The organism is Citrobacter sp. CK202 (genome assembly GCF_030333225.1).
Classification (GTDB): domain Bacteria; phylum Pseudomonadota; class Gammaproteobacteria; order Enterobacterales; family Enterobacteriaceae; genus Citrobacter_B; species Citrobacter_B koseri.
On record NZ_JAOWGI010000007.1, the window covers coordinates 1 to 115343 of the forward strand.

At 52.7% G+C, this 115343-nt stretch carries 109 protein-coding genes, 1 other RNA gene, 1 pseudogene and 1 other annotated feature (1 of these 112 running past the window's edge); of the genes and pseudogenes, 63 read left to right on the forward strand and 48 right to left on the reverse strand.

The genetic code is table 11. The annotated features are described in order from the left end of the window. Positions 1 to 195: 195 nt before the first annotated feature. The 3 genes from clpB to rluD form a co-directional block, all read right to left on the reverse strand. Complete coding sequence (gene clpB, locus OGX84_RS00025; protein WP_112002522.1) at positions 196 to 2769, reverse strand: ATP-dependent chaperone ClpB; 2574 nt, start codon at positions 2767 to 2769, stop codon at positions 196 to 198. Between the two features lie 129 nt (positions 2770 to 2898). After that, positions 2899 to 3630, reverse strand: coding sequence for a purine nucleoside phosphorylase YfiH (gene yfiH / locus OGX84_RS00030; protein WP_110493935.1), 732 nt, complete (start codon positions 3628 to 3630; stop codon positions 2899 to 2901). Beyond that, the gene (rluD, locus tag OGX84_RS00035; protein WP_047461899.1) at positions 3627 to 4607 is read right to left on the reverse strand and encodes a 23S rRNA pseudouridine(1911/1915/1917) synthase RluD; all 981 of its coding nucleotides are present in this window, start codon (positions 4605 to 4607) and stop codon (positions 3627 to 3629) included. Before rluD ends, yfiH begins: the two co-directional genes overlap by 4 nt. 131 nt (positions 4608 to 4738) lie before the next feature. On the opposite strand from rluD, the gene bamD reads away from it, so the two are divergent. The 4 genes from bamD to pheA all read left to right on the forward strand — a co-directional run bounded on the left by bamD (position 4739) and on the right by pheA (position 7495). Beyond that, positions 4739 to 5476 (forward strand): outer membrane protein assembly factor BamD, encoded by a 738-nt coding sequence (gene bamD / locus OGX84_RS00040; RefSeq protein WP_012134683.1) that lies wholly within the window; start codon positions 4739 to 4741, stop codon positions 5474 to 5476. 270 nt (positions 5477 to 5746) lie between these two features. Then, positions 5747 to 6085: a ribosome-associated translation inhibitor RaiA gene (raiA, locus tag OGX84_RS00045; protein ID WP_024130845.1), complete on the forward strand. Its 339-nt coding sequence runs from the start codon at positions 5747 to 5749 to the stop codon at positions 6083 to 6085. Positions 6086 to 6187: 102 nt separating this feature from the next. Further along, positions 6188 to 6312: a sequence feature (Phe leader region), on the forward strand. Then, on the forward strand, positions 6189 to 6236 hold the full coding sequence (gene pheL / locus OGX84_RS00050) for a pheA operon leader peptide PheL (RefSeq protein WP_101706155.1): 48 nt from the start codon (positions 6189 to 6191) through the stop codon (positions 6234 to 6236). Its footprint overlaps the feature before it by 48 nt. Positions 6313 to 6334: 22 nt before the next feature. Next, complete coding sequence (pheA, locus tag OGX84_RS00055; protein ID WP_047461896.1) at positions 6335 to 7495, forward strand: bifunctional chorismate mutase/prephenate dehydratase; 1161 nt, start codon at positions 6335 to 6337, stop codon at positions 7493 to 7495. 115 nt (positions 7496 to 7610) lie between these two features. Here pheA and tyrA read toward each other — a convergent pair whose 3' ends face one another. After that, positions 7611 to 8732 carry a bifunctional chorismate mutase/prephenate dehydrogenase gene (gene tyrA / locus OGX84_RS00060; protein ID WP_047461893.1) on the reverse strand — a complete coding sequence of 374 codons (1122 nt, stop codon included), beginning with the start codon at positions 8730 to 8732 and terminating at the stop codon, positions 7611 to 7613. Between the two features lie 10 nt (positions 8733 to 8742). Beyond that, positions 8743 to 9813, reverse strand: coding sequence for a 3-deoxy-7-phosphoheptulonate synthase AroF (gene aroF, locus OGX84_RS00065; RefSeq protein ID WP_047461890.1), 1071 nt, complete (start codon positions 9811 to 9813; stop codon positions 8743 to 8745). Between the two features lie 215 nt (positions 9814 to 10028). Between aroF and OGX84_RS00070 the strand changes: the two genes are divergently transcribed. The 4 genes from OGX84_RS00070 (at position 10029) to OGX84_RS00085 (ending at position 12791) form a co-directional block, all read left to right on the forward strand. Further along, entirely contained in the window at positions 10029 to 10403 is a 375-nt protein-coding gene (locus OGX84_RS00070; RefSeq protein ID WP_012134688.1) for a DUF2799 domain-containing protein, read from the forward strand. A gap of 157 nt (positions 10404 to 10560) precedes the next feature. Then, positions 10561 to 11079, forward strand: coding sequence for a regulatory sequestration protein YfiR (gene yfiR / locus OGX84_RS00075; protein WP_047461885.1), 519 nt, complete (start codon positions 10561 to 10563; stop codon positions 11077 to 11079). Then, positions 11072 to 12295: a diguanylate cyclase DgcN/YfiN gene (dgcN, locus tag OGX84_RS00080; RefSeq protein ID WP_012134690.1), complete on the forward strand. Its 1224-nt coding sequence runs from the start codon at positions 11072 to 11074 to the stop codon at positions 12293 to 12295. The genes yfiR and dgcN overlap by 8 nt, the downstream gene beginning before the upstream one ends. Before the next feature lie 13 nt (positions 12296 to 12308). Continuing rightward, positions 12309 to 12791, forward strand: coding sequence for an OmpA family protein (locus OGX84_RS00085; protein ID WP_286457151.1), 483 nt, complete (start codon positions 12309 to 12311; stop codon positions 12789 to 12791). Positions 12792 to 12793: 2 nt separating this feature from the next. Here OGX84_RS00085 and OGX84_RS00090 read toward each other — a convergent pair whose 3' ends face one another. The 7 genes from OGX84_RS00090 to ffh all read right to left on the reverse strand — a co-directional run bounded on the left by OGX84_RS00090 (position 12794) and on the right by ffh (position 18387). Further along, on the reverse strand, positions 12794 to 14152 hold the full coding sequence (locus tag OGX84_RS00090) for a PepSY-associated TM helix domain-containing protein (RefSeq protein WP_275166604.1): 1359 nt from the start codon (positions 14150 to 14152) through the stop codon (positions 12794 to 12796). Between the two features lie 63 nt (positions 14153 to 14215). After that, a complete protein-coding gene (locus OGX84_RS00095) occupies positions 14216 to 14569 on the reverse strand; it encodes a DUF2946 domain-containing protein (protein WP_112002527.1) in 354 nt (117 codons plus the stop codon). Positions 14570 to 14759: 190 nt separating this feature from the next. Further along, positions 14760 to 15107: a 50S ribosomal protein L19 gene (gene rplS / locus OGX84_RS00100; RefSeq protein ID WP_012134695.1), complete on the reverse strand. Its 348-nt coding sequence runs from the start codon at positions 15105 to 15107 to the stop codon at positions 14760 to 14762. Positions 15108 to 15148: 41 nt separating this feature from the next. Continuing rightward, complete coding sequence (gene trmD / locus OGX84_RS00105; RefSeq protein ID WP_024130850.1) at positions 15149 to 15916, reverse strand: tRNA (guanosine(37)-N1)-methyltransferase TrmD; 768 nt, start codon at positions 15914 to 15916, stop codon at positions 15149 to 15151. A 44-nt stretch (positions 15917 to 15960) separates the two neighbouring features. After that, positions 15961 to 16509: a ribosome maturation factor RimM gene (rimM, locus tag OGX84_RS00110; RefSeq protein WP_024130851.1), complete on the reverse strand. Its 549-nt coding sequence runs from the start codon at positions 16507 to 16509 to the stop codon at positions 15961 to 15963. Positions 16510 to 16527: 18 nt separating this feature from the next. Continuing rightward, positions 16528 to 16776, reverse strand: a complete 249-nt coding sequence (rpsP, locus tag OGX84_RS00115) for a 30S ribosomal protein S16 (protein ID WP_012134698.1) — start codon at positions 16774 to 16776, stop codon at positions 16528 to 16530. Between the two features lie 249 nt (positions 16777 to 17025). Next, on the reverse strand, positions 17026 to 18387 hold the full coding sequence (gene ffh, locus OGX84_RS00120) for a signal recognition particle protein (protein ID WP_012134699.1): 1362 nt from the start codon (positions 18385 to 18387) through the stop codon (positions 17026 to 17028). Between the two features lie 163 nt (positions 18388 to 18550). On the opposite strand from ffh, the gene OGX84_RS00125 reads away from it, so the two are divergent. After that, on the forward strand, positions 18551 to 19342 hold the full coding sequence (locus OGX84_RS00125; protein ID WP_012134700.1) for a cytochrome C assembly family protein: 792 nt from the start codon (positions 18551 to 18553) through the stop codon (positions 19340 to 19342). A gap of 18 nt (positions 19343 to 19360) precedes the next feature. Next, entirely contained in the window at positions 19361 to 20647 is a 1287-nt protein-coding gene (locus OGX84_RS00130; protein ID WP_047461874.1) for an HlyC/CorC family transporter, read from the forward strand. Between the two features lie 52 nt (positions 20648 to 20699). Here OGX84_RS00130 and grpE read toward each other — a convergent pair whose 3' ends face one another. Further along, positions 20700 to 21293: a nucleotide exchange factor GrpE gene (grpE, locus tag OGX84_RS00135; RefSeq protein ID WP_024130852.1), complete on the reverse strand. Its 594-nt coding sequence runs from the start codon at positions 21291 to 21293 to the stop codon at positions 20700 to 20702. Between the two features lie 123 nt (positions 21294 to 21416). On the opposite strand from grpE, the gene nadK reads away from it, so the two are divergent. From nadK to bamE, 3 genes are all read left to right on the forward strand, one after another. Further along, positions 21417 to 22295 carry an NAD(+) kinase gene (gene nadK / locus OGX84_RS00140; RefSeq protein WP_024130853.1) on the forward strand — a complete coding sequence of 293 codons (879 nt, stop codon included), beginning with the start codon at positions 21417 to 21419 and terminating at the stop codon, positions 22293 to 22295. Positions 22296 to 22380: 85 nt separating this feature from the next. Beyond that, on the forward strand, positions 22381 to 24042 hold the full coding sequence (gene recN / locus OGX84_RS00145) for a DNA repair protein RecN (RefSeq protein ID WP_112002517.1): 1662 nt from the start codon (positions 22381 to 22383) through the stop codon (positions 24040 to 24042). Between the two features lie 149 nt (positions 24043 to 24191). After that, positions 24192 to 24536 carry an outer membrane protein assembly factor BamE gene (gene bamE / locus OGX84_RS00150; protein ID WP_012134705.1) on the forward strand — a complete coding sequence of 115 codons (345 nt, stop codon included), beginning with the start codon at positions 24192 to 24194 and terminating at the stop codon, positions 24534 to 24536. A 113-nt stretch (positions 24537 to 24649) separates the two neighbouring features. On the opposite strand, the gene OGX84_RS00155 is transcribed toward bamE, so the two are convergent. Both OGX84_RS00155 and ratA read right to left on the reverse strand, forming a co-directional pair. Next, entirely contained in the window at positions 24650 to 24940 is a 291-nt protein-coding gene (locus OGX84_RS00155) for an RnfH family protein (RefSeq protein WP_012134706.1), read from the reverse strand. Further along, the gene (gene ratA / locus OGX84_RS00160; RefSeq protein WP_024130854.1) at positions 24930 to 25367 is read right to left on the reverse strand and encodes a type II toxin-antitoxin system toxin RatA; all 438 of its coding nucleotides are present in this window, start codon (positions 25365 to 25367) and stop codon (positions 24930 to 24932) included. Before ratA ends, OGX84_RS00155 begins: the two co-directional genes overlap by 11 nt. Before the next feature lie 169 nt (positions 25368 to 25536). Between ratA and smpB the strand changes: the two genes are divergently transcribed. The 3 genes from smpB to OGX84_RS00175 all read left to right on the forward strand — a co-directional run bounded on the left by smpB (position 25537) and on the right by OGX84_RS00175 (position 27973). Further along, positions 25537 to 26019, forward strand: a complete 483-nt coding sequence (gene smpB, locus OGX84_RS00165; RefSeq protein WP_012134708.1) for an SsrA-binding protein SmpB — start codon at positions 25537 to 25539, stop codon at positions 26017 to 26019. Positions 26020 to 26164: 145 nt separating this feature from the next. Further along, positions 26165 to 26527, forward strand: a transfer-messenger RNA (tmRNA) gene (gene ssrA / locus OGX84_RS00170). 204 nt (positions 26528 to 26731) lie between these two features. Next, positions 26732 to 27973 (forward strand): integrase, encoded by a 1242-nt coding sequence (locus tag OGX84_RS00175; protein WP_286457154.1) that lies wholly within the window; start codon positions 26732 to 26734, stop codon positions 27971 to 27973. Positions 27974 to 28225: 252 nt separating this feature from the next. On the opposite strand, the gene OGX84_RS00180 is transcribed toward OGX84_RS00175, so the two are convergent. The 5 genes from OGX84_RS00180 to OGX84_RS00200 form a co-directional block, all read right to left on the reverse strand. Further along, complete coding sequence (locus tag OGX84_RS00180) at positions 28226 to 28624, reverse strand: hypothetical protein (RefSeq protein ID WP_160179900.1); 399 nt, start codon at positions 28622 to 28624, stop codon at positions 28226 to 28228. Positions 28625 to 28629: 5 nt separating this feature from the next. Then, positions 28630 to 29199, reverse strand: a complete 570-nt coding sequence (locus OGX84_RS00185) for a hypothetical protein (protein WP_286457156.1) — start codon at positions 29197 to 29199, stop codon at positions 28630 to 28632. A 593-nt stretch (positions 29200 to 29792) separates the two neighbouring features. Beyond that, a complete protein-coding gene (locus OGX84_RS00190; RefSeq protein WP_286457158.1) occupies positions 29793 to 33854 on the reverse strand; it encodes an NACHT domain-containing protein in 4062 nt (1353 codons plus the stop codon). A 13-nt stretch (positions 33855 to 33867) separates the two neighbouring features. Continuing rightward, the gene (locus OGX84_RS00195) at positions 33868 to 34275 is read right to left on the reverse strand and encodes a DUF6375 family protein (RefSeq protein WP_286457160.1); all 408 of its coding nucleotides are present in this window, start codon (positions 34273 to 34275) and stop codon (positions 33868 to 33870) included. A gap of 11 nt (positions 34276 to 34286) precedes the next feature. Beyond that, positions 34287 to 35189 (reverse strand): radical SAM protein, encoded by a 903-nt coding sequence (locus OGX84_RS00200; RefSeq protein ID WP_286457163.1) that lies wholly within the window; start codon positions 35187 to 35189, stop codon positions 34287 to 34289. Positions 35190 to 35382: 193 nt separating this feature from the next. Here OGX84_RS00200 and OGX84_RS00205 point away from each other — a divergent pair, with 193 nt between their 5' ends. Together OGX84_RS00205 and OGX84_RS00210 are read left to right on the forward strand one after the other, a co-directional pair. Further along, positions 35383 to 36447 carry a DUF5677 domain-containing protein gene (locus OGX84_RS00205; RefSeq protein WP_286457166.1) on the forward strand — a complete coding sequence of 355 codons (1065 nt, stop codon included), beginning with the start codon at positions 35383 to 35385 and terminating at the stop codon, positions 36445 to 36447. A gap of 170 nt (positions 36448 to 36617) precedes the next feature. After that, entirely contained in the window at positions 36618 to 40469 is a 3852-nt protein-coding gene (locus tag OGX84_RS00210; protein WP_286457168.1) for a hypothetical protein, read from the forward strand. A 217-nt stretch (positions 40470 to 40686) separates the two neighbouring features. Here OGX84_RS00210 and OGX84_RS00215 read toward each other — a convergent pair whose 3' ends face one another. After that, complete coding sequence (locus tag OGX84_RS00215; protein WP_286457170.1) at positions 40687 to 43020, reverse strand: KAP family P-loop NTPase fold protein; 2334 nt, start codon at positions 43018 to 43020, stop codon at positions 40687 to 40689. Between the two features lie 588 nt (positions 43021 to 43608). Between OGX84_RS00215 and OGX84_RS00220 the strand changes: the two genes are divergently transcribed. Both OGX84_RS00220 and OGX84_RS00225 read left to right on the forward strand, forming a co-directional pair. Then, positions 43609 to 44736: a hypothetical protein gene (locus OGX84_RS00220; protein WP_286457172.1), complete on the forward strand. Its 1128-nt coding sequence runs from the start codon at positions 43609 to 43611 to the stop codon at positions 44734 to 44736. 40 nt (positions 44737 to 44776) lie between these two features. Beyond that, positions 44777 to 44961 (forward strand): annotated as a pseudogene (locus OGX84_RS00225) (IS1 family transposase); the annotation flags it as partial. A 284-nt stretch (positions 44962 to 45245) separates the two neighbouring features. On the opposite strand, the gene OGX84_RS00230 reads toward OGX84_RS00225, so the two are convergent. Both OGX84_RS00230 and OGX84_RS00235 read right to left on the reverse strand, forming a co-directional pair. After that, complete coding sequence (locus OGX84_RS00230) at positions 45246 to 45821, reverse strand: hypothetical protein (protein ID WP_286457174.1); 576 nt, start codon at positions 45819 to 45821, stop codon at positions 45246 to 45248. 309 nt (positions 45822 to 46130) lie between these two features. Beyond that, positions 46131 to 46826, reverse strand: a complete 696-nt coding sequence (locus OGX84_RS00235; RefSeq protein WP_286457175.1) for a hypothetical protein — start codon at positions 46824 to 46826, stop codon at positions 46131 to 46133. 126 nt (positions 46827 to 46952) lie between these two features. Between OGX84_RS00235 and OGX84_RS00240 the strand changes: the two genes are divergently transcribed. Next, positions 46953 to 47159: a helix-turn-helix transcriptional regulator gene (locus OGX84_RS00240; RefSeq protein ID WP_286457176.1), complete on the forward strand. Its 207-nt coding sequence runs from the start codon at positions 46953 to 46955 to the stop codon at positions 47157 to 47159. 147 nt (positions 47160 to 47306) lie between these two features. Next, complete coding sequence (locus OGX84_RS00245) at positions 47307 to 48857, forward strand: DUF3987 domain-containing protein (protein ID WP_286457178.1); 1551 nt, start codon at positions 47307 to 47309, stop codon at positions 48855 to 48857. A 393-nt stretch (positions 48858 to 49250) separates the two neighbouring features. Here the strand turns inward: OGX84_RS00245 and OGX84_RS00250 are convergent, their stop codons facing one another. Next, positions 49251 to 49886, reverse strand: coding sequence for an inovirus Gp2 family protein (locus OGX84_RS00250; RefSeq protein WP_286457180.1), 636 nt, complete (start codon positions 49884 to 49886; stop codon positions 49251 to 49253). A 604-nt stretch (positions 49887 to 50490) separates the two neighbouring features. On the opposite strand from OGX84_RS00250, the gene OGX84_RS00255 reads away from it, so the two are divergent. From OGX84_RS00255 to OGX84_RS00320, 14 genes are all read left to right on the forward strand, one after another. Beyond that, entirely contained in the window at positions 50491 to 50925 is a 435-nt protein-coding gene (locus OGX84_RS00255; RefSeq protein ID WP_286457182.1) for a hypothetical protein, read from the forward strand. 19 nt (positions 50926 to 50944) lie between these two features. Continuing rightward, positions 50945 to 51748, forward strand: coding sequence for a hypothetical protein (locus OGX84_RS00260; RefSeq protein ID WP_286457184.1), 804 nt, complete (start codon positions 50945 to 50947; stop codon positions 51746 to 51748). Positions 51749 to 51798: 50 nt separating this feature from the next. Then, positions 51799 to 51978, forward strand: coding sequence for a hypothetical protein (locus OGX84_RS00265; protein WP_286457185.1), 180 nt, complete (start codon positions 51799 to 51801; stop codon positions 51976 to 51978). A gap of 35 nt (positions 51979 to 52013) precedes the next feature. Further along, complete coding sequence (locus tag OGX84_RS00270; RefSeq protein WP_286457188.1) at positions 52014 to 52442, forward strand: hypothetical protein; 429 nt, start codon at positions 52014 to 52016, stop codon at positions 52440 to 52442. 74 nt (positions 52443 to 52516) lie between these two features. After that, positions 52517 to 53338 (forward strand): DUF932 domain-containing protein, encoded by an 822-nt coding sequence (locus OGX84_RS00275; protein WP_286457190.1) that lies wholly within the window; start codon positions 52517 to 52519, stop codon positions 53336 to 53338. A 70-nt stretch (positions 53339 to 53408) separates the two neighbouring features. Then, positions 53409 to 53879, forward strand: a complete 471-nt coding sequence (gene radC / locus OGX84_RS00280) for a RadC family protein (RefSeq protein WP_286457191.1) — start codon at positions 53409 to 53411, stop codon at positions 53877 to 53879. Between the two features lie 8 nt (positions 53880 to 53887). Further along, positions 53888 to 54109 carry a DUF987 domain-containing protein gene (locus OGX84_RS00285; RefSeq protein WP_004390417.1) on the forward strand — a complete coding sequence of 74 codons (222 nt, stop codon included), beginning with the start codon at positions 53888 to 53890 and terminating at the stop codon, positions 54107 to 54109. Between the two features lie 31 nt (positions 54110 to 54140). Continuing rightward, positions 54141 to 54506: a type IV toxin-antitoxin system YeeU family antitoxin gene (locus OGX84_RS00290; protein ID WP_286457193.1), complete on the forward strand. Its 366-nt coding sequence runs from the start codon at positions 54141 to 54143 to the stop codon at positions 54504 to 54506. 33 nt (positions 54507 to 54539) lie between these two features. Beyond that, positions 54540 to 54860, forward strand: coding sequence for a TA system toxin CbtA family protein (locus OGX84_RS00295; protein WP_286457195.1), 321 nt, complete (start codon positions 54540 to 54542; stop codon positions 54858 to 54860). A gap of 429 nt (positions 54861 to 55289) precedes the next feature. Further along, positions 55290 to 55529, forward strand: coding sequence for a DinI family protein (locus OGX84_RS00300; RefSeq protein WP_047461815.1), 240 nt, complete (start codon positions 55290 to 55292; stop codon positions 55527 to 55529). A gap of 592 nt (positions 55530 to 56121) precedes the next feature. Beyond that, positions 56122 to 56736, forward strand: a complete 615-nt coding sequence (locus OGX84_RS00305; RefSeq protein ID WP_024130867.1) for a YagU family protein — start codon at positions 56122 to 56124, stop codon at positions 56734 to 56736. 602 nt (positions 56737 to 57338) lie between these two features. Beyond that, on the forward strand, positions 57339 to 57953 hold the full coding sequence (locus OGX84_RS00310) for a methylthioribulose 1-phosphate dehydratase (protein WP_047461809.1): 615 nt from the start codon (positions 57339 to 57341) through the stop codon (positions 57951 to 57953). Beyond that, positions 57950 to 58639: an acireductone synthase gene (gene mtnC, locus OGX84_RS00315; RefSeq protein WP_071257972.1), complete on the forward strand. Its 690-nt coding sequence runs from the start codon at positions 57950 to 57952 to the stop codon at positions 58637 to 58639. The genes OGX84_RS00310 and mtnC overlap by 4 nt, the downstream gene beginning before the upstream one ends. Beyond that, positions 58636 to 59178 carry a 1,2-dihydroxy-3-keto-5-methylthiopentene dioxygenase gene (locus tag OGX84_RS00320; RefSeq protein ID WP_112001720.1) on the forward strand — a complete coding sequence of 181 codons (543 nt, stop codon included), beginning with the start codon at positions 58636 to 58638 and terminating at the stop codon, positions 59176 to 59178. Before mtnC ends, OGX84_RS00320 begins: the two co-directional genes overlap by 4 nt. Positions 59179 to 59222: 44 nt before the next feature. Here OGX84_RS00320 and mtnA read toward each other — a convergent pair whose 3' ends face one another. Beyond that, positions 59223 to 60251, reverse strand: coding sequence for an S-methyl-5-thioribose-1-phosphate isomerase (gene mtnA, locus OGX84_RS00325; protein WP_112001719.1), 1029 nt, complete (start codon positions 60249 to 60251; stop codon positions 59223 to 59225). A 105-nt stretch (positions 60252 to 60356) separates the two neighbouring features. Here mtnA and mtnK point away from each other — a divergent pair, with 105 nt between their 5' ends. After that, the gene (mtnK, locus tag OGX84_RS00330) at positions 60357 to 61556 is read left to right on the forward strand and encodes an S-methyl-5-thioribose kinase (protein WP_286457196.1); all 1200 of its coding nucleotides are present in this window, start codon (positions 60357 to 60359) and stop codon (positions 61554 to 61556) included. Positions 61557 to 61646: 90 nt separating this feature from the next. Here the strand turns inward: mtnK and OGX84_RS00335 are convergent, their stop codons facing one another. The 4 genes from OGX84_RS00335 to OGX84_RS00350 all read right to left on the reverse strand — a co-directional run bounded on the left by OGX84_RS00335 (position 61647) and on the right by OGX84_RS00350 (position 66557). Continuing rightward, positions 61647 to 62888 carry an LVIVD repeat-containing protein gene (locus OGX84_RS00335; RefSeq protein WP_112001717.1) on the reverse strand — a complete coding sequence of 414 codons (1242 nt, stop codon included), beginning with the start codon at positions 62886 to 62888 and terminating at the stop codon, positions 61647 to 61649. 89 nt (positions 62889 to 62977) lie between these two features. Continuing rightward, on the reverse strand, positions 62978 to 64042 hold the full coding sequence (locus OGX84_RS00340) for a sugar ABC transporter substrate-binding protein (RefSeq protein WP_060815943.1): 1065 nt from the start codon (positions 64040 to 64042) through the stop codon (positions 62978 to 62980). A 20-nt stretch (positions 64043 to 64062) separates the two neighbouring features. Next, the gene (locus OGX84_RS00345) at positions 64063 to 65058 is read right to left on the reverse strand and encodes an ABC transporter permease (protein ID WP_112001716.1); all 996 of its coding nucleotides are present in this window, start codon (positions 65056 to 65058) and stop codon (positions 64063 to 64065) included. Further along, a complete protein-coding gene (locus tag OGX84_RS00350; RefSeq protein ID WP_047463951.1) occupies positions 65055 to 66557 on the reverse strand; it encodes a sugar ABC transporter ATP-binding protein in 1503 nt (500 codons plus the stop codon). The genes OGX84_RS00345 and OGX84_RS00350 overlap by 4 nt, the downstream gene beginning before the upstream one ends. A 160-nt stretch (positions 66558 to 66717) precedes the next feature. Here OGX84_RS00350 and OGX84_RS00355 point away from each other — a divergent pair, with 160 nt between their 5' ends. Next, positions 66718 to 66843 (forward strand): hypothetical protein, encoded by a 126-nt coding sequence (locus tag OGX84_RS00355; protein WP_256995298.1) that lies wholly within the window; start codon positions 66718 to 66720, stop codon positions 66841 to 66843. Between the two features lie 220 nt (positions 66844 to 67063). Further along, positions 67064 to 68605: a methyl-accepting chemotaxis protein gene (locus OGX84_RS00360; RefSeq protein WP_112001715.1), complete on the forward strand. Its 1542-nt coding sequence runs from the start codon at positions 67064 to 67066 to the stop codon at positions 68603 to 68605. A 57-nt stretch (positions 68606 to 68662) separates the two neighbouring features. Here the strand turns inward: OGX84_RS00360 and iolB are convergent, their stop codons facing one another. The 10 genes from iolB to OGX84_RS00410 all read right to left on the reverse strand — a co-directional run bounded on the left by iolB (position 68663) and on the right by OGX84_RS00410 (position 81810). After that, the gene (iolB, locus tag OGX84_RS00365; RefSeq protein ID WP_047461795.1) at positions 68663 to 69478 is read right to left on the reverse strand and encodes a 5-deoxy-glucuronate isomerase; all 816 of its coding nucleotides are present in this window, start codon (positions 69476 to 69478) and stop codon (positions 68663 to 68665) included. A gap of 9 nt (positions 69479 to 69487) precedes the next feature. Beyond that, positions 69488 to 70378: a myo-inosose-2 dehydratase gene (gene iolE, locus OGX84_RS00370; RefSeq protein WP_112001714.1), complete on the reverse strand. Its 891-nt coding sequence runs from the start codon at positions 70376 to 70378 to the stop codon at positions 69488 to 69490. 15 nt (positions 70379 to 70393) lie between these two features. After that, entirely contained in the window at positions 70394 to 72298 is a 1905-nt protein-coding gene (locus OGX84_RS00375) for a bifunctional 5-dehydro-2-deoxygluconokinase/5-dehydro-2-deoxyphosphogluconate aldolase (protein ID WP_047461790.1), read from the reverse strand. Positions 72299 to 72310: 12 nt separating this feature from the next. Continuing rightward, on the reverse strand, positions 72311 to 73444 hold the full coding sequence (locus OGX84_RS00380; protein ID WP_112001712.1) for a Gfo/Idh/MocA family protein: 1134 nt from the start codon (positions 73442 to 73444) through the stop codon (positions 72311 to 72313). A 10-nt stretch (positions 73445 to 73454) separates the two neighbouring features. Then, the gene (locus OGX84_RS00385; protein ID WP_012134752.1) at positions 73455 to 74483 is read right to left on the reverse strand and encodes an ABC transporter permease; all 1029 of its coding nucleotides are present in this window, start codon (positions 74481 to 74483) and stop codon (positions 73455 to 73457) included. Positions 74484 to 74494: 11 nt separating this feature from the next. Then, complete coding sequence (locus OGX84_RS00390) at positions 74495 to 76042, reverse strand: sugar ABC transporter ATP-binding protein (protein ID WP_047461783.1); 1548 nt, start codon at positions 76040 to 76042, stop codon at positions 74495 to 74497. Positions 76043 to 76096: 54 nt separating this feature from the next. Then, a complete protein-coding gene (locus tag OGX84_RS00395) occupies positions 76097 to 77026 on the reverse strand; it encodes a substrate-binding domain-containing protein (protein WP_012134754.1) in 930 nt (309 codons plus the stop codon). A 39-nt stretch (positions 77027 to 77065) separates the two neighbouring features. Further along, entirely contained in the window at positions 77066 to 78052 is a 987-nt protein-coding gene (gene iolG / locus OGX84_RS00400; protein ID WP_012134755.1) for an inositol 2-dehydrogenase, read from the reverse strand. Positions 78053 to 78367: 315 nt separating this feature from the next. Then, positions 78368 to 80293, reverse strand: coding sequence for a 3D-(3,5/4)-trihydroxycyclohexane-1,2-dione acylhydrolase (decyclizing) (gene iolD, locus OGX84_RS00405; protein ID WP_115608929.1), 1926 nt, complete (start codon positions 80291 to 80293; stop codon positions 78368 to 78370). 11 nt (positions 80294 to 80304) lie between these two features. Continuing rightward, positions 80305 to 81810: a CoA-acylating methylmalonate-semialdehyde dehydrogenase gene (locus OGX84_RS00410; protein ID WP_112001710.1), complete on the reverse strand. Its 1506-nt coding sequence runs from the start codon at positions 81808 to 81810 to the stop codon at positions 80305 to 80307. A gap of 213 nt (positions 81811 to 82023) precedes the next feature. Here OGX84_RS00410 and OGX84_RS00415 point away from each other — a divergent pair, with 213 nt between their 5' ends. Then, complete coding sequence (locus tag OGX84_RS00415; protein WP_047463948.1) at positions 82024 to 82857, forward strand: MurR/RpiR family transcriptional regulator; 834 nt, start codon at positions 82024 to 82026, stop codon at positions 82855 to 82857. A 126-nt stretch (positions 82858 to 82983) separates the two neighbouring features. Here the strand turns inward: OGX84_RS00415 and OGX84_RS00420 are convergent, their stop codons facing one another. Together OGX84_RS00420 and OGX84_RS00425 are read right to left on the reverse strand one after the other, a co-directional pair. Continuing rightward, positions 82984 to 83670 (reverse strand): RloB family protein, encoded by a 687-nt coding sequence (locus OGX84_RS00420; RefSeq protein ID WP_024130874.1) that lies wholly within the window; start codon positions 83668 to 83670, stop codon positions 82984 to 82986. A gap of 15 nt (positions 83671 to 83685) precedes the next feature. Continuing rightward, positions 83686 to 84987, reverse strand: coding sequence for an AAA family ATPase (locus OGX84_RS00425; protein WP_012134761.1), 1302 nt, complete (start codon positions 84985 to 84987; stop codon positions 83686 to 83688). Positions 84988 to 85260: 273 nt separating this feature from the next. On the opposite strand from OGX84_RS00425, the gene OGX84_RS00430 reads away from it, so the two are divergent. Continuing rightward, on the forward strand, positions 85261 to 85617 hold the full coding sequence (locus OGX84_RS00430) for a KPN_00521 family repetitive protein (RefSeq protein ID WP_012134762.1): 357 nt from the start codon (positions 85261 to 85263) through the stop codon (positions 85615 to 85617). Positions 85618 to 85708: 91 nt separating this feature from the next. On the opposite strand, the gene OGX84_RS00435 is transcribed toward OGX84_RS00430, so the two are convergent. Continuing rightward, the gene (locus tag OGX84_RS00435) at positions 85709 to 87121 is read right to left on the reverse strand and encodes a sensor histidine kinase (RefSeq protein WP_047461775.1); all 1413 of its coding nucleotides are present in this window, start codon (positions 87119 to 87121) and stop codon (positions 85709 to 85711) included. After that, on the reverse strand, positions 87108 to 87782 hold the full coding sequence (gene tctD, locus OGX84_RS00440; RefSeq protein WP_012134764.1) for a transcriptional regulator TctD: 675 nt from the start codon (positions 87780 to 87782) through the stop codon (positions 87108 to 87110). Before tctD ends, OGX84_RS00435 begins: the two co-directional genes overlap by 14 nt. 152 nt (positions 87783 to 87934) lie before the next feature. Here tctD and OGX84_RS00445 point away from each other — a divergent pair, with 152 nt between their 5' ends. From OGX84_RS00445 to OGX84_RS00455, 3 genes are read left to right on the forward strand one after another with little or no spacing between them, the layout of a single operon-like run. After that, the gene (locus tag OGX84_RS00445) at positions 87935 to 88912 is read left to right on the forward strand and encodes a Bug family tripartite tricarboxylate transporter substrate binding protein (RefSeq protein ID WP_115625839.1); all 978 of its coding nucleotides are present in this window, start codon (positions 87935 to 87937) and stop codon (positions 88910 to 88912) included. An 11-nt stretch (positions 88913 to 88923) separates the two neighbouring features. Further along, on the forward strand, positions 88924 to 89358 hold the full coding sequence (locus tag OGX84_RS00450; RefSeq protein WP_175479745.1) for a tripartite tricarboxylate transporter TctB family protein: 435 nt from the start codon (positions 88924 to 88926) through the stop codon (positions 89356 to 89358). A gap of 10 nt (positions 89359 to 89368) precedes the next feature. Next, the gene (locus tag OGX84_RS00455) at positions 89369 to 90883 is read left to right on the forward strand and encodes a tripartite tricarboxylate transporter permease (RefSeq protein WP_286457203.1); all 1515 of its coding nucleotides are present in this window, start codon (positions 89369 to 89371) and stop codon (positions 90881 to 90883) included. Between the two features lie 36 nt (positions 90884 to 90919). Here the strand turns inward: OGX84_RS00455 and OGX84_RS00460 are convergent, their stop codons facing one another. Beyond that, on the reverse strand, positions 90920 to 92395 hold the full coding sequence (locus OGX84_RS00460; RefSeq protein ID WP_286457217.1) for an alpha/beta hydrolase: 1476 nt from the start codon (positions 92393 to 92395) through the stop codon (positions 90920 to 90922). Positions 92396 to 92649: 254 nt separating this feature from the next. Here OGX84_RS00460 and glaH point away from each other — a divergent pair, with 254 nt between their 5' ends. From glaH to csiR, 6 genes are all read left to right on the forward strand, one after another. Continuing rightward, positions 92650 to 93627: a glutarate dioxygenase GlaH gene (glaH, locus tag OGX84_RS00465; protein ID WP_058667993.1), complete on the forward strand. Its 978-nt coding sequence runs from the start codon at positions 92650 to 92652 to the stop codon at positions 93625 to 93627. A 27-nt stretch (positions 93628 to 93654) separates the two neighbouring features. Beyond that, positions 93655 to 94923: an L-2-hydroxyglutarate dehydrogenase gene (lhgD, locus tag OGX84_RS00470; RefSeq protein ID WP_286457204.1), complete on the forward strand. Its 1269-nt coding sequence runs from the start codon at positions 93655 to 93657 to the stop codon at positions 94921 to 94923. Between the two features lie 23 nt (positions 94924 to 94946). Beyond that, positions 94947 to 96395 carry an NADP-dependent succinate-semialdehyde dehydrogenase gene (gabD, locus tag OGX84_RS00475; RefSeq protein WP_112001707.1) on the forward strand — a complete coding sequence of 483 codons (1449 nt, stop codon included), beginning with the start codon at positions 94947 to 94949 and terminating at the stop codon, positions 96393 to 96395. 24 nt (positions 96396 to 96419) lie between these two features. Then, positions 96420 to 97703 (forward strand): 4-aminobutyrate--2-oxoglutarate transaminase, encoded by a 1284-nt coding sequence (gene gabT, locus OGX84_RS00480; RefSeq protein ID WP_112001706.1) that lies wholly within the window; start codon positions 96420 to 96422, stop codon positions 97701 to 97703. 129 nt (positions 97704 to 97832) lie between these two features. Continuing rightward, on the forward strand, positions 97833 to 99233 hold the full coding sequence (gabP, locus tag OGX84_RS00485; protein WP_024130878.1) for a GABA permease: 1401 nt from the start codon (positions 97833 to 97835) through the stop codon (positions 99231 to 99233). Positions 99234 to 99289: 56 nt separating this feature from the next. After that, complete coding sequence (gene csiR / locus OGX84_RS00490; RefSeq protein ID WP_047461758.1) at positions 99290 to 99982, forward strand: DNA-binding transcriptional regulator CsiR; 693 nt, start codon at positions 99290 to 99292, stop codon at positions 99980 to 99982. A gap of 6 nt (positions 99983 to 99988) precedes the next feature. On the opposite strand, the gene lysM is transcribed toward csiR, so the two are convergent. Next, positions 99989 to 100438: a peptidoglycan-binding protein LysM gene (gene lysM, locus OGX84_RS00495; RefSeq protein WP_012134776.1), complete on the reverse strand. Its 450-nt coding sequence runs from the start codon at positions 100436 to 100438 to the stop codon at positions 99989 to 99991. A gap of 190 nt (positions 100439 to 100628) precedes the next feature. Here lysM and OGX84_RS00500 point away from each other — a divergent pair, with 190 nt between their 5' ends. Continuing rightward, entirely contained in the window at positions 100629 to 101156 is a 528-nt protein-coding gene (locus OGX84_RS00500) for a rhodanese family protein (RefSeq protein WP_047461756.1), read from the forward strand. Positions 101157 to 101263: 107 nt separating this feature from the next. Here OGX84_RS00500 and stpA read toward each other — a convergent pair whose 3' ends face one another. Further along, entirely contained in the window at positions 101264 to 101665 is a 402-nt protein-coding gene (gene stpA / locus OGX84_RS00505; protein ID WP_112001725.1) for a DNA-binding protein StpA, read from the reverse strand. A 507-nt stretch (positions 101666 to 102172) separates the two neighbouring features. Between stpA and alaE the strand changes: the two genes are divergently transcribed. Further along, positions 102173 to 102622 carry an L-alanine exporter AlaE gene (alaE, locus tag OGX84_RS00510; protein WP_024130879.1) on the forward strand — a complete coding sequence of 150 codons (450 nt, stop codon included), beginning with the start codon at positions 102173 to 102175 and terminating at the stop codon, positions 102620 to 102622. Between the two features lie 39 nt (positions 102623 to 102661). Here alaE and OGX84_RS00515 read toward each other — a convergent pair whose 3' ends face one another. Further along, positions 102662 to 103018: a DUF2002 family protein gene (locus OGX84_RS00515; protein WP_012134782.1), complete on the reverse strand. Its 357-nt coding sequence runs from the start codon at positions 103016 to 103018 to the stop codon at positions 102662 to 102664. A 162-nt stretch (positions 103019 to 103180) separates the two neighbouring features. Between OGX84_RS00515 and OGX84_RS00520 the strand changes: the two genes are divergently transcribed. After that, positions 103181 to 103507 carry an ElaB/YgaM/YqjD family protein gene (locus OGX84_RS00520; protein ID WP_112001705.1) on the forward strand — a complete coding sequence of 109 codons (327 nt, stop codon included), beginning with the start codon at positions 103181 to 103183 and terminating at the stop codon, positions 103505 to 103507. 33 nt (positions 103508 to 103540) lie between these two features. Here the strand turns inward: OGX84_RS00520 and pdxR are convergent, their stop codons facing one another. After that, positions 103541 to 104893 carry a MocR-like pyridoxine biosynthesis transcription factor PdxR gene (gene pdxR, locus OGX84_RS00525; protein WP_112001704.1) on the reverse strand — a complete coding sequence of 451 codons (1353 nt, stop codon included), beginning with the start codon at positions 104891 to 104893 and terminating at the stop codon, positions 103541 to 103543. Positions 104894 to 104996: 103 nt separating this feature from the next. Between pdxR and OGX84_RS00530 the strand changes: the two genes are divergently transcribed. The 10 genes from OGX84_RS00530 to OGX84_RS00575 form a co-directional block, all read left to right on the forward strand. Then, positions 104997 to 105428, forward strand: coding sequence for a carboxymuconolactone decarboxylase family protein (locus OGX84_RS00530; protein WP_024130881.1), 432 nt, complete (start codon positions 104997 to 104999; stop codon positions 105426 to 105428). Positions 105429 to 105690: 262 nt separating this feature from the next. After that, on the forward strand, positions 105691 to 105936 hold the full coding sequence (gene nrdH / locus OGX84_RS00535; RefSeq protein ID WP_024130882.1) for a glutaredoxin-like protein NrdH: 246 nt from the start codon (positions 105691 to 105693) through the stop codon (positions 105934 to 105936). Next, positions 105933 to 106343: a class Ib ribonucleoside-diphosphate reductase assembly flavoprotein NrdI gene (nrdI, locus tag OGX84_RS00540; protein WP_012134787.1), complete on the forward strand. Its 411-nt coding sequence runs from the start codon at positions 105933 to 105935 to the stop codon at positions 106341 to 106343. Before nrdH ends, nrdI begins: the two co-directional genes overlap by 4 nt. Beyond that, positions 106316 to 108460: a class 1b ribonucleoside-diphosphate reductase subunit alpha gene (gene nrdE, locus OGX84_RS00545; protein ID WP_110493910.1), complete on the forward strand. Its 2145-nt coding sequence runs from the start codon at positions 106316 to 106318 to the stop codon at positions 108458 to 108460. Before nrdI ends, nrdE begins: the two co-directional genes overlap by 28 nt. 10 nt (positions 108461 to 108470) lie before the next feature. After that, positions 108471 to 109430, forward strand: a complete 960-nt coding sequence (gene nrdF, locus OGX84_RS00550) for a class 1b ribonucleoside-diphosphate reductase subunit beta (RefSeq protein ID WP_012134789.1) — start codon at positions 108471 to 108473, stop codon at positions 109428 to 109430. A 354-nt stretch (positions 109431 to 109784) separates the two neighbouring features. Beyond that, entirely contained in the window at positions 109785 to 110987 is a 1203-nt protein-coding gene (proV, locus tag OGX84_RS00555) for a glycine betaine/L-proline ABC transporter ATP-binding protein ProV (RefSeq protein WP_012134791.1), read from the forward strand. After that, the gene (gene proW, locus OGX84_RS00560; RefSeq protein WP_047461746.1) at positions 110980 to 112044 is read left to right on the forward strand and encodes a glycine betaine/L-proline ABC transporter permease ProW; all 1065 of its coding nucleotides are present in this window, start codon (positions 110980 to 110982) and stop codon (positions 112042 to 112044) included. The genes proV and proW overlap by 8 nt, the downstream gene beginning before the upstream one ends. A gap of 189 nt (positions 112045 to 112233) precedes the next feature. Further along, positions 112234 to 113229 (forward strand): glycine betaine/L-proline ABC transporter substrate-binding protein ProX, encoded by a 996-nt coding sequence (gene proX, locus OGX84_RS00565; RefSeq protein ID WP_012134793.1) that lies wholly within the window; start codon positions 112234 to 112236, stop codon positions 113227 to 113229. A 191-nt stretch (positions 113230 to 113420) separates the two neighbouring features. Next, the gene (locus tag OGX84_RS00570; RefSeq protein WP_110493909.1) at positions 113421 to 114605 is read left to right on the forward strand and encodes an MFS transporter; all 1185 of its coding nucleotides are present in this window, start codon (positions 113421 to 113423) and stop codon (positions 114603 to 114605) included. 124 nt (positions 114606 to 114729) lie between these two features. Further along, positions 114730 to 115343, forward strand: partial view of an AzlC family ABC transporter permease gene (locus OGX84_RS00575; protein WP_012134795.1) — the 5' portion only. 124 nt of this gene lie beyond the right edge of the window; 614 of the gene's 738 nt are visible here — the first part of the coding sequence; the start codon lies at positions 114730 to 114732; its stop codon lies off the right edge, out of view.

Consider the following 115343-nt stretch of genomic DNA (forward strand, 5'->3'; position numbering starts at 1 on the left):
ACCCGGCGGCCTGTGTGCCGTTGTTCCGTGTCAGTGGAGGCGCATTATAGGGAGTTATTCCGGCCTGACAAGGGGAAATTAGAAAAAACTTATCAACCGTTCGTTTTTTGGACGTTTTGCATATCACCCTTTTATTTTTGCCTGGTTTTTAAACAAAAACGAGCCCAAATGGGCCCGTTTTTTATTATTTGTGACTTACTGCACTGCCACAATGCGATCGTCATTCGCCTCCAGACGAATCGCTTTACCCGGAATCAGCTCACCAGACAAGATTTGCTGCGCCAGCGGGTTTTCAATCTGCTGCTGAATTGCACGTTTCAATGGACGCGCCCCGTAAACCGGATCGTAACCATTCGCACTCAGCAATTTCAGCGCATCATCAGAGATATGGATTTCATACCCGCGCTCTTCCAGACGTTTGTACAGACGCTGCAACTGGATCTGTGCAATAGAAGCGATATGTTTTTCACCCAACGGATGGAATACCACGACCTCATCTATACGGTTAATGAATTCCGGGCGGAAGTTGTGGCTGACCACACCAAGCACCAGTTCTTTCATATGGCCGTAATCCAGCTCACCGAAACGCTCCTGGATCAGATCGGAACCGAGGTTTGAGGTCATAATGACAACTGTGTTGCGGAAGTCGACCGTTCTCCCTTGCCCGTCCGTCAGACGGCCATCATCCAGCACCTGCAACAGAATGTTGAATACATCAGGATGCGCTTTCTCAACTTCGTCCAGCAGTATGACGGAATAAGGACGACGACGTACCGCTTCCGTCAGATAACCGCCCTCTTCATAACCCACATATCCCGGAGGCGCGCCAACCAGACGAGACACGGAGTGTTTTTCCATGAACTCAGACATGTCGATACGCACCATCGCGTCATCGCTATCAAACATAAAGTTTGCCAGCGTCTTGCACAATTCGGTTTTACCCACCCCGGTCGGCCCAAGGAACAGGAACGAACCAATTGGACGATTCGGGTCGGCCAGTCCCGCACGGCTACGGCGAATGGCATTCGATACCGCTTCAACGGCCTCGTTCTGCCCAATCACGCGGCTGTGTAATTCCTGCTCCATACGCAGCAGTTTTTCACGTTCGCCTTCAAGCATTCTGGCAACCGGAATCCCCGTCCACCGCGCCAGCACTTCAGCTATTTCCGCATCCGTCACTTTATTGCGTAACAGACGCATGGTTTTACCTTCAGATTGAGTCGCCGCTTCCAGCTGTTTTTCCAGCTCAGGGATTTTGCCGTACTGAAGTTCAGACATCCGCGCCAGATCGCCCACACGACGCGCTTGTTCGATGGCGATTTTCGCCTGCTCCAGTTCGGCCTTAATGGTCTGCGTACCGGACAGAGAGGCTTTCTCTGCTTTCCACTCTTCTTCTAATTCAGAGTACTGGCGTTCTTTATCATCCAGTTCCTCGTTGAGCATATCGAGGCGTTTTTTGCTCGCCTCATCAGACTCTTTCATTAACGCCTGCTGTTCCAGCTTGAGCTGAATAATACGGCGGTCGAGCCTGTCCAGTTCTTCCGGCTTGGAGTCAATCTGCATACGGATGCTGGATGCAGCCTCATCGATCAGGTCGATGGCTTTATCCGGCAACTGGCGATCGGAAATGTAGCGGTGAGATAAGGTTGCCGCCGCCACAATCGCCGGGTCAGTAATCTGCACATGGTGGTGCAGCTCATAACGTTCTTTAAGACCACGCAGAATAGCGATGGTATCTTCCACAGACGGTTCCGCGACGAACACTTTCTGGAAACGACGTTCCAGCGCCGCATCTTTTTCGATGTACTGGCGATATTCGTCCAGCGTCGTGGCGCCCACACAGTGCAGTTCCCCACGCGCCAGCGCCGGTTTCAGCATGTTCCCGGCATCCATTGCGCCATCGGCTTTACCCGCGCCGACCATCGTGTGTAATTCATCGATAAACAGGATGACGTTGCCTTCCTGTTTGGCGAGATCGTTCAGCACGCCTTTCAGACGCTCTTCAAACTCACCGCGATACTTCGCCCCGGCCACCAGCGCGCCCATATCCAGCGCCAGTACGCGACGGCCTTTCAGCCCTTCCGGCACTTCGCCATTAATGATTCGCTGCGCCAGCCCTTCGACAATCGCCGTTTTACCGACCCCCGGTTCACCGATTAATACCGGGTTATTTTTAGTACGGCGTTGCAGTACCTGAATGGTACGGCGAATTTCTTCATCACGACCAATCACCGGATCGAGCTTGCCCTGCTCCGCGCGCTCGGTCAGGTCGACGGTATATTTTTGCAAGGCCTGACGTTGGTCTTCAGCCCCTTGATCGTTCACGCTTTCACCTCCGCGCATTTGTTCAACTGCCTGAGTGATATTGGCGGTGGTCGCCCCGGCCGATTTCAGTAGGTCGGTCAGCGTGCCGCGAGACTCAAGCGCAGCCAGAACGAACAGTTCCGACGAAATAAAGTTGTCCCCACGTTTTTGCGCCAGCTTGTCGCAAAGATTCAGTACACGCACCAGATCCTGAGACGGCTGTACGTCGCCGCCGGTGCCTTCCACCTGCGGTAAACGGCTCAGCGCCTGATCAATACTCGTGCGTAACTGGCCAGCATTAATGCCAGCGGACGTTAATAAAGGACGTACCGATCCCCCTTCCTGATTCAGTAAGGCGCTCATTAAATGAAGAGGTTCGATGAATTGGTTGTCGTGCCCCAGTGCGAGCGACTGGGCATCGGCAAGAGCAAGCTGGAATTTATTAGTAAGACGATCCAGACGCATAACTCCTCCCATAACAGGTCAAAATTGCTACTGGAGATTAAATGAGGTCATCCCTCAATTATTCAAGGTGAATGACCTGAATTATGTGAAAAGAAAATTACACGTACCGGATCGTCTTGATTCTTTAGGTTATATCAGCCAAATAAAACTTGCCATACGACCTGTGATCTTGTCGCGACGATAAGAGAAGAAAGTCTCACTTTCGCTGTAGGTACAGCGATCGCCGCCATAGACGCTTTCAACTCCCACATTCGCCAGACGTTGACGCGCAAGCTGATAAATATCCGCCAGATATTTTTCGCCGCGCGCCTGAAATGCGCTGCTCGCCTTCGCATCTTTTGCGATAAACGCGTCACGCACTTCAGCCCCCACTTCAAAAGCAGCAGGGCCAATAGCCGGACCCAGCCAGGCGATAATGTTTTCAGGTTTATCGGCAAAGCAGGCGACCGTCTCTTCCAGCACACCTTCACATAATCCGCGCCAGCCCGCATGAGCCGCCGCCACTTCCGTTCCCGCGCGATTACAAAACAACACGGGCAAACAGTCCGCCGTCATCACCGCGCAAACGGTGCCGGGGGTATTGCTGTACGACGCATCCGCACGTTTGGATGCATAAGGCTCGCCGGTGAGTTTCAGCACGTCCTTGCCATGCACCTGTTCAAGCCAGACGGGTTTTGACGGCAAATTGCCCGCAGCAAAGAGTCTCTTGCGATTCTCTTCCACATGTTCCGGGTTATCGCCGCAATGGGCGCCCAGGTTCAGAGAATCGTAAGGCGGTAAGCTGACACCGCCTGTACGTACAGAACTACAGGCTGCAACCCCCTCCGGGATTGGCCACTGCGGAACAATTAGCTTACTCATAGCCAGTCTACATCATCCTTATGTTCTTCGAAGTCAGCGCGCATCACGTCAATCAGCTCCACCATATCCTGCGGAATCGGCGCATGCCATTCCATTTCAATACCGGAAATCGGATGGTAAAGACGCAGCATCGTCGCGTGCAGCGCCTGGCGATCAAACTGACGCAACGTGGAGATAAACGCTTCTGATGCCCCCTTCGGTGGACGCGGACGACCGCCATACACCTGATCGCCCACCAGCGGATGCGTGATATGCGCCATGTGCACGCGGATCTGGTGCGTACGTCCGGTTTCCAGACGCAACCGCAGACGCGTATGCACACGGAAATGTTCCATGATGCGGTAGTGAGTCACCGCCGGTTTCCCCATTGGATGCACTGACATATGGGTTCGTTTGGTCGGATGACGGCTGATCGGTTCATCTACCGTACCGCCCGCCGTCATATGTCCGATCGCGACCGCTTCATACTCACGGGTGATTTCACGCAGTTGCAAAGACTCCACCAGTCGCGTTTGCGCCGGAACCGTTTTCGCCACCACCATCAGACCTGTGGTGTCTTTATCCAGACGATGCACAATACCCGCGCGCGGTACGTCAGCAATCGGCGGGTAGTAATGCAACAGAGCATTCAGTACCGTACCATCAGGATTACCGGCGCCAGGGTGAACCACTAAATCGCGCGGTTTGTTGATGACAAGGATATCGTCATCTTCGTAGACGATATCCAGCGGGATATCCTGCGGCTCAAAGCGGATCTCTTCGTCGATTTCCGCGTTAATGGAAACCTGTTCGCCGCCCAATACTTTTTCTTTCGGTTTATCGCAAAGTTTACCGTTGACCAGCACGCGCCGATCGAGAATCCATTCTTTTATGCGCGAACGTGAATAATCCGGGAACATTTCGGCCAAAGCCTGATCTAAGCGTTGACCGAGTTGGTTTTCGGATACCGTTGCGGTGAGTTGTACTCGTTGTGCCATATACAGCTTCTTCGTTTAACGTTGGGTTTTACGGCTTTGCCGTTTAATATAGTGTGCTATTGTAGCTGGTCTTAACCGGGAGCAGGAACAGAGAATCTCCCGTAAAACATTTTGAGGAAAGTCAAAACGTCATGACGCGCATGAAATATCTGGTGGCAGCAGCCACGTTGAGCCTGTTTTTGGCGGGTTGCTCTGGTTCAAAGGAAGAGGTGCCCGATAATCCGCCTAACGAAATCTACGCGACTGCCCAGCAAAAGCTGCAGGACGGTAACTGGAAACAGGCAATAACGCAATTGGAAGCGTTGGATAACCGTTATCCATTTGGACCGTATTCTCAGCAGGTGCAGTTGGATCTGATCTACGCCTACTACAAAAACGCCGATCTGCCGTTAGCTCAGGCCGCCATCGATCGTTTTATTCGCCTCAATCCGACGCACCCGAATATTGATTATGTCATGTATATGCGCGGTCTGACCAATATGGCGCTGGATGACAGCGCGCTGCAAGGTTTCTTCGGCGTCGATCGTAGCGATCGCGATCCGCAGCACGCCCGAGCTGCATTCAATGATTTCTCAAAACTGGTGCGTAGCTATCCGAACAGCCAGTACACGACCGACGCCACCAAACGTCTGGTCTTCCTGAAAGATCGTCTGGCGAAGTATGAATACTCCGTTGCCGACTACTACACCGCTCGCGGCGCATGGGTTGCCGTGGTAAACCGTGTGGAAGGTATGCTGCGCGACTTCCCGGATACGCAGGCGACGCGCGACGCTCTGCCGCTGATGGAAAACGCTTATCGTCAGATGCAGATGACGACTCAGGCTGACAAAGTGGCGAAAATTATCGCCGCTAATGGTCGCAACACCTGATTGCGTACTGAACGCAAAACGGCAGCCCTAAGGCTGCCGTTTTTTTATCCATTTTACGCTGTTGCTGAAGCGGTTTCAGTACAACGCATCCCGTCAAATATGGCTCCCTTTCGGCTATTCCTCAAGTAAAAAATCCGTTGTTCCTGCGATAACTCACAAAAAGGCTTCCTTGACAAAAAGTGACAAAATAATGTGATTTAAATCACGCTTTTTGACATTGGGAACGGTATGCTGGAATCACCAAGACGGGAAAGACAAGAGGTAAAATTTATGACAATGAACATTACCAGTAAACAAATGGAAATTACTCCGGCAATACGCCAGCATGTCGCAGACCGTCTCGCCAAACTAGAAAAATGGCAAACTCACCTGATTAATCCACATATCATTCTGTCTAAGGAGCCACAGGGTTTCATCGCTGATGCCACCATCAATACCCCGAACGGACATCTGGTCGCCAGCGCAAAACACGAAGATATGTACGCCGCCATTAACGATTTGATCAACAAGCTGGAACGGCAGCTCAATAAAGTGCAGCACAAAGGCGAAGCCCGTCGTGCCACAACTTCAGTAAAAGACGCCAACTTCGTCGAAGCAGAAGAAGAGTAGTCCCTTACATTGAGTGTATCGCCAACGCGCCTTCGGGCGCGTTTTTTGTTGACAGGATTAAAACAGTACGGGTACTTTACTGAAGTCGCTCAAGGAAACTGACATGAAACTTATCCCGTTCTTCTTCGCATTCTTTTTTACCTTCCCCTGAATGGGAGGCGTTTCGTCGTGTGAAAAAGAATGCGAAGACGAACAATAAGGCCTCCCACACGGGAGGCCTTTTTTATTGATAACAAGAAAGGCAACACTATGACATCGGAAAACCCGTTACTGGCGCTGCGAGAGAAAATAAGCGCTCTGGATGTAAAATTACTGGCCTTGCTGGCGGAGCGTCGTGAGCTGGCCGTTGAAGTCGGGAAAGCGAAGCTGCTTTCTCATCGCCCGGTGCGTGATATCGATCGCGAGCGCGACCTGCTGGACAGGCTGATCGCGCTTGGCAAAACCCATCATCTGGACGCGCACTATATTACTCGCCTGTTCCAGCTCATCATTGAAGATTCCGTCCTTACCCAGCAGGCGCTGTTGCAGCAACATCTGAACAAAATTAACCCGCATTCAGCGCGTATTGCCTTTCTTGGACCAAAAGGGTCGTACTCGCACCTCGCTGCGCGCCAGTATGCCGCCCGCCACTTTGAACAGTTTATTGAAAGCGGCTGCGCAAAATTCGCTGATATCTTTAATCAGGTCGAAACCGGGCAAGCGGACTACGCCGTCGTGCCGATTGAGAACACCAGTTCAGGCGCGATCAACGACGTCTACGATCTGTTGCAGCACACCAGCCTCTCTATCGTGGGCGAGATGACCATTACCATCGACCATTGCGTGCTGGTTTCAGGGACGACCGATTTAAACACCATTGAGACGGTCTACAGCCACCCGCAGCCGTTCCAGCAGTGCAGTAAATTCCTTAACCGCTATCCGCACTGGAAGATTGAGTACACTGAAAGCACCTCTGCGGCAATGGAAAAAGTGGCGCAGGCGAACTCTCCACGCGTAGCGGCGCTGGGTAGCGAAGCCGGTGGCGTGCTGCATGGGCTACAGGTGCTGGAACGAATCGAAGCCAACCAGACGCAGAATATTACCCGTTTCGTGGTGCTGGCGCGCAAAGCCGTCAATGTTTCCGACCAGGTCCCGGCGAAAACCACGCTGCTGATCGCCACGGGTCAACAGGCAGGTGCGCTGGTTGAGGCGCTGCTGGTGCTGCGCAATCACAACCTGATCATGACCAAACTGGAGTCTCGTCCGATTCACGGCAACCCGTGGGAAGAGATGTTTTATCTCGATATCCAGGCCAACCTGGAATCACCGGAGATGAAAAAAGCGCTGAAAGAGTTGGGGGAAATTACCCGCTCGATGAAGGTACTGGGCTGCTACCCCAGCGAGAACGTTGTGCCTGTCGATCCGAACTAACTGATCCGAACTAACTGTTTGATAATGCCGGATGGCGCTACGCTTATCCGGCCTACGATTCATGCAATTTTGTAGGCCGGATAAGACGCACCTGCGTCGCCATCAGGCATCTCACTTATTGTCGGCTATCGTTAGCCTGGCGTAACAGCGTGCGACTTTCGTTCTGGAAGCGTTTGGCGTAATCACCAAACCAATGCTCGACCTTGCGGAAACTGTCGATAAAGGCCTGCTTGTCGCCCTGCTCCAGCAAACCAATCGCGTCGCCAAAACGTTTATAGTAGCGTTTGATCAGCGCCAGGTTATTTTCCGACGACATAATAATATCGGCATATAGCTGCGGGTCCTGCGCAAACAGTCGCCCAACCATCGCCAGTTCGAGACGGTAAATCGGTGACGACAGCGCCAGCAGTTGTTCCAGCTGGACATTCTCTTCCGCCAGGTGCAAACCGTAAGCGAACGTCGCAAAGTGACGCAGCGCCTGAATAAACGCCATATTCTGATCGTGCTCAACGGCGCTAATCCGATGCAACCGCGCGCCCCACACCTGAATTTGCTCAAGGAACCACTGATACGCCTCCGGCTGACGACCATCGCACCAGACAACCACCTGCTTTGCCAGACTGCCGCTGTCCGGGCCAAACATCGGGTGTAAGCCCAGTACCGGGCCATCGTGCGCCGCCATCATCGCCTGTAGCGGTCCGTTTTTAACCGATGCAAGATCGACCAGAATACAGTCCGCAGGCAAACGCGGTAATTTCGCGATCACCTGCTCCGTGATATGAATCGGCACACTTACGATCACCATCCCGGCATCGGCCACGATCTCCTGCGCCCGTCCCCAGTCCTGTTGCTCAAGTATGCGTACCTGGTATCCCGACAGCGTGAGCATTTTTTCAAACAAACGGCCCATCTGACCGCCACCGCCGACGATAACCACCGGGCGCAGAGAAGGACAAAGCGTCTTAAACCCTTTGTCATTCTCACTGGAGTAAGACTCACGCATCACCCGACGCAAGACGTCTTCAATCAGATCGGGAGGAACGCCAAGCGCTTCCGCCTCCGCACGGCGCGAAGCCAGCATAGACGCTTCACGCTCAGGCACGTAAATCGGCAGCCCAAAGCGGCTTTTCACTTCACCGACTTCGGCCACCAGCTCCAGGCGCTTAGCCAGTAAATCCAGCAGCGCCTTATCCACTTCATCTATTTGATCGCGTAACGCGGTCAACTCAGCAACCATAACCAACCTCTTATGCTACACGCGCCACCAGTTGGCCGTTCAGGTCCTGATGAATTTCACGCAGCAGCGCATCCGTGGCTTCCCAACTGATACACGCATCCGTAACAGACACGCCGTATTTCATTTCACTGCGCGGTTGCTCGGAGGACTGGTTGCCTTCGTGAATATTACTTTCAATCATCAAGCCAATAATGGAACGGTTGCCGTCTTTGATCTGCGCGACCACAGACTCTGCCACGGCAGGCTGGCGACGGTAATCTTTATTCGAGTTACCATGGCTGCAATCTACCATCAGAGACGGGCGGAGTCCTGCCTGTTCCATCTCTTTTTCACACTGCGCGACATCTGCCGGGCTGTAGTTTGGCGCTTTTCCACCGCGCAGAATGACATGGCCATCCGGGTTGCCCTGCGTTTGCAGCAGAGCGACCTGCCCCGCCTGGTTGATACCGACAAAACGGTGTGACTGAGCAGCGGCACGCATGGCGTTAATCGCCGTCGCCAGGCTGCCATCCGTCCCGTTTTTAAAGCCAACGGGCATGGAAAGGCCAGAGGCCATTTCACGGTGGGTTTGGGATTCGGTCGTACGCGCGCCGATTGCCGACCAGCTAAACAGATCGCCTAGGTATTGCGGGCTGTTTGGATCTAACGCTTCCGTCGCCAGCGGCAAGCCCATGTTCACCAGTTCCACCAGAAGTTGACGCGCAATCTTCAGGCCAGTTTCCACATCAAACGAGCCATCCATATGAGGATCGTTAATCAACCCTTTCCAGCCGACAGTGGTACGGGGTTTTTCAAAATAGACGCGCATTACCAGGTAGAGGCTATCGCTGACCTCTGCGGCAAGAGTTTTAAATCGACGTGCGTATTCCAGAGCGGTTTCAGGATCGTGGATAGAACAAGGGCCGCACACCACCAGCAGACGCGGATCGCGACCGGCGATGATGTCAGAAATCGTTTTACGTGACTGGGCGATTTGCGCCTCTTGCGACAAACTCAGCGGGAACGCCGCTTTGAGTTGTTCCGGGGTCATCAGAACCTGTTCGTCGGTAATGTGTACGTTGTTCAGCGCGTCTTTTTGCATGATGGCGATCCTGTTTAGCTCGTTTGCGATAAATGATCCTCACAGAGGATGGCGTAACGATAACATAATCGGTAAAGATTTCAATCCACATTCCGTAAATTTTACTTTACACAAGCCATTTATCTCGCAATTAACGCCATTCAAATCGTACATAAAAATTTACATCATTATATTTTCGCATCCACTATGCTTTGAAAAACACAGGAGAACAGGCAATGAAGCGTTTCGCAGGCGCCTTATTTGTTTTATTCATCAGCGGATGTCAGATCGATCCTTACACGCATGCTCCCACCTGGACCGCGACCGACTGGTATAGCGCCGGTATCGAAGATGCGATTTCAGGCGTTGCCGTCAAAGATAACGAAACACTGGCTGACGCCTGGAACGATCCTGACGTGGAGCGAACGCAATATCTTAAGGGCTACGCCGAAGGCCAACGAAAAACCTGCCAGTTAAACTTTGTCCACGCCAGAGGACTGGCCGGAAAAACATTTCCCGCCAGTTGCGACACGGTTGAAAACGCCAGTCAATTGCATGATGCCTGGCAAAAAGGCGCAGACGAAGGTGTTCGCTCAATGCGGCTAAATTAATTAAGACCTTACCAATAAATAAGTATGGGATTTAACTTAAGGAAATACCATTAATCGGCATGGTGTAATGACTGACAGGCAAAATAATGTTATTTTGCTGCAAACAATCACGGATGTATTTTGATGCTTTTTGACTGACGCTGGTGGGCACCTGTTTATGAGCTTTTCTCACCGACTCATACTCCTGCTAACGCTATTACTGGCAGGATTACCACTGTATGCTCAGGGCATCACAGAAGAAGCGAAATCTGTACGCTCAATCGTTTCCGGTATCGTCAGCTATACACGCTGGCCTGCATTATCTGGCCCTCCACGGCTATGTATTTTCGCCTCGTCTCGTTTTGCCGATGTGCTGAACGACAACAGCGCCAGGTCATTACCTTATCTGCCCGTCATCATCCGCACGGAGCAGGAAGCTCTGACAGCCCGTTGCGATGGCTTTTATTTCGGCAGTGAATCTCCGGCGTATCAGGTAGAATTAACGAATAAATATCCGTCTAAGGCATTGTTATTAATTGCCGAACAAAATACTGAATGCATTATTGGCAGCGCATTTTGTCTGATCATAAACAATGATGAAGTCAGATTTTCCGTAAATCTGGATTCCCTGTCACGCAGTGGCGTAAGAGTGAACCCCGACGTATTGATGCTTGCACGGAATCAAAAGCATGGATAAGGATTTTTTCCCTACAACGCGCCCGACCTTTAAGCGTACATTACGCCGGATCAACATGATCAGCGTACTGGTCACCATGTTGCTGATCTGGCTGCTGCTTTGCGTCGCCTCTGTCCTGACGCTGAAACAATATGCGCAAAAAAATCTGGATCTGACTGCCGCGACAATGACCCATAGTCTTGAGGCCGCATTGGTGTTTTCCGATGGCGTCGCCGCGACAGAAACGCTGGCCGCGCTGGGGCGCCAGGGGCAGTTCTCGGCCGCAGAGGTTCGCGATAAAAACCAGAAGGTGATCGCCTCCTGGTACTATGACGCACAAGCATCGGACGATAAGCTCAATGGCCTGATCAGCCAGTGGCTTTTCCCGCTGCCGGTGACTCAGCCCGTCTGGCACAATGGCAAAATTATCGGCGAGGTCTGCCTGACCGCGCGCGACAGCTTGATTGGTCATTTTATCTGGCTCTCGCTGGCGGTTCTTACCGGGTGTATTTTGCTCGCATCCGGCATTGCGTTAATGCTCACGCGTTATTTGCATAATGGCGTGGTGGACGCGCTGCAAAACATCACCGATGTGGTACATGATGTACGCACGAACCGTAACTTTTCACGTCGCGTTTCTGAGGAACGCATTGAAGAGTTCCATCTTTTTGCCCAGGATTTCAACAGCCTGCTGGATGAGATGGAAGAGTGGCAACTGCGGCTACAGGCTAAAAACGCCCAGCTTTTGCGTACCGCGCTGCACGACCCCCTTACTGGTCTTGCTAATCGTGCCGCCTTTCGTAACAGCATAACCGAGTTGATGAATGACAGCTCCGCCCGTAGCTGTTCGGCGCTGCTATTTCTGGACGGCGATAATTTCAAATTCATTAACGATACATGGGGGCATGCCGCAGGAGATCGCGTTTTGATCGAGGTCGCCCGGCGACTGGCGGAGTTTGGCGGCAATCACCACCAGCCATATCGACTTGGCGGAGATGAATTCGCCATGGTGCTTTACAACGTGCATTCGGAGTACGAAGTTAAACGCATTTGTTCGGCATTATCGCAAGAATTTAATCGCCCCTTTGATCTGCATAACGGGCATCTGGCGAGTATGACGCTGAGTATTGGTTTCGCGCTGACGTGGGAACATGCTTCCGCAGAAAAATTACAAGAGTTGGCCGATCGTAATATGTATCAGGCCAAACATCAGCGTTCTGAACGTTCAATTAAATAACAGGAATAGATATATGCTAAAGCGACTTTTCTCCCCGATCATTCTGATAGCGTTGATTCTGGCGGGTTGCCAGACGCCGCAGGGGAAATTTACGCCCGAACAAGTTGCGGCAATGAAATCCTATGGGTTTACTGAATCAGCAGGCGACTGGTCTCTGGGGCTGTCTGACAACATTTTATTTGATAAAAACGACTATAAGTTACGCCCGGAAAGCCAGCAGCAAATCCGCGAGATGGCCTCCAGGCTGGCAGCCACCGGGCTGAAACATGCCCGTATGGATGGCCATACTGACAACTACGGCGAAGACAGTTATAACGAGGCATTGTCGCTCAAGCGCGCCAATGTGGTTGCTGACGCCTGGGCCGAAGGCGCCAACATCCCTCGCAGCAATCTGACGACGCATGGTTTAGGTAAAAAGCACCCGGTCGCCAGCAATCAGAGCGCGAAAGGTCGTGCTGAAAACCGCCGCGTTGCCGTCGTCATCAGCACGCCGTAATGTTAGTCAACTGGCTGTGCAAGGGCGGCGCGAGACGTGCTGAACCAGCGCAGCCAGTCGATAACGATAAATACCAGCAGGCTGCCTCCCAGCACCGGCATTGCCATCCCCAGGGCGACAGCCAGCACCAGAACCCCGCACCTTCCCGGCCAACCTAACGTAAGCCAACACTGCATCAGCGTTTGTGCCGGGTTGACGCCTGACCTGGCCGGTCGGCGAATCCACCACAGACGGTAGCCAATAATAATCATCAGGCAAAGCCCGATGCCGAAGGCGATCAGCAGTAACTGATTTGGCAGACCAAACAGTATGCCCATATGGAAATCGACGCCCCAGCGCGTCAGCTTTGCCATAAGCGGAAAGTCAGCAAAATGCGTCCGGTCGATAACATGCAGGGTTGCGGCGTCTACTGATACCGCATCAACCTGTGTCGGCCAGCGGCGATCAATTTCAGTTACCGTCCAGCCATGTTGCGCATCTTTGGCCGGACGAATCTCCAGCTTTTTAGCATCAATTCCCGCCGCCTGCGCCGTATGCAGAACCGCATCAAACTGGCTGACATCCATATGCATAACCGGCATTTCCTGCCCGGCATGATGATCGGCATGTTCATCAGCAGGGTGTTCGTCGCCATAAAGCTGCGTATTCACCTGCGGCGTCAGCCAGCCAAAAGCCGCACGCATTTTATCCACGTTGCCTCCGGCCCACTGGGACCAGGTTAAACCGGTTGCCGAGAACAGCAGCATCCCCGCCAGCAGTAACCACCCCAGCATTACGTGTAAACGCCGGTTATTTTGCACCCGATTATTCAGCCGACGTTTTGGTCGGGTGAAATACCAGAGCATGATGCCGCCAGTCGCCGCAACCCACATCCAGGAGGCCGCCAGCTCGCTGTAAATTCGCCCGATATCCCCCAATAACAAAGAGCGGTGAGCATAATCAATCCACTGACGCAGGGGCAAAATGCCACTGGTGCCATAGACCGTCATATCGCCTTTCACCGCCAGCGTCACTGGATCGATGAAAATCGCCCGGTTCTCGGAAGCGGCAAGTCCGGGGTCGGCAAACATCACCCGCGTCGTTGCGCCCTCTTCAAGAGCGGGACGAACGGCATGCAGTCGTAAATGCCCTCCCGTCACCTGTTGGGCAACGGTGATTTGCGCCGCCAGCGGTTGCCGCTCTCCTTGCTCTGTGCCCTGTAGCGCCGGTGCATAGAGCGCCTCTTCCAGTTGCGGCGTCGCAACGTAGAGCGTACCGGTTAAGGCCGCCACAAAGATAAATGGCCCGACAAACAGACCTGTGTAGAAATGAAAACGTCGCAGCAGGGTTATCCATGCCGCGCGCGGAGTGCAGGTTGTCATACTTTTCCTCAGAGAAAGCACACATGTGTCGTGACGCTTATGCGCACAAACGTATTGTTAGATTCAGGAAACAGCAGACCTGCGCGGCGGCGCGCGCGTATCGGGATAAAGCCAGGGGAAGAAATGCCAGTGTTTAACAACCGGGCGTGGCGGCGTCAGCTTTTGTCTGAGCAGCATCCCGGACAACAGGATGACCAGCGCCAGTATCAGGCCAGGAACATGGGTCAGGAGGACGCAATACCCGCACGCTTCACCGTGATCGACAGGCATCGGCATTGATGAAGACTGCCCATGATGTCCAACATGTTCAGCCATCATGCTCATATCATGATGCATACCAGGCATGGCGCTCATGGGATCTTTTTGCAACGAGACGGAGATAAGCGGCGCCACCACGATCAGCAGGATCGCAAACATCGCGAGCCATGTCGCGTTGCGTTGATACGCAGGCTGACGAAATGTACCGATAACCACTGCCCCTCCCGTAACGAACGGGCATTGTAAATGATTTATGAACTAATGGTTAACGTTGTGAGCTTCACGAAGATAAAAAAAGGGCCAGCCAACTGGCCAGCCCTTTCTTACAGGATGTCGCCTGAGCGATATCTTAGTTAAGACGCTCTTTAATACGAGCAGCCTTACCAGTACGCTCACGCAGGTAGTACAGTTTAGCTTTACGAACGGCACCACGACGTTTAACAGCAATGCTGTCAACTACCGGAGAGTGAGTCTGGAAGACACGCTCAACGCCTTCGCCGTTGGAAATTTTACGAACAGTGAATGCAGAGTGCAGACCGCGGTTACGAATAGCGATAACCACGCCCTCGAATGCCTGCAGACGTTTTTTGGAACCTTCAACAACCCATACTTTCACTTCCACGGTATCACCCGGACGGAAGGAAGGTACGTCCTGCTTCATCTGCTCTTGTTCAAGTTGCTTAATAATGTTGCTCATAATTTAATCTCTTATCCTGGGTAAACTGATATTTGGGGGTCTCAGACCAGCCCATCATGTTTATGTTGCTGTTGTGCGTGTTCCGTTTTGAACTCCGCCAGCAACCTTGCTTGCTCTTCAGTCAGAGCCAGGTTTTCCAGAAGTTCAGGTCTTCTAAGCCAGGTTCGGCCCAGCGACTGTTTCAAACGCCAGCGACGTATCTCAGCATGGTTTCCTGACAGCAATACTGCCGGTACTTCCATCCCTTCCAACACTTCAGGTCGAGTATAGTGTGGACAGTCCAGTAATCCGTCGGCAAAGGAATCTTCGATTGCCGAAGCCTCATGACCCAGAACCCCCGGAATGAACCGGGAAACGGAGTCAATCAGCGTCATTGCTGGTAACTCACCCCCACTGAGTACGTAATCGCCGATTGACCATTCTTCGTCAATTTCGGTTTGAATCACGCGCTCATCTATTCCTTCGTAGCGACCGCACACCAGAATCAGTTTCTGATTCGTTGCCAGTTCGCTGACGCCCGCTTGATCAAGCTTGCGTCCCTGAGGTGACAGATAGATCACCTTAGCGCCTTCACCCGCCGCGCTTTTTGCTGCATGAATGGCGTCCCGCAAGGGTTGCACCATCATTAACATCCCCGGTCCGCCGCCGTAAGGACGATCGTCCACGGTACGGTGCCGGTCATGCGTGAAGTCACGAGGACTCCAGCTCTGGATGCTCAGCAGGCCATTTTTTACTGCCCGGCCAGTTACCCCGTAATCGGTAATTGCGCGGAACATTTCAGGAAACAGGCTAACGATACCTATAAACACAAGCCAATCCCCATAACGCCGACTTTTACCGTTTATCCGGTGGTTTAAAAACCAGGATCCCAATCTACTTCGATAGTACGAGTAGCGAGATCGACTTTCTTGATAACCTGCCCATCGAGGAACGGCACAAGACGTTCCTTGATACCAAACGCATCTTTCAGGTTTGCCTTGATGACGATGACGTCATTCGAACCGGTTTCCATCATATCGACGACTTTACCGAGATCGTAGCCTTCAGTGGTCACTACCTGGCAGCCCATAAGGTCTTTCCAGTAGTAGGAACCATCTTCCAGCGCTGGCAACTGCGAGGAATCCACGACAATTTCGCAATTGGTCAGTAGATTCGCCGAATCACGATCGTCAACGCCTTTCAGCTTGATGATCAGATCCTGATTGTGGTGCTTCCAGCTTTCCAGCTGTACTTGCTGCCACTGACCCGCCTTCTGGATAAACCAGGGCTGATAGTCAAAAATGCTTTCGGCGTCTTCGGTGGAAGAAAACACTCTGAGCCACCCACGAATACCGTAAGACGACCCCATTTTCCCCAAAACGATGGGTTCAACGGGCGCTTGCGCAGTGAGTTGCTTGCTCATCATGACCACCGTGACAGATTAAGCTGCTTTGTTTGCTGCTTTGATCAGCGCTGCAACGCGATCAGAAATAGTCGCGCCCTGGCCAACCCAGTGAGCGATGCGATCCAGATCCAGGCGGGTGCCTTCTTCTTTTTCGCTGGCGATCGGGTTGAAGAAGCCAACGCGCTCAATGAAGCGACCGTTGCGTGCATTACGGCTGTCGGTAACAACAACCTGATAGAACGGACGCTTTTTAGCGCCGTGACGAGCTAAACGAATAGTAACCATAACATCCTCTTGTGTGAATAAAACACCCAGGCCCCATCGAGGAACGGAGCCCGGGTGTCATATTAAAAGCCCGAAAATTTTACTGATTTCTGGGGAAAATGCAATCAGCAGTTGATAACTCTGCTATAAAAGGCCGTCGGCGGTGCAGACAGTTCGGTGCCGGCGTGCGCGCAGTCACCGGAGCGTACACGCAGTACGTGAGGATGGCGAGCACACCCCGGTGCCGAAATGGCAAACAAGCCAGGCTGATTAACGACCCGGGAAGCCTGGCGGCATCATACCCTTCATGCCACGCATCATCTTCGCCATCCCGCCTTTCTTCATTTTCTTCATCATGCGCTGCATGTCGTCGAACTGTTTCAGAAGACGGTTAACGTCCTGTACCTGCATGCCACAACCGGCTGCGATACGGCGTTTACGGGAACCTTTGATGATTTCTGGCTTCGCGCGCTCTTTCAGCGTCATCGAGTTGATGATCGCCTCCATCCGCACCAGCACCTTGTCATCCATCTGCGATTTCACGTTGTCAGGAATCTGGCCCATGCCCGGCAGCTTGCCCATCAGGCTCGCCATACCGCCCATGTTTTTCATCTGGTTGAGCTGTTCGAGGAAATCGTTCAGATCAAAGCCGTCGCCTTTTTTCAGTTTGCTGGCTAATTTCTCAGCCTGCGCGCGGTCAACTTTGCTTTCAATATCTTCGATCAGCGACAGCACGTCGCCCATGCCGAGAATACGGGACGCGATACGATCCGGGTGGAACGGCTCCAGCGCTTCGGTTTTCTCGCCAACGCCGAGGAATTTAATCGGCTTGCCGGTGATATGACGAATAGAGAGCGCGGCACCGCCACGGGCGTCACCGTCGACTTTCGTCAGCACCACGCCGGTCAACGGCAGCGCTTCGTTAAACGCTTTCGCGGTATTCGCGGCATCCTGACCGGTCATCGCATCGACCACAAACAGGGTCTCTACCGGATTAATAGAAGCGTGGACCTGTTTGATTTCGTCCATCATCGCTTCATCGACGTGCAGGCGACCGGCGGTATCCACCAGCAGCACGTCGTAGAATTTGAGTTTCGCTTCTTTCAGCGCGGCATTGACGATATCAACCGGCTTCTGACCAACGTCAGACGGGAAGAAATCGACGTCAACCTGCTGTGCCAGGGTTTCCAGCTGTTTGATCGCCGCCGGGCGATAAACGTCGGCAGAGACGACCAGCACTTTCTTCTTGTGCTTCTCGCGCAGGAATTTACCCAGCTTACCGACGCTGGTGGTTTTACCGGCGCCCTGCAAGCCCGCCATCAGCACGACGGCTGGCGGCTGCGCGGCCAGATTCAGGGTCTGGTTCTCTTCGCCCATCGCCGCAACCAGTTCGTTGCGCACAATCTTGACGAACTCCTGCCCCGGCGTCAGGCTCTTGTTAACTTCATGACCAACCGCTTTCTCTTTTACGCGATTGATAAACTCTCGCACTACAGGAAGCGCAACGTCAGCCTCCAGCAGCGCCATGCGCACTTCGCGCAGCGTCTCTTTAACGTTGTCTTCAGTAAGGCGTCCACGGCCACTGATATTGCGCAGCGTGCGCGACAAACGATCGGTTAAATTATCAAACATTGTCTCTCGCCTGGGGTGGAAACGGTTGGTCGCTAGCGCGACACATATACAGAATTTTGTCGCAGTATAACATGAAGCCGCCTTTGTTGTTATGCAACGGTTGGAGCAGCGGTCACGTAACGCTATACTGCTTCTCTCTCACTGGCCAACTGTCGACACTCCTATGCCCGTTTTTGCTTTACTCGCTCTTGTCGCCTATTCCATCAGCCTCGCGCTGATCGTTCCTGCTTTGCTGCAAAAAAACAGCGGCTGGCGGCGTATGGCTATTCTTTCTGCGGTCATCGCGCTGGTGTGCCATGCTTTTGCGCTGGAAGCCCGAATCCTGCCCGGCGGCGAAAGCGGTCAAAATCTGAGCCTGCTGAACGTCGGTTCGCTGGTCAGCCTGATGATTTGTACCGTCATGACAATTGTCGCTTCACGCAATCGCGGCTGGCTGCTGTTGCCTGTTGTCTACGCCTTTGCGTTGATTAACCTGGCCTTCGCCACGTTCATGCCGAACGAGTACATCACCCACCTCGAAGCCACGCCAGGTATGATGATACACATCGGCCTGTCGCTGTTCGCTTACGCCACATTGATCATTGCCGCGTTGTATGCGTTGCAGCTGGCATGGATCGACTATCAGCTCAAAAACAAAAAGCTGGCGTTCAATAATGAAATGCCCCCGCTGATGAGCATTGAGCGCAAAATGTTTCACATCACGCAGATTGGCGTGGTGCTGCTGACGCTCACGCTGTGTACTGGCCTGTTTTACATGCATAACCTGTTCAGCATGGAAAATATCGACAAAGCCGTTCTCTCTATCGTGGCATGGTTTGTCTATATTGTTCTGTTGTGGGGACATTACCACGAAGGCTGGCGCGGACGTCGGGTCGTATGGTTTAACGTCGCGGGCGCAGGCATTCTGACGCTGGCCTATTTTGGCAGCCGCGTATTGCAGCAGTTTGTAAGCTAAGTCTTAAAGGAGCCCCCCCTGGAACATATCTCCACTACCACACTGATCGTCACACTGATCATCATGGTAGTTATTTCAGCCTATTTTTCCGGTTCCGAAACCGGCATGATGACGCTGAACCGCTATCGTCTTCGCCACCTGGCAAAACAGGGCAACCGTCCGGCAAAGCGCGTGGAAAAACTACTGCGCAAGCCGGACCGACTGATAAGCCTGGTTCTGATCGGTAATAACCTGGTCAATATTCTCGCCTCAGCCATCGGCACCATCGTCGGTATGCGTCTGTACGGCGATGCGGGCGTGGCGATTGCCACCGGCGTACTGACGTTTGTCGTCCTCGTATTTGCGGAAGTGCTGCCGAAAACCATCGCCGCGCTGTACCCGGAAAAAGTGGCCTACCCCAGCAGTTTTCTGTTGGCGCCTTTGCAGGTGCTGATGATGCCGCTGGTCTGGTTGCTTAACACCATTACCCGGCTGCTGATGCGCATGATGGGCATTAAAACGGATATCGTCATCAGCGGCTCTCTGAGTAAAGACGAACTGCGCACGCTCGTGAATGAATCCCGCTCGCAAATCTCCCGCCGCAACCAGGACATGCTGCTCTCAGTGCTGGATCTGGAAAAGGTTAGCGTGGATGACATCATGGTGCCACGCAACGAAATTATCGGAATTGATATCAATGACGACTGGAAATCGATCGTCCGCCAGCTTTCTCACTCGCCGCACGGGCGCATTGTGCTTTACCGCGACTCGCTGGATGATGCCATCAGCATGCTGCGCGTACGCGAAGCCTGGCGGTTAATGTCCGAGAAAAAAGAGTTCACTAAAGAGACCATGCTGCGCGCCGCCGATGAGATCTACTTCATCCCGGAAGGCACGCCGCTCAGCACGCAGCTGGTAAAATTTCAGCGTAATAAAAAGAAAGTCGGGCTGGTGGTCAACGAATACGGGGATATTCAGGGGCTGGTGACGGTCGAAGATATTCTGGAAGAGATTGTCGGCGACTTCACTACCTCGATGTCGCCAACGCTGGCGGAAGAGGTCACGCCGCAGAATGACGGTTCAGTGATTATCGACGGCAGCGCCAACGTGCGGGAAATCAACAAAGCCTTTAACTGGCACCTGCCGGAAGACGATGCGCGGACGGTAAACGGCGTGATTCTGGAAGCGCTGGAAGAGATCCCCATCGCCGGAACGCGCGTGCGCATTGGCCAGTACGATATCGATATTCTCGACGTCCAGGACAATATGATTAAGCAGGTTAAAGTCTTGCCGGTGAAACCGTTGCGGGAGAGTATCTCAGAATAATGCTGTAGGCCGGGTACGGCGAACGCCGCCACCCGGCACTACGGATGGCAAATTACGCTTTCGCCTTCGCCACCGTCACCATCGCCGCGCGAATAGTACGACCGTTCAGCGTATAGCCTTTCTGCATAATGCCCAGCACGTTACCCGGGGTAACATCCTCAGACTCCACCATCGCAATCGCCTGATGCACGTTCGGATCCAGCGGTACGTTGGTGTCAGCAATCACCTCTACGCCGAACTTACGCACGACATCCAGCATGGATTTCAGCGTCAGCTCAATGCCTTCGACCATTGACGCCATATCTGGATTCGCTTTATCCGCCACTTCCAGCGCACGATCCAGGCTATCGATAACCGGCAACAGCTCATTGACGAATTTTTCCAGCGCGAACTTATGCGCCTTTTCTACGTCCAGCTCGGTACGACGGCGCAGGTTTTCCATTTCCGCTTTGATACGTAACACGCTGTCACGTTCGCGATTCTGGGCTTCAGCAAGCTGCGCTTCCAGATTCGCAATTTTTTCATCGCGCGGATCCACCTGCTCAGCAGAAGCGTCTGATTCAACCGCCTCAACTTCTTCGTGCTGATCCATGATAATTTCTTCCGGGGCTTGCCCCTCAGGCGTTTTCTGTTCTTTACTACTCATGAATTTCTCCGCGTTTTTTTTCGCATTCATCTCGCTAACTTCGCTTATTATGGGGATCAGATTCAGGGTTTCAAGGGAAGCACTCACATTGTCATCAATCTTCGCTACAAGGACCTCGAGAAAATGAACAATCATTTCAAGTGTATTGGCATTGTGGGACATCCACGTCACCCCACTGCACTGACGACACATGAAATGCTCTACCGCTGGCTATGCACAAAAGGTTACGAGGTCATCGTGGAGCAACAGATCGCCCACGAATTACAGCTGAAAAATGTAAAAACCGGCACGCTGGCGGAAATTGGTCAACTGGCGGATCTCGCCGTCGTTGTCGGCGGGGATGGCAATATGCTCGGCGCGGCGCGCACGCTGGCGCGCTATGACATCAAAGTGATCGGCATTAACCGTGGCAATCTCGGCTTCCTGACCGACCTTGACCCGGACAACGCCCTGCAACAACTCGCGGACGTACTGGAAGGCCATTATATCGCCGAGAAACGCTTTTTACTGGAAGCTCAGGTCTGCCAGCAAAACTGCCAGAAACGCATCAGTACCGCCATCAATGAAGTCGTGCTGCACCCGGGAAAAGTGGCGCACATGATTGAATTTGAAGTGTATATCGACGAAACCTTCGCCTTTTCTCAGCGTTCCGATGGCCTGATCATCTCCACGCCGACCGGTTCCACCGCCTATTCACTCTCGGCGGGCGGCCCCATTCTGACGCCGTCGCTGGACGCCATCACGCTGGTGCCGATGTTCCCGCACACCCTATCCGCACGCCCGTTGGTCATTAACGGCAGCAGCACGATTCGTTTGCGTTTCTCACACCGCCGTAGCGACCTCGAAATCAGTTGCGACAGTCAGATTGCCCTGCCCATACAGGAAGGCGAAGATGTATTGATCCGCCGCTGTGACTACCACCTGAACCTGATACACCCTAAAGATTACAGTTATTTCAACACATTAAGCACAAAACTAGGCTGGTCAAAAAAATTATTCTAATTTAACGCCGCCCTCTTTACTGTATAAAAAACCAGTTTATACTGTATGTAATCACAGTTATGGTTTTTCATACAGGAAAACAGCTATGTTGGCACAACTGACCATCAGCAATTTTGCTATCGTTCGTGAACTTGAGATCGATTTCCAGAGCGGAATGACCGTCATTACCGGTGAAACCGGCGCGGGTAAGTCTATTGCGATTGATGCGCTCGGCTTGTGTCTGGGTGGCCGTGCAGACGCCGACATGGTGCGGGTGGGAGCAACCCGCGCAGACCTGTGCGCCCGCTTCTCACTGAAAGATACGCCAGCAGCGCTGCGCTGGCTGGAAGAAAACCAACTGGAAGAAGGGCGTGAGTGCTTACTTCGCCGCGTCATTAGCAGCGACGGTCGCTCCCGCGGCTTCATCAACGGCACCGCCGTGCCTCTCTCCCAGTTACGGGAACTGGGCCAGTTGCTCATTCAAATTCACGGCCAGCATGCGCATCAGCTACTGACCAAGTCTGAACATCAAAAATCCCTGCTCGACGGCTACGCCAACGAAGCACTTCTGATTCAGGAAATGTCCTCACGCTATCAACTGTGGCATCAAAGCTGCCGCGATCTGGCGCATCATCAACAGCAAAGCCAGGAACGCGCCGCACGTATGGAGCTGCTGCAATATCAGTTGAAAGAACTGAACGAATTTAACCCGCAGCCCGGTGAGTTTGAGCAAATTGATGAAGAATATAAACGACTGGCAAACAGCGGCCAGTTGCTGACGACCAGCCAGAATGCGCTGACGTTGCTTGCTGATGGCGAAGACGTCAATCTGCAAAGCCAGCTGTACACGGCAAAACAGTTAGTCACCGAACTGACGGGCATGGACAGCAAACTGTCTGGCATTCTGGATATGCTGGAGGAGGCCACAATCCAGATAACTGAGGCCAGCGACGAGCTGCGTCACTATTGCGACCGTCTGGATTTAGACCCCAATCGCCTGTTCGAACTTGAGCAGCGCATTTCTAAGCAGATTTCACTGGCGCGTAAACATCACGTCAGCCCGGAAGCGCTGCCGCAGTTTTATCAGTCACTGCTCGAAGAACAGCAGCAGCTTGACGATCAGGCCGACTCACTGGAAACCCTGACGCTGGCGGTGAACAAACATCGCCAGCAGGCGCTGGAAACGGCAAAAGCGCTGCATACTCAGCGTCAGCATGACGCGCAGGAACTGGGGCAGTTGATCACCGAAAGCATGCATGCGCTGTCGATGCCACATGGCCGGTTCACTATTGATGTAAAATTTGATGAGCATCATCTGAGCAGCGACGGTGCCGACCGCGTAGAGTTTAAAGTCACCACAAACCCGGGTCAGCCATTGCAGCCAATCGCAAAGGTCGCTTCCGGGGGCGAACTGTCCCGTATCGCGCTGGCAATCCAGGTCATCACTGCCCGTAAAATGGAAACCCCGGCGCTCATTTTCGATGAAGTCGATGTCGGTATCAGCGGCCCTACTGCGGCCGTTGTCGGCAAACTGCTGCGCCAGTTAGGTGAGTCAACTCAGGTAATGTGCGTCACCCACCTTCCGCAAGTTGCCGGTTGTGGTCATCAGCACTTCTTTGTCAGCAAAGAAACGGACGGCGCCATGACCGAAACGCATATGCAGTCGCTGGATAAACGCTCGCGGTTACAGGAGCTGGCTCGTTTACTTGGCGGCAGCGAAGTGACGCGTAATACCCTCGCAAATGCGAAAGAACTGTTGGCTGCGTAAACTTTTTTGACCCTTTAAGGTCTGAGTACAAAACAAAATCGCCGTAAGACCCGACACCAAAAGGTTTTAAAGTGGTGAAAGGTCTATTATCATCGGCATATTACATATGAGCCGCGTACTGCTCGGGCCCGAAAAGGAATCAAATCACTATGCGCTGTAAAACGCTGACTGCTGCCGCAGCAGTACTACTGATGTTGACCGCAGGCTGTTCCACTCTGGAGCGAGTGGTTTACCGCCCTGACATCAACCAGGGGAACTATCTGACCGCTAACGATGTCGCCAAAGTGCGCGTCGGTATGACGCAACAGCAGGTTGCTTATGCTTTGGGTACACCGATGATGTCCGATCCTTTTGGCACTAACACATGGTTCTATGTGTTCCGTCAGCAACCGGGTCATGAAGGCGTAACGCAACAAACCTTAACGCTGACCTTTAACAGCAACGGCGTGTTGACCAACATCGACAATAAGCCAGCGTTGACCGACAACAAGTAAGATTGTTTTCTGGTGTTAAAAAAGGTGCCATTGGCACCTTTTTTAATTATTGACGAACCTGAACCCGCTTTGCCGAAAGAATGCAGGCCTGATAAGCGTTCAGGCATCCATGATTATTTATTTGCCGATTTCTCCGCTCGCTGTCTGCGCAACTCTTTCGGATCGGCAATCAGCGGTCGATAGATCTCTACCCGATCGCCGTCATGAACCACGTCGGCAAGTTTTGTCGGGCGGCTATATATACCGACTTTGTTTTTAGCGAGATCGATATCGGTGCGCAGTTCCAGCAAACCGGAAGCACGAATCGCCTCTTCAACCGTCGCGCCTTCCTGCAACGTCACACGCTGTAAATACTGTTTCTCGGGCAGCGCATACGCCACTTCGACGACAATTTTAGCCGACACTGTAAACCTCTTTGGCCCGAACGGTGAACGCCTGCACCATATTAGAAGCCAGCTCTTTAAAGACGCGGCCAAACGCCAGTTCAATTAACTTGTTGGTGAACTCAAAATCGAGGTGGAACTCGATGCGGCACGCTTCCTGGCTGAGCGGCGTAAATTTCCACCCGCCAATCAACTTTTTGAAAGGGCCATCGACCAGATGCATCAGGATGCTCTGGTTATTCGTCAACTGGTTACGTGTCGTGAATGTTTTGCTGATCCCTGCCTTAGACACATCCACGGCCGCCGTCATCTGACCCGGCGTCGATTCCAGCACACGGCTGCCGACACATCCCGGCAAAAACTGAGGGTAGGACTGAACATCATTCACTAACTTATACATCTGTTCCGCGCTATAAGGGACTAAGGCGGTCCGGCTAATCTGAGGCATAGCAATTTCCATCAACATAAATCGAACAAATAATACCATTTATCCCCAGGTAAAAAAAACGCTATACCTCAACAGGGCCTACGCAGGTTCATGCTAAGATAACGCCTTATCCCCCGCAGGATGAAATGGGGTGTTTTTCGATTTCAGATTACCTATACTGAGCGGCATTATGACGAAGAAAAAAGCACACAAACCTGGCTCAGCCACTATTGCGTTGAATAAGCGCGCCCGACACGAATACTTTATTGAAGAAGAGTTCGAAGCTGGACTCGCCCTGCAAGGTTGGGAAGTTAAATCCCTGCGCGCGGGCAAAGCAAATATTAGCGATAGCTATGTCCTTCTCAGGGATGGCGAAGCGTACCTGTTCGGCGCAAACTTTACGCCAATGGCCGTCGCCTCAACGCACGTCGTGTGCGACCCCACTCGCACCCGTAAACTGCTACTGAACCAGCGCGAACTCGACTCCCTGTACGGACGCGTCAATCGTGAAGGTTATACCGTCGTCGCGCTTTCACTGTACTGGAAGAACGCCTGGTGCAAAGTGAAAATCGGCGTCGCAAAAGGTAAGAAACAGCATGATAAACGCTCAGACCTGAAAGAGCGTGAGTGGCAACTGGATAAAGCCCGTATCATGAAGAATGCAGGCCGCTAAACGTTCCCTGATAACACCGCTTTCGTTGCTGGCTATTTAAGCAAATCGTTCCATCACGCGAAATGAGCGGTAAATCCTTGAAGATAAGGAAAATCGGGGGCTGGTCACGCGTGTCACAACTCTGTTATACTTAACGTAACACATTGGGGCTGATTCTGGATTCGACGGGATTTGCGAAACCCAAGGTGCATGCCGAGGGGCGGTTGGCCTCGTAAAAAGCCGCAAAAAATAGTCGCAAACGACGAAAACTACGCTTTAGCAGCTTAATAACCTGCTCTGAGCCCTCTCTCCCTAGCTTCCGCTCTTAAGACGGGGATCAAAGAGAGGTCAAACCCAAAAGAGATCGCGTGGATGCCCTGCCTGGGGTTGAAGCGTTAAAACTAATCAGGCTAGTTTGGTAGTGGCGTGTCCGTCCGCAGGTGCCAGGCGAATGTAAAGACTGACTAAGCATGTAGTACCGAGGATGTAGGAATTTCGGACGCGGGTTCAACTCCCGCCAGCTCCACCAAAATTCTCCATCGGTGATTACCAGAGTCATCCGATGAAGTCCTAGAAGCCCGCACGGCGCAAGCCCTGCGGGCTTTTTTGTGCCCTCAATTTGTCCTGCTGAGTCTGAAGCAAACTAATTAAATCCGAACCTTTTAGGCACCTTGTTAGGCACCTCATAAAGCATTATTGTTTTTGAGGTGCCTAAAACTATGGAAACCCAACAATGGCAAGACAAACCAAACCTTTATCCGTCAAGGAAATTGAATCCGCCAAACCCAAGGAAGCGGACTACGTTCTCTATGATGGCGATGGCCTTGAGCTACTCATCAAATCAAGCGGCAGTAAAATCTGGCAGTTTCGCTACATTCGCCCTGTCACGAAGAAACGTGCGAAAAAAAGTGTTGGGGCTTACCCATCAGTTACCCTTGCTGATGCACGAAGCTACCGGGCAGAGGCTCGCGTTCTCCTGGCAAAACAAATCGATCCTCAGGAGCATCAGCAAGAACAACTCCGCAGTTCACTTGAAGCCAAAACCAACACTTTCCAACTCGTAGCTGAACGTTGGTGGAATGTGAAGAAAGCCAGTGTGACCGAGGACTACGCAGAGGATATCTGGCGCTCGCTGGAGAGAGATGTTTTACCAGCGATTGGCGATATCAGTATTACAGATATTAAAGCTCATACACTGGTTCAGGCCGTTCAACCGGTTCAGGCCAGAGGAGCGCTGGAAACCGTCCGTCGCCTGTGCCAACGAATCAATGAAGTCATGGTTTATGCTCAAAATACTGGCCTAATTGATGCGGTTCCTAGCGTCAATATTGGCAAAGCCTTTGAGAAGCCTCAGAAGAAGAACATGCCAAGCATCCGCCCGGATCAGTTACCTCAACTCATGCAGACTATGCGTAATGCCAACATTATCCAGTCAACACGATGCTTGTTCATGTGGCAGCTTCTTACAATCACTCGCCCAGCCGAAGCAGCTGAGGCTCGCTGGGATGAAGTGGATCTGGAAGCGCGAGAATGGAAAATCCCCGCATCACGCATGAAAATGAACCGTGACCACACTGTTCCATTGTCAGATGAAGCAATTGCGATATTGGAAATGATGAAGCCGTTAAGCGGCAACCGGGAATTTATCTTCCCTAGCCGTATCAAGCCCAACCAGCCAATGAATAGCCAGACGGTTAACGCTTCGCTAAAACGCGCAGGTTTTGGTGGGGTGCTTGTTTCACACGGACTGCGATCTATTGCTAGTACGGCCCTTAATGAGCAGGATTTTCCACCTGATGTTATTGAGGCAGCGCTGGCCCATGTGGATAAGAATGAGGTACGACGGGCATACAATCGGAGCGACTATCTTGAGCAGCGCCGTCCGATGATGCAATGGTGGGCTGACTTTGTTATCTCAGCAGATCGTGGAACTATTATTGGAGACGGTATTCGAGGCATAAGGCTTGTCGGTTAACATTTATATAAGCGCCTCAAAGAGGCGTTTATATCTTTCATTCAAATCTGTAACTCCGGTTAATAGATGATTATTTTTTATGCCTATATTCGCATCAAAAGCTTGCTTAACACTTTCAACATCTCGTAACCAACGTTTTATGATAGCTCCAGCCAAAATGCAAATAGCCCTGTTTTGCCTGGATACATACCCCTCACCTGAAGCGAGCTGCAGCTTCTTCAAATCAATCTATTTTTAAAACGAGACTGTAAGCTAACTCAATTTTTTTCGTAACATGAATAACTTTACTACTAACACCCACATGTATAAGGCCAAAGTCAGTGAAAGAAGTGATACAAAGCAATAGGCAGTTTTTACAGCATTATACCTTTTAATCGCCCCGCCCCCCAATTCATAGAGTGTATTTAGAGACTCTCCAATTAAATTAATTGTATCAGGTAAAAATATCGCAGCTATTATGAGAGCCATTAATGCAACGGGAAGTGCTTTTGATAACAAAACACCAGAAACCGTAGCACGTGCAGCAACGTTATCCTCTTTATACCGCTTTGGGATTATGTCGAGAGCTTTCGTAATCTCAGAATACCAAAGACTAAAAAGAATAGCAGCAATTGCCATGAGTAAACTTGAAGCGGAAAGTAGATCACTCATTATATTTATGGATTCGCTGGAATTTGAAACTTTGCACAAAGCTGATTGTAAGATGAAGGTGGTATTTCAAATGTCGATACACTACCCTTTTTCTTTATTACTGCTGAAAGACTGCCATCAATGTCAGCTAAAACTTTATTCAATTCATTCACAACATTTTGGCTATTTATGACAACGGTATAATCCTGGGTATTGTTCTGACGTGCAGCTCGCCCGAGAGTTGCTTTAAGAGTATTGTCAATATGTGGACGTAATTGATATTGAAATTTCGAAATTACAGATTTAATCAGTGAACGACTTTCAGTCAAAGTCGTTTGGAACAGACTACTGACTGTCCGTTCATCTGGAATTTCGCCGTTAAATGTGTGTTCAATCAATAATAGTAATCTATACTCGAGCATGTCACTTCCACGTTTGAAGACTTTTTGCCCTCTAAACATAGTAAGATATTCTTTGAGTGATGCTGTTGCGCAAGTGTTTAGCTGATTATTTAGATCTGCAATGTTGCATCCAAGTATAGCTGCGATCTCTGCTTCTTCAGCAGCTGTAAAATTAAGAGTGACTGTAATTTGCAAGATTACCTTCCTGTCCAAGTTTGCCATTTTCGTTAAAAAATTAAATTTAAATATTTCATATGGTTAGACAAAAATCTGTGTTCGTCATCTCAAAATTGAAATAAGTTTTCTTAATCCCAAGGGGGGATTTTCAGTACATAGGACATCCAACCTACTATATTTGGTGGGCAGTTTCCCCTGTTCACGCATTACATCTGCGATCATTACTTTGATTAAACTGGCACAGTCTTAATGAGATATGACTATCTCAATCTTACTAAGGGGTTAAGAGTATAGATGGCGCTCGATGATAACGATCTCATTCTGAGTGACGCGTTTACTTTAATATTCGAACTCGAAGACCACATAACTGCTTTACAAGTCATCTGGCATTTTCAGCCGACTTTGCCAAGTTAGCCTAGCCATCCAGAAGAGTGATGAAAAGATCATGAAGGGCGCTATCGTCAAACATATCTTGCTCAGACTCTTTCAACGACGAATACCATCATCAGGTCCAGCACAGAATGCCTCGAAGCGAAACCCCTCTTCTTTTCCAATAAGATCCCTAACAAGATCATCAAAGTCTGCGGATGAGAGATTTCTGAAGACGTAACTCATATGGTGGCTCCGTTCGCAATATGAGTGTTGCTCATACTCGAGACAATCTGATGGACATGAATACTCTTGTGAATATGTTGGTGATTCACGTAATACCTGTGCAAATTGCGCGTCTTGTTGGACCGATAATGAAAACCACGCTCTCCCCACATAAGCCATACCAATACCTTACCGGATTGCATCAAGTAGCGGTCAAGTAGATCACGACGTAGATAGCTGACAGAGCCACTGACTCCCGAATCATATTCGCCAACTTTGCGGTAAAGTGATGCCACACCTGTAGCATCATGCAAATCCCATTTATTCGCACGGTACCTGAGATTCAAAGCCTCACAAAGTTGCTTTGAGGGCAGGCTTGCACCACTGTTTTGGTTCTCCAAGCTATGGTAACTCTCCCAGTTGTAGCCCTGAACTGTGATATCTACCGGAACGCCATTGCCTGACCATCTCTCTGCGGACACCAAATTTTCATCGCTATCATCCTCTAGTTCATTTGCGACTAGCAGCCCCGGAATCGACGAGAAAGGCATCTCACCCGCATAGGTGTAATAGTGGCCAGGAGCATCAGGGATGGCGCTGTTGCCAGGGTATTCAAGATCAGTGAACAACCTACAAAGATTGTCAACTTCTTGGCTATCTACAAATACCCCTCGTAGAAAAGTGAAGACCTGTCTGTCATCCGCAGGAGCATTTTGTTCAAGAAAAGCGTCAAGCAGGACCCACGGCCCCGTCTTGCCATCAACTTCAGTGATCTCGAGGATGCCTCGGTAGTCAGGTTGCGGACCTCTCATGATCCAATCACCATCATCTGACGACTGTTCGCTGAACAAGGCTGGAAGTGGCAAATCAATGCTCACAGCGTCTAGCGGGAACGTCGGGTCGATATCTGCATCCGATGGACGAGCACTGCGGTCTTCGGAAAGGAGGCCCTGTGCGTATCGTATTCCCCACATCTCGAAGTAAGCTATCCAGCCGTACTTTTTGCCATATCGATCGATTTTGTGCTTGTCATCTCCCATACGAGAACCGGAGTACATTTGCCGATCAACAGCTTCAAACTGCTCAGGGTCATAACCAAGCATCAGCATTCGCGAAACAATTGCCGACAGCACCCGTTGATATTCTGGGTTGCTATCATCGTAGTTCCAGCGATCTGGAATAAGTCTCCCTATCGTGTAGTTGCCGAAGTCCATTTGAATCGCTGCGTCTTTTGCACGTTCGAGCACTGCCAAGTCGTAATGCGGCAAGACATCAAACGGATTAGGCAGATGGCTAAACGGAGGAAGCAGGTTCTTTGCCTCGTCCTCAGACAAGCAAGCCGGATCAACCATCCTTGCGATGGCAATGGTTCCCAGGCAGTACTGCTGATATAGGGCATGCCAAGTAGGATGCGACCCGCCAGGTGCGAACATCGATTCATAGATCTCACGAGCAACTTGGGGTAGTGCTTCACGCATCTCCACCGCATTCATATCCGACCAAGTGGTCAAAGCCGCACCGTAGGCTGCGGCGAACATTCGCTCGGGGACATATTGGTCTGAAACGGCAATCGACTCGACAGCCAGCCCGAAAAACTCTCTTGGCCGCTTGATTGCGAATTCATACAAGGTCTTGGTGGCCAAGTCGCGCAGGCTTCGGATCGTTGAAGTCAACGTCCACATCACCCATCGTGCCCTACGAGTATCTCGCTCGTCTAGAACACTCGATTTCCATCGGGACGACAGGAAATTAAAGTCATCTTCAATTTCCTTAGGTCTCTCTCTAACCCACTCAGACCAGAACAGGTCTCGCTGCGTATTTGGCATGGCCAAGAGCACGCCATGTGTGAAATCCATGTCAAACGGATGCGCTCTTGCTGCCCTGGTGCTCCGAAGTCTCTTGAAAGCTAATCGTGCAAACGGCTTTGATTCCTGCATCGCGCATGCAAACCGTTCAACCGTTTCCCGACTGATATGACGTGGGTCCGATTGTGCCGTCAACAACAGGGCGTTCATGATTAGATTCTCGTCTAGCAAGTCTTGCCAAAGCGAGCGGCGGCCACGATGTTGCGGATAGAGGCCCACCAAAGCCCGAAATACGTCATAGGCATAAGTGTGCGACCCAGACTCACGGAATTGAAACTGCGCGAGTCCCTCGTTGCTTTGCAGCCAATGCACCAAGTCAAGTTTAGCAAGCAGGTGATGCGCCATCATATGTCCGGCCATCAGGTCGTATGAAAACGCGATGCCCTGGACGCCTTCTCCTGAAGTCGTTCGAACGAGTACGCCTTCGGACTCCAGCGCACGAATGATGCTGACGTCCCAACGGCCTACGTCTCCAACTGCCGCCCGTGCCGTTTGGAACTCCACGCTTCTCGCGTTGCCATCCCAAAGGAGCTCCGCGATCGTTAGTAGTACATCTTGCACTTCTTCCTGATAGATACGATGCGCCGCCGGTGAAAGCTCAGCAATTCGTGCAGCTACCTTGTCGAAGTGCGCATCGAATAGGCTTGTAAGCGAACTGGGCAGCGCCTCCACCCCGACAAGGTGCTGGCGCCGAGGGTTCGCCACCTCACAGAAGATTTTCAGCGTCAATGGGTGCTGCAAGAACTCGATTGGCAGATCCGCGTCAGTGGCATCGATCCTGTAGTACTCAAAGTACTTCTCAATGGCCTGCTGCGGGGCTTCTTGGAATCCGTTGTGCTCAACTAGAGGAAAGTCCTCTGGCAGGCACATCGGCGCGAACTCATTACGTAGAGTGACAACCAGCAGGACATACGGAAAGCCCTCCAGAAGCTCTTGCGCTCGGGCGAGTTCATCTCTCCAGTTTCTTGGGTCTTCTGCTTCATTCAGACCGTCAATGACTATAGGGATGCGCTTGCCTGCGCGTTGACCTGCCGCATCAACGGCCTCAACCAATCGGTCGAAGCTTTCCGCAGGTCTGCCAGATATTTTGAAAGCAGACACAAGATCGTCAAGACCCTGGCCTGCGTGAAGGTTCTTGCCCAGTAGCAAGATACCACCGGGGAAATCTCCATCTGGCTCCGTCACCTTAACGGCAAGCTCGGATTTTCCTTCTCCTGCAGCTGCAAGAACGGCTACGGCTCGAACGCTGATCGACTGTTCCAGACTGAGCATCACCGATGAAAGTGCATGGATATCCGCAACCAGATTTGCGGTTAACGGTGCTCCATCTGAACGAGCTCCTCGCAACTTCGAGAGTAGCCTGTCATAGCGCACCGGTTGAGGAGGATTAGTAGCCAGCATATTTTTTATGGCGTCAAAGTCACCGCTGCCGAGTGCGGTGTGCAGGTCATTTAGCAGATCGGCCGATTCGTTGGCTCTAGCCAATAGTGAGTCAACTTCGGCTTTGAGTTCAGTTTTGAGTTGACCTGTTAATGAAGCAATTTCCGAACAATTTATCTTAAGGGAACTGGCGAGCGTCTCTAACGATTTCCATACACTCTGGGCACCCAAATGCTTAAGAACCTTCTCCTCGGCTGCGACGGCAACATGAACTTCTGGTTGGTAACGGCGTTTGAACGGAGCCGCAGCGAGCTTATGCTGCTCAGCAAGTAGCGCTGGTGTCAGAACAAGTTCACCGAAGTAAGTCTCTCGAAATAGTGCTCCAGGTCCGACGAGAAGTTCCTCTATATCCTCAGCAGTCAACAGCTCCAACTTAAGTTCAGGGAAACTATCTTTCTCCAGTGCGAAAAACCACTCTTGGTCATCTTTTGTCAGAGTGTGGCGTGTCCAGAGTTTCCAATTAGTTACGCCTGGAACATATTTGCGCGTCTTCTCGATACCCTCAACAATTATCTTACGGCGTTGGGCTCCCAAACCTTGTCCATTTGTCAATTCATACCATTTGCATTGCCAGCCAATCCAGCATGGCGGTGCTCCGAGAGCACAAGATTCGGTCAACTCAAGGTGGAATTCTACGCCTGGCTGGTTTGCGAGTTGCTTGAAGCGCCCGAAACATCCGTAATGTCGACGAACCAAAGCACGGCAAAGTTTCTCAAAATTTTCATCTGCTGCACCGGGTAAGTTGCTGAATACATCCCAATTTGCTTCAGGCATCGGCATTTCCCTATTAGTTTGCGTCGTCGGAATCGGACGGATAGTCATGCGCAGAGAAGACTTCAACCTTTGCGCCGGCTTCGATAAAAAGCTTCACGAACGCGGATACCTCTGCCTCATCAGTCGTTATTGTTATTCTATCGCCTTCACGACTTAGGTAATGATCCGACACGAATTGGCCAAGATCAGTTGGTCCTAAAGTGTTGAGTTTTAATGTGCGAAGTAATGAGAGCATCCCATCTGAAAACCGTTGATTCTTTGGCTCATCATAAGGGATGGAGTAACAATCATCTTCTTCAGCTTGAGTTCTGAGCTTGCTGATATCCTTCTCGACCTTCTCTGCATCTTGCTCTAGTTTGAATTTCCCAATGAGAACTAAGTTCATCGAATGCTCAGAACCATATCCGTTCCAAATTTTCATTACTGTGCCCCTTATTTCATCTCTAAGGTATTTCGAAGTCGCTTTAGCGCTGACAGAATACCGGTTTCGCCAATATCCACACCGGTGGTTGAATAAGAACTCATACGCAATATGCCGGAAGCGTCTATGTGCGCGTAGGCTCGAAGGCCAGTTTCATCAGGAAGAGGATCGCATATGGGTAGTCCTGACGCTCCCACCTCACTTACTACAAGTCGAACCTCTCCTCTATAATTGGAGACCCAGTTCTTAAGCTCTCGGCCGACCACTTCATTCATACTTGCGACCGTGTTAGTTGCTTGCTGAGGCAATAACAGCAATTCACTAGCTCCAAACTGTTGCGCCAGTTCAGTTACTGCATCAAGCTCAAAGACTGTACGTTCGTTTATCACGACGTTTATTCCAAAGGGCGACAATGTTGCAATCGATTCAATTCCCTTAAGTAAGTTGGCAAAAGGTTTTCCGCGCAGTTCTTCATAGGTACTGCCTGTCCCGTCAACGCTAATACGCGCGAAGTGAATTGAACCTTTGAGGTGTTTAACTAATTGTTGCGACAAACGATGACCATGGGTCGTGAATGTCACGGCAAGCTGAGTTTCCCCGGCAGCCCGTTTGCATATTTCGACGAAATCTGGATGGAGAGTTGGTTCCCCTCCGCCAAAGCCGATGCCGAGGCATCCTTCAGTATCCAATTCCTTTAACCAGCTAAGTACTTGGTCAGTATGCAGCACTGCCTTGTGTTTGGGCGTAAAACAGTACGCGCAATGGAGATCGCAAAGATTGGTGAGTGCTATTGAGACTTGACGGGGAGACATCGACCAAACTGCCCCCTGAGGGTGCAATTCGTCTAATAGGATGTTCAAACCTGTATTTCGATCGAAGAAATGCACTCCGTTTGGCCCGATTCTGGACTTCATAACACCAAGTTCCCCGCTGCTTAAAACCCACAAAAGTAATAGTATTTAACATCATAGCGAGAAATCTCTTAAAAAAGATTGCGTAAGGTTTGCTTTTCGCTTTCAGTAGACGCTTAAAAGTTACGCGTTTAGTGTCGACGTAAATCCACATTACTACATCGACGGAGTGCTGACCCTCTCTAAGGAACTGAACTTGTTAAACAAAAAAGTACTTTCTCAGATACAGGATGTGGCTGGTAGCGGCAATATGTCTCCCGCAGAGATGGCTGAGTGGTTAGATACGCATTCTGAAGACATAGAGCATTTGGTTGCTTTGAACATGTTCGAGTATTTGGATGAGGCTAAAGGGGATGTATTAAAGGACCATTACGAAAATTTAGATGCATTTAGAGGAAGACTATTTACAACATGGGAGTCCCCTTTAAAGCGGCTGGATGCATTAATTTATGGCTGTACTGAAATCGGTAATGAGGTAAACAGTGAGTATCGCATCGGTTCTGGAGAAATGTCCGCAAAACTGAACATAACCACCCGACTGCACGCACGTGCTGTCCAGGTTTCCTGCGAGATATCTCATCTTCTAAAGGGGGGCTTTGCAGACGGTGCAATGGCCCGTTGGAGAACGCTCCATGAAACCACGGCCATATTGATATTTATCGCAGAAGGCGACGAAGACCTGGCGAAAAGATTCACGGATTTTCAGAGCATACAGAGGCGAAAAGCTGCTAATCGCTATAATAAATATAGTGAAGAGTTGGGTTTTACTTCTTTCTCACCAGAAGATTTAAGTCGGTTTGATCTCGAAAGAAATGACATCGTTGGTAAGTATGAAGCGGGTTTCGGCAATGAATTAGGTTGGGCCGCAAAAGCTTTAGGAAAAGAACCCAGTGCCAGAACTAAGGTTCGCTTTAGTGATATTGAGGAATTTGTCGAGCTGGACTTTTTACGGCCGCACTACGGCTTTTCCAACCAGTATGTTCATGCAGGAATTGACAGCATTGGTTTCAAGCTCGGTACATCGCTTTCAAATAAAGATCTCTTGCTATGCGGACCATCTAATGAAGGGCTGTTAGAGCCGATTCAGTGCACCAGCTTGTCCTTGATACAGGCCACTCAGGCGATAATCTCAGTTTCACCAGACGATCAACGTCTACTATATAGCGCCGTGCTCTGGTTGTGGCATGAGAAGTTGAAAGAAGAAGTTGTTGCCGCATCTGATGCCCTAATGAAGAAAGGTGAAGCTGATAGTTTTGAATAACATCAGGGAAACGAAAATGACGCCGGTTGTATTTTAATTTTACTCACATGATATCAACCCAAACGAACGATGTATGAAAGCTGAATATTTGGAGAATGGATAGAAGTTACTCGGCTTTAAGTGAGCTCAAAGTATGAACAATGGCAGAAATTTTTTACTAAGGTGAAGGCGTGGCAATCTTTGACATTGAAAAGGACGAGCTACTTCGGCTCTCGGATACTCAGTTAGAAGAGCTGATTGCTCGGCTAGCGGAAGCTGAAGTGGCAATGCATGACCATAGTCCTGCGTGTGTAAATTGGTCTGGTTCAATTACAGCGCCTGACGGTGGAATTGATATCCAAGTTCAGGTTCCAGTTGATCAACTGAAGGCAGGCTTTCTTGTAAGGCCTGATACGGTTTTTCAGGCAAAGAAACATAGAATGCCAAAGGCTTCAATTGAGAAGGAAATGGGTACTGGCAAAGCGCTTTCTCCCATCATCTCTGAACAAGCCAGAAAGCAAGGTAGCTACATCATTGTCAGCTTGAGTGATGATTGCTCGCCATCAGGAAAAGCGGAGCGTCTCAAAGCCATGAGGGACGCAGTAAAAGATGATCCTAACAAAAGTAATCTTCATCTTGATTTCTACGACCGATCTAAACTCATTCAATGGTTACGCCAACACCCGTCAGTCATGCTGTGGGTTAAAGGGAAGCTTGGACAAGGGTATTCTGGTTGGCAACCATACGGTGCGTGGAGCAATCCACCACAAGGTGTTACAGACACTTTAATCTCAGCCCCAGGTGTAACCATTACTTTACCGTCGGGAAAGGGGCAAAAACTCAGAATTGCTGAAGCAATTAGCCCAATGCGAGCACTTATTCGTTCGACGAATAAGGCGGTTCGTATTACAGGATTGTCTGGAGTTGGAAAGACCCGAATCGTTCAGGCACTCTTCGATGCAACTGTTGGAACAGATGCGCTAGACCGGACACTGGCGATTTATGCCGATACTGGTTCTGAGCCACTACCGTCGGCTACCGCAATGCTTGATAAGCTGATTGCAGAGAGCCGACGAGCAATCATAATCCTTGATAATTGCCCACAAGAACTACACGCTTCACTTGCCAGCAAGGTATCAGCTGCAGGAAAAGAAGTAAGACTCATTACGATCGAGTACGACATTAGGGGTGACAAACCACAAACAACTGAGGTCATCCACATTGAGACAGATGGTCCGGAGGTGGCAGAGCAACTTCTTATCCGTCGCTTCCCTTCTATTGGTCAGAATAATGCCCGTCGGATTGCTGAGTTCGCAGATGGGAATGCAAGAGTTGCTTTGGCTATAGCGGAGAGAGTGGAGGAAGGTGAGAGTTTAGCCCTACTTTCAGATGCACAGTTGTTTAATCGCTTGTTTGAACAACGTAATCATCCCGACGGCCATTTAAGGGAGCAAGCTGAAATATTGTCACTGGTGTATTCGTTCTCGGTATCTAGTACAGATGCTGCTACCGATGAACTGGAAATATTGGGGGCGCTCTCTGGGTATCCCAAAATCCAGTTATTCAAAGCTGTTACGAAGTTGATGGAACGTCACGTTATTCAGAAAAGATCCCACTGGAGAGCCATCCTTCCCCATGCAATTGCTAACAAATTGGCAGCATCTGCACTTGATAGTATCCCGGTTGATCAACTTAGGGCTGCCTTTGAAGCGCCAGAGCGAGAGCGTTTATTACTTTCATTTGCGCATCGACTGGGGTTATTGCATGACCACCCTGTTGCAAAAGAGATTGTTGAAGCCTGGCTTCAGCCTAAAGGACTACTTGGGCAAATTCTAACGTTGGACGAAGAGTCGGTGCGAATATTGGATTATATCGGTCCGGTCGCTCCTGAAGCTTTGTTAAACCGGATTGAAGCAGAACTTACCGCGCCTGACTTTAAAGGCATTGAACCGACTTATGATCCGCGGCGGCTAGCCATTCTCAATCTTTTACAATCGTTGGCATACGAATCTAACGCCTTTGACAGATGTGCCAGGCTTCTGATCCGTATGGCAGACTATGAAGGCGAGAGCGACAATCATGACTCAGCTCAAGGCAAGATCGTGAGATTTTTCCAGGCGTATTTGTCTGGTACTCATGCTTCTTTAAACCAGCGAATCATGCTGATGAAGGAATGTTTCTCATCGGGCGTAACCGGCCGCAGAGCGCTGGGGTTCAAAATGTTATCTACTGCTTTGGAAGGCTCACACTGGACAGGCGTTGGGGTGAACGAGTTTGGTGCTCGCCCCAGAGATTATGGTTCTGAACCCTCCTATGATGAGCTTGTGGAGTGGCGTAGTGCGTTCATTGACGTTGCTGTGCAGCTGGGCACATCCGGTGGTTCTGAAATTGAAGCTTCAGCTCGTATGAACCTGGCTGACGCATTTCGAGGCCTTTGGCACCAGGAAATGATGAGGGAAAAACTCGTCGATGCAGCGCGTAAATTGCATGTTTACTCCCCTTGGGGAGATGGTTGGAAAGCCATCCGTTCAATGATCTATTTCGACTATACAAGGCGTAAAAACGCTGAGGGTTTCGAGGCGGTACCTGAAAGCCTTACTGCATTGGAGAAGGAACTGGAACCTAACGACTTAGTGCCGGAAATAATGATTTATGTACTAAGTAAAGGGGGCGACTATTGGGCGCTTGATGCTGATTTAGATCATGAGGATGTTGAAAAATATAGCAAGGCTGAGAAACGACTCGAAGCCAAGGCTATCCAATTAGGGCGGGATTTTGCGATATCAAACCATAAGCTCGACGAGCTGAACCCAAATTTGTTCTCTACCGATGGGATGTCCTATCGCTTTGCATTTGGTAAGGGATTAGCAGCAGGGGCAAATGATTTGCAAATGGGGTGGCAGCAGCTTGTTGACCAACTTGATCAGTATCCAGTAGTTAACAAAGATTTTGCTGTCTTTGCCGGTTTCATCGAACAAACAGATGCTGTTACTCCTACATTAGCGCAAGAATTTCTCGATCAATGTTCACAACACCCAGAACTTAAGCGGGTAATTGTTAGCCTGCATCCTAGGCGGATTTTTACAGAAACTGACCTGAATCGCTGTATGGCACTTCTGGATGATCCTGAAATAAGCCCGCACTTATATGGACCAATTTTGTGGAGAGAACAGTATGCTAATTTACCTGTAACCCGCATTATTGAACTCACTCATCAGATGTTGAGTAAAAAAAATGGTGACGATGTAGTTTTGGATTCTTTAAGCATGAAGTTACATCGTAAGGAGGATGCTGTAGATACGCTTGGTCCTGACCTGCGAAAGATCGGTCTAAAAGCTGCGATGCTGAGAGTCCAAAGAGATCAACGCGATTCAGGTGGGTCTACCGATTATCGTATGGAACGTGTCGTTAGTGCTGCTCTGCGATTTGGTGGTTATGAGTCAGAAAAACAGGAGTGGCTGAACACGATTTTTTCTGTTGTAGATGAGCATTATGGATACTTTAGCTCATTTGGAAAAACCATTGAAAAGACTGCCGTATTGATGCCAGAAGCATTTCTCGATCATGTTTTTAAGGGCAACGAAAAACAGCAGCAGCGGCGATTATTTTTTATCGGCCACGGAAGCTTACGCCGGTTGCCTCTTTCTAAAATTGATGTGGACGTTTTAATTCAATGGTGCCGCGCCAGAAATGATCCCAATGTTTGGCCTGCTATTGCAAAAGGTATAACACTTTGGGTGAAAGATGATGAAAAGAGTGTAACCACCATGCAGGAAGCAGCTTTCGCTCTATTAGAGGCCTCACCTGAACCAATGGTTGTGCTGGAGTCCTTTGCTGAAAGCATTAGCCCATCATCCTGGACTGGAAGTTTGGCAAATATAATGCAACTAAGAGCTGATGCTTTCGGTATGTTGAGCAAGCATGAACGACCAGATATCGCTAAAGCAGCTAGAATCGTGCATGAAAAAATAATTCATAGGATCGAACGTCAAAAAGAACGTGAACAACGGGAAGATAGTGAGCGGGAACAGCGGTTTGAATGAAAGCTAGCAACCTAAACCGCGGCCCCACACTATGCCTAAAGACACATTATCCATCGCCCGACTGGTAATAAACACCGGGCTTTAATCTTGTCTTATGGCCGCCAGATTGGTGTTTGCCTCGTACATCATGACATTCGCCCATCAGAGGTACTTAGGCTTAGTTCTCAGTTTCGGTTAATACTCAAATTGATGTCTCTACATCAGCAGGAGCTACCTTCTAGAAATCGAAAATGTCGTTTGCCCTCAATCCAAGCCACTTTTCGAGATATCGAAACAGCGTTCGCAGGGCCTCTTCGTGCTCAGGGAACTGGGCGGGGTTAATCGCATCACACTTGGCTTTCGCTACATCAATGCCGATAAAATCTTCAATTGTCTCTTTGTTGAAACTGTTGTGCGGCGTGGAGACACGATCACCATGCGTATGGCTCATACCTCTGCTCATCAGGCGTGTGACTATGGTTGCGAAACCCTGGTCGGTTTGAATTGCTTTCATCATCCACTCTCGTGGTTCGCCCATTGAATCTGTATAGTTTTTCCAGCGATAGAGCTGAGATATAAGATCCGGCTCGGCGATCAGCGCGTCGCCGTCTGCAGCGCGGTCCCTTATCAACCGCAGCCATTCAGCCTTCATTGCCGCAACGGTGTTTAGATCGAGCGCAGGATCGAAGGATTCACCCTCATTCCGATCGGCAGGATCGTTGAGATGAATCAGGAGCGAGGCAACGGAAAGCGCTTCTGTTTTACGGAGTGCTTCGAGAGCCAAACCGCCTCGAACATCCTCAGGAATCCGCTTCAGGTACCAACTTGTCGCTCGCCATGCTGCCACATATGACGAGTCGAAGGTGCCGCTGTTCGCGCCTGCGAGTTTTTCAGCGAGTCCGAACATCCCAGGGAGCAGAACAGCAGCGTTCTCGGACGGTAATCGGTCGACGGATTCATCGAGCCTCGCAACGAGCGAATTCAGCAGGCCGTCAGCTTCGACTACAGAGATTGCCGCAGAGAGCTCGTCCTCTGTCGCGGTTGCATCGAGAAAATCAACAAAACGGCGCTCAGACATTTCTCCGACCGTCGTCTGAAGTTCAAAGTAACGTGGGAAGTAGCGCGATGTGCATACTCGTTTCTCCGTCAACCACTGGCGATGGAAGCCGTCTGCATAGTTCGTCCCTCCATATGCCCATTCGAGGGGAGGGAATAGGTTTTTGAGCGCGTCACGAACGATATCGCGGCGATCCTCCGACACAATCTCAAGAAGCTCCTTAGCCGCTGCCTGGTCTATCTTCCGTCGGCTATCATGGGAGAATCGCCCTTCCTGGAGAACCAACCCTCGCTCCCGGAACAGTGCATCATGGAGATCTGGTTCGAAAACCCGGAGTGTCTCCAGAAGCAGAAAATCTACAATGTTCACCTCGAATACGTTGCCAACTACATGCAGTGGCATGTGTACAGCAATGGACGAGATGAGACGACGTGCATCGCGCATGTTGCGAATCAGGGGCTGAATGCAGCCAATGCAAGCATTACCCCAGCGTCTCTGAGAGAACCCATTTTCCTCGATCGCGTATGGGCCCGCTATTTTAGAGAGTTCCTCCTCGAACATACGATGTACAAACGATGCCGGGACGGCCGGTAGGTCAAAGCTAGCCTGCACGATCTTCTCAAGGAAGGCTCGCCCGTCGTCATCAGCGACCGGATCGAGTGCCCGTTCTATGATACTGGGCTGAAATAGGAGCACAAAAACAATGTTCGGTAGATTAGCATTCGCCTTTACCTGCCGAAGCAGCATCCTGATCTGCTCTGGCTCGAGCCGGTCAATGTCGTCGACGAAGACAACCAATGGCCGGTCAAGTTCGCGAAGACGAGCTTCAAGCGATCTGCGTACCTTGTCGAGAGACTCGCCGCGATGGTCGCGCCCGAGATGCGATAGTACGCGCCCGACGAGAGGTACTCCGACCGAGAGAAAGGCAAGAACAGCCGCAATCTTTGCGACCGTCGGAAGGTCAAATCCAATGGCCGACGCGATCGCTATAACCGAGGCATTTGTTAGCACCGTCGAGATTAGAAGTCCTGAACTCCCAACCTCTTTAAGAGGCTTACCGGCCCCGGCGAGGATCGAGCCGTAGCGTCGCAGTGCTTCGGCACGGTCGAGTGCTGCCTTCGAATGCTCGCCTCCCAAGCAATCTGCTATCTGGCCAAATAGCGCGCGGGCGATTGCGTCGCCGTCCCCCCATTGCCAAGGGTTAAAGTCGAGCCAGTCCGCTCCGCTGCTCTTGGCATCGAGCCTTTCGGTGATGAGGTTTTTCAGTGATGATTTGCCGAAGCCCCATCCCCCGCGAATAGCGAACACTCGACCTTCGCGCAAACTGAGCTCCGAAAGCACGTCAGCTATACGAGCCGCAAACTCGGTCCTTCTAAGGCGATCTTCAGATGCTGTTCGAATCGGTGCCTCCGCCCCGATCCCTCCGTCTGGCCGCTCGTTCCTTGTCACATCAGCATTGGACTTCGCGCGACGAGGAGCGCGCCATGCCGCCAGACGGAAAAACAGCTTACTCATCGCACACTATCTCCCAAGAATGCATATACCAAGCGTCCTTTTGTTAGAAGCTTCACTGTTTGCGCAGACCAAGCAAATTAAAGCGGGTGCTAATCTTGCCTGCTGTTCAACTGGCTTCGTAAGCTAACTAAAAGAGCTCTATTGCAATTGCAAGCCAGTATATCGGTTTTGCCTACTCAACGTGAAGCATCGCTCGGCAACTTGATCAATTGAGCGAGAATAAGAAGAAGAGACTTATAAGTGTGAGCTGGCACCACTGACCTGCTTCCTATAACTCAAGATACCTCGATGTAAATATGCATTCCAAACTTCCGCACCTCGCTCACTACGGACCTTCGACTTGGTTGGCTAGCCCGCTTAGTGCCAGGAGCGGAAGTTGATGACCATTATGATTGACTAAAGTATTCCCAGAAGTGAATTAGTGAGTTCACTGGTATCATCGTCTAACTGGACAAAGCACCAGAAACTAAAAAGCTTTTTGAAAGATGAAAATGCGGGATTGTGCTAATTTAAGGGCTGTTCTGCAGCATTGGCCTCTTGGTGGAGAGGAGAGGTCAACAGATTACACCGCAAGAACTAAGGATGTATATGAGCGTTGAGCAAACCGGATTTCGAGATATTTTCAACTTCGAGCACCACCTCACCTCTGAGGGGAGTTTTTTCATTGGCCCCTACAGAATAACTGTCAGCAAGGAGCTCATTGGGGGGGGCTTTGCTCGGTCAAAACGGCTCGTTTTTAGGGATGCCTTCGATTCTTCCGGGTTCAAGCGAACCGTGACAGAGGAACCCTCCAGCTCTGGCACTTGGAGCGTTACAGCTGTTGTTGCGGAGCATGAAGAGCTAGATCATGCCTCCGTACTCTTGCCTGACAATCCATGGGTGAATGGTGCCTACGATCTATCGGTCATTCTTTCGCTTCTTAGCGGTCGCCATATTCTGATTGAAAATGGTGCCAAGCCGCACTTGCCGGTGTCACCTGGGTATGCTATTACCAGCAAAAATTTCTTCCGTGCTCACCCAGTGATCGACTGGGCACTGCTTCCTGTTTTGCGAGAAGCTGGGGCTGGAGAAGCGATGGAAGCGGTGCTTTTGGCAATGACGAATAGCAATGTCGGCGTGAAAATTGCGATGGCATCGGCTGCGCTCGATGGACTGAACACCAGGTGGTACAGCGTATCGGGCTCCAATCGTTATACTAAGGAAGTAAAAACGGAGGTCAAGGCTGCGGGCCAGGCGTTTAAGGTGCATCTGGAAAAAGCTGGTGTAAGTCAGGATCTTATTAATGACATCATGCCGCGTTTGTCAAACGTTGCGAATGAATCAGCGCTTGCCAAGCTCGCTGCCTTTTTGAAGGCCGGTAGCATGTATCCAGAAAATCCAGATGAGGAAACGCTGAAGCGACTCAAATGGCTGAACGTCCTTCGTAATTCAGTTGCGCACTCAGGCTCGTTCAAATTGAACATCGCGGAATCTCCTGAGGCATCTTTACGTGTAGCGGGCGCTGTCGCACTTCTGCTCCAAGACATCTGTCGGATTTACATTGCGAAGTATTTACTCAAGATTGAAGACCACGGTGTTGATAAGGCGCAGCAGACCGTGATGGCCTTCTTCCTGTACGGGACATACAACGACCAAAATATCCTTACCGAGGACCACGAGACCTACCAACAACGGCTGATTGACCACTACGAAGAATTTGGCAATCTCGATCTTTAACGACAGGTTTAAGCGGCAAGTGCTTAATGCTCTCTAAATACTCAGGCCGCAGCCAGTAACCTCGTGCATACAACCAGACTGTGACGTCATTGTCTGCGATGGAATGGACGAACAGTGCAGCTATGTCGGGGCTCAATCACGTCAGCGCTGGTGTTTAATGCTTATGACCGGATACGCAGGACGCTCGTGGCTCACGTCTTTGGTGAACGCCCCCAGGTCACGCTGGTGATGTGGCCGGGTATTACGTTATCTAGGTCTTGGTCCGCTCCTTGCACATAGCCGACCTGACAGCCCAGCTATTCTGTCCGCGCCGTGCCTGGAGCGGGCATTGACAACTTTTCTTTGCACTAAGAAACATGTATACCCAAAATAATTCGAGTCGCTTAAAGGTGTCAAACTCGAGAATCCTCAAGGGCTTACTCAAGTAAGTGGCTGGGGTGAACAAGTGCAGCCAGCGCATAAGCCGCTTGAAGGATTACGGATATAAATAGGATAGAGTCTGATGAATATCACTTTTCTGATTTATGGATTGACTCATCAAAATTGCAAGCAGCTCGTTTGATATCGAATGTTTTCATAAATTCATCATATGCTTCAGGCCATTCCCCCATAGAGGATGACAGCATCTTATAAGCATCACCTGATGCACCATAATTCACATCAGCAATTGCAAGTATTTTTATAGATGTCGCAATGTTTATCGCAAGCACTGAAAGACGTTCTGAAGAATATGTACTGATGGACATAGCCTGCGTAATAGCTGATTTGGCGGGTTGATAAAGTTGATTATGATTAGGTTGATATAAGAGAGATTTATCCGCATCAAACGCAGCTACGGCAGTCAATAAGCTAGATGCTCTTTCGCGAAATTTATACTCATCCTCATTAACCGCATTGATACAAATTGTTCTGGCATTTATAAATGCTGGCACACTCGTACTTTCTACTAGCTTTGAACCAGTGAAGTATGAACCAATTATTCCGCCAATGGCTGCGATTACCGCTACCAAGAGCGTGCTGCCAGCGCTTAAGGATGCTTTGACGACTTCTGTTCTACCGTTGTTACTGTTTTGACCACCAGACATTTTTAGCTACCAGTTACATAAAACCCTAGTGTATCAATTAATTACCTATCAATACTATTCGGGCAAGTAAAAAATTGCCTTTTTCTCAAAAAATACCAGTAATCGAAATTGCACTAATGATAGTTGTGACCAATTTCCACAGCACTGGATACGCCAAAATGCCAACTTCCGCTTCTCGCTGTGAGTTCAACTGGTCGATGCAAAGCCCTCCTTAACAAGGAGGGCGTTACCATGAAACAAAGAATGCGCATTTACTACACGCCAGAACAGAAAGCGATTAACTGGGACAGGTAAAAACTTCCTGATTATTTATTTTTTTACAACAACCTCAGAAAATGCAAATTCTAAATAGCGATCTTTTTTAAGCCAGCCTTTTATTGTTCTCTCCAGATTACTGGCATCCAAATTTGAGGCCTTATCTTTCAGTTCATTTTTAAGGAACAGTTCTAATTCTTTCTGAATACCTGCTATTGCTTTCGGTATTGAAATCCATTTTTCTGAAGGCGTTTTCAAATGCAAAAGACGGATTATTTCTATTTTAATAGGTATGTATTTTTCATTGATACTTTCTTTGGCATTCTCAAGCCGCTCCTCTTCTATTTTTCTCTTCTCGTCAACCCACTCCTTATGTTCTCTGCTTCCCTGCCATTTCCCATAAAAACACATAGCATCCTGAAGGTACTTACACCCATCGGTTATACGCCCACTGCCCGCCACAATAGAGGCCAGATGGTAATAACATAGCGACAGGTATAGATACTTATCGAACCTTCCCTGTAAGACAGTATCAACCCGGATGAAATCTGCCTCACTTTTCAGAAACTGTGTGCTTTGTTCCAGGAAATATTCAGAGCCATATTCCGCTTCCCTATCTTCACAAAATCTTAGAACATCCTCTTGATATTTTTTAGTCGAAATCCCTCCCCCTTTTTTCAATTCATCAAGCTTGAGTTCAAAAACGTTATTCAACTCATTAAAAAGAGTACCAACATCATTTCCCTTCATAATAGCCTCCAGTATGTGACTACGTGGGCTAATGTTTTTTTTAACTTAACCTCACGTCTCCCAAACAATTTTTTCTGCCGTTAGTCTCTGCCCTGTTCAAATCGAACCAAACAGAGGCAAAGCAAAATGACCATATCAACAGTGAAAGTACTACGTTTACCTGGTGTTGTCAGCAAACTGGGGATCGCGAGATCGACCATCTACGACTGGCTTAATGCCAAATCGCCACGTCATGACCCGACATTTCCGAAACCTTATCCGCTAGGTAAGCAGTCCGTTGGCTGGCTGGAGTCCGAAGTGGATGAATGGATTCTACAACGCCGGTCAGCATAGCCTCCCTGACATCCCGTTGCAGCGAATACTGCACTTGAACTAACACAAACCAATAGTGAACTCCCACCGTATGCCCTTACCCGGCAGGGTAAGTCGCATCGGTGATATCACTTTTGAATTAATCTATAAAAATTTAAGGAAATAAAAATGAGCTATTTACCGTTGTTGCCTGGATTCCAGTACCAGGCGATTCCTGTGCCGACCATCCCTTTATGGGCGTTTACATCTGTGATGCAAAATGCCATTAACTATCTTCAGGATGGCGGGAAAATCCCGGAGGAATTAGTTGTCAATGTGGTTTTAGCCGCTGTATCGGAGGCTTGTCAGTCTCATATTGAAGTTTTCAATCCCTATACGAAAATGCCGGAACCCTGTGCCCTTTATATCGTAACGCTGGCGGATTCAGGCACGGGGAAATCGACCGTAAACAAACAGCTCAGGAAGCCGTTTGACGAAAAAAAAGTTGAGCTGGATGAAGCTTTCCGGGAAAAATTGTTTGCATACAAACGCGATTATACCGTCTGGGAGACAAAACTCCAGGCACTTAAAAGTAATCTGCGCATGGCAGTAAAAAAAGATCTCCCTATCGACGAGGCTGAAGCTGCACTGACGGTACATACAAGCATGGAGCCCATTAAGCCTTTAATACCCACCCTTGTCTGTAATGATCCGTCGGAAGCCGCACTCATTGAATTATTCGACAAATACTCGAATATTACCGTTAACTCCGACGAAGCCAGCAGTTTTTTTGAGTCCTGTGTGAAATATAATTCCGTGTTCTATAATAAAACTTGGGATGGTGACCTCTATGAGCACAAACGTGGCAATCAGGCTTCCCGTAGCTTCAAACCGACACTGACCTTATCTTTAATGTTGCAGAGATCTCTGTTTCTCAATTTCATGAAAAAGAATCAGGACAAGCTTGTAAACAGTGGTTTATTAGCTCGATTCCTGTTTATGAACATCCCCACTAAAAATGCCACAAATATGGGCCATCGTTATCACTCGAATGCATCTGCACGTGATGAAACTGCATTGCCTCTTCTTTATGCGCACATCCGTAAGTTTCAGGAAATGCAGAAGCAACAAATCCTTTCAGGTAATACTGATAAGAAAATGCTTAAACTGTCTCCTGAGGCATCTGAATACTGGAGCCATAAACATGCTTACTGGACTTCGTTGCCAATGAACGATCACCACTGGAAAGGTGTTGATTATATGCTGCAGAAAGCCAGCACTAATACATTACGCATTGCTGGACTACTTCACTATTTCTCCGATCAGGAGACCGATATTATTCCACTCGAAGTTATTCAGAAAGCCGCTGCAATAATGGAGTGGTACCTTAGCCATGCAGCATCCTGGTTCTATCAGTTCACGGATGAATATAAGTTTTATCAAGATGTAGAAGAACTCCGCCAGTGGATTCACAATAAATTCACTGCCAATGGTTGGATTCCATTCAAAAAGAATGACATCATCAAGTATGGACCCAATAAATTCCGCCGCAGCGACAAACTTGAACCATTGCTGAATTACATCATTGGTCAACCAGGAACGGGTTTTTTTACCACATTTCAGACAAGCGCTCATTCAGCCGAGTATATTACCTGGCGCATGAATAATGGCTGTTACGCCCCACTCGTTGCACCTCCGGTTCAATACTTGCCACAACAAGCGCCTAAGCTGATTAATTAGTCTGGCATTGCCTAAGGCACTCAATCAGCAGCATCATGATAACAATTCATGCTACTGAATTGTTATCAAAACCCACACTCAACAGGCTCATTGACACCTTTGCGTCATGGGCCTTTCATGCCTTAAAAAAAGCATCCCTGCACTATCACCCGCTACGATTGCTACAGTAGCAGGTTGTAGCAGTGTTTTGAGATGCGCATGCCGTAAAAACACACCAAATCGCTCATTCTTCCTGCAGACTACTGCCCATCGTATCACCCTGTTAACATGTTGCTACAACGCACAGCCCCTTGCCGACGTTAAGTGAATGTTACAACACAAGTTGCTACAACGATAAGCATACCTTGCTACAAGCATATTTCAGACACCGGCACACCGGTTCCCTTAGATATATCAGTACTGACTACAACCAAAATTACGCTGCCCATCAGCATTGCTTTTCGAGTAGAGTTTTGCCGTATACTCCAGATGCTGGAATATCTGACCATAATTAAGCTCAAAGGTCTTGCTGTTGGTGTCCAGCATGATACTTCCCTCCAGCACAAAATGTACCAATTTGTAGTACCGTTGATAATCAGGTTGTGTATGAAGGTTTAACATTCTCACCCATGCCTCCATGACCATCAATGCCAGATTATGTATATATACATTCCCAACAGGGCAATATGTTCCGGTATTGCAGTACGCATCGTTATTCAGCATTAATGCGATGTGATAATGCTTCTTCCCTTTTTCCTCACCAAACTCTCTTGACCAGATATAACGAACGTTACATGGATGGACTCTTTTACCTTCCATCCGCTTACGCGTCTGTGTTTGTTTAATCTGAGACTTTAGTGATTCCATAAAGCGAGTTATCAGTGTAGAGTCTGCACGGTATTTTTCATAGACATCATCTGGTATTCTTAAATCTATTCTTCGCACATATGTTCTTGGATATTCATTAAGTGATTTGCTCAACGTATCATGGATACGGTTTATATGATGTTGATTGCATGGTCCATGTAATCTGCTGATGTATGGTTTCATGTTTTAGTCCTTGTGTTAATCATCTCAATATAATAAACCTGATATGTAATTAATTACTCTGCTTGTGCTGATATTGATTGTTATAAGTGAGTGTTAATACTGATTGTTATATATACTCTATCTTTATTATTATATTACAGTATCAGACAGTAATTACTGTACTAATGCTACTTTTGCTATAGTAGAAGGAAACACGTAAAACAGGTAATTAACTTACATAATATAACTCTGAAGTTACTGTCAAAGAAGCATTGTCAGAAAATTGATCTAAATATGAATTATCATTGCCCTGCTATTCGGTTTAAATTTCATTTTCCAGATAATTTCATGTCTATATAACACTTATGAATCGGCCCGACAAATATACTCCAGCTTGGTACAACCCATTGATCTATCGCACCGATCGATATTTAACATTAGATAGATTAAAACTATCAATATCCGCCAATTGATCGATATTTCAATAGATAATAACGATCAATTTCTGGAAACTGATCTGTATTAACGATTATCCGCTAGCTCATTTAATCAATACGATCAGCCTGCTTCCCTTAAAACGGAAGCGGGCTTTTTTGTATTTAAATCATCAGGAAAGGAAACCAAAATGCTCAGAAACTATTATGCAACTCTGGCTGGATTACTGCTGCTTAGCCACAGTGCCAGCGCCGTACAGGCTGACCAGCAATGGGGTGACTGGTATGGGAACATCAGTGCCATGGAGTTTGAACTCAATACTCAAAATGCTTCAGGAGAAGTGCTCACACTGACCTGCATAAGCGGAAAGCTGGCTGCTGCATACAGCTTACCTGCGGAGGATTACCGCGTCTCGTCACAAACAGGGCTTTCTGATCCTGGAGTCAGTATCAATGGTACAAACCATCCTCTGGATGAAACGACCTTTACTGCGCTAAAAGCGACAAGTGAAAAAGACGTAATAAAAATGACCTCTATGAATGCCGCTATCTCTAAAAAATTCAGCGCCAAAGGGCTGAATGAGGGACTGGCTGATGCCACATGGCAGGACTGTATTAATCATTAATAAACTGAAAGGAAACCTTATGCGTAAACTCGTTGTTTTATCTCTCAGCTCTGCAGCACTGTTTATTCCATTGGTCTCGTCTGCAATGACAATTCACGGCGACATACATCCCGAACGCTATACCTTCTTTCTGACTCAGGAAGGCAGTAATCAACTGAAACAGGCAAATGACCGGATAGCGAAGAACCCGCAGGCTTATACGCTTGATGTGAATCATACCGGCATTCAACCCTTTGACGCTGTTCGCTGGGACGGGAAGCCTGTAAAAGCCGTCACCTGCGTCCTGGTAGACGGCGTGATGATGGGACAAAAAGCCACGTGGTCACAATGTAAAGACGAGAGCGGTGCTGAGTATTTCGGCAATAAAGGCTGGCTAGTACGTGATTACGTCGCAAAAGCCTGTGAAGTCGGAAAATCAGATTGTCCTGTTTATCTTGTGCTTCAGACAGATCCGCCAACACTGCGCAGCGATATGGTGAATTACGTTCCCGCTCCTAAAAATTTTAATGCTTCGACAAGCCTGACGGATGAAATTAAATCTGAAGGTTGCCAGATGGCGGATAACTCATTTGAACATGCCAAAAGTAGTCTGCGTTGTCGTGCCATTAATACCGTGCGTTTCATCCGCAAACAAAATACCGAAGCGGCATATGAAGCTGACTTAACCACCACGACGGATGAAGCACTCACTATGACAGTAGGGTACACCTACGGTAATGCCTCCAGTAAAGAGCCGGGCTGGCGCACGATTTCGGTCAACCAGGGAGACATCATTACTGATATCCGTAAGCAAGGCCAGTGGGTTCCCAATGGTTATAAATAACCTTATCAGTGAGATAACTTTTTATTCGGCATTCAGTTAATGGAGGTTCAGTGGGTAAAAAATTACAGCAGGAAACGCCACCAACCGTGGACTGTACCTGGCAACTTGTTTTGAGTGTTGCCGGTGTGACATTGATGCGCAGCACTTCAGTTGGGGTTAAAGCACTGGGGGCCAGCCTCACTACACTGAGTCTGATTAGCATCATTAAAAAACTCGCTACTCTTGCCTGATCTCTCTTTCTGAGAGCTCAGAGGATAAAAGCAATATGTCTGAAAATACCCATGGAAAACTCAAGGGACTGAAAGAGAAATTAAATCTGCGCCGAAACGTCTCCCCCACTGATAACAAGGATGAGCAGGTAGAAGAAAATGTCAGGGAGCAAACTTCAGAAGGGCAAGAATCCCGTACTACCCGATATAAGCGATTGCTCGACAGTATCGTTATTAGCGGTTTGCTGACCATTGCCGAGGATAAACTCAGTGACGATGTGTTTATCGAGTCGATGTTCAGTAAGGCTTATGAGCTTCTGCCTGTGCCGGTCAGACTGGTTGTCCGAAGGGAATGGTGCCTGGATTATCTCCAGTCACGGAAAGCCCCGTTACTGGCGCAACTCCTGCTCTATCAGGCCGAAAGGCACAGCTCAGCAGAAACGGTGCCGCCTCCCCTGGAACCCACGTTACCACCAACGACCTAATCAGACTCATTAATAACAGACAGGGCCATCCTTCGGGGTGGCCTTTTTTATGCCCATTTTCTACAGGAGTTTTTATGACCCGTTTAGCCAGCCGCTTTGGTGCGGTCAATCTCGTTCGTCGCGACCGCCCGTTAACCCGCGATGAGCTGGCGCACTATGTGCCAAGTGTCTTCAGCGAAGAAAAACATGAATCCCGCAGTGACAGGTACACCTATATCCCGACTATTTCGCTACTAGAAAACTTACAACGCGAAGGCTTCCAGCCATTCTTTGCCTGCCAGACCCGAGTTCGGGACCAGAGCAAGCGAGAGCACACCAAACACATGCTGCGCCTGCGCCGCGAAGGGCAAATCACCGGCAAGCAGGTGCCAGAAATAATCCTGCTTAACAGCCATGACGGTTCAAGCTCATACCAAATGTTGCCGGGGTTATTTAGATCGGTTTGCCAGAATGGGCTGATTTGTGGTGAGAGCTTTGGTGAGGTGCGCGTGCCGCATAAAGGCAACGTAGTGGAGAAAGTCATTGAAGGGGCTTATGAAGTGCTGGGGATTTTTGACCGGGTGGAAGAGAAACGTGATGCCATGCAGTCGCTGATATTACCGCTACCTGCACAGCAGGCCATGGCGAAAGCGGCTTTAACCTATCGCTTCGGCGAAGATCATCAGCCGGTGACGGAATCACAGATACTTTCTCCGCGCCGCTGGCAGGATGAAAGTAATGACTTGTGGACTACTTACCAGTGTATTCAGGAAAACCTGATTAAAGGTGGGCTGTCCGGTCGAACGATCAGAGGTCAACGCTCCCATACACGCGCCGTTAAAGGCATCGACGGAGATGTGAAACTTAACCGTGCCCTTTGGGTGATGGCCGAGAATATGCTGCAACTTGCCTCATGAGGCTTTTTACCAACCCTATCTTCACGCCCTGCCACTAAACCGGCGGGGCTTTTTGATTTAAGGAGCAATTATGTCCGCACTCAATTTATCCCCGGTATTCCTGCCAAATGAGCAACGCGTTATCCGTCGGGCGTTACGACTGCTGGAAAAATATCAGCGTCAACCGACTGAGTCTTTTACCTCCACCAGCTTCACCAAGACCTGGCTTCAGCTACAGATGGTTCATCAGGAGCGGGAAGTATTTATCGTGATGTATCTCGATAACCAGCACTGCCTTTTGGGGCGAGAAACGCTGTTTACCGGCACGCTCAGCCATACCGAAGTACATCCGCGCGAAGTGGTGAAGTCAGCCCTGAAACACAACGCCGCTGCAGTAATTCTGGCGCATAACCATCCGTCTGGTACGACAGAAATCAGTCAGCAGGATAAACACATCACCCAGCGAATAATGAAAGCGTTAGCACTGGTAGAAGTGCGAGTGCTGGATCATTTGGTTGTTGGGAACGAAGTGGTGTCTTTTGCTGAATGTGGCTGGTTGTGAGGTACAGAATGAAAATCATCAGTAAGCGCCAGGCGATGCATATTTATCGTCAGCATCCCGAATCCCGGTTATCTGCCTTCTGTACAGGTCACTACCAGTGGCATGGCAGTGTCTGCCATTACTACGGACGTGAAGTTCAGGATATCAGCGGTGTACTCGCTGTTTTTGTTGAGCGTCGTCAGGATCGGGCAGGCCCATATGCCATCCTTCGCAGCGTGACGATGAATTAATCACTTCTCTCAGTCATTAAGGAATATGTTAATGCAATCGACCACCTTATCCGGCTCATCAGCGGAGAACGCATCCTGCCTTCAGTGGGGATTAATACGTAATATCACGCCGTGCTTCGGCGCTCGCCTGGTTCAGGAAGGCAACCGTCTCTACTTTCTGGCTGACCGAGCTGGGTTTAATCGCTCATTCAGTGACGATGAAGCATTGCGTCTGGACCAGGTGTTTCCACTGATGATGAAACAGCTGGAGCGGATGCTCACCACTGGAGAGCTTGATCCCCGCTGTCAGCACTGCGTCACTCTGCATCACAATGGACTCACCTGTGAAGCTGACACTCTCGGCTCTCATGGCTACGTTTACATCGCTATTTATCCCCAGTCAGCCGTAACCAGGTAACACCTTCCTCTTCCTTTATCAGGGACTCAACTCATGCATATTTCAACTGTACCGGCCACGATGCCGGTTTCGCCACGCCTGTCGCCCGTTCAGGTCTGGCAGCAACTGTTAACGTACCTACTGGAACACCATTACGGTCTTACGCTCAACGACACACCATTCCATGATGATTCAGCCATCCAGGAACATATCGAGGCGGGTATCACACTTGCTGATACGGTGAATTTCCTGGTGGAACGCTATGAACTGGTGCGCATCGACCGTAAAGGATTCACCTGGCAAGAGCAGACACCATTCCTGACCACTATCGATTTACTCAGAGCCAGGCGAGCTACCGGATTAGTGCACACTTAAATAGCGCAAGTCTTTCTCCCTATCTCGCTTTATTTTTCTCATCAAAAAGGGGTGAAAAAACTTTTAGGCACCTGTATAGGCACCAAAGAAAAGTTGAATTAGAGGTTAGCTAAGTTATTTCAATGAATTACAACACCAATTCAGACTCCGCCAGCACTTTTGATAGGACTGCAACCGGGCAGTGGCAATAAAAAACAGTCACTTACGGACACTGACCAGACAGTATGCAGACCGAGAAAAGACAAAAATATGCACGTGAAATGCACGTGCACTTTAAAAGAACCCCAGATCTCACGGTTTGGGGTTTTTCTATTTGTAACCAAGGGTAACAAAAACACATCCCCCTTTCGCGCTCCGCCCACCTTGACACTGTTTATTTTTACAGTAAAAATACTGTATACAATCACAGTATTTTTCCGGGGGGCTTTTATGTTCGTTGAACTGGTTTATGACAAGCGTAATGTCGAGGGGCTACCGGGCGCAAGAAACATCATTCTTAACGAGCTGACAAAGCGCGTACACCGGATCTTCCCCGACGCCGACGTGAGAGTTAAGCCAATGCAGGCTAACGCATTAAACAGCGACAGCACAAAGACCGAAAAAGAACGACTTAACCGTATGCTGGAAGAGATGTTTGAAGAAGCCGATATGTGGCTGGTGAACGAATGATGAGCATGGACAACATGATTATTGCCAGGGTAAGAATATATTTCCCGCCTGGCACCGAACTCCCTGTTCCAACGCCTGAACTCAGGACATTTGCCATCATCAGCAAAGACCTGCCTGGACATCAGGTGCTTGAGTACAAAAACAGGCAGTAGGTTCCTGTACTGGCCCGGCTTTTTGATGATTCAGCACATGCTATTTCAGCTATAACAAGCCTGAGCAAAAAGACGTGGCATTAATACTTAAAACACATTGATCCGTCATGCCGGGAAGATACAATCCGCGGCGGCTGGCAACCCTTCTATATTCGACTATCGAACGATCGCCAGCTGTCCGTACCATGCTCTTCCATGCGGCGTGGTTGCTACTCTATTAATTCTACTGATGAGAATATTGCTGTAGATCGCATACGACCTTGCCGTTCTCACCACTTTCACAGCCTTCCTGTTACGCCATATAAAGCAACTCGATTGGGAATTTCCAGTTACTGACGCAAATACGGAACATACAATCACATACACATCTTTACATTTGGTGGTTTTCATGAATACTACTAAATGATTATGTTAACACGATGAAATTCAACGGATGAAATATGAATATATTTGAACAAACTCCACCAAACCGCAGGCGTTATGGCCTGGCTGCATTTATTGGGTTAATCGCTGGTATCGTATCAGCATTTGTTAAATGGGGCGCTGAAGTACCTTTGCCACCCCGCAGTCCGACTGATATGTTCACTGCTGCATGCGGGCCGGAATCATTAATCAGGGCTGCCGGGCAAATTGACTGTTCCCGCAATTTCCTGAATCCCCCTTATATTTTCCTTCGTGACTGGATGGGGCTTGCTGATCCTAACGCTGCCGTCTACACCTTTGCCGGGCATGTGTTTAACTGGGTTGGTGTAACACACATCATCTTTTCGATTGTCTTCGCAGTGGGTTACTGTGTTGTTGCTGAAGTTTTCCCCAAAATTAAACTCTGGCAGGGTTTGCTGGCTGGTGCGCTGGCACAGCTTTTCGTACATATGATTTCCTTCCCTCTCATGGGGCTGACTCCACCTTTGGTTGACCTTCCATGGTATGAGAATGTATCCGAAATTTTTGGACATTTAATCTGGTTCTGGTCTATCGAAATTATCCGTCGGGATCTGCGTAACAGGATTACTCATCAACCAGACCCGGAGATCCCTTTGGGAACAAGCCGGTGACAAATTCTTAATGTGGTAAAATGGCGCAAACACAGCGCCATTTTTTAGTATCCATTTACTGAACTCCTGAGTTGCCTGTTTTAATCTCTCGCTAATCCCCTCTTCCCGGCCCTGACATTCCTGTTCTGTGAAAAAGAGAATAAACCACTTTCCATCCGTGCACCCGAATGTTCTTAATATCAAGGAGGAGATTTATGTCTGGTATCTGAGTCTGTTAAATAACATGATAAAAACCCGCGCACTTCTTGCATTGCTTTCCCTGAACATTTAAGCGAACCATCGGCACCTTGCCGATTAATGTCTGTAGTGGTTTAGGGATGCCCCCTCCGGGCACAAAGCGGCCTGAACGAAGGGCTATCAGGTCTGCTATGGGCGCCCCCCCTACAGCTTCCATTGAAAGCATCAATCAATACGCAAAACTCCCGCTCCTGACAAACTCAACCACCTCCCCCACCAAGTCACACTGCCACCAGGACAATGTTGTTGCTCCTGCCCGGAAGAGTTGTGTTGCTGCTGCCGTAACACGATGTTAGCATTTGGCAATCAAGACGCTTAGATGTCTAAAAACTCCATTCCTGACCCCGAGAGAGGCTAAAAGGAAGATGACAGATAACCTGCAACTCACACAACTGGTCGAGACCTGCCGCTGGATAGGGGCAAAAGGCTGGGCTCCCGCCACTGGCGGCAATATGTCTGTCCGCCAGGACGACGCTTTTTGCTGGCTCAGCGAGTCGGGAAAAGATAAAGGCAACCTGACTACCGACGATTTTTTGCAGGTGGAAATCGCCACCAGTCACGCACCGTCCGGTCGCAAACCATCGGCGGAGACCGGGCTGCATACCCTGATTTATCGCCTCTTTCCCCAGGCAAACGCGGTGTTGCACGTCCACACCGTCAACGCCACGGTGCTCTCGCGCATCGTTAAAACGCCGGAGCTATATATCAGCGGTTTTGAAATGCAAAAGTCGCTTAGCGGGCAGACCACCCATCTTGATACCGTCTGCGTGCCGGTGTTCGACAACGACCAGGATATCGACGCGCTGGCGTCACGTATTGCGCATTACGCGCAAGAGCGTTCTCTGAATTACGGTTTTCTTCTGCGCGGTCATGGCTTAACCTGCTGGGGACGCTCAGTGGAGGAGGCCCGCCGTCATCTGGAGGGGCTGGAATTTTTATTTGAATGCGAAATGCGTTTGCGACAACTGGAGAGATTATGATTCGCGCGATTGTGACGGATATTGAAGGCACCACCAGCGATATCCGTTTTGTTCACAATGTTCTGTTCCCCTATGCGCGCGAGCGGCTGGCGGCGTTTGTCACCGCCCGGCAGTATGCCGAACCGGTAAAATCAATTCTTGATAATCTGCGCAACGAGATTGCCCGGCCGGACGCCAGTACCGCAGAACTTATCGAAACGCTTTTCGCCTTTATGGATGAAGATCGCAAATCAACGGCGCTAAAAGCCCTGCAAGGCATTATCTGGCACGATGGTTACGTCAATGGCGACTTTACCGGTCATCTCTACCCGGACGTTCTGCCAGCGCTGGAGAAATGGAAAGCACAAGGCATTGATCTCTATGTTTATTCCTCCGGCTCCGTCGCAGCGCAGAAACTGTTATTTGGCTACAGCGACGAAGGTGATATTACTCATCTGTTCAGCGGCTATTTTGATACCCATATCGGCGCAAAGCGAGAAACGCAGTCATACCGCAATATCGCGTCGTATATCGGCGTCGCGCCGTCGCAAATCCTGTTCCTCTCCGACGTATATCAGGAGCTGGACGCCGCTGAAGAGGCGGGTCTTCGCACCCTGCAACTGATTCGTGGAGAGGGTGATGGCGCCAGCCGCCACCACCAGGTACATCAATTCGACGACATTAACCCGGAGCAGATCCTTTCATGAGCGCATTGACTATTTATTCCGATAAAGACGCCAGCCAGCCCCAGTGGCACAGTACCGACGCCGCAGAGATCGCCCAACAGCTCAACGCGAAAGGCGTCCGCTTCGAACGCTGGGTTGCAGACCGCGACTTAGGCCAGGCCCCCGCGCCAGAAACGGTGATCACCGCCTATCAACATGCGATTGATAAGCTGGTTGCCGAGAAAGGCTATCAGAGCTGGGATGTGATCAGCCTGCGCGCCGACAATCCACAAAAAGAGGAGCTGCGTGCAAAGTTTCTCAATGAACACACCCACGGCGAAGATGAAGTGCGCTTCTTCGTTGAAGGCGCAGGACTGTTTTGCCTGCACATTGGCGACCAGGTTTACCAGGTGCTGTGTGAGAAAAACGACCTGATTTCAGTGCCCGCCGGTACGCCGCACTGGTTTGATATGGGCTCAGAGCCAAACTTTACCGCGATCCGTATTTTCGATAACCCGGAAGGCTGGGTGGCGCAGTTTACCGGCGACGCCATTGCGGATGCCTATCCGCGCCTGCTTTAACGATCTGGCCGGGCGACGCTATCGTACGCCAGGCCTGCTCTGCATCAGGCCGCCTCCGTCCTGAAAACCCCCTTCGCCACGTCTTCTGGCGTCACCACACCGCTATCCAGCACCCAGCCGCTAATCAGCGCTGCTGGCGTCACGTCAAACGCCGGGTTATAGACCTGCGCATTTTCCGGCGCCCACTGTACCGCGCCAAAACTGCCCGCCACGCCGGTGACTTCTCCTGCCGCGCGCTGCTCAATCGGGATTGCGTCGCCATTCGGGCAGTGGGGGTCCAGCGTGGTTTGCGGCGCGGCAACGTAAAACGGAATACCGTGGAATTTCGCCAGCACCGCCAGCGAATAGGTGCCGATTTTATTCGCCACATCGCCATTTGCGGCGATACGGTCGGCCCCTACCCACACCGCGTCTACCAGTCCTTTCGCCATCAGGCTGGCAGCCATTGAGTCGGTAATCAGTTGATAGGGAACCCCCAGTTCGCCCAGTTCCCAGGCGGTGAGTCTGCCGCCCTGCAATAACGGGCGCGTTTCATCCACCCAGACGTTTTGCACGTTGCCCTGTGCATACGCGCGGGCAATCACCCCCAGCGCCGTCCCCGTGCCCGCTGTCGCCAGCCCACCGGTGTTGCAGTGGGTCAGCAGACGGCTGCCCGGCTTCACCAGTGCACTTCCCGCACGCGCGATATCGTCACAGAGTTGTTTGTCTTCATCGATCAAACGCAGCGCTTCCGCCGCCAGCGCCGGGACAAAGTCTTCTTGCCTCAGCGCCTGCTTCATGCGATCGAGATTGTTCATCAGATTGACCGCCGTCGGGCGCGCAGCGCGCAGCGTTTCCAGCGCTATCGCCAGTCCATCCCGGCGATGGCCTGACTCAGCCAGCAGCGCCAGTAGCAGACTGGCGGAAAGACCAATCAGCGGCGCACCGCGCACGCGCAGCGCGTGAATATGCCCCACCAGCGCTTCTACCGTTGAGGCATCCAGCCAGCGTTTCTCCTGCGGAAGCGCCTGCTGATCGAGAATAAATAATTGATTATCCGCCACTCGCAGGCTGGTCGTCTGTAATGTCTGCATGTCGTTAATTCTCTGTTGCGTTGTTGTATCACATTGTGTCAGGATGAATTACAGATGTATAGACGTCTACATGTCTTTATTAGTGAAATGAGTGAGGAACAGGCAATGTCGCAATACCGTACCTTTACCGCCCAGGATGCCGTGGAATACGCCCGAACGTTTGGCGGCATTGATGATCCATCCACACTGGTAGAGGCGCAGGAGGTGGGCGACGGCAACCTTAATCTGGTGTTTAAGATTTTCGATACCACAGGCGTAAGCCGCATCGTCGTCAAACAGGCGCTGCCTTACGTGCGCTGCGTCGGCGAATCCTGGCCGCTGACGCTGGATCGCGCTCGTCTTGAAGCGCAAACGCTGGTGTCGCATTACCAGCACTGCCCGCAGCATACGGTGAAAATCCACCATTTCGACCCTGAACTGGCGGTGATGGTGATGGAAGATCTCTCCGATCATAACATCTGGCGCGGCGAACTGATTAAAGGCGCCTGGTATCCGCAGGCGGCACGCCAGCTCGGCGAATATCTGGCGCAAACGCTGTTTCACACCAGCGATTTTTATCTCCACCCGCATGACAAAAAAGCGCAGGTGGCGACATTTATTAACCCGGAGATGTGTGAGATCACCGAAGATCTGTTCTTCAACGATCCCTACCAGATCCACGAGCGCAACAGCTATCCTGCGGAGATCGAAGGCGACGTCGCCGCACTACGCAGTGACGCTCAGCTTAAGCTGGCGGTGGCAGCGCTCAAACATCGTTTCTTCTCCCATGCCGAAGCGCTACTGCACGGCGATATCCACAGCGGCTCGATCTTTGTCGCCGACGGTCGCCTGAAAGCCATCGACGCCGAGTTCGGCTACTTTGGGCCGATAGGCTTTGATGTAGGCACCGCCATCGGCAATCTGCTGCTGAACTTCTGCGGCCTGCCGGGTCATCTGGGCATTCGCGACGCCGCCGCCGCGCGCGAGCAGCGGTTGACGGATATTCAGGAGCTGTGGAACACCTTTGCTGAACGTTTTCAGGTGCTGGCGACGGAGAAAACCCGCGACGCGGCGCTACGCGCGCCGGGCTACGCGTCGGAATTTCTGAAAAAAGTCTGGGCGGACGCCATCGGCTTTTGCGGCACCGAGCTGATTCGCCGCAGCGTCGGGCTGTCGCACGTAGCGGATATCGATACCATTCAGGATGCGGAAATGCGCCATGAATGCCTGCGCCATGCCATTACCCTCGGAAAAGCGCTGATTGTGATTGCCGACCGGATTGAGAGCGTGGAAGCGCTGATCGCGCGGGTGCGGCAGTACAGCTAAGTGCGGGCCGTTTGCCCGGTGGCGCTACGCTTACCGGGCCTACGATCCGAATGCAGGCCGGGTAAGGCGAAGCCGCCACCCGGCAAATACTTACCCCAGATACTCAATCACCGATAACCCACCGTTGTAATCCGTGCTGTAGATAATCCCCCGCGTATCGACAAACACATCGCAGGACTGGATCACCTGCGGGCGATTTGGCCGCGTATCCATCATCTTCTCAGGCGCCGCAGGCACCAGCGCGCCGGTCTCTACCGGACGATAAGGATTGGTAATATCATAAGCGCGCACCCCTGCGTTCTGGTAAGTGGCGAAAATCAGCGTCGAGCTAATAAAGCTGCCAGGGCGGTTTTCGTGCAGGTTATGCGGCCCGAAGTGCGCCCCTTTCGCCACGTAATCAGCCTCATCCGGCTGCGGGAAGGTGGCGATGCTCACCGGATTCGACGGCTCGCGGATATCAAACAGCCAGATCAGCTTTTCGCCGTCTTCCTGATTGTCGAGCACCGCTTCGTCCAGTACCACCAGCAGATCGCGGTCCGGCAGCGGTAGCGCAGTATGTGTGCCGCCGCCAAACGGCGGGCTCCAGTTGCGATGGCTAATCAGTTTCGGCTGCGTGCGATCTTTCACGTCCAGCAGCGTCAGACCACCGTCACGCCAGCTACCATAGGCGGTATCGCCAGCGATAATCGCGTGATGCAGCGCATAGCGTTTGCCCTCCGGCCAGTCTGGCGTCTCTCCCGCCGCCTGATTCATCCCTGGCAACCACCAGCGCCCGGTCACCTCTGGCTTACGCGGATCGGCCAGATCGATGGTCAGGAAGATGTAATCGGTGAAACCGTCGATCAGCGCCGAGACGTAGGCCCAGCGTCCGCCGACGTACCAGATGCGGTGAATGCCAATCCCATTCAGGGAAAGAAAACCGATTTCACGCGGTTTATCCGGCGTGGAAATATCAAACACGCGCAGCCCTGCGCTCCAGCCCCGGTCCTGCACGTCGCTGACCGTCTCACCGACCTGCCGCGTGTAGTAGACCTTTTCATCGGCAAAGCGGGCATCGGCGAACAAATCGCGGGCATTAATCACCAGCAGCAGATCGTCATGCGCCTGCAAATGCACGTTCCAGGTGCCTGGCGGTGCAGGCACATAGCCCGCCGCCCGTGGATTTTTCGGGTCACGCACGTCAACAATCGAAACCCCCTGCGACACCATATGGCCAATATAGGCAAAACCGCGATGTACCATCAGCTGTACGCCGTCCGGGCGACCGCCCTGGTCGCTATGGCCAATCAGCCGCATATTGCGGCTATAGTCGGGGCGCGGTAATTCAGTCACCTTAATCTCCTTTTGCCAAACGGCGTAACCGCCTTATCCGGCCTACAGAGAGCGCATTGTAGGCCCGGTAAGCGCAGCGCCACCGGGCATTATTTATTCTTCGCCTCAAGCGTCGCAAACCACGGCGCGATAAAGTCTTCCGTCTGGCCCCAGCCCGGAATGATTTTGCCTAATGAGGCGACGTTAACCGCCCCCGGCTGCGCTGCCAGCAGCGCCTGCGGAATGGCTGCGGCTTTAAAATCGTAAGTGGCAGGCGTAGGTTCACCGGCAATCTTATTGGCAATCAGCCGCACGTTAGTGGCGCCAATCAGTTTCGGGTCAACGGCCACGCTCACCTTCCACGGGCTGCCCGCCTCGCGCATCAGTTGCAAATCCTGGTTGGAGATGTCGATGCTGTAGAGCTTAATCTCAGTGCGACCGTTCTCTTTCAGCGCTTTGTACGCCCCCTGGCTAAAGGCGTCCCAGGTCCCCCAGATAGCGTCGATTTTCCCTTTCGGGTATTTCGCCAGCACCGCGCCCACTTTGTTGGCGGTATCGCCCTGCACGTCGGAAGAGACCGCGCCGATAGACTCCAGCTCTTTAATCCCCGGATTGTCCTTCAGCATTTGCTGATAAGCCGCCTGGCGGCGCTCCATCGGCGGGAAACCGGCGACCCACAGCTTGATAATATTGGCTTTACCGTTGAAATCTTTTACCAGTTGTCCAAAGGAGAGATGGGTCAGCGAAGCGTCATCCTGCTGAGTTACCGTCACGCCCGGGATCTCACCGTTGACGGCGGTATCAAACACCGCCACTTTGATCCCGGCATCTACCGCTTTCTTCACCAGCGCGGTGGAGTACGGATCGCGCCCCTGAGAGAGAATAATGCCGTCATACTTCTGGCTGATCGCCTGGTTAACGAAATCCTGGAATTTCGCGTCGTCGCCATTGCTTAAAAAGGTGCTGACCTTAAAGCCGAGCTTTTTCCCCTCCTGAATCGCGCCCGCAACGAACTGGGTCGTGTTGTCATCAGAGCCAAGGTTGCGGATCACCGCAATGCGAACCGGGCCATTATGCCCGGCAATGGCCGCTGGCACCGGCGCAGGCGTTGCCGCATAGCCCGGCAACGAACTCAGTAATCCCAGCGCCAACAAAGAAAGTGCAGTTTTTTTCATTATCGTTTCCCGTTGTGTTGTTAACGTTTTTGTATGTAGGTGATCGCCAGCGCCGCCGCCAGCACCAGCCCTTTTATAATGTCCATTGCGTAATAGGGTACCGAGAGCATCACCAGCCCGTTGGAGAGCACGCCAAGGATCACCGCCCCCACCAGCGTGCCGAGCGCATTCGGTTTGCCGGAACCGGCCAGCGAAAAGCCGATCCACGCCGCCGCGACGGCATCCATCAAATAGCCTCCCCCGGCGTTAACCTGTGAAGAGCCAATACGCGAAGCCAGCAGGATGCCCCCTAACCCCGCCAGCAGTGAGGCAATGACGTAGGCCGCCACTTTATAGCGGGTGGTGCGAATACCGGAGAGGCGCGCCGCTTCCGGGTTGCCGCCAATGGCGTACATCCGTCGCCCGTGGGTGGTCAGCGACAGCGCGAGCTGCGCCGCCAGCGTCACGACCAGCATCACGACAACAATAGTCGGCACCTGCCCCAGCGCGCCGAATGCCGCCGGAATAAGCCCCTCAGCCATTTCACCGCTCGGCAGCACCATGTTTTCAGTAATAGAGCCGCCGTAGCTGTAGGTCATCGCCACCCCCTGAATCACAAACAGGCTGGCAAGCGTGGCGAGCATGTCGGGAATACGCAGCACCACAATCAGAAAAGCGTTGAACAGCCCCACCAGCGTACAGAGCGCCAGGGTAATGACAATCGCCCCGGTGGTGCCAAAGCCGTGCCAGACGAATAACGAAATCACCAGTGCGTTCGCCAGCGACGCGGTTGAGCCAACGGAAAGATCAAAACCGCCGACGGTAAGCGAGATGGAGACGCCAATCGCAATCACCGTGACGATCGCAATAGAGCGCAGGATGTTGATGATATTGAAGGGATCGAGGAAGTTATCCGACGCGACGCCAAAAATAGCGATCAGCACGACAACCGTCAGCAGCATGCCCCACTTATAGAGAAAATCGAAAATCTGCTGGCGGCCAGACGCCGCTGCATTGACTGAAAGGGCCTTACTCACAACGCCGTTCCTCCGGTTGAATAATAAAGTAGTGTCTCTTCGCGGGCCTGCGCGCCCTCCACTTCCGCCACGATGCGCCCGTCCCACAACACGCAGATGCGGTCGCACAGCCCCACCAGTTCGGCGAACTCACCGGAGGCGTAAATCACCCCTTTGCCTTCCCGCGCCAGGCCGTCGATCAGCGCAAACAGGTCGGTTTTGGCTTTCACGTCCACGCCTTTGGTCGGCTCGTCGAAAATCAGCACGCGGGCGTCGCCGCGCAGCCATTTGCCGATCGCCACTTTCTGCTGGTTGCCGCCGGAAAGCCGACGCAACACTTGCCCCGGCCCGCGAGCGCGCACGCCGACGCGGGCAATCACCGCTTCCGCCCAGCGCCATGCCTGACGATGACCAAACAAGCTCCAGCGCGAGAAACGGTTATCGGCGGCGACCGCCAGGTTCATGGCGACGGACTCATCAATAAAAATGCCCTCTTTGCGCCGCTCCTCCGGCACCAGCGCCAGCCCGCGCGTCACCGAATCAACCGGGTCGCGCGGCGTCCACGGTTGATGATTGAGTTCGCCGCGTTCAACGCGGCTTTTCGACGCGCCGAACAGCGCCTTGCACAGCTCGGTTTTCCCGGCCCCCGCCAGCCCGGCGATACCGAGAATTTCACCTTTATGCAGGTGCAAACTGATATTTTTCAGCAGCCGTTCATCATGCAGCCCTTCCACGCGCAGCAGCGTTTCATCAGCATGCGGCGGGCGTTTTGGCGGATAGATATCGTTTAACTCATGACCCAGCATCTTCTCGACGATGGCGTCAGCGCTCAGTTCCGCCATCGGCCCGGACTCAATCAACTTGCCATCGCGCAGTACGGTTAAGGTGTCGCAAATGGCCTTTAGCTCATGAATGCGATGGGAGATAAACACCACGCCGATCCCCTGTTGTTGCAGGCGTTTCACCACGGCAAACAGCCGTTCGCTTTCATGCTGATCGAGCGGCGCGGTGGGTTCATCGAGGATCAGAAAACGACAGTGGTGCGAGAGCGCGCGGGCCAGCAGGATCTGCTGCTTTTCGGCGAGCGTGCAACCATCGATGACCCGGCGCACATCCAGATGAACATCGAGCTGAGCCAGCGCGTCACGCGCCTGCTGGCGAATAGCGCGCCAGCGGTAGCGGTGTCCCGGCTGCGCCAGCTGATCGAGCATAATATTTTCCGCAATACTCAACCCCGGGATCAGCGCAACATCCACCTCCTGCTGCACCAGATGAATGCCCAGCCGTTTGGCGTCCAGCGGTTCGCGTATCGGCACCGGCTGGTTATTAATTGCAATTTCCCCTTCGTAATGGTCGTGCGTGCCGCAGAGCACCGCCATCAGCGTGGATTTCCCCGCACCGTTCGCCCCCGTCAGCGCGTGCACGGAACCGCCCGTCAGGGTGAAATCAACGCGGGAGAGCGCCTGAAAGCCGGAAAAGGCCAGGCTGATACCGCGCATGTCGAGGCGACTGGAGAGCATCCGCTGTAAATCCTTTCTGATAATCATTTGATTTACGAAATTTTTCACAGCTCTCCCTGACTGACAACGACATAAAAAGCATAAGATAAAGCAAAATATTATTAGCCATCCAGATGTCTATAAATGACATCGGGTTAGCTCATCACAAAGGGATCGCATCATGAATAAGAATACTGACCGCAACGCGGCAACGGGCTTCGCGGAGGGGGCTAAAACCCATCAAGGAAAGCGGGCATTTATCAGCCCTAATAAATCAGCTCTTTTTTATCTTTTAGATTTAGTTTAAGTCGATATATATCAATTCCAGATTATCAACCTGCATTTATGTGTTTCATATTTATGACACGCCAGGTTTATTAAAAATAAAAATTCATTTGAAGTGCTTTCATATAAATGATGATTAGTAGAGAATGTAACACCTCAGATAAAACCGCCATTTACTATTATTTACCTGATGCACAATGGGTGAAATTTGCATTTTATATAAATAGCGTCATGGAGTTTTCATGAAAAACAACACAGCTGTCACGCAAAAAGAATATTTGCTTAACAATAAAACAACGTTATTATCAACCACAGATAAAGACAGTCATATTACCTATGCTAACTCTGCATTTATCGACGCCAGCGGATTTAATGAAACGCAGTTAATGGGTAAACCACATAATATTATTCGCCACCCGGACATGCCCTCTGCCGCTTTCGCTGACATGTGGCACACGATACTGCAAGGCGATAGCTGGACCGGGCTGGTCAAAAACCGGCGACAAAACGGCGATCATTACTGGGTACGCGCAAATGTTACCCCTGTCTGGCAAAATGAAAAATTAACGGGGTATATTTCAGTACGCACCGTGCCTTCCCGGGATGAAGTTTCGCACAGCGAACAGCTTTATCAAAAAATAAATAATAATGGAATTAAAGGGTTTCGACTTTTTAAAGGCATAATTATCCGTCGCGGAGCGCTGTCCTGGCTTTCGATGTTTAAATGGCTGTCGGTTAGCCAACGCGTCAATTATGCTTTAGCCATCACCAGTCTGGCAGCCCTGTTATTTATTTTCTTACCTGTTCCTCCTGCTATTCAGGGAGGCAGCATCATCGTGTTATTTTTGCTCCTGGCTATTTACCTTAAGGTTCAAATTTGTCAGCCGGTTAATACGCTGCTGGCGCAGATGCAAAAAGTGGTTTCGGGCCGTAAACCTGATAATTGCCATTTGCAGCGCGTGGACGAAATAGGAATGCTCATGCGACTGGTGAATCAATCGGGGCTTAATCTGCGCTCCCTGGTTGATGATGTCAGCACGCAAATATCCGGTATTCAGGCTATCAGCCAGCGCGTGTCTCAGGAAGGCACGGCATTGCAGAGCCGCTCAGAAGAGACATCTGCCGACCTGCAACAAACCGCCGCAGCCATTGAAGAGATCGGTAGCGCAGTGCAACAAACCGCAGATACCGCGGCCCAGACAATGACGATGGCCGACAGTACCAGCGCCAATGCGACTGAAGGCGGCCATATCATGAAGCAAACCATCACCATGATGCAGGCTATCTCACGCGATAACAGTCAAATCGTGGACATTATCGGCGTCATTGACAGTATTGCTTTTCAGACCAACATCCTGGCGCTGAATGCAGCGGTCGAAGCGGCCCGCGCCGGTGAATCCGGGCGCGGATTTGCGGTCGTTGCCGCAGAGGTGCGTAACCTCGCCCAGCATTCTGCGTCTGCGGCAAAAGAGATCAAGCAGCTTATCGAGAAAAACGTCACCAACGTCAATACGGGAGTGCAAATGGTCGAGCAGACGGAAACACACCTTACCGGAATGATCGATGACGTGTTGCAGATGTCTACCATGATCAAAGAGATAAGCCTGGCGACGCGGGAACAAACTTTAGCGCTCGAACAGATCAACAATTCAATTTCACGAATTGGTTCCATGACGGACAACAATGCGGAAATGGTGGAACAGGTGACGGATGCCGCAGGGGATTTAACGGGACGCGCGTCACGGCTGCAACAGGCCGTACAGGTTTTTGGCGCCTCACGATAGCAGCGAAAAGCAAAAAGCCCTCAGCATACGCCAGGGGCTTTTTTATTTACCGCGTTCTCAACGCGCAGGGTAATCGCGGTTAATCCACGCGTGATCGTCTTCCCAGGTGAAAATCCATTTGCGCACCGGGCCTGCCATCACATTCAGGTAATAACTGTCATACCCGGCCATTGTCGCCACCGGGTGATAGCCTTTCGGTACCATCACGACGTCGCGATTGTAGACCGCCATACACTCATCGAGCGAGCGATCGTCAGTGTATACCCGCTGCATACAAAATCCCTGTTCCGGGTTGAGGCGATGGTAATACGTCTCCTCAAGAAGGGTCTCGTAAGGCGGATTGTCAGTGTCGTGCTTGTGGCTCGGGTACGAACTGGTACAGCCTTCGTGAGTCCACACTTCCACCACCAGCAGACTATCGGCAGGTTTATCTTCCGGCAGAATGTTGTGTACATAGCGCTGGTTATGCCCCTTGCCCCTTGCCTCGCCGTCGATATCCTGCGGCGCAATCAGGCGGGTGGGATACGTTCCCTTGCCCGGTGCGGCGCATACCGCCAGCTCCAGCTTCGTTAACGCCTGTACCTGTACCGTTTCTCCGGGCGTAACGTATACCGCCCACGGCTTAATACGCTCGAACGGGCTCATCCGCTCGCCAATCTCTGAAAACTGCGCGGTTGGCGTGGTGACAGACGCCCTCCCCGCCACCAGCACCAGACAGCGCTCTTCAGCAACGGCGGGAAGATGCAACTGCTGCCCTTCTTCAAGCTCAAACGCGTCAAAACCGACATAGCCCCAGCCTGCCCGCTCCGGGGTGACGGACTGGGTACGTCCCTGCGCGTCAGGCTGTTGCCAGCGTGACAGTAAACGTGACATAGCGCCTCCTCAGATAAGACCGGCATCCCGCGCCAGGCGGCTCAGGTTGTTATATCCCAGCCGCGCGTAAGTCAGCGGATGGGCAATCGCCGGATCCTGCTCCGCCTCTACCACCAGCCAGCCCTGATAATCGTGCTCTTTCAGCAGTCGCATAATCGGCGGGTAATCCACGCAGCCGTCGCCCGGTACGGTAAAGACGCCGCTGAGCACCGCATCCAGAAAGCTGGTTTTACGGTTTTTCACATCCGCCAGCACGTCGGCGCGCACGTCTTTACAGTGCACATGATTAATACGGCTCGCCCAGCGTTGCGCCACCGCCAGCGGATCGGCGCCAGCAAACGTTAAATGACCGGTGTCGAGCAGCAATCCAACCTCATCGCCGGTATGGGTCATCAGATTGTCCACATCCTCTGCGGACTCAATCACCGTCCCCATATGGTGATGATAAGCAATCTGCACTCCCTGCTGCTGTGTATAGCGGGCGAACGCGGTGAGCTTCTCGCCATACTCCGCCCAGCGCGCCTGCGGGAATCGCGGACGCAGGTGAACCGGCGTCTGCTGTTCGCCGTGAATGCAATGGCTCACCTCAGCGAAAACCATCACTTTCGCCCCCAGCTCGCGCAATAACGTCAAATGCGCCTGCGCCGCCGCAATCTCTTCTTCTACGCTCCGCTCCAGCAGGCGACCGGAATACCACCCGGACACCAGCTTCAGATCGTGGCGTTGCAGGATTGGCCCCAGCAGACGCGCCTCGCGTGGGAATTTATTACCGAGTTCAAAGCCCGCAAAACCAGCCTCTTTACCTTCGCTCAGACAGGTATCCAGCGGCGTTTCCGCGCCAAGAGAGGGCAAATCATCATTGGTCCATGTCAGAGGATTAATGCCTAATTGCACAGCCATAATGTTCTCCTAAAGTTATGCCTGCCCGCGCTCGCGCCACCAGGCGATCAGTTGCAGATAGTTATCCCGAATGCGCGTCACCAGTTGCGCATCGTCAATGTCATGTTTCAGCCATGCGCGGGAAGCCTCGCCAAACAGCGTGCGCCCCACCGCAAACCCCTTCACCAGCTCATGTCCGGCAGCGGCTCTGAACCCTGCGCGTAACTGTTCGGCTGGCGCATCCAGCCCAAGAATCACCACGCCACGGCAGTGCGGGTCGCGGCGTTCGATAATGTCACTCAGCGCCGTCCAGCCGTCAGAGGAGAGCGGCGGCAGTTTCCACCAGTCGGGGTAAATGCCCAGGTTGTAGAAGCGGGAGATAGCCCGCAGGTAAAGCTCATCGCTGCGCGGCATACCCACAGGTAAAATCACTTCCAGCAGCAGCTCATGCCCCGACTGACAGCAGGCGTGATACACCTCGGCGATTTTCTGCTCCTGCTCCAGGCGCAGGCCGTGGGCATCTTCCGGGTGGAAAAAGACCAGGCACTTCACCACATGTTCCTGCGGCCAACTGATAAGCTGAGTGCCAATGTTGCCGTGCTCCATCTCCAGCGGCCGTGAGCCGGGAAGCTCAATCGGGCGGCCAATCCACCACCCTTCGCCGGTTATCGCATTCAGCGCATCCTGGCCAAACGTTCCGTCGCACAGCAGACCGGCTTTTCCTTCCAGCCCCGCGCTGTTCGCCGCATCGCGGCTGGCCTGTAAGATCAGCGTTTTCAGCGCCGGAATGCGCTTCAGGGAGGCGCCGCACTGTAGCGCCATCTCTTCAAGCTGACTGCGGTGATCAAACGCCATCACGCACAGTTCCGGCCAGTTACGCCGACGCGTCGTGACGCGGTGCAGATGATTAAGCCGTGGATCAAGATCCGGGCGCGGCACCTGATGCTCGCGGGAGAGGTAGTCATCCAGCTCCACCTTACTCGGCATCGCGGGCGCGCAACCGTGGCGCGAAACCACCAGCGCGCCGCAGGCGTTGGCGTAGCGGCAGGCCTGCTCCCAGCCTTCATCATTGAGATAACCGCGCAGCAGCCCCGACATAAACGCATCGCCCGCGCCGAGCACATTGAGCACCTCGACGCGCACGCCGGTCACCGTCAGCCCGTCATCCAGCGATGGCGGAATCGCGTCGGTATACACCGAGCAGCCCAGCGCGCCGCGTTTACAAACCAGCGTCGCCGCGCTTACCTCACGCACCTGCGCCAGCGCCTGCACGGTATCGGTAGCGCCGCCCGCAATATGAAACTCCTCCTCGGTGCCGACGATCACATCAAACAGGTGCAACACCGCCTGCAACTGGCGAGTGACCTGCTCTGCGGCAATAAAGCGCGTTTCGCCGTCGCCCAGCGAGGTCAGCCCCCACAGCACCGGACGATAGTCGATATCCAGAACCGTGCGCACGCCGTGACGGCGGGCACAGGTCAGCGCGGTCAGCACCGCGTCGCGGGTTTGCGGATGAGAAAGATGGGTCCCGGTGATGGCGAGGCAGCGGGATGAAGCGATGTACTGCTCGTCAACATCGCTGGCGGTAATCGCCATATCCGCGCAGTTATCGCGATAAAAAATCAGTGGAAAGGTGTCCCGGTCTTTAATGCCGAGTAGCACCAGCGCCGTCAGGCGTTCTTTATCCGTTATCAGATGGCTGGTATCGCAGCCAACATGGTTAAGCTCTTCGCGCAAAAAGCGCCCCATATGTTCGTCGCCCACTCTTGCCAGCATCGACGAACGCAGCCCCTGGCGCGCGGCGCCGTAGGCGACATTCCCGGAGGAACCGCCGAGGTATTTGGCAAAACTTGAGACATCCTCCAGCCGTGCGCCAATCTGCTGGCTGTAGAGGTCAACCGCCACGCGGCCCATGCATATCACATCAAACTGCTTTTCCACGTTGATACCTCGTCAGACAATATCGTTCACATTCAGCCAGCGGCCTTCCTGATACGAGAGCGCGATGGCGTCCAGCACGCGCGACACTTTCCAGCCCTCTTCAAAATCCGGCCACATCGGCGCATCGGCGGCAACGCCGTTCACCAGGTCGCGGATTTCCACCGTTTTCTGATCGTTAAAGCCGATGCCGTGCCCCGCCCCCATGCAAAACGCGGCATAGTCCGGGTGCACTGGCCCCACCAACAGGGTGCGAAATCCCTGGCGGTTAACCGGATCGTCATGCAGATAGAGCTTCAACTCGGCCATTCGCTCCTGGGTAAAACTGATGGCGCCTTTGGTGCCGGTAATCACGTATGACAGCCCCATTTTGCGCCCGCAGGCCACGCGGGAGGTTTCGATCACCCCCTGCGCGCCGCTGGCGAATCGCACCATCGCGTGCGCCTGATCTTCGTTTTCCACGACCACCTTCTGCGCCGATCCCGCGCTGGCCGGGCGCTCCGGCACCACAATTTTCAGGTCGCCGCAGACTTCGCGAATATCGCCGACCAGGTAGTGCGCCATATTGACGATATGCGCCGCCAGATCGCCCAGCGCCCCTAACCCCGCCGTCTCCTTAAAGCAGTGCCAGTGAATGGGGGAAAGCGGGTCGGCCATATAGTCCTCGTTGTGGGTGCCGTAGAAGTGGATCACGTCGCCTATCTCCCCTCGCGCGATGATCTCTTTCGCCAGCGCCGCCGTCGGGTTCTTCATATAGTTAAAACCCACCAGCGTTTTCACCCCGGCCTGTTTTGCGGCCTCAACCATTTCGCGGGCATCGTGAGCGTTCAGCGCCAGCGGCTTTTCCGAATAGACGTGCTTACCGTGGCGAATGGCCGCCAGCGCCATCTCTTTATGCAGATGGTTGGGCGAACAGATATCCACCACATCGATATTCGGGTCTGCCACCAGCTCACGCCAGTCGCCGGTCGAACGACGAAACCCGAATGCCTGCGCCCGTTCCGCCGCCAGCTCCGGCGTCACTTCCGCCACCATTTCGCGCACCAGCTGGCCTTGCAGGTTGAACACCGTCGGCGCCTGGGCATAGGCAATGGCGTGCGCCTTGCCGATGTATCCCGTCCCAATCAATCCAATTCGCACTTGTTTCATTATTTATCCCTCACAGCGCGCCACGACGGCTCTTGGCATAGGTATCAAACGCCACCGCCAGCACAATAATCAGCCCGGTAATAATTTGTTGGTAGTAGGCGGAGACGTTCATCAGCACCAGACCGTTTATCAGAATGCCCATAATGATCGAGCCGATAACGGTGCCGCCGATGCGACCATAGCCGCCCATCAGCGATGTCCCGCCAATGACCACCGAGGCGATAACGCGCAGTTCAAAGGAGATCCCGGCCACCGCCTCCGCGCTGCCCAGACGGGCGCTCAGCACAAACCCCGCCAGCCCGGCCAGACAGCCAATCACGACATACACGCTGACCAGCACACGTTTGACGTTGACCCCGGCAAGACGCGCCGCCTCCGGGTTGCCGCCAATGGCGTAGACGAAACGGCCCCAGCGCGTTTTGTGCAACGCCAGATAACCGCCGATCGCCACCAGCGCAAAAATCCAGATCGGGATGGAGATACCGAGCAGTTCGCCACGCCCCCACCAGCGGTAGCCCTGGTCAAAACCGGCAATGGGCGCGCCGTCGTTAATCACCAGCGTCAGGCCGCGCCAGATGGTCATCCCGCCGAGGGTGACAATGAACGGTGGCAGGCGCAGGCGGGTCACGCCCAGGCCATGCAGGAAGCCAATCGCCGTCCCCATCGCCAGGCAGATGCCGAGGCCAATCAGCCAGCTCATCCCGCCCCAGGCGCTCGGGTCTACCGTGGTGAAGTTGTCGCCTTTAATCACGTATGCTGCCGTCATGGCGCATACCGCCAGAATGGAACCGACAGACAGATCGATTCCGGCAGTCAGAATGACGAACGTCATTCCCACGGCCATGATCCCGTAGATCGACACCTCGGTCAGGATGTTGAAAATATTGCGTTCTGACAGGAAGTTACTGTTCTGCGTCTGGAAAAAAATCAGCAGCAGGAACATAAAAATCAGTACCCCAAAGCGCTCGAAAAAAGCGATCGGATCGATACGTCCGCTACGTTTGGCAGGGGGTTGCGTTTTGGTCACTATCTGCGTCATGTGAAACTCCGTTATGCCGCGTTCAGGGCGTTATGGTTGATGGCCATCATCATCATGAGCCGCTCTTCGGTGGCGTCATCGCCGTGGATTTCACCGGTTACCCGGCCTTCGCTTAAGGTGATGATCCGGTCGGAAACCGCCATCACTTCGGGCAGATCGGAAGAGATCACAATCACCGCCACGCCCTGTTTCGCCATATCAAACAGCACCTGGTGCACCTCGGATTTGGTGCCCACATCAATGCCGCGCGTCGGTTCATCAACAATCAGCACCCGTGGATTGAGCGCCATGCAGCGCGCGAGGATCACTTTCTGCTGATTGCCGCCGGAGAGCTTGCGCACCTCCTGCTCGCTATTGACCATCTTGATTTGCAGCGCCTGGCGGTAAGATTCGATCAGGTCATCTTCCTTGCGGGTATTGACGAAAAAGCGCCAGCGCAGCAGCGAAGAGAGACTGGAGAGCGACAGGTTGTCGCGAATAGACAGTCCCAGCACCGCCCCCTCTTTTTTGCGATCTTCCGGCACCAGCGCCACGCCCTGATCCAGCGCGTACATCGGGTCACGGGGGTGATACGCCGCGCCGTCCAGCTCGAACGTCCCGGAAGTAAAGCCGTCAGCGCCAAAAAGACAGCGCGCCACTTCGGTACGCCCGGCGCCGACCAGCCCCGCAATCCCCAGCACCTCCCCGGCATGAACGTGAAAGCTGATGTCGTGCAGCGCAATGCCGTGCGGGTCCAGCGGCGGCTTTTCGCGACACAGCCCCTTCACCGCAAGGCGAATCGGTTTGTCTTCATGATGGGTTTCGCTGGGGGGGCGACGATTAAAGGCCACGTCTCGTCCCACCATCAGGCGGATCAGCTGTTCCACGTTGGTTTCCGCGACCGCGCCGCTGCCGGTAAAGCGGCCATCCTGAAACACGGTAAAGCGATCGCAGAGCTGGAAAACTTCATGCAGGCGATGGGTGACATAAATAATGCTCACGCCCCGACCTTTAAGTTCCCGCACGACGCGGTGCAGGCTTTCCACTTCGCTGTCGCTCAGCGCGGCGGAAGGTTCATCCATAATGATGAGCTTCGCGTTCAGGGTCAGCGCGCGGGCGATCTCCACCATTTGCTGCTGCGCCACGCTCAGGCGGGCAACCGGCGTGGTCGGCGCGACATTCAGTTGCAGATAGTCCAGCACCACCTGCGCCTCCTGGTTCACGGCCTTCGCATCGACGATCACATTACGTTTACGCGGCTCGCGCCCGAGAAACATATTTTCCGCAACGGTCATGTTGGGCAGCAGATTAAATTCCTGATAGATGGTAATGATGCCTTTGTTTTGCCGCTCAACCGGCGAGTCCTCCACCGGCAGCGTTTCGCCATTGAACCAGATGTCCCCACGGGTCTGCGGCTGCGCCCCTGCCAGCGCTTTCAGCAGCGTGGACTTCCCCGCGCCGTTCTCGCCAAGCAGCGCGTGAATCTCCCCCGTCCCGACGGTCAGTTGTACGTTGCTCAACGCCCAGACGCCGGAAAAGCTCTTTGCCAGATCGGTAACGTTCAGTAAGGGTTGCAACATCGGTCTGCTCCTCCTTTAATGCGAGCCGCCGCAGCGACGGCGGCTCCGGGCAAATCAGTTACCGGCTTCGCCGATACGCTCGGCCTGTTGCAGGTTCTCTTTGGTGATTAACGTCGGCGGATAATCCGCACCGGTGATGGCTTTCTTCTCACGCACGTTCGCAACCAGCTGGCTCATCGCCGTCTGTACCGCGAAGCCCGGACGCTGATCCGCCGTCGCCGCCATCCAGCCGTCGCGCACCCGCGCCAGCGCTTCCGGCACCGCGTCAAATCCCGTCACCAGAATTTCGCCCGGTTTCACCCCCTGCCCCTGCAACGCTTCAATCGCGCCCAGCGCCATATCATCGTTGGCGGAGAGGATGACCTGCGGACGTTTTTTCAACGACGGCAGCACGCTTTCAACAATGCGCATTCCTTCCGAACGCATCCAGTTACCGGTCTGGTCAGCAACAATGCGGTACGTATCGCCCCCCGCCTTCAGGCTGTCGCGAATGCCTTTGGTGCGTTCAATATTGGAAGAAGAACCCGGCTGGCCGGTCAACAGCACAATGTCTGCACCGTCAGGAAATTTGCTTTTGACAAAGTCGCCAATGGCCTGGCCGCCCTTGTAGTTGTTCGCGCCAAAATGCGGAACCTGCTTCTGGCTATCGACGGAGCGATCGAGCGTCACCACCGGCAGCTTAGCGTCCTGAATCTCATCCACCGCGCTGGAAACTGCGTTGACATCATTCGGGGAGACGATGAATCCCTGGGCGCCGCGGGTGATGGCGTTTTCCAGATCGGCAACCTGCTTCGGCGAACTTCCCTGCCCGTCCAGAACCTGTAGGCTGACGCCCATCTCTTTCGCGGCTTTCACCGCCGTGCGCTGCATGTGAACTTCAAACGGCATTGCCAGGTTCGGCGTGCTGAAAACAATTTGTTCGTTCTCGGCCATTGCCGCCCCGGCTGTCATGGCGATGAAGGCGGCTAAAATCAGCTTTTTCATTGTTATGTCTCTCTGTGTAGGGTGTGTTGTTATGGAAAATCAGAGGAGAACTTCACGCTGGCTGTGCAATGACTCCAGCGCTTTATCAGCCAGATACAGCGCACGCTCGCCGTCATCACCGCTGCACTCCGGCACTGCCTCGCCGCGTAAGATGGCGACAAAGTGCTCCCACTCGGCGGCATAGGCAGCCTGATAACGTTGCAGGAAGAAATGCTCAGGCAGCGCGCTGGTGCAGCCGTTCTGGCCAAAGTGCTGCACCTGGTTTTCGAGAATATTGCCCGCCGTAAGCAGACCTTCGGAACCGTGCAGCTCCAGACGCTGGTCATAGCCATAAGACGAGCGACGGCTGTTAACGATGGTCGCCAGCGCGCCGGAGGCATACTTGAGCACGATAAACGCGGTGTCGATATCGCCTGCCGCGCCAATTGCCGGATCGACCAGATTGCTTCCCTGGGCGTAGACCGAAACAGGCTCTTCCCCCATGATGAAACGCGCCATATCGAAATCGTGGATGGTCATATCGCGGAACATCCCGCCGGAGACGCGCACATATTCCGCAGGCGGCGGAGAAGGATCGCGGGAGATAATCAGCAATGATTCCGGCTTGCCGATGCGCCCGCTCTGCGCCTCGGTTTTAACGCGGCGGAACTGTGGGTCGAAACGACGGTTAAAGCCGATAAACAGCGGCACGTCGAACTCTTTGACCACTTTCAGGCAGTCGCGCACGCGGGCAAGATCAAGATGTACGGGCTTTTCACAGAAAATGGCTTTGCCGTGGCGGGCGGCCAGTTCAATCAAATCGGCGTGGGTATCCGTGGCGGAGGCAATCAGCACGGCATGAACATCAGGATCGGTCATCGCCTCATCAAGACTTTGCTGACGGGCCTGATATTGCGTAGCCAGGCGGGAGGCAAAGGTCTCGTTCGGATCAACGACAGACCACAGGGTAGTCTCTTTGTGGGTTGCGATGTTAGCGGCATGTACCTGACCAATTCGGCCAGCTCCCAGTAAAGCAATGTTAAACATAACGGCTCCCGGTGTTGGTGAATGCGGTGAACTAACGACCCCTTAAATAAAACATTTATTTCATTTTTATAAATAGTGAAAATTATGTTTTTGCGCGCAAGTTAACATTCTTGTGATGATTGAGGTAAATTTTGTTATCAATCTCACAACACAACGATGGAGAAGATGCAGAGCCTGGCCCCCTTTCATTCAGAAAGAGGGCGAGGAATGAAGAAACAGGAAAAATGAAATGAAAATTTCGTTGTCGCAGGTTGCCGGATGGCGGCGCGAACGCCTTATCCGGCCTACGGGTTAGCGCCATCCGGCATTACTCACTCAATACTGACGCGCCTTTTTCACCTGATCGAACGTCTGCTCGGCGGCTTTTCGCACCGACGGTGAATCGGCCACCTGCGCATCGCCGGTGCGCCACCATGAGGCGTAATCGTGAGTCATCGTTTTTGGCAGCACTTTAATATCCAGCAGCGTCGGCCCCGGATGCGCGCGCGCCGCCTCCAGCGCCGTCAGCAGGCTCTGCTCATCATGTACCCGCCACGCCCGGCAGCCGTAGCTTTGCGCATTTTGGGCGAAATCAACCGCCACCAGCGGGCCGTCCAGCTGGCCGGATTGTGGTTGACGGGCGCGATTCTCGGTGCCAAAACTGCCCATCCCATGCCCCATTTGCAGGTTATTGATGCAGCCAAACCCGCCGTTATCAAACAGCAGGATGGTGATTTTTATCCCCTCCTGCACCGCCGTTTGCAGCTCGGAATGCAGCATCATGTACGAACCGTCGCCCACCATCGCATAGACCGGCTGCTGCGGCTTCGCGAGCTTCGCCCCAAGCGCGGCCGCAATTTCATACCCCATACAGGAATAGCCGTACTCCAGGTGGTAGCTGTCGGGCGTTTTCACCTGCCAGAGACGCTGCAAATCGCCCGGCAGCGATCCCGCCGCGCCGACCACAATGGCGTCATCCTCAATGTGCTGGTTGATAATCCCCAGAACGCGAGTCTGAGTCAGCCGCGTGTTCAGCGCTTCACTGTATTCCGCCAGTTGCGCATCAAGGTGCCCGGCAATTTCCGGCGCGTCATCCGGGCGCCACTGGCGAGACCACAGCCGGCGGCACTCCTCGTCCCAGGCCGATTTCGCCTGCGCCACCTCGTCTCCCCAGCCGCTGCGATAATCCTGAAGCCCTTCCGTCAGCGCCGTCAGACCGGCGCGGGCATCGGCCACCAGCGCCGTGGCGTCCAGTTTGAGGGCGTCGAACTCGGCGACATTCAGCAGGAGAAATTCTACGTCCGGGTGTGCAAACAGCGCTTTCGAACCGGTGGTGAAATCGGTCAGACGCGTGCCGACGCCGATAACCAGATCGGCCTGTGGCGCCAGCTGGTTTGCCGCCAGCCCGCCGGTAACGCCAATACCGCCCAGATTCAGCGGATGGTCGCTGACCAGCGCGCCTTTCCCGGCCTGGGTTTCCGCAAACGGCAGGTGCAGGTTTTCCACAAACTGACGAAACGCGTCGTGCGCGCCGGAATAACGCACCCCGCCGCCGCAAACCACCAGCGGGCGCTGTTTACGGGCAATCAGCGCCCGCGCCTGCGCCAGCCGGTGTGGGTCCGGCGGTCGTCTTTCAATATGGTGAACGCGACGGGCAAAGAAACTCTGCGGGTAATCCCAGGCTTCGCCCTGCACATCCTGCGGTAAACAGATCGTCACCGCGCCGGTATCAGCCGGATCGGTCAGGGTGCGCATAGCGTTAAGCATCGCGCTCATCAACTGTTCCGGGCGGTTGATACGATCCCAGTAGCGCGAAACCGGGCGAAAGCAGTCGTTGGTGCTGATACTGAGATCGTGGTACTGCTCGATTTGCTGTAATACCGGGTCCGGCTGGCGGCTGGCGTAGATATCGCCCGGCAACAGCAGCAGCGGAATACGGTTCGCCGTCGCCGTGGCCGCCGCCGTCACCATATTGGCCGCGCCGGGCCCTACCGAAGAGGTGACGGCGTAAATGCGCTGGCGACGGTGCTGTTTCGCGAACCCTGTCGCCATGTGCGCCATTCCCTGTTCATTACAGCCCTGATGCACCCGCAAGTGCCCGGCGTCCTGCTCCAGCGCCTGCCCGATGCCGAGTACGTTGCCGTGGCCGAAGATGGTCGCCACGCCTTCGATGAACGGCATCTCCTGTCCGTCTACATCGACGTACTGTTGGTTGAGAAACTTGACCAGCGCCTGCGCCATGGTCATACGTACGGTTGTCATAAGTCCCTCCGTCAGCCCAGCGTTGGCATGGAGAACGCGGCGCCGCTATCCTGCTGCATCTCCGGCCAGCGGGCGGTAACGGTTTTCATGCGGGTATAAAAACGCACGCCGTCATTACCATGAACGTTAAGCGGACCAAAAATAGACCGTTTCCAGCCGCCGAAACTGTGGAACGCCATCGGCACCGGAATCGGCACGTTAACGCCGACCATCCCGGCCTGCACCTCTTCACAGAAACGACGCGCACAGCCGCCGTCGCGGGTAAAGATCGCCGTCCCGTTGCCATATTCGTGGCGATTAATCAGATCCACCGCGCTGGCGTAATCCTTCACCCGCACCACGGAGAGTACCGGGCCAAAGATCTCTTCTTTGTAAATCGTCATCTCAGGCGTGACGTTATCAAACAAGGTCGGCCCGACGAAAAAGCCCTGTTCGTGGCGCTTCACGCTAAAGCCGCGACCATCCACCCGCAGCCGCGCGCCCTGCACCTCGCCGCTGTCGATATAGCCCAGCACTTTACTGCGATGTGCGGCGGAGATCAGCGGGCCCATCTCATTTTCCGGCGTTTGATCAAGCCCCGGCCCAACGCGTAACGCGGCGATCTGCGTTTCCAGCCGCGCGCAAAGTTCGTCCGCCGTGTTATCCCCCACCGCCAGCACCACGGAGAGCGCCATACAGCGCTCGCCCGCCGCACCATACGCCGCGCCCATAATCGCATTGGTTGCCATATTCATGTCGGCGTCCGGCATCAGAATGCAGTGGTTTTTCGCCCCGCCCAACGCCTGACAGCGTTTGCCGTGCGCCGACGCCGTCTGATAAATATATTCTGCAATCGGCGTCGAGCCGACAAAACTGACGGCCTGAACGCGCGGATCGGTCAGCAAAACATCCACCGCTTCTTTATCGCCCTGCACAACGTTAAAAACGCCATCCGGCAGACCGGCCTCTTTCAGCAGTTTTGCCAGCGCAAGCGGCAGCGAGGGATCTTTTTCCGACGGCTTAAGCACAAAGGTATTGCCGGTAGCCAGTGCGATGGGGAACATCCACATCGGCACCATCGCCGGGAAGTTGAACGGGGTGACCCCGGCGCACACGCCCAGAGGCTGCATCAGTGAATGGCTGTCAACGCCGGTGCCGACATTCGCCGAATGTTCGCCTTTTTGCAGGTGTGGAATGCCGCAGGCAAACTCGACCACTTCCAGACCGCGCGTCAGTTCGCCCACCGCATCAGAATACACTTTGCCATGTTCTTCACTGACCAGCCGGGCGAGCGAATCCATGTTCTGCTCCAGCAGCGCTTTAAAACGAAACAGCACTCGCGCGCGTTTCAGCGGCGACTGCCTTGACCAGGCGGCAAACGCCTGCTGCGCAGCGGCAATGGCTCGCTCCGTTTCCTGCGCCGTGCTCATCACCACCTGACGAATTTGCTCGCCCGTGGCGGGGTTGAAGATCGCCTGAATGCGCTGGCCTGAGCCTGTAACACATTCGCCGTGAATAAAATTCGCTACCGTCTCCATCCTGAACCTCTCGCTGTTAATACGTGACTGTTACCCGAACACTGTATATGAAACAAACGTTCTATTTTAAGTTGAAATAAAATAAATATTGATTATTGTGATCAGGAATGGATTTTTATGTTAACAGGCTGCATCGCCGGGCCGGATGTATCGCTAACATTTAAAATGTACGGTTTTGCGTTTAGAATCAGAAAACTAAGTATGGGGGATAACATGACGACAGCATCCAGTCTGAGCGAGCTACAGCAGCAAATTCGCGACCGTTACGATAGTCTCAGTAAACGATTGCAGCAGGTGTCCCGCTATGTGCTGGATAACACTAACAGCGTAGCGTTCGATACCGTCGCCGTCATCGCCGAGCGGGCGGACGTGCCGCCATCGACGCTTATCCGTTTCGCCAACGCGTTTGACTTCACCGGTTTCAACGAAATGAAACAACTGTTTCGTATGAACCTGGTGGAAGAAACGGCCAGCTACAGCGATCGCGCGCGGCTGTTCAGAGAGATGGAGAGCGAATCCGTACCGGAAACGCCGTTAGACATCCTGCAAGAATTTGCCCGTTCGAATGCTCAGGCGCTGCAACAGCTGGCGTCGCGTACCGATCCCGACATGCTGCAACGCGCCGTTCAATTACTGGCGGAGGCCGACACGATTTATATCGCTGGCCTGCGGCGCTCTTTTAGCGTGGCCGCCTATCTGACCTACGCGCTCAGCCACCTTGAATGCCGCCCAATACTGCTTGATGGCATGGGGGGGATGCTGCGAGAGCAAATCAGCCGTATCAAGAGTCGCGATATTGTTATCTCCATCAGCTTTTCCCCTTACGCAGAAGAGACGGTCATGGTCAGCGAAACCGCAGCCAGCGTCGGCGCAAAGCAAATTGTCATTACCGACAGTCAGATAAGCCCACTGGCGACCTTCAGCGATCTCTGCTTTGTAGTCAAAGAAGCGCAGGTAGACGCTTTTCGCTCACAGTCCGCAACGCTTTGTCTGGTGCAGTCATTGGTTGTCGCTCTGGCTTACAGGCAGGGAAACAGTCATAAATAATCGTTAAGCGCGTGGACGAAGATAATATTGCTTAAAATAGCGTTTTTTTGATCATGCGTTAATTCAAAACGCCCCTTTACAGGGGCACAAACGCAACGTTTTTTCGTGTGTAGTATTACTCTTTATTTATCTTTTCGCTGGCGCGAAAACTTTTTCATGTAAATCCAGATATAACTCATCAATCTGCGTAAACGGATTGATACAATCGTTCTTCTCAAGCCATGCTCTGAGCCTGGCGCTTTCCTCACACGCCTTAAGACCATTTTTCTTTATTAGGCTATAGAGTCCATTATACTTTTCGCTATAATCTTTCAAATGCGTATTTTTAAGGTATTCCTTGCAGTTCTGTGCCGCGCTTTTATTTGCTTTAACAAATGGCCGTCTTAACACTTCATAATGGAGTAAAAACCAGACCTCGATGCAGGGATCAGAACGCAGGATCTTCGCCTGAGGATACCGGTCGCCACCAAGGGACTTTTTACGCCGTGAAAAAGTATGTTCTTTTAACATACTGGATGCCAGGTCAATATCTTTCCCAAACTCATCCGTATCAATTAAGCAATAAATCAGCTCAAATTCGAGATCCTGCTCATAAAGATCAATGGCGGTGCGTACAACGCTACTTGGGTTTGAATGGCGCCCAGGTTCAATATAAACGTCTGTATTCGCTATTTTAAGGTCTTTAACCATATCCTTAAAATAGGTTGGTTCGGTCTCCGTACCTTCGCAAACGATCAGGGTTTTCTTACGCTCAGATTTAACTTTACCGCTGCCTCGTTTTTTCAATGCAGAAGGAGAAATTAACTCTTTCATTTTCCTGGCCATCATTCACCCCAAAAAAGGAACGCCACCAAATTTACCCAAATCCCAGCCTTTTATAATAGAGTCCTCAAACCTGGGGGCAAAATCGCTCAGTGGATAAAGCACGGTTTCAAGCTCGCTATTTTTCTCCAGGAACCATATTTGATCCCGTCTGACGAGTTTTTCCGTATCTAATAGAACGTTTGAATGCGTTGTGAGAATCAGCTGCAAAAGACGTTCAGAGTGTTTGACCATTAACTCAAAAATCGCTCTGACGATATAAGGGTGGAGCGATGATTCAAACTCATCAAGAACCAGTACGCTTTTTTCACCGGCCTCACAGCACAGTAAAAGAATGCCTGATAGATCGAATAACTTCTTCGTTCCCGAAGATAATCTTTCATAAGGGATGTTTTTCTTGATACCGCTGGACGTCGTATGTTCTAAAACAATTTGAAAACCGACATCGCTCAATATCATTTTTTTCATTTCTTCTGGCATCTCATCAGGTAACGTCACGTTCTTTTTCGTTACCGAAATATCAGAAATAGAAAGATCAAACTTGTTTAAAAACTCAAGTATTTTATTTTTTTTCTGTTCATCGCCATCAGCCAGATCGTCTAAAAAAGAGTATCTGGATGCCATTCGGAAAACATCATCATTGCGATTACTGGATACAATTAAATCGCCTCTGAACCAGTTAATAAACTCATCCAGTTGTGAGACATCATAAGCATGCAGAATGGATACGAATGGCGAGCGTTTGCTGTTATTGGCTTTTTCTATCGCCACTTCATACGTTTTTTTATCTATCTGCAACGATGGGCAGTAGTATTCGAATTCATTGGTTTCAGCATTATATACTCTGGAGATAATCGTCTTTGGTCTTACCCCTTTTTTTGAGTAAACCCATAAACCTTCAGCTTCTATCGCGTCTGTACCGATAGATAACGTATACTGATACCGTTCACCGGTCGTGCCGATAAAACTGATCTCAAAATCAGTAGGCGCGGTTAACTGTTCCTCATCAAAAATAAATTTAGGTATTTCTCTGTCGATAAACCGCGTTCTTATTGAATCATTCTGTGAACTATCAGCAAACCCTCTAAGGATATAGGATTGCAGAAAATCTAAAGCTTCAACAAAACTACTTTTGCCCGCGCCGTTAGCACCATAAATTACTGCGACCTTATTAATCAGCAGATCATCAAAATGCTCAGCTGTTGCCGTCGTCTCTGGATGCTCTTTATAAGATTTTTTAGCAGCCATCGATAAAGTTTGTTTTTGGCTAAAAACTTTAAAATTCTGCACTGAAAATTCAATAAGCATTTATAACTCCTTTTTTTGTGAAAAAATCACAAATTTTCCGGTTAAAGCCTATCACGCAACCTTCCCGATTGCCAGATCAACGTTGTCTGATTGTCAACCCATATGACCGCTTATCACGGCAGTTTCTACAATATTCACGACCCCCTACGGAGCCCCCGTCGCTCCCACATCCAGACCTCATTGATTCAATTACAGTTTATTCCTAAAGCCACCGCCTTTCTGCCGTGTCATGCTTAACCACGCATATAACTGATAACGTTAAGCGAGGTTCTTATGAAAAAAACAATGATCGCCTTATCTGCACTTCTGCTGGCTTCCCCTGTTTTTGCTGCGACCACACACGCGACCGATAACGACGTTGCAGCGGCTCATGAAAGCGCAAATACCGCCAAAGAGAAACTGCACCAGGCGCAGAATCAGGGTGAAGAACTGAAACTGAAATCTGAACATGCCGCTGAAGGTAAAAGCGACAACCTGAGCAGTAAAGTGAGCGAAGGCTCGCAGAAGGCCTGGAATAAGACCAAAGAAGGCACCGAAAAAGGCTGGAATGCCACGAAAGAAGGTGCTGAGAAAGGCTGGAACAAAACCAAAGAAGGCGCAGCAGAACTTGAGAAAAAAGTCAGCGAATAATTTTGCCTGACATGAGAAAAAAGCCGCTAATGCGGCTTTTTTTATTCCTGCGAATCACCCTTTATCCGGCCTGCGGTGATGACCTTTTTATTTACTGCGCCGTCGTTAAAAACCGTACCCGCACACGCAGACCGCCCAGCGTTTCACTGCGCGACAGCTGTGGATGGGTACGGTGCAGGCGGGCAATGTCGTTAACCAGCGCCAGACCGATCCCCGCCCCGCTCTCATTCCCCACGTTAGCAAGCCGATGAAACGGCATCAGCGCCTGCGGGATCTGCTCAGCGTCAATCCCTGGCCCATTGTCTTCCACCACCAGCACAACAGCCTCGCCATCCCGCAATAGCCGTGCCGTTACCGTTCCCTGCGACGGCGTATATTTCAGCGCATTATCCAGCAAATTCGCGCACAGCTCGCCGAGCAAAACGTCATCCCCTTCAATCCACACCGCCTCTTGCTCACCTTCATACCCCAGATCGATAGCCTTGCTGCGCGCCTGCGCCAGACGGCTAAAACAGCTCATCTGCACCACCTCATACAGATTAACCGGCAAGAACTGTCGCTCCCCCTGCTCTTTACGTTTCACCGCCGACAGTTGCAACAGCCGCTCCGTCAGCAAAATCGTGCTATCCAGCGTCGCGCTCATCGCCCGTAAACTTTCGTGCCACTGCTGCGGCTGTTGACTGGCTAACGCCACCGCCGCCTGCGTTTTCAACACGGCCAGCGGCGTTTTTAACTGATGGGACGCATCGGCGCTAAAGCGTTCCTGACGGGAGATCAGCGCGCGCAGGCGATCAATGTAGCGGTTAAAGGCGACGATCAGCAGCCGGGTCTCTGACCAGGGCAACAGTTCCGGCAAGGGCGTCAGCAAGCCCGGTTCACGACGCACCATCAGCGAGGAGAGCTGGCGCATCGGCTTCAGAATGCGTCGCAGCAGCCAGCCAACGAGAATCAATGTCAGCAGCACCAGCAGCCCTTGCGACACCCATGAGGAGAACAGCAGTTGCCCGGCCAGATAGCGCCGGGACTGTAGCGTCTCGGCAACGTAGATCTCCGCCATCCCGAATATCGCCCCTTCATTTACCGGCTGGAGCAGACGCGCCACGCGGATCGCCTGTCCGCGATACTGGGTGTGATAAAACCACGCCAGCGCCGGGTAGAGCCGGGTTCGCGAGGTGGAAGGCGGCATCGCGGGCAGATCGTCATAACCGGAGATCACCTTGCCGCCCGGGTCCACGACTTTGTAATAGAGACGGTCGTTCATGTTGAGTTCAAAGCTGTCGAGCACCACCCAGGGGACATTCACCTCCAGTTTGTCGTGGCGCACCACCAGCCGTTCCGCCACCGTTCTCGCAGAAGAGAGCAGCGTCCTGTCGTAGGCCTGCGTCGCCGCCTGTAACGCGCTAACGTAGCTGTTAAATGCCGACAATCCCCACAGCAGCACCAGCGGCAATCCGAGGAACAGCAACAGTTGCAGGTACAGCGACTGGGGTTTAGCCCACCTCATCGCCGCACTCCAGCACGTAACCCAGCCCACGCAGGGTGGTGATCCGCACGTTACTGCCCTGTAATTTTTTCCGCAGACGATGGATATAGAGTTCGATGCTCTCCGGGCTGACCTCATCGCTCAGGCTGAAGACCTGTTCAAACAGCTGCTGGCGCGACACCGGTCGCGTTCTGCGGTACATCAATACCGTCAGCAACGCCTGCTCACGCGGGGTCAGCGCCAGCGGCTGCGCCTGAAGCAAAAAGTAACCTTCATCGTGAAACGCCAGATCGCCAAGCTGCTGTAACTCCTGCACCTGACCTGCGCTGCGCCGCAGTAATGCCCGCAGCCGCGCATCAAGTTCTTCAATCTCAAACGGTTTTGGCAGATAGTCATCCGCTCCGACGTTCAGCCCTTTCACCCGATCCGCCACCGCGCTGCGCGCCGTCAGCAGCAGCACTGGCAGCGTTTGTCCACGCTTGCGCAGGCGCTGCACCACTTCCAGTCCGTCCAGCCCCGGCATGTTGATGTCGAGCACCGCCAGCGCATAGGTTTCAGTGTGCAGAAGATGATCGGCCGCCTGGCCATCAAATACGCAGTCCACGGCAAAACCGTTCTGCACCAGCGCTTTTTCCAGCCAGTGAGCCAGTTCACGGTTATCTTCCGCTAATAAGAGACGCATATCACATCCTGTAAAGTTTCTGCCGCATTGAAAGGGAATTGAAAGGTTATTGTTTTAACAATCACGCAACCGAACTGCTACATGTCGGCTCACATAATCACAAAAATCTTCTTCCGTATCTGAAAACTCGGACGTCCGCGTGAGGATAAACAATGAAAAAACAATTACTTCGTGCCCTTACTGCCAGCGTTTTACTGATGAGCACCGCTGTGCTGGCGCAGGACGCGCCGTCGCGTACTGAGTGTATCGCCCCGGCCAAACCCGGCGGCGGGTTTGACCTCACCTGTAAGCTAATTCAGGTGAGCATGATGGAAACCGGCGCTATCGAAAAACCGATGCGCGTCACCTACATGCCGGGCGGCGTCGGCGCGGTCGCCTATAACGCTATCGTCGCCCAGCGTCCTGGCGAACCGGGGACGGTCGTCGCCTTCTCCGGCGGCTCGCTGCTTAATCTGTCGCAGGGGAAATTTGGTCGTTACGGCGTGGATGACGTGCGCTGGCTGGCGAGCGCCGGTACTGATTACGGCATGATCGCCGTGCGCGCCGACTCCCCGTGGAAGTCGCTAAAAGATCTGCTCGCCGCGATGGAGAAAAATCCTGACAGCGTGGTGATTGGCGCTGGCGCATCGATTGGCAGCCAGGACTGGATGAAGTCGGCGCTGCTGGCGCAAAAGGCCAATGTCGATCCGCACAAGATGCGCTACGTGGCGTTTGAAGGCGGCGGCGAGCCGGTCACTGCGCTGATGGGCAACCATGTGCAGGTGGTTTCCGGCGATCTCAGTGAAATGGTGCCTTACCTGAGTGGCGATAAAATTCGCGTGCTGGCGGTATTTTCTGAAGAACGCCTGCCGGGTCAGTTAGCCAACGTCCCGACCGCCAAAGAGCAAGGATACGACCTGGTCTGGCCGATCATTCGCGGCTTCTACGTGGGGCCAAAAGTCAGCGATGCCGACTACCAGTGGTGGGTAGAGACCTTCCAAAAGCTCCAGCAGACCGACGAGTTTAAAAAGCAGCGCGAGCTGCGCGGCCTGTTTGCATTCGACATGACCGGCAAGCAGCTTGACGACTACGTCAAAAATCAGGTCGCCGATTACCGCGAGCAGGCGAAAGCCTTCGGCCTCGCGAAATAAACCTGGAGGCAATCATGAGCGATCGTATTTTTGCAGGTATCTGGCTGTTGCTCTGCGTTGCCGGGCTGTTCATCGCCTGGCAGATTCAGAGTGAATACAGCTACGAACCGGTCGGCCCTCGCCCGTTTCCGCTGGGCATTATCGGTCTGATGGCGCTCTGCGCGCTGGCGCTGTTATTGCGTCATCCCGATACCGTTAGCTGGCCCCACCACCATGTGCTGCAAAAGCTGCTCACGATGGTGATTGTCCTGCTGATGTACGCCTGGGGATTTGAGTGGCTGGGCTTCCCGATTGCCACCGCCATTCTCACCCTGGTCATCGGCATTCTGTTCGGCGCAACAATCCCGGCTGCGGGCATTTCCGGCGCGGTTCTCGGCATCCTGCTGTGGTATGCCTTCGACCGTCTGCTTGACGTCACCTTACCTCTCGGCGCCTGGCTGAGTTAACGGAGAAACGATGGATACCTGGATATATCTTTCTCAGGGTTTTGCGGTGGCAATGACGCCAGAAAACCTGGTGATCGCGCTGATCGGCTGCTTCGTCGGCACCATTGTCGGCCTGCTGCCGGGTCTTGGCCCGATTAACGGCGTGGCGATTTTACTGCCGCTGGCTTTCGCCCTGCATCTGCCTGCGGAGTCCGCGCTGATCCTGCTGGCTACGGTTTACATCGGCTGTGAATACGGCGGGCGTATTTCGTCGATTCTGCTCAACGTGCCCGGCGATGCGGCGGCTATCATGACCGCGCTCGATGGTTATCCGATGGCGCAACAGGGGCGCGGCGGCGTCGCGCTTTCCATCTCGGCGGTCAGTTCATTTTTTGGATCGCTTATCGCCATCGGCGGGATCATCCTGTTCGCGCCGTTGCTGGCGCAATGGTCGCTGGCGTTTGGCCCGGCGGAATACTTTGCGCTGATGGTCTTTGCCATCGCCTGCCTCGGCAGCATGATGGCGCAAAATCCACTGAAATCATTTCTGGCAGCGCTGATCGGTCTGGGTCTGGCGACCGTCGGCGTAGACGCCAACACCGGGGTTTATCGCTTTACTTTTGACAGCGTACATCTCTCCGACGGTGTGCAGTTCATCGTGGTGGTGATCGGTTTGTTCTCTGTCTCAGAAATTCTATTAATGCTGGAACATACCAGCAGCGGCCAGAAACTGGTACGCAAAACCGGGCGCATGTTGTTTAACGCCAAAGAAGGGGCGCAGTGCATGGGCGCAACGTTACGCTCATCGGTGATTGGCTTCTTCGTCGGCGTGCTGCCGGGCGCAGGCGCCACCATCGCCAGCGCCATCACCTACATGACCGAGAAGAAGATCAGCGGCAACAGCGACAGCTTCGGTAAAGGCGATATCCGTGGCGTGGCGGCACCGGAAGCCGCTAACAACGCGTCGGCCTGCGGTTCATTCATCCCCATGCTGACCCTCGGCGTACCGGGTTCCGGCACCACGGCGGTAATGATGGGAGCGCTGACGCTGTATAACATCACGCCAGGGCCTGCGATGTTCACCGAACAGCCGGATATCGTCTGGGGGCTGATCGCCGCGCTGCTGATCGCCAACGTGATGCTGCTGGTCATGAACATCCCGCTGATTGGCATGTTCACCCGTATGCTGACCATCCCGCTGTGGTTCCTTGTCCCGGCGATTGCCGCCGTGTCTGCGGTCGGCGTGTACGCGGTACACAGCACCACGTTCGATCTGGTGCTGATGGTGGCGCTCGGCATACTGGGCTACATTCTGCGCAAAATGCACTTCCCCATGTCGCCGCTGATCCTCGGCTTTGTGCTGGGCGAAATGCTGGAGCAGAACCTGCGCCGCGCGCTCTCTATCAGCAACGGCAATATGGCGATTTTGTGGGAGAGCGGTGTGACGAAAGCGCTGCTGACGATGGCGATAGCGGTGATTATCATCCCGCCGCTGCTGCGCCTGCTCCGCAAACGCAACAATAAGCCACAGGTGGATATCGGCTAACGGATTGCCGGATGGTGTTGCGCCATCCGGCAATCATCACTGTCGCGCCTCAATTCGCTGTAGCATATACGGGAAGAAAGGATTCGACGTCACGCGCATCAGCGTATCCAGCCCCACCGCCAGCGTGGACGTTTCCCCGCGCAGCGCGATAGTCCCGATACTGATTCCATAGCGGTTCAGTTCGTCCGGTTGCAGACCATACAGCGAATCACTGAGCGGAAACGGCACCGCCACATGCGACAGCGAATACATCTCCTGCGGCCAGGCCAACGGCAACGGCTGAACCTGCTCCACATGCTCCCCGGCCGGGGTATCGCGCGCCACGACATTCAGCGTTTCCGGCGTCGCATTCGTGATAATTGTCGTGCGATAGTTGCGCGGCGCAGGCGGTAACAACTGAGTAATGGCGGTATACGATGAGGTGCGCAACAGCGGACGCAGACTGGCGGCCTGATTGATATCGAACAACACCAGCTCACTGCCGTTATTGCCAAGATAACGATAAAACGACGCCACCACCGCACGGGTGCTCACCGTGGAATCCATAATTGACTGGAAGGTCAACACCGGCGGCAGATCGTTAAGGCGGGAGCTTCGCGCATCCCGCGAAATCTGCTGTTGTAATGCTTTTGTCAGCAGATAAGACTGACGCGCGGCGTTAACCGGAAACGAGTTATATTTGAACGGATTATATTCTGGCGTGACGTTCAACCACGCCGCTTTGGCAAACGCAGGAAAGAGTGCAGGTAAACCCGCCAGTCCGGCAAAACGAGCAAATGCCGTCACGCCGATCATCGGCGACAGCAGGATAAGCTGCTGAGGACGCCGCAACGTGTTGTCTTCCAGCGCGTCCAGCGTGTACTTGAGCGCCAGCGCCCCACCGTTTGAGTAGCCCACCAGATGCAACGGCACATCTCGCCCCGCAAGCCGCGTCGCTTCCCGAACCGCCAGCCGCGAGGCGGCAAGCCACTGTTCCCACTCCACCGCCGTTAACGCGCCGGGCGCAGTGCCGTGCCCAGGCAGACGCGGCACAACGGCGATAAAGCCACGCTGCTGATAATCCTTAGCAACGTATTTCATGCTGTAGGGCGAATCCGTTAAGCCATGCAGTAACACGGCGACGCCACGCGGTTTACCCTGCGGCATGAGTACGTACGAGCGATTGCCGTTGGGCGAAAACTGCGGCGGCCAGACCCGGCTGTTATGGTAAAAACGGTTGATGGGCGTCTGCTCATCCGGCTTCAGCTTATCCGTCACCCCGGTTTTCAGATGGCTAAACAGCGCCTCTTCCCGCGCCAGGTACTGCGAAAAAGTGGCCTTATCCAGCGCTTTGGCAGACATTTCGCTACCGGTCCAGGTATGCCAGAGATGAAGATCGGGCCCGCTTTCTGTCTGGTAAACCCGCACGCCAAGAAAAACGATCAGAACCACAAGCAGCGTCAACGCCACATGCCTGATGAGCGATGCCAGTCCGGTACTCATCCATTTAAGGCGTCGGAATAGATTTTTTATCAATGGCTTAATCCCTGTCTCCCGCTCGTCTGCTATTTCACAAACAGAATCAGTTTAGGCTGCGGATGTAAATCCTGTCTCATTTCTTAATCCCTGATATTTATAATGTTAAATATTTGTTGTTTTTGATCACAAAAATTAAACAAATCGTCAGTTTTGTATGCGTTTATAAAAAATGTAGATATTTTTAGTTTATGGCTACGAAATGAGCATCGCCATGTCTCCCTGACCATTTACTGAGAGGATCGATTCTGATGAATGCACTGACCGCCGTAAAAACAAATGCTGATAGTGTCACCCGCAGCGACGCCGGATTTACCTTCGCCCCTTCCGTACAGTCGCCGCGTCTGCTGGAACTGACCTTTAGCGCAAAAACGACGGCGCAATTTTTGCAGCAGGTGGAACAGTGGCCGGTACAGGCGCTGGAATACAAATCCTTTTTACGTTTTAAGGTCGGTCAGATCCTCGACGCCTTATGTGGCAACCAGCTACAGCCGCTGCTTATTAAAACGCTGCTGGACCGCGCCGAAGGCGCACTGCTGATCAACGCCGAAGGGATCGACAACGTAGAACAGGCTGACGAGATGGTCAAGCTGGCGACGGCGGTGGCGCACCTCATCGGGCGCTCTAACTACGATGCGATGAGCGGCCAGTACTACGCGCGCTTTGTGGTGAAGAACGTCGATAATTCAGACAGCTACCTGCGACAACCGCACCGCGTGATGGAGCTGCATAACGACGGCACCTACGTTGAGGAAGTTACCGACTACGTGCTGATGATGAAAATCGACGAACAAAATATGGCGGGCGGAAATTCACTGTTGCTACACCTTGATGACTGGGAGCATCTGGAGCGCTTTTTCAGCCACCCGCTGGCGCGTCGCTCCATGCGTTTTGCCGCGCCGCCGAGCAAAAACGTCAGCCACGATGTTTATCATCCGGTATTTGACGTTGACCAGCAGGGGCGCCCGGTCATGCGCTATATCGACCAGTTCGTCCAGCCAAAAGATTTTGAAGAGGGCGTCTGGCTCAGCGATCTCTCCGATGCGCTGGAAACCAGCAAAAACATCCTCTCTGTTCCGGTGCCGGTCGGTAAATTCCTGTTGATTAACAACCTGTTCTGGCTGCACGGGCGCGATCGTTTTACGCCACACCCGGATCTGCGCCGTGAACTGATGCGCCAGCGCGGTTATTTCGCTTATTCCACCCATTGCTACCAGACTCATCAATAAGCGCGGTCAGACGAAGGAATTGAGCGGATGTATGATTTTGTAATTATTGGCGGCGGCATTATCGGCATGTCGACCGCCATGCAGCTTATTGATGTGTATCCAGACGCCAGCATCGCCCTGCTGGAAAAAGAGTCCGAACCGGCCTGTCATCAGACGGGTCACAACAGCGGCGTGATCCATGCCGGGGTCTACTACACTCCCGGTAGCCTCAAAGCGCAGTTTTGCCTCGCCGGAAATCGCGCCACCAAAGCCTTTTGCGATCAAAACGGCATTCGCTACGACACCTGCGGAAAAATGCTGGTGGCGACATCCGAACTGGAAATGACGCGGATGCGGGCGCTGTGGGATCGCACGGCGGCAAACGGCCTGGAACGCGAGTGGTTAAGCGCGGCGGAACTGCGGGAGCGGGAGCCGAACATCACCGGTCTGGGCGGGATTTTTGTCCCCTCCAGCGGGATTGTCAGCTACCGGGACGTGACGGCGGCAATGGCGAAAATCTTCCAGGCCAAAGGCGGTGAGATTGTCTACAACGCGGAGGTCAGCGCGCTGAAGGAACATGCGGCGGGCGTGGTGATCACAACCCGGGGCGGGCAGATATACGAAGCCTCAACCCTGATTAGCTGTTCCGGGCTGATGGCCGACCGGCTGGTTAAAATGCTGGGGGTCGATCCCGGTTTTATCATCTGCCCGTTCCGTGGCGAATACTTCCGTCTGGCGTCGCAGCATAATCAAATCGTTAACCATTTGATCTATCCCATTCCCGATCCGGCGATGCCGTTTTTGGGCGTCCACCTCACCCGGATGATCGACGGCAGCGTTACCGTCGGGCCTAACGCCGTACTGGCTTTTAAACGAGAAGGCTACCGGAAAGGCGATTTTTCATTATCCGATACGCTGGAAATTTTCGGTTCGTCCGGCATCCGCCGCGTGCTGCAAAACAATCTGCGCTCAGGGCTTGGCGAGATGAAGAACTCACTGTGCAAAAGCGGCTATCTGCGGCTGGTGCAAAAATATTGCCCTAACCTGACCTTAAAAGATTTGCAGCCGTGGCCTGCTGGCGTGCGGGCGCAGGCGGTGTCGCCGGATGGCAAGCTGATCGACGATTTCCTGTTTGTTACCACGCCACGATCCATTCACACCTGCAATGCGCCCTCTCCGGCGGCCACATCAGCCATTCCCATCGGGGCGCATATCGTCAGCAAAGTGCAGACGCTGCTGGCAAGCCAGAGTCATCCCGGACGCACGCTACGTGCGGCGCGTCGCGTGGACTCATTAAACGCCGCATTCACCCGTTAACCCTTTTAAGACAGGAAGCAATCATGCAACTTAACGATCCCACCTTGTTCCGCCAGCAGGCGTTTATCGAGGGGCAATGGCGCGACGCCAGAAGCGGCGACACAATCGCCGTAACCAACCCAGCGAACGGCCAGCCGTTAGGCAGCGTACCGAAAATGGGGGCAGAAGAGACCCGCGAAGCTATTGACGCCGCTAACCGCGCGCTGCCCGCCTGGCGCGCACTCACCGCCAAAGCGCGGGCGAATATTCTGCGTCGCTGGTTCAATTTGATGATGGAGCACCAGGACGATCTCGCCCGTCTGATGACGCTGGAACAGGGGAAGCCGCTGGCGGAAGCAAAAGGAGAAATCAGCTATGCCGCCTCCTTTATTGAATGGTTTGCCGAAGAGGGTAAGCGTATCTATGGCGACACGATTCCAGGCCACCAGGCCGATAAGCGCCTGATCGTTATCAAGCAGCCGATTGGCGTCACCGCCGCCATCACGCCGTGGAATTTCCCCTCGGCGATGATTACCCGCAAAGCCGGCCCGGCGCTGGCAGCCGGTTGTACGATGGTTCTGAAACCCGCCAGCCAGACGCCGTTTTCCGCCCTGGCGCTGGCTGAACTGGCGAACCGCGCCGGGGTTCCCGCAGGCGTCTTTAACGTCGTCACCGGTTCTGCGGGAGCGGTCGGCAATGAACTGACCAGCAACCCGCTGGTGCGCAAACTGTCGTTTACCGGCTCAACCGAAATTGGCCGTCAGCTGATGGAACAGTGTGCGAAAGACATCAAAAAGGTGTCGCTGGAGCTGGGCGGCAACGCGCCGTTCATCGTCTTTGATGACGCCGATCTGGATAACGCCGTGGAAGGCGCGCTGGCCTCTAAGTTTCGCAACGCCGGGCAGACCTGCGTCTGCGCTAACCGCCTGTATGTGCAGGACGGCGTGTATGACCGCTTTGCGGAAAAACTCCAGCAGGCGGTGAGCAAGCTGCATCTCGGCGACGGCCTGCAAGCGGACGTCACCACCGGGCCGCTGATTGACGAAAAAGCGGTAGCCAAAGTGCAGGAGCACATCGCCGACGCGCTGGAGAAAGGCGCAAAAGTGCTCTGCGGCGGTAAGGCGCATGCGCTCGGCGGCAACTTCTTCCAGCCCACCATCCTGGTGGACGTCCCCAATAACGCGAAAGTGGCTAAAGAAGAGACGTTCGGCCCCCTCGCCCCGCTATTCCGCTTTAAAGATGAAGCGGACGTGATCGCGCTGGCGAACGATACCGAGTTCGGTCTGGCGGCCTATTTCTACGCCCGCGATTTAAGCCGCGTGTTTCGCGTCGGCGAAGCGCTGGAGTACGGCATTGTCGGCATCAACACCGGCATTATCTCCAACGAAGTCGCGCCATTCGGCGGGATTAAAGCCTCCGGTCTTGGCCGCGAAGGTTCTAAGTACGGCATCGAAGATTATTTAGAAATCAAATACATGTGCATCGGCCTTTAAAAAAACAATACTGGAGAACACCTGATGAGCAGCAATAAAGAATTAATGCATCGCCGCAGTAACGCCGTCCCTCGCGGCGTAGGACAGATCCACCCTATTTTTGCCGATCGCGCGGAAAACTGCCGGGTCTGGGATGTGGAAGGCCGCGAGTATCTCGATTTTGCAGGCGGTATTGCGGTGTTGAATACCGGGCACCTGCACCCGGAGATCGTCTCGGCGGTCGAAGCACAACTGAAAAAGCTGTCGCATACCTGTTTTCAGGTGCTCGCCTACGAGCCGTATCTGGAGCTGTGCGAACTCATGAACCAGAAGGTGCCGGGCAATTTCGCGAAGAAAACCCTGCTGGTGACTACCGGTTCCGAAGCGGTGGAAAACGCGGTGAAAATCGCCCGTGCGGCGACAAAGCGTAGCGGCGCCATCGCTTTTAGCGGCGCTTATCATGGCCGTACCCACTACACCCTGTCGCTGACCGGAAAAGTCAATCCCTACTCTGCTGGAATGGGGCTGATGCCAGGCCACGTTTACCGCGCGCTCTACCCTTGCGCCCTGCACGGCATCAGTGATGATGATGCGATTGCCAGCATCCAGCGCATCTTTAAAAACGATGCCGCGCCGGAAGATATTGCCGCCATCATCATTGAACCGGTACAGGGAGAAGGCGGTTTTTATGCGGCCTCGCCCGCTTTTATGCAGCGTCTGCGCGCACTCTGCGACGAACACGGGATCATGCTCATTGCCGATGAAGTGCAAAGCGGCGCGGGGCGTACCGGTACGCTTTTCGCGATGGAACAGACGGGCGTCGCGCCGGACCTCACCACCTTCGCCAAATCGATTGCCGGCGGCTTTCCGCTGGCGGGAGTGACCGGTCGCGCCGATGTGATGGACGCCATCCCACCGGGCGGTCTGGGCGGCACCTACGCAGGTAATCCTCTCGCCTGCGCCGCCGCGCTGGCGGTACTGAACATTTTCGAGCAGGAAAACCTGCTGCAAAAAGCCAAAGACCTGGGGCAAACCCTGCGTAAAGGGCTGCTGAATATTGCTGAAACGCACCGCGAGATTGGCGACGTGCGCGGCCCGGGAGCGATGATCGCCATTGAACTGTTTGAAAATGGCGATCGCAGCAAACCGGACGCGAAGCTGACCGCCGATATCGTCGCCCGCGCCCGTGATAAAGGGCTGATCCTGCTCTCCTGCGGGCCGTACTACAACGTGCTGCGCATTCTGGTGCCGCTGACTATCGAAGAAACGCAAATTCAACAAGGGCTGGACATTATCGCCCAGTGTTTTGATGAGGCGAAGCAAGGTTAGGTCGTTGTAGGCCGGATAAGGCGCTTGCGCTGCCATCCGGCAATGTTGTGATGCCCGGCGGCGCTCCGCTTACCGGGCCTACGCATCAAGAGCAGCCAACAGCTTCAATAACAATAACGGGGTAAGAAGATGGGGCAATTGTCAGAATCACATGCTTTAGGTGGCGGACTGAAATCCCGCCACGTCACCATGCTGTCTATCGCCGGCGTCATTGGCGCCAGTCTGTTTGTCGGTTCCAGCGTCGCAATTGCGCAAGCCGGGCCTGCGGTACTGCTGGCTTACCTGTTTGCCGGGTTGCTGGTCGTTATGATTATGCGAATGCTGGCCGAAATGGCCGTCGCCACGCCGGACACCGGCTCTTTCTCAACCTATGCGGATAAAGCCATCGGTCCCTGGGCGGGCTACACCATCGGCTGGCTGTACTGGTGGTTCTGGGTGCTGGTTATCCCACTGGAGGCCAATATTGCCGCCATCATCCTGCATTCATGGATACCGGGCGTCCCCATCTGGCTGTTCTCTCTGGCGATCACCATCGCATTAACCGGCAGTAATTTGCTGAGCGTCAAAAATTACGGCGAGTTCGAATTCTGGCTGGCGCTGTGCAAAGTGATTGCCATTCTGGCGTTTATCGCGCTGGGCGCGGCGGCAATTAGCGGCTTTTATCCCTACGCAGACGTGAGCGGCGTTTCACGCTTGTGGGATCACGGCGGCTTTATGCCCAATGGCTTCGGCGCGGTACTGAGCGCGATGCTGATCACCATGTTCTCATTTATGGGCGCAGAGATTGTCACGATTGCCGCCGCCGAGTCCGACACGCCGGATAAGCATATCGTGCGCGCCACCAACTCGGTGATCTGGCGTATTTCAATCTTCTACCTGTGCTCTATTTTCGTGGTGGTCGCGCTCATCCCGTGGAACATGCCGGGACTCAAAGACGTTGGTTCCTACCGTTCGGTACTGGAATTGCTGAATATTCCTTATGCCAAAGCGATCATGGACTGCGTGATTTTATTGTCAGTCACCAGTTGCCTGAATTCCGCGCTGTATACGGCGTCGAGAATGCTCTACTCCCTCAGCCGTCGTGGCGATGCGCCCGCCGTTATGGGCAAACTCAACCGCAGCAGGACGCCGTATGTGGCGGTGCTGTTATCCACGGGGGCGGCATTCCTCACGGTGGTGGTAAATTATTACGCCCCGGCGAAAGTGTTTAAATTCCTGATAGACAGCTCCGGCGCGATCGCCCTGCTCGTCTACCTGGTGATTGCGGTTTCCCAGCTCAGAATGCGGAAAATCCTGCTGGCGGAAGGGAGTGAAATTAAGCTGAAAATGTGGCTCTATCCGTGGCTGACCTGGCTGGTTATCGCTTTTATCTGCTTTGTGCTGGTGGTGATGCTATTCCGACCGGCGCAACAGCTGGAGGTGATTTCTACCGGGCTGTTAGGACTGGGGATCATTTGCACCGTGCCGATTATGTCCCGCTGGAAAAAACTGGTATTGTGGCAAAAAACGCCGTTGCAAAATACGCGTTAGACCTGTGTCCCGGCGCGCGCCGGGATATCAGCCCAATGCTATTCAGGAGTTGTACCATGACCGCCTCTGCCCAACCGACGGCCATAGATGGATACCGATGGCTCAAAAACGATATTATTCGCGGCGTTTATCAGCCCGATGAGAAGCTGCGCATGAGTCTGTTAACATCACGCTATGAGTTAGGCGTGGGGCCGTTGCGGGAGGCGCTTTCTCAACTGGTGGCGGAACGGCTGGTCACGGTGGTGAACCAGAAAGGCTATCGCGTGGCGTCGATGTCGGAGCAGGAACTGCTCGATATTTTCGATGCCCGCGCCAATATGGAAGCCATGCTGGTGCAACTGGCTATTGAGCGTGGCGGCGATGAGTGGGAAGCCGATATTCTCGCCAGGGCGCATATGCTCAACAAACTGGAATCGAGCGATGCCAGCGAACGTATGCTGGATGAGTGGGATCAGCGCCATCAGGCATTTCATACGGCTATTGTTGCCGGTTGCGGCTCACATTATCTGCTGCAAATGCGCGAGCGACTTTTCGATCTGGCGGCACGCTACCGTTTTATCTGGCTGCGCAAAACGGTTCTGTCCGTTGAAATGCTCGAAGATAAACATATTCAGCATCGGGCGCTTATGGAGGCTATTCTGGCGCGCGATGCCGCACGCGCCAGCGAATTAATGCGCCAGCATTTACTGACGCCAATTCCGATTATTCAACAGGCGATGGCCGGTAAACTTCAGCAGGAACAGAGCTGAGTCCGGTTACTCTTCCGGGATACGTAAAACCTGCCCGGGATATATTTTATCCGGGCTTTTCAGCATCGGCTTATTCGCTTCAAAGATTTTGTTGTACAGGTTGGCATTACCGTAAACCTGTTTTGAAATAGCGCTCAACGTGTCGCCTGATTTCACCGTATAAAATTGACTCTCCGCCGCAGGCGCTGACGTTTTAACCTGATCTTCCACACTGCCGATCCCGGAAATATTCCCGATCGCAATGAGGATTTTTTCTTTCGCTTCCTGACTTAAACCGTCGCCCGTTACCGTCGCTTTACCGTCCGTCACCTGCACATTGACTTTATCGGCATCAGGAATGCCGGTTTTGTTTAAGTGTTCCTGCACCTTTTTCGCCAGATCATCTTTATCATGATTTCCGGTTACGGCATCCCAGAGCTTTTCGCCCGCATCTTTCACAAAATTGAAGAGACCCATATTTACCTCGGTTGTACACAATAGACACCCAGAGAGTGTAGCAGAGGGAAGCGGCTTAACAGGGAAACGGCATGACATATTGCTGGCGCAAACTGTAAGGCGAACAAGACATTCCTCATTTACACCCTTTACGCTGCCAGGAAGCTGATTTACGCTGCTAAATACACCGTATTGTCCACCAGGAGAAACCATGACAACCGGGACGATTTCCCCGCGCGAAGCACAGGCGCTGATAGCACAAGGGGCAACGCTGATTGATATCCGTGACGCCGATGAATACCTGCGCGAACATATTCCCGACGCGCAGCTGGCGCCGCTCTCCACGCTTGAGCACGGCGCTTTTCCGGCGGCGTTACGGGCTGAACGCATCATCTTTCACTGTCAGTCCGGCAGGCGTACCAGCGGCAATGCCGCAACGCTCCAGGCGGTCGCCGCCCCCGCAGAAGTCTGGCTGCTGGAGGGGGGAATCGAAGGCTGGAAAGCTGCGGGCCTGCCCGTGGCGGAAGATAAGTCTCAGCCGCTGCCGCTGATGCGTCAGGTGCAAATTGCCGCCGGAGGGCTGGTTCTACTGGGCGTTGCGCTGGGTTACACCGTCAGTAGCGGTTTCTTCCTGATCAGCGGCTTTGTTGGCGCCGGGTTAATGCTGGCGGGATTCACGGGTTTCTGCGGCATGGCGCGACTGCTCGAAAAGATGCCCTGGAACCGGCGAACGCATTAAGCGGTAGCGCCAGAATCGCCGCAGCCCCCGGCGGGCCGGGTGGTTTGTACTGACCAGGTTGATATCAGCCGGATAAGCACCGTCTCATCCGGCAAAATACCGCGAAATTAGATCAGAAAATCATCCAGAGATTTCCCCGCCGCCAGCGCCTGGGCAATCGGCTTAGGCGTACGCCCCTGACCAGTCCATGTTTTCGTCTCACCATCAAAATCGGTAAAACGATATTTTGCCGGGCGCGGCTGACGTTTTTTACCTGAACGCGGCGTTGCCGCCCCCATATTTAATAAGTCTTCTGGATTGATGCCGTCGGCTTTCATCATCTCCAGAAAGGTATTAATTTTCTCTTGCTGTGCAGCGCGCAGACGCTGTTGCTCTTCTTCTTCTTCGCGTCTTTCTTTAGTGACAACCCTGAATTTTTCGAGCATTTCTTCAAGAACGTCAATGGAGAATTCACGGGCCACTGCGCGCAGTGTACGGATATTATTTAAATTCTGTAACATCAAAGTCATAACAATAAAACCTTTTAACGCAGGGGAAAACAAGTATTACGCCAGAAAGTATATTCGATTATTGATTATATTTCCAGAGAGTGGGATATACAGCAATATCTGGCCTGCACACCGCCGCTTATATTTATTCGCCTTCGCCGTTATATATCAGCCAGAATAACGCACGCCTGCAAAATTAAAAAAGCGGCCCCTCCCCGGCGTACACAACAGCAGCCGTCGATGCCCTTTCGCTCCCGCCTCGCTTGCGCAAAATGCCGAAAAAAACAATAAAAGTTAAGCCATTGATTTGGAAAACATTAGTCACGGCGGACAACGAAAATCCCGAAACGAACAAAAAACAGACACTGACAGAGTATTTTATCGACAAAAAGACAATAAATAAAAATTTTACACTAGTTGATAGTTATTATGTAGAGATATACGCTATGCATTAGCGAAAGCACTACGCTAAATCACTACAACCACACGTTCAATGGCGATTTTTACCCTTTTACAAGGAGCATTAACATGTTCTCACCGCAGTCACGCTTGCGTCATGCAGTCGCAGACACGTTCGCGATGGTTGTTTATTGTTCTGTCGTGAACATGTTGATCGAGATATTCCTCTCTGGAATGACCTTTGAACAGTCGCTGTCTTCCCGTCTGGTCGCCATTCCGGTCAATATTCTGATCGCGTGGCCCTATGGAATGTATCGTGATGCGATTATGCGCGTCGCGCGTAAGGCGAGCCCGGCGAGTTGGGTGAAGAATCTGGCGGATGTACTGGCTTACGTCACCTTCCAGTCTCCAGTTTATGTCGCGATTTTGTTGACGGTCGGCGCAGACTGGCACCAGATTACAGCGGCAGTCAGTTCGAATATCGTGATATCCATGCTGATGGGCGCGGTTTACGGCTACTTCCTTGATTATTGCCGACGCCTGTTCAAAGTCAGCAGCTACCACCAGGCTAAAGCCTGAGCCCCGCTTTCTTCGCGACTGGCAAGGCCAGTCGCTTCGTTAGTTTGAATTTGGTTTTGCTTCACCAAACAGTCCATGCAAATAGCGCTCAAGCGCAATCCGTGAACTAAAGCCGTGCGGTATGCCGTAATGTTCGTGAATTTCTCCGCCTAAATAAAGCGGGAACTGATGATAATGATCGCAGGTTTTAATTTCCGAAGCGGGTTCAGCCAGTGAAGAACTGCGTTCTTTTAGCGTCGGATGAATCACTAATGCGGTACGCCCCATACGCGCTTCACGATTAACGTACACATAATTTTCGCCACGTCGATAACCGTATGCTTTCTGTGTTACCACATCTACGGTAAAACCCACTTTTTCAAGTACGCGCGCCACCTCATCGGGTCGTAAATACATATTTTATCCTCGTTATCCTTTACTGCGGGCTTACCTTACCCGATCCAGCATTAGCAACGCTTTCAGAAAAATCCATAAACTCGCGAATATACCGTGACGCGCCTCAGAAGATAAAAAATATGGACTACACTGAAGTTCACATCGAAATCAATGGAGGATCATATGTTTAACCGACCGAGCCGAAAAGACGCCGATGAAAATGTTCAGGATATTCAGAACGATGTCAGTCAATTAGCCGATACCCTTGAAGACGTGCTGAAATCATGGGGAAGTGATGCCAAAGATGAAGCGGAAACCGCGCGGCGCAAAGCGCAGGCATTGCTGAAAGAAACCCGTGCCCGTATGCATGGCCGCACGCGAGTAGAACAGGCGGCGCGTGATGCCGTAGGATGCGCGGATACCTTTGTGCGAGAAAAACCCTGGTGCAGCATGGGGGCAGCCGCCGCTGTCGGCATCGTTGTCGGGGCGCTGTTAAGTTTACGCCGTTAACGGGGAATCTTGCCGGATGCGACGCAGAGCGTCTTATCCGGCCGACGGCGTGTCGGTTATGGCTTCCCGAAGCTGACGTGCGACCTGTTTTGCCATTCCCGCTGAAGTGATGTTGGTAAACGACAGCAGCAGTCCTCCCCTTCCTTCTGACTGAAGCCGCCAGCGGCTCAATGCCTGCACCGCCAGTCCGGCCTGATTGGCTTTCGCCGTCAGCAACCGGTCATCAGCATCCACCGCAACCACCAGCTGAATGCCGCCTTCCTGCGGGACAACGGCGAATCCCTGCTCACGCAGCGCCTCTTCCATCCAAAGCCGTCGCCTGGCGTAATGCTGGCGCATCTTTTTCAAATGCCGCCAGAAATGACCATCGCGGATAAAATCCGCCAGCGTCTGCTGCCACAGTACCGGCACGCTACAGGCCATCAGCCCCGCCAGTTGACGAAAACGCGCCACCTGATTAAGCGGAACCACCAGCCATGCGGTACGCAGCGCCGGAAACAGCGACTTGCTGAACGTTCCGGCATAGATCACCCGCTGCGGCGCATCGAGGCTTTTCAGCGGCGGAAGCGGCTTGCCGTGGTAACGAAATTCACTGTCATAATCATCTTCGATAATCCATGCCTGCGCGCTCGCCGCCCATTCAAGTAACTGGCGGCGACGGGTTAAAGAGAGCGCCACGCCGAGCGGGCTTTGGTGGGCCGGCGTTAACAACACAAAACGCGCCTGTGGGTAATCGTGAATGCCTGCCGCCACATTCAGTCCATGATCATCGACCGGAACCGGCATCAGCCCGACATTTTCCTGGGCAATCACCGGGCGAATAAGGGGAAACCCGGGATCTTCAACCCACATGCCTTCTCCAGGTTTCGCCAGCGCGCGCAGGATAAGGGTCATTGAGGACGCATAGCCGGAAGTGATAAACACCTGTTCCGGCAGGCATTCAATACTGCGCGACACCCGCAGATAATCGACAATGGCTTCGCGCAAAACCGCTTCGCCGCAGACGTCGCCCAACGCGAGATCAAAACGGGTCTGCGTACGCAGGCGACGCCCCATCACCCGCGCCCAAATCTCACGCGGGAAAAGATCCAGCGCAGGCAATCCCATTTGAAATGGATCGGGCGTCTGGCTTTCTCCGGCGAAAACGGCAGGCGTAGCGACCGTTTTTTCTGGACGTACATGCCCGCTGACAAACGTACCGGCCTGCCCGCGCCGCTCCAGCCAGCCTTGCGCCACCAGCTCGCCGTACGCGTTTTCGACCGTCGAGCGTGAAACGCCTAACTCTTGCGACCATGTCCGGCTGGACGGCAAACGCGCCCCGGCCTTGAGTTCGCCATGCTCAATGGCGTTTTTTAACTGACGGGCGATTTGCTGGTAGCGTGGCACAGGTGAACGATCCTTTATGGTCTGCTTTTTTCATAAAAATATGGCTCTCTTTAGCAGTCCATTATAGTGCTACATTGCTGACGTCTAAACGAGGAGAAGTATGATGACGACATTACGTCAGCCCTATTATGAACTTAGCCCTGAAGTCTATAGTGCGCTGGGCCAGGCCAAAAAAGCGTTGGAAAACAGCGCGCTGGACACCACGCTGATGGAACTGATTTATCTGCGTATCTCACAGATCAACGGTTGCGCATTTTGTCTGGAGATGCACAGCAAAGCCCTGCGTAAATCCGGCGTGGCGCAAAGCAAACTGGATGCGCTGGCCGGGTGGCGGGTAAGCCATCACTTCAGCGAACAGGAGCGTGCGGCGCTGGCCTGGGCGGAATCCGTCACGGATATCGCAAGAACGCATGCCGAAGATGACGCGTATCTGCCGCTACTCGAAAGTTTCAGCGCCCGTGAAATCAGCGATCTGACCTTCGCTATCAGTCTGATGAACTGCTTCAACCGCCTGGCTGTTGGGATGCGGATGTAAACCCGCTATTGCCGGATGGCGGCGTAAACGCCTTATCCGGCCTACACCGTAGGCCCGATTAGCGTAAGCGCCATCGGGCGACGTTTAACCATACCCCCCCATTCCCGCTGAGCTAATCAGCAGAAGCAAATTAATCGATATTTCCCATATCTTGTGTGGTTGAAACTTTATTCATCTACATCTAGTATTCTCTCTATCAAGACACACACAACCCGACGCATATCATCGCGCCGTTCTCTCATTTTAAATGGAAATACGAATCATGCGCATTACTATTTACACTCGTAACGACTGTGTTCAGTGCCACGCCACCAAACGGGCGATGGAAAGCCGTGGATTTGACTTTGAGATGGTGAACGTCGATCTGGTTCCCGACGCGGCAGATACCCTGCGGGAAAAAGGTTTTCGCCAGCTGCCGGTGGTCATCGCGGGCGATACCAGTTGGTCAGGCTTCCGCCCGGATATGATCAACCGTCTGCATCCTGATGCGCGCGTGGCCAGCGCATGAGCCAACTCGTCTACTTTTCCAGCAGCTCCGAAAATACACACCGCTTTATGCAGCGTCTGGGGCTGCCCGCTATTCGCATTCCGCTTAATGAACGCGAGCGAATCAGGGTAGACGAACCTTACATTCTGGTCGTCCCCTCTTACGGCGGCGGCGGTACGGCAGGCGCGGTTCCACGACAGGTGATCCGCTTTTTAAATGATGAACATAACCGGGCGTTAATTCGCGGCGTGATCGCCTCCGGCAACCGTAACTTTGGCGAGGCTTACGGTCGCGCTGGCGAGGTCATTTCACAAAAATGCGGCGTCCCCTGGCTGTACCGCTTTGAACTGATGGGAACGCAAAGCGACATCGACAACGTCCGAAAAGGAGTGAGCGAATTTTGGCAACGACAACCGCAGAACGTGTGAAGCAAGAAACGATGGATTATCACGCGCTGAATGCCATGCTGAATCTGTACGATAAAGCAGGCCATATTCAGTTCGACAAGGATCGGCAGGCGGTAGAGGTGTTCTTTGCCACCCATGTCCGCCCCAATTCCGTCTCCTTTGCCAGCCAGGACGAGCGCCTGGAATATCTGCTTCGCGAAGGCTATTACGACGAAAGCGTTTTAACCCGCTACGATCGCGCTTTCGTGGTGAAGCTGTTTGCTCACGCCCACGCCAGCGGTTTTCGCTTCCAGACGTTCCTTGGCGCGTGGAAATATTACACCAGCTATACGCTGAAAACGTTCGACGGCAAACGCTACCTTGAAGACTTTGAAGACCGGGTGACAATGGTGGCGCTGACGCTGGCGCAGGGCAATGAAGCGCTGGCGATGCAGCTTACCGATGAAATCCTCTCCGGGCGCTTTCAGCCAGCCACGCCGACCTTCTTAAACTGCGGCAAACAACAGCGCGGCGAGCTGGTCTCCTGCTTCCTGTTACGCATTGAAGACAATATGGAGTCCATTGGCCGGGCGGTTAACTCGGCGCTACAGCTTTCCAAGCGCGGCGGCGGCGTGGCGTTTTTGCTCTCGAATCTTCGTGAAGCGGGCGCGCCGATCAAGCGTATTGAGAACCAGTCCTCGGGCGTGATCCCGGTAATGAAGATGCTGGAAGACGCCTTTTCTTACGCTAATCAGTTAGGGGCGCGTCAGGGGGCGGGCGCCGTGTATCTGCACGCGCACCACCCGGATATCCTGCGTTTTCTCGACACGAAACGCGAAAACGCCGATGAAAAGATCCGCATTAAAACGCTGTCGCTGGGCGTGGTGATCCCGGACGTAACGTTCCGTCTGGCGAAAGAAAACGCGCAGATGGCGCTGTTCTCGCCTTACGATGTCGAACGCATTTACGGCAAACCGTTCGGAGATATCGCCATTAGCGAACGGTACGATGAGCTGCTCGCCGACGAACGCGTACGCAAGCAGTACATCAACGCGCGCGAATTTTTCCAGCGGCTCGCGGAAATCCAGTTTGAGTCAGGCTATCCCTACATCATGTACGAGGATACGGTAAACCGCGCGAATCCGATTGCCGGTCGCATCAACATGAGCAACCTGTGCTCGGAGATTTTGCAGGTCAACAGCGCCTCCACCTATGATGAAAATCTGGATTACGCGCAGACCGGGCATGATATCTCCTGCAACCTCGGTTCGCTGAACATCGCCCATACGATGGACTCCCCGAATTTTGGCCGCACGGTGGAAACGGCGATTCGCGGCCTGACGGCGGTATCGGATATGAGCCATATCCGCAGCGTACCGTCAATTGAAGCCGGAAACGCCGCGTCACACGCGATTGGCCTGGGGCAGATGAACCTGCACGGTTATCTGGCGCGAGAAGGCATTGCCTACGGCAGCCCGGAGGCGCTGGATTTCACCAACCTCTATTTCTACACCGTGACCTGGCACGCGCTGAATACCTCAATGATGATGGCGCGTGAACGAGGTAAAACCTTCGCCGGATTCAAACAATCGCGCTATGCCAGCGGCGAGTATTTCGAACAATATTTGCAGGGCGACTGGCAGCCGAAAACCGACACGGTTCGTGCGCTCTTTGCCCGTAGCGGCATTACGCTTCCGGGCCGCGAAATGTGGGCACGGCTGCGGGATGAGGTGATGCGCTACGGCATCTATAACCAGAATTTACAGGCGGTGCCGCCGACCGGTTCCATTTCCTATATCAACCACGCGACGTCAAGCATTCACCCGATCGTGTCGAAGATAGAGATCCGCAAAGAAGGAAAAACCGGGCGCGTTTACTACCCGGCCCCGTTTATGACCAATGAGAACCTGGACATGTACCAGGACGCCTATGAAATCGGCCCGGAAAAAATCATTGATACCTATGCCGAAGCCACACGCCACGTTGATCAGGGACTGTCGCTGACGCTGTTTTTCCCGGATACCGCGACAACCCGCGATATCAACAAAGCCCAGATTTACGCGTGGCGAAAAGGGATCAAAACGCTGTATTACATCCGTCTGCGTCAGCTGGCGCTGGAAGGTACTGAAATAGAAGGCTGCGTATCATGCGCGCTATAAGGAGAGCAGGATGAAACTATCACGCGTGAGCGCCATCAACTGGAACAAGATTCAGGATGATAAAGACCTGGAAGTGTGGAACCGCCTGACCAGCAACTTCTGGCTGCCGGAAAAGGTGCCGCTTTCCAATGATATCCCCGCCTGGCAGACGCTGAGCGCCGCCGAGCAGCAGCTTACCATCCGCGTGTTTACCGGATTAACGCTGCTCGACACCATTCAGAATATCGCCGGGGCCCCCGCGTTGATGCAGGACGCGCTGACGCCGCATGAAGAGGCGGTGCTGTCAAACATCAGCTTTATGGAAGCGGTACATGCCCGCTCGTACAGCTCGATTTTCTCTACGCTTTGCCAGACGAAAGACGTAGACGCGGCCTATGCCTGGAGTGAGGAAAATGCGCCGCTGCAACGCAAGGCGCAGATTATCCTGCAACATTACACCGCCGACAATCCGCTGAAAAAGAAAATCGCCAGCGTATTCCTGGAATCTTTCCTGTTCTATTCCGGCTTCTGGCTGCCAATGTATTTTTCCAGCCGGGGCAAGCTGACCAACACCGCCGACCTGATTCGTCTGATTATTCGTGACGAAGCGGTACATGGTTATTACATCGGCTATAAATACCAAAAAGGGCTGGAGAAACTGTCGGAATCCGAACGCGACGAATTGAAACATTTCGCCCTTGATTTGCTGATGGAGCTGTATGACAACGAGTCTCGCTATACGGAAGAACTGTATGCCGAAACCGGTTGGGTGGCAGACGTTAACGCCTTTCTCTGTTACAACGCCAATAAAGCGTTGATGAACCTGGGCTACGAAGCGTTATTCCCCGCAGAAATGGCGGAGGTCAATCCTGCCATACTTGCTGCGCTGTCACCGAATGCGGATGAAAACCATGATTTCTTCTCCGGTTCAGGCTCCTCCTATGTGATGGGAAAAGCCATCGAAACCGAAGACGAAGACTGGAATTTTTGACGGCGATTATCGCGGTAAATATCGATCACACTTCCGCGATAATATTTTAACGGGATCACGTTTTTATCACACAATTATTTCTGTGTGATCTACACTCAATATCTGCCACATTATTCGCCTGAATTTCAGCAATTCAGGCGCGTTTTCGGTGGTCGTTACAAAAAATATCGCTCTCCCCCCACTCCCGCTCAGCCCTTATATCATGGGAAATCCCGGCAAATGGCCTCCGGCAATATTTGTGCCTGAGGAAAATTCAGGGTTGTCTCAGATTCTCAGTATGTTAGGGTAGAAAAAGGTGACTATTTCTATCAGGTATCGTATCGACATAATAAATAACAGGAATCTTTCTATTGCATGGCAATTAAATTAGAAGTTAAGAATCTCTATAAGATATTTGGTGAGCATCCGCAGCGAGCTTTCAAATATATTGAAAAAGGACTTTCGAAAGAGCAAATTCTGGATAAAACAGGGCTATCGCTTGGCGTTAAAGACGCCAGTCTGGCCATTGAAGAAGGCGAGATTTTTGTCATCATGGGATTATCCGGTTCGGGTAAATCCACAATGGTACGCCTTCTCAATCGCCTGATTGAACCCACCCGCGGGCAAGTGCTGATCGACGGCGTTGATATTGCAAAAATATCTGACGCCGAGCTTCGCGAGGTGCGCAGAAAGAAAATTGCGATGGTTTTCCAGTCATTTGCATTAATGCCGCACATGACCGTACTGGATAATACGGCATTCGGCATGGAATTAGCCGGCGTTGCCGCTGAAGAGCGCCGTGAAAAAGCGCTGGATGCCTTACGCCAGGTGGGGCTGGAGAATTATGCGCACGGCTACCCGGATGAACTCTCCGGCGGTATGCGCCAGCGTGTCGGTCTGGCCCGCGCATTAGCGATCAACCCTGACATTCTGTTAATGGATGAGGCCTTCTCGGCGCTCGATCCCTTAATTCGTACCGAGATGCAGGATGAGCTGGTAAAACTACAGGCAAAACATCAGCGTACCGTCGTTTTTATTTCCCACGATCTCGATGAAGCGATGCGTATTGGCGATCGTATTGCCATTATGCAAAACGGCGAAGTCGTTCAGGTGGGAACGCCAGATGAAATTCTGAATAACCCGGCGAATGATTATGTCCGCACCTTCTTCCGTGGGGTCGATATTAGCCAGGTGTTCAGCGCCAAAGATATTGCCCGCCGCAGCCCGGTGGGATTAATTCGTAAAACGCCAGGTTTTGGTCCGCGTTCCGCACTGAAATTATTGCAGGATGAAGACCGTGAATTTGGTTATGTGATTGAACGCGGTAATAAGTTTGTCGGCATTGTTTCCATCGACTCATTAAAAGCGGCATTAAGCCAGGCGCAAGGTATTGAAGCAGCGCTTATTGACGAGTCACTGGCGGTGGATGCGCAAACACCTCTTAGCGAGTTGCTCTCTCATGTTGGCCAGGCGCCTTGTGCGGTGCCGGTTGTCGACGAGGAACAACAGTATGTCGGCATTATTTCAAAACGCATGCTGCTACAGGCTTTAGATCGCGAGGGGGCAAACAATGGCTGAACAAACTAATCCGTGGGATACCGCGCCAGCGGCGGATAGCGCCGCGCAATCCGCCGACGCCTGGGGAACGCCTTCGGGCGCGCCTGCCGATGGCGGCGGCGCAGACTGGCTGACCAGCGCGCCTGCGCCTGCGCCAGAACATTTTAATATTATGGACCCGTTCCATAAGACGCTGATCCCGCTGGACAGCTGGGTCACTGAAGGGATCGACTGGGTCGTTACGCATTTCCGCCCCGTTTTCCAGGGCATCCGTGTACCGGTGGATTACATTCTCAATGGCTTCCAGCAGCTGTTGCTGGGTATGCCAGCTCCGGTGGCGATTATCATTTTCGCACTGATCGCCTGGCAGATCTCCGGCCTGGGGATGGGGGCCGCCACGCTGGTGTCCCTGATTGCCATCGGCGCGATTGGCGCCTGGTCACAGGCGATGATTACCCTGGCGCTGGTGCTGACCGCCCTGCTGTTCTGCGTGGTCATCGGTTTGCCACTGGGGATATGGCTGGCGCGCAGTCCGCGTGCGGCGAAAATTGTCCGCCCGCTGCTGGATGCGATGCAAACAACGCCTGCGTTCGTCTATCTGGTGCCGATCGTGATGCTGTTCGGTATCGGTAACGTGCCGGGGGTGGTAGTGACCATTATCTTTGCCCTGCCGCCGATTGTGCGTCTGACCATTCTGGGGATTAACCAGGTTCCGGCGGATTTGATCGAAGCCTCACGCTCATTTGGCGCCAGTCCGCGTCAGATGCTGTTTAAAGTACAGCTACCGCTGGCCATGCCCACCATTATGGCGGGTGTTAACCAGACGCTCATGCTTGCCCTCTCCATGGTAGTGATCGCCTCTATGATTGCCGTCGGCGGGCTTGGTCAGATGGTGCTGCGTGGCATTGGCCGCCTCGACATGGGGCTGGCGACCGTCGGCGGGGTCGGTATTGTGATCCTCGCTATCATTCTGGACCGCCTGACCCAGGCCGTTGGTCGCGACTCGCGCAGCCGTGGCAACCGCCGCTGGTATACCACCGGTCCCGTTGGGCTTATCACTCGCCCTTTCGTTAAGTAATTCACCCGTTGCCCGGTGGCGCATTGCTTACCGGGTCTACAATTCATTAGCTTACACAAAATCGTTCAAGTTGCATCGCGGCGGCAAACGAATGTATCCCCAGGAGCGTACACGCAGTACGTGACCGGGGTGCATGAGTGCAGCTAACAAAGAGGCAGCTTGGAAGATGAAGTGTAATAAGGAACAACGATGCGACATAACATTCTATTTGCCACAGCGTTTGCCACCCTTGTCTCTACCAGCGCATTCGCTGCCGACCTGCCGGGCAAAGGCGTTACCGTACAGCCGGTGCAGAGCACCATCACCGAAGAAACCTTCCAGACGCTGCTGGTCAGCCGCGCGCTGGAGAAACTGGGTTATACCGTCAATAAGCCAAGCGAAGTTGATTACAACGTCGGTTACACCTCCATTGCCTCTGGCGATGCAACTTTTACCGCCGTGAACTGGCAGCCGCTGCATGATGATATGTACGCCGCTGCGGGCGGAGACAAAAAGTTCTATCGCGAGGGGGTATTCGTGACGGGCGCCGCGCAGGGTTATCTGATCGACAAGAAAACCGCTGAGCAGTACAAGATCACTAACCTCGCCCAGTTGAAAGACCCGAAAATCGCCAAAATCTTTGATACCAACGGCGACGGCAAAGCTGACATGATGGGTTGTTCGCCAGGCTGGGGCTGTGAAGCGGTGATTAACCACCAGAACAAAGCGTTCGATCTGGAAAAAACCGTCGACGTCAGCCACGGTAACTATGCAGCGATGATGGCCGACACCATCACCCGCTTCAAAGAAGGCAAGCCGATTCTGTACTACACCTGGACGCCGTACTGGGTGAGCGACGTGATGAAGCCGGGTAAAGATGTTGTCTGGTTACAGGTGCCGTTCTCTTCCCTGCCGGGCGAGCAGAAAGACATTGATACTAAACTGCCGAACGGCGCGAACTATGGCTTCCCGGTGAACACCATGCACATTGTCGCCAACAAAGCCTGGGCAGAGAAAAACCCGGCGGCGGCGAAGCTGTTCGCCATCATGAAGGTGCCGCTGGCGGATATCAACGCGCAGAACGCGATGATGCATGAAGGCAAATCGTCCGAGGCCGATGTTCAGGGTCACGTTGACGGCTGGATCAAAGCCCACCAGCAGCAGTTTGACGGCTGGGTAAAAGAAGCGCTGGCCGCGCAGAAATAACCCACTCGTCGGCCTTAAAGCTGCGCGCCATCAGGCGCAGTAACCACACCAATGCCGGATGGTGGCGCAATGCGCCTTATCCGGCCTATACGCCCTCCCCCAACCGCACAATCCATCACTCAACAAACCACTCACATTCATAAACATCCGCTATGATTGATACCCCAGGAAATCATATCTGACTCAAAATAATGACTAAATCCACTCACGGGCTTAGCCCGGCGCTGATTGTTTTAATGTCCGTGGCAACCGGTCTGGCCGTCGCCAGTAACTATTACGCCCAGCCGTTGCTCGATACTATCGCAAACAATTTCTCGCTTTCCGCCAGCTCGGCGGGCTTTATCGTTACCGCCGCTCAGTTGGGCTATGCCGCCGGATTGCTCTTTCTGGTGCCGCTGGGCGATATGTTCGAGCGCCGGACGCTCATCGTCTCCATGACGCTGCTGGCCGCAGGCGGCATGCTGATTACCGCCAGCAGTCAGTCGCTCGGCATGATGATTCTCGGCACGGCGCTCACCGGGCTGTTCTCCGTCGTGGCGCAAATCCTGGTGCCGCTGGCGGCGACGCTCGCCACGCCGGATAAGCGCGGCAAAGTGGTCGGCACCATCATGAGCGGCCTGCTGCTGGGGATTTTACTGGCGCGTACCGTTGCCGGATTGCTGGCGAATCTTGGCGGCTGGCGCACCGTCTTCTGGGTCGCTTCTGTGCTGATGGCGCTGATGGCCATCGCGCTGTGGCGCGGTTTACCAAAGGTGAAATCAGAAACGCATCTTAACTATCCGCAGCTATTGGGTTCCGTGTTCAGCCTGTTTATCCACGACGGCCTCCTGCGCACCCGCGCGTTGTTAGGCTGCCTGACGTTCGCCAACTTCAGCATTCTCTGGACATCGATGGCCTTTTTACTGGCCGCGCCGCCGTTTAACTATTCCGAAGGGATGATTGGGCTGTTTGGTCTGGCGGGAGCCGCTGGCGCGCTGGGCGCACGTCCGGCGGGCGGTTTTGCCGATAAAGGGAAGTCCCATCTCACCACGACTTTCGGCCTGCTGTTGCTGTTGCTCTCCTGGCTGGCTATCTGGTACGGACACAGCTCCGTGCTGGCGCTGATTATTGGCATCCTGGTGCTGGATCTCACCGTGCAGGGCGTACACATCACCAATCAGACGGTGATTTACCGCGTCCACCCGGATGCGCGTAACCGGCTCACCGCCGGGTATATGACCAGCTACTTTATCGGCGGCGCCGCCGGTTCGTTGATTTCGGCATCGGCCTGGCAGCATGCCGGCTGGGCCGGCGTTTGTCTGGCCGGTACCACCGTCGCCGCGCTCAATCTGCTGGTCTGGTGGCGAGGTTTTCACCGACAAGAAGCCGCAAATTAAGCAGATGGCAAGCGTTTACCTTTGATTGAGCTCCCCAGGGTGTTAAGGCGCCCCCCACTCTGTTAAGGTTATATGATTCATTTATGCTGGTTATTTTAACATCGGTGACGAATCAGATAATCTTATGGAAAGCCCTGCACCCCAGTCTGAGCCCCGTCCGGCAACATTAACGGAAGGATTCAAAGACAGTTTACCGATAGTCATAAGTTATATTCCGGTGGCGTTTGCGTTTGGCCTTAACGCCACCCGTCTGGGCTTTACTCCCCTCGAAAGCGTTTTTTTCTCCTGCATTATTTACGCAGGCGCCAGCCAGTTCGTCATCACCACCATGCTCGCGGCGGGCAGCACATTATGGGTCGCCGCGCTGACCGTGATGGCGATGGACGTACGCCATGTGCTGTACGGCCCTTCCCTGCGTAGTCGCATCAGCCAACGGCTCAGTAAACCTAAAACCGCCCTGTGGGCATTTGGTCTCACCGATGAAGTGTTTGCTGCCGCCACGGCCAAACTGGTGCGGGATAACCGCCGCTGGAGTGAAAACTGGATGATCGGCATCGCGTTCTGCTCCTGGGCCTCCTGGGTGCTCGGCACGGTCATTGGCGCATTTTCCGGGAGCGGATTGCTGAAAGGCTTCCCCGCCGTTGAGGCGGCATTAGGTTTTATGCTGCCAGCTCTGTTTATGAGCTTTTTGCTCGCCTCTTTTCAACGCAAACAAACGCTGTGCGTCACGGCGGCGTT

Bases quoted from the DNA above. Each gene is read 5' to 3' on its own strand.
- stpA (WP_112001725.1), bottom strand. From the start codon at position 101,665: ATGACTTTGATGTTACAGAATTTAAATAATATCCGTACACTGCGCGCA.
- smpB (WP_012134708.1), top strand. From the start codon at position 25,537: ATGACGAAGAAAAAAGCACACAAACCTGGCTCAGCCACTATTGCGTTG.
- OGX84_RS00270 (WP_286457188.1), top strand. From the start codon at position 52,014: ATGTCTGAAAATACCCATGGAAAACTCAAGGGACTGAAAGAGAAATTA.
- OGX84_RS00435 (WP_047461775.1), bottom strand. From the start codon at position 87,121: ATGAGGTGGGCTAAACCCCAGTCGCTGTACCTGCAACTGTTGCTGTTC.
- glaH (WP_058667993.1), top strand. From the start codon at position 92,650: ATGAATGCACTGACCGCCGTAAAAACAAATGCTGATAGTGTCACCCGC.
- OGX84_RS00430 (WP_012134762.1), top strand. From the start codon at position 85,261: ATGAAAAAAACAATGATCGCCTTATCTGCACTTCTGCTGGCTTCCCCT.
- rpsP (WP_012134698.1), bottom strand. From the start codon at position 16,776: ATGGTTACTATTCGTTTAGCTCGTCACGGCGCTAAAAAGCGTCCGTTC.
- OGX84_RS00240 (WP_286457176.1), top strand. From the start codon at position 46,953: ATGACCATATCAACAGTGAAAGTACTACGTTTACCTGGTGTTGTCAGC.
- OGX84_RS00215 (WP_286457170.1), bottom strand. From the start codon at position 43,020: ATGAGTAAGCTGTTTTTCCGTCTGGCGGCATGGCGCGCTCCTCGTCGC.
- OGX84_RS00515 (WP_012134782.1), bottom strand. From the start codon at position 103,018: ATGTATTTACGACCCGATGAGGTGGCGCGCGTACTTGAAAAAGTGGGT.
- OGX84_RS00305 (WP_024130867.1), top strand. From the start codon at position 56,122: ATGAATATATTTGAACAAACTCCACCAAACCGCAGGCGTTATGGCCTG.
- iolB (WP_047461795.1), bottom strand. From the start codon at position 69,478: ATGTCACGTTTACTGTCACGCTGGCAACAGCCTGACGCGCAGGGACGT.
- OGX84_RS00285 (WP_004390417.1), top strand. From the start codon at position 53,888: ATGAAAATCATCAGTAAGCGCCAGGCGATGCATATTTATCGTCAGCAT.
- alaE (WP_024130879.1), top strand. From the start codon at position 102,173: ATGTTCTCACCGCAGTCACGCTTGCGTCATGCAGTCGCAGACACGTTC.
- OGX84_RS00125 (WP_012134700.1), top strand. From the start codon at position 18,551: ATGCCCGTTTTTGCTTTACTCGCTCTTGTCGCCTATTCCATCAGCCTC.
- OGX84_RS00095 (WP_112002527.1), bottom strand. From the start codon at position 14,569: ATGTTTGCGATCCTGCTGATCGTGGTGGCGCCGCTTATCTCCGTCTCG.
- OGX84_RS00220 (WP_286457172.1), top strand. From the start codon at position 43,609: ATGAGCGTTGAGCAAACCGGATTTCGAGATATTTTCAACTTCGAGCAC.
- clpB (WP_112002522.1), bottom strand. From the start codon at position 2,769: ATGCGTCTGGATCGTCTTACTAATAAATTCCAGCTTGCTCTTGCCGAT.
- OGX84_RS00275 (WP_286457190.1), top strand. From the start codon at position 52,517: ATGACCCGTTTAGCCAGCCGCTTTGGTGCGGTCAATCTCGTTCGTCGC.
- OGX84_RS00520 (WP_112001705.1), top strand. From the start codon at position 103,181: ATGTTTAACCGACCGAGCCGAAAAGACGCCGATGAAAATGTTCAGGAT.
- OGX84_RS00395 (WP_012134754.1), bottom strand. From the start codon at position 77,026: ATGAAAAAGCTGATTTTAGCCGCCTTCATCGCCATGACAGCCGGGGCG.
- OGX84_RS00085 (WP_286457151.1), top strand. From the start codon at position 12,309: ATGCTAAAGCGACTTTTCTCCCCGATCATTCTGATAGCGTTGATTCTG.
- OGX84_RS00380 (WP_112001712.1), bottom strand. From the start codon at position 73,444: ATGAAACAAGTGCGAATTGGATTGATTGGGACGGGATACATCGGCAAG.
- OGX84_RS00390 (WP_047461783.1), bottom strand. From the start codon at position 76,042: ATGTTGCAACCCTTACTGAACGTTACCGATCTGGCAAAGAGCTTTTCC.
- bamD (WP_012134683.1), top strand. From the start codon at position 4,739: ATGACGCGCATGAAATATCTGGTGGCAGCAGCCACGTTGAGCCTGTTT.
- OGX84_RS00245 (WP_286457178.1), top strand. From the start codon at position 47,307: ATGAGCTATTTACCGTTGTTGCCTGGATTCCAGTACCAGGCGATTCCT.
- nrdI (WP_012134787.1), top strand. From the start codon at position 105,933: ATGAGCCAACTCGTCTACTTTTCCAGCAGCTCCGAAAATACACACCGC.
- OGX84_RS00290 (WP_286457193.1), top strand. From the start codon at position 54,141: ATGCAATCGACCACCTTATCCGGCTCATCAGCGGAGAACGCATCCTGC.
- OGX84_RS00255 (WP_286457182.1), top strand. From the start codon at position 50,491: ATGCTCAGAAACTATTATGCAACTCTGGCTGGATTACTGCTGCTTAGC.
- OGX84_RS00180 (WP_160179900.1), bottom strand. From the start codon at position 28,624: ATGAGTGATCTACTTTCCGCTTCAAGTTTACTCATGGCAATTGCTGCT.
- OGX84_RS00455 (WP_286457203.1), top strand. From the start codon at position 89,369: ATGGATACCTGGATATATCTTTCTCAGGGTTTTGCGGTGGCAATGACG.
- nrdF (WP_012134789.1), top strand. From the start codon at position 108,471: ATGAAACTATCACGCGTGAGCGCCATCAACTGGAACAAGATTCAGGAT.
- mtnK (WP_286457196.1), top strand. From the start codon at position 60,357: ATGTCGCAATACCGTACCTTTACCGCCCAGGATGCCGTGGAATACGCC.
- OGX84_RS00300 (WP_047461815.1), top strand. From the start codon at position 55,290: ATGTTCGTTGAACTGGTTTATGACAAGCGTAATGTCGAGGGGCTACCG.
- OGX84_RS00195 (WP_286457160.1), bottom strand. From the start codon at position 34,275: ATGAAAATTTGGAACGGATATGGTTCTGAGCATTCGATGAACTTAGTT.
- OGX84_RS00340 (WP_060815943.1), bottom strand. From the start codon at position 64,042: ATGAAAAAAACTGCACTTTCTTTGTTGGCGCTGGGATTACTGAGTTCG.
- grpE (WP_024130852.1), bottom strand. From the start codon at position 21,293: ATGAGTAGTAAAGAACAGAAAACGCCTGAGGGGCAAGCCCCGGAAGAA.
- rluD (WP_047461899.1), bottom strand. From the start codon at position 4,607: ATGGCACAACGAGTACAACTCACCGCAACGGTATCCGAAAACCAACTC.
- rplS (WP_012134695.1), bottom strand. From the start codon at position 15,107: ATGAGCAACATTATTAAGCAACTTGAACAAGAGCAGATGAAGCAGGAC.
- gabP (WP_024130878.1), top strand. From the start codon at position 97,833: ATGGGGCAATTGTCAGAATCACATGCTTTAGGTGGCGGACTGAAATCC.
- OGX84_RS00070 (WP_012134688.1), top strand. From the start codon at position 10,029: ATGAAGCGTTTCGCAGGCGCCTTATTTGTTTTATTCATCAGCGGATGT.
- OGX84_RS00410 (WP_112001710.1), bottom strand. From the start codon at position 81,810: ATGGAGACGGTAGCGAATTTTATTCACGGCGAATGTGTTACAGGCTCA.
- lhgD (WP_286457204.1), top strand. From the start codon at position 93,655: ATGTATGATTTTGTAATTATTGGCGGCGGCATTATCGGCATGTCGACC.
- OGX84_RS00230 (WP_286457174.1), bottom strand. From the start codon at position 45,821: ATGTCTGGTGGTCAAAACAGTAACAACGGTAGAACAGAAGTCGTCAAA.
- OGX84_RS00500 (WP_047461756.1), top strand. From the start codon at position 100,629: ATGACAACCGGGACGATTTCCCCGCGCGAAGCACAGGCGCTGATAGCA.
- OGX84_RS00415 (WP_047463948.1), top strand. From the start codon at position 82,024: ATGACGACAGCATCCAGTCTGAGCGAGCTACAGCAGCAAATTCGCGAC.
- OGX84_RS00235 (WP_286457175.1), bottom strand. From the start codon at position 46,826: ATGAAGGGAAATGATGTTGGTACTCTTTTTAATGAGTTGAATAACGTT.
- yfiH (WP_110493935.1), bottom strand. From the start codon at position 3,630: ATGAGTAAGCTAATTGTTCCGCAGTGGCCAATCCCGGAGGGGGTTGCA.
- OGX84_RS00530 (WP_024130881.1), top strand. From the start codon at position 104,997: ATGACGACATTACGTCAGCCCTATTATGAACTTAGCCCTGAAGTCTAT.
- OGX84_RS00350 (WP_047463951.1), bottom strand. From the start codon at position 66,557: ATGCTCTCCAGTCGCCTCGACATGCGCGGTATCAGCCTGGCCTTTTCC.
- dgcN (WP_012134690.1), top strand. From the start codon at position 11,072: ATGGATAAGGATTTTTTCCCTACAACGCGCCCGACCTTTAAGCGTACA.
- pheA (WP_047461896.1), top strand. From the start codon at position 6,335: ATGACATCGGAAAACCCGTTACTGGCGCTGCGAGAGAAAATAAGCGCT.
- OGX84_RS00190 (WP_286457158.1), bottom strand. From the start codon at position 33,854: ATGCCTGAAGCAAATTGGGATGTATTCAGCAACTTACCCGGTGCAGCA.
- lysM (WP_012134776.1), bottom strand. From the start codon at position 100,438: ATGGGTCTCTTCAATTTTGTGAAAGATGCGGGCGAAAAGCTCTGGGAT.
- yfiR (WP_047461885.1), top strand. From the start codon at position 10,561: ATGAGCTTTTCTCACCGACTCATACTCCTGCTAACGCTATTACTGGCA.
- OGX84_RS00260 (WP_286457184.1), top strand. From the start codon at position 50,945: ATGCGTAAACTCGTTGTTTTATCTCTCAGCTCTGCAGCACTGTTTATT.
- nrdH (WP_024130882.1), top strand. From the start codon at position 105,691: ATGCGCATTACTATTTACACTCGTAACGACTGTGTTCAGTGCCACGCC.
- OGX84_RS00420 (WP_024130874.1), bottom strand. From the start codon at position 83,670: ATGAAAGAGTTAATTTCTCCTTCTGCATTGAAAAAACGAGGCAGCGGT.
- OGX84_RS00250 (WP_286457180.1), bottom strand. From the start codon at position 49,886: ATGAAACCATACATCAGCAGATTACATGGACCATGCAATCAACATCAT.
- OGX84_RS00445 (WP_115625839.1), top strand. From the start codon at position 87,935: ATGAAAAAACAATTACTTCGTGCCCTTACTGCCAGCGTTTTACTGATG.
- OGX84_RS00175 (WP_286457154.1), top strand. From the start codon at position 26,732: ATGGCAAGACAAACCAAACCTTTATCCGTCAAGGAAATTGAATCCGCC.
- csiR (WP_047461758.1), top strand. From the start codon at position 99,290: ATGACCGCCTCTGCCCAACCGACGGCCATAGATGGATACCGATGGCTC.
- mtnA (WP_112001719.1), bottom strand. From the start codon at position 60,251: ATGCAGACATTACAGACGACCAGCCTGCGAGTGGCGGATAATCAATTA.
- OGX84_RS00200 (WP_286457163.1), bottom strand. From the start codon at position 35,189: ATGAAGTCCAGAATCGGGCCAAACGGAGTGCATTTCTTCGATCGAAAT.
- tyrA (WP_047461893.1), bottom strand. From the start codon at position 8,732: ATGGTTGCTGAGTTGACCGCGTTACGCGATCAAATAGATGAAGTGGAT.
- OGX84_RS00310 (WP_047461809.1), top strand. From the start codon at position 57,339: ATGACAGATAACCTGCAACTCACACAACTGGTCGAGACCTGCCGCTGG.
- iolD (WP_115608929.1), bottom strand. From the start codon at position 80,293: ATGACAACCGTACGTATGACCATGGCGCAGGCGCTGGTCAAGTTTCTC.
- rimM (WP_024130851.1), bottom strand. From the start codon at position 16,509: ATGAGCAAGCAACTCACTGCGCAAGCGCCCGTTGAACCCATCGTTTTG.
- OGX84_RS00425 (WP_012134761.1), bottom strand. From the start codon at position 84,987: ATGCTTATTGAATTTTCAGTGCAGAATTTTAAAGTTTTTAGCCAAAAA.
- ratA (WP_024130854.1), bottom strand. From the start codon at position 25,367: ATGCCTCAGATTAGCCGGACCGCCTTAGTCCCTTATAGCGCGGAACAG.
- iolG (WP_012134755.1), bottom strand. From the start codon at position 78,052: ATGTTTAACATTGCTTTACTGGGAGCTGGCCGAATTGGTCAGGTACAT.
- iolE (WP_112001714.1), bottom strand. From the start codon at position 70,378: ATGGCTGTGCAATTAGGCATTAATCCTCTGACATGGACCAATGATGAT.
- ffh (WP_012134699.1), bottom strand. From the start codon at position 18,387: ATGTTTGATAATTTAACCGATCGTTTGTCGCGCACGCTGCGCAATATC.
- OGX84_RS00385 (WP_012134752.1), bottom strand. From the start codon at position 74,483: ATGACGCAGATAGTGACCAAAACGCAACCCCCTGCCAAACGTAGCGGA.
- OGX84_RS00320 (WP_112001720.1), top strand. From the start codon at position 58,636: ATGAGCGCATTGACTATTTATTCCGATAAAGACGCCAGCCAGCCCCAG.
- raiA (WP_024130845.1), top strand. From the start codon at position 5,747: ATGACAATGAACATTACCAGTAAACAAATGGAAATTACTCCGGCAATA.
- tctD (WP_012134764.1), bottom strand. From the start codon at position 87,782: ATGCGTCTCTTATTAGCGGAAGATAACCGTGAACTGGCTCACTGGCTG.
- recN (WP_112002517.1), top strand. From the start codon at position 22,381: ATGTTGGCACAACTGACCATCAGCAATTTTGCTATCGTTCGTGAACTT.
- nadK (WP_024130853.1), top strand. From the start codon at position 21,417: ATGAACAATCATTTCAAGTGTATTGGCATTGTGGGACATCCACGTCAC.
- bamE (WP_012134705.1), top strand. From the start codon at position 24,192: ATGCGCTGTAAAACGCTGACTGCTGCCGCAGCAGTACTACTGATGTTG.
- radC (WP_286457191.1), top strand. From the start codon at position 53,409: ATGTCCGCACTCAATTTATCCCCGGTATTCCTGCCAAATGAGCAACGC.
- OGX84_RS00360 (WP_112001715.1), top strand. From the start codon at position 67,064: ATGAAAAACAACACAGCTGTCACGCAAAAAGAATATTTGCTTAACAAT.
- OGX84_RS00090 (WP_275166604.1), bottom strand. From the start codon at position 14,152: ATGACAACCTGCACTCCGCGCGCGGCATGGATAACCCTGCTGCGACGT.
- gabT (WP_112001706.1), top strand. From the start codon at position 96,420: ATGAGCAGCAATAAAGAATTAATGCATCGCCGCAGTAACGCCGTCCCT.
- proW (WP_047461746.1), top strand. From the start codon at position 110,980: ATGGCTGAACAAACTAATCCGTGGGATACCGCGCCAGCGGCGGATAGC.
- proV (WP_012134791.1), top strand. From the start codon at position 109,785: ATGGCAATTAAATTAGAAGTTAAGAATCTCTATAAGATATTTGGTGAG.
- aroF (WP_047461890.1), bottom strand. From the start codon at position 9,813: ATGCAAAAAGACGCGCTGAACAACGTACACATTACCGACGAACAGGTT.
- proX (WP_012134793.1), top strand. From the start codon at position 112,234: ATGCGACATAACATTCTATTTGCCACAGCGTTTGCCACCCTTGTCTCT.
- OGX84_RS00570 (WP_110493909.1), top strand. From the start codon at position 113,421: ATGACTAAATCCACTCACGGGCTTAGCCCGGCGCTGATTGTTTTAATG.
- OGX84_RS00355 (WP_256995298.1), top strand. From the start codon at position 66,718: ATGAATAAGAATACTGACCGCAACGCGGCAACGGGCTTCGCGGAGGGG.
- mtnC (WP_071257972.1), top strand. From the start codon at position 57,950: ATGATTCGCGCGATTGTGACGGATATTGAAGGCACCACCAGCGATATC.
- OGX84_RS00295 (WP_286457195.1), top strand. From the start codon at position 54,540: ATGCATATTTCAACTGTACCGGCCACGATGCCGGTTTCGCCACGCCTG.
- gabD (WP_112001707.1), top strand. From the start codon at position 94,947: ATGCAACTTAACGATCCCACCTTGTTCCGCCAGCAGGCGTTTATCGAG.